The organism is Streptomyces sp. NPDC024698, assembly GCF_055559015.1.
The window spans coordinates 55,907-169,578 of sequence record NZ_JBVHLK010000010.1 but is presented as its reverse complement, the minus strand read 5'-3'; the positions used below and the strand labels follow the sequence as shown (position 1 = coordinate 169,578).

94 protein-coding genes, 1 pseudogene and 1 riboswitch (2 of these 96 running past the window's edge) are annotated in these 113,672 nt (G+C 72.3%); of the genes and pseudogenes, 44 read left to right on the top strand and 51 right to left on the bottom strand.

Annotated elements, in window-relative coordinates; all coding sequences use genetic code 11:
- The 5 genes from ACZ4AA_RS23365 to ACZ4AA_RS23345 all read right to left on the bottom strand — a co-directional run.
- Window positions 1–117 carry the start of a PP2C family protein-serine/threonine phosphatase gene (locus tag ACZ4AA_RS23365; RefSeq protein ID WP_467605756.1) on the bottom strand. It extends 1,005 nt beyond the left edge of the window, so only the first 117 of its 1,122 coding nucleotides appear in the window; it begins with the start codon at window positions 115–117; its stop codon lies off the left edge, out of view.
- Between the two features lie 175 nt (window positions 118–292).
- Entirely contained in the window at window positions 293–1,516 is a 1,224-nt protein-coding gene (locus ACZ4AA_RS23360; protein ID WP_467605753.1) for a cytochrome P450 family protein, read from the bottom strand.
- Window positions 1,517–1,588: 72 nt separating this feature from the next.
- Window positions 1,589–3,280, bottom strand: coding sequence for an LCP family protein (locus ACZ4AA_RS23355; protein ID WP_467605749.1), 1,692 nt, complete (start codon window positions 3,278–3,280; stop codon window positions 1,589–1,591).
- A gap of 318 nt (window positions 3,281–3,598) precedes the next feature.
- Window positions 3,599–6,223, bottom strand: a complete 2,625-nt coding sequence (gene mgtA / locus ACZ4AA_RS23350; protein ID WP_467605951.1) for a magnesium-translocating P-type ATPase — start codon at window positions 6,221–6,223, stop codon at window positions 3,599–3,601.
- Window positions 6,224–6,263: 40 nt separating this feature from the next.
- Window positions 6,264–6,626, bottom strand: coding sequence for an ArsR/SmtB family transcription factor (locus ACZ4AA_RS23345; RefSeq protein WP_467605746.1), 363 nt, complete (start codon window positions 6,624–6,626; stop codon window positions 6,264–6,266).
- Window positions 6,627–6,974: 348 nt separating this feature from the next.
- On the opposite strand from ACZ4AA_RS23345, the gene ACZ4AA_RS23340 reads away from it, so the two are divergent.
- Entirely contained in the window at window positions 6,975–8,246 is a 1,272-nt protein-coding gene (locus tag ACZ4AA_RS23340) for a serine hydrolase domain-containing protein (protein ID WP_467605744.1), read from the top strand.
- A 134-nt stretch (window positions 8,247–8,380) separates the two neighbouring features.
- Here the strand turns inward: ACZ4AA_RS23340 and ACZ4AA_RS23335 are convergent, their stop codons facing one another.
- Window positions 8,381–8,830: an NUDIX domain-containing protein gene (locus ACZ4AA_RS23335; RefSeq protein ID WP_467605740.1), complete on the bottom strand. Its 450-nt coding sequence runs from the start codon at window positions 8,828–8,830 to the stop codon at window positions 8,381–8,383.
- 130 nt (window positions 8,831–8,960) lie between these two features.
- Between ACZ4AA_RS23335 and ACZ4AA_RS23330 the strand changes: the two genes are divergently transcribed.
- The gene (locus tag ACZ4AA_RS23330) at window positions 8,961–9,116 is read left to right on the top strand and encodes a DUF6131 family protein (RefSeq protein WP_467605737.1); all 156 of its coding nucleotides are present in this window, start codon (window positions 8,961–8,963) and stop codon (window positions 9,114–9,116) included.
- Window positions 9,117–9,241: 125 nt separating this feature from the next.
- Here the strand turns inward: ACZ4AA_RS23330 and gcvH are convergent, their stop codons facing one another.
- Window positions 9,242–9,631, bottom strand: a complete 390-nt coding sequence (gene gcvH, locus ACZ4AA_RS23325; protein WP_467605735.1) for a glycine cleavage system protein GcvH — start codon at window positions 9,629–9,631, stop codon at window positions 9,242–9,244.
- A gap of 775 nt (window positions 9,632–10,406) precedes the next feature.
- On the opposite strand from gcvH, the gene lanKC reads away from it, so the two are divergent.
- The 4 genes from lanKC to ACZ4AA_RS23305 all read left to right on the top strand — a co-directional run bounded on the left by lanKC (window position 10,407) and on the right by ACZ4AA_RS23305 (window position 15,994).
- Window positions 10,407–13,112, top strand: coding sequence for a class III lanthionine synthetase LanKC (gene lanKC, locus ACZ4AA_RS23320; RefSeq protein ID WP_467605733.1), 2,706 nt, complete (start codon window positions 10,407–10,409; stop codon window positions 13,110–13,112).
- A 102-nt stretch (window positions 13,113–13,214) separates the two neighbouring features.
- Window positions 13,215–13,352, top strand: a complete 138-nt coding sequence (locus tag ACZ4AA_RS23315) for a SapB/AmfS family lanthipeptide (protein ID WP_107065889.1) — start codon at window positions 13,215–13,217, stop codon at window positions 13,350–13,352.
- Window positions 13,353–13,489: 137 nt separating this feature from the next.
- Window positions 13,490–15,250, top strand: coding sequence for an ABC transporter ATP-binding protein (locus ACZ4AA_RS23310; RefSeq protein WP_467605729.1), 1,761 nt, complete (start codon window positions 13,490–13,492; stop codon window positions 15,248–15,250).
- 96 nt (window positions 15,251–15,346) lie between these two features.
- Window positions 15,347–15,994: a glyoxalase gene (locus ACZ4AA_RS23305; RefSeq protein ID WP_467605726.1), complete on the top strand. Its 648-nt coding sequence runs from the start codon at window positions 15,347–15,349 to the stop codon at window positions 15,992–15,994.
- A 24-nt stretch (window positions 15,995–16,018) separates the two neighbouring features.
- Here the strand turns inward: ACZ4AA_RS23305 and ACZ4AA_RS23300 are convergent, their stop codons facing one another.
- Complete coding sequence (locus ACZ4AA_RS23300) at window positions 16,019–16,702, bottom strand: TetR/AcrR family transcriptional regulator (protein ID WP_467605722.1); 684 nt, start codon at window positions 16,700–16,702, stop codon at window positions 16,019–16,021.
- Between the two features lie 103 nt (window positions 16,703–16,805).
- On the opposite strand from ACZ4AA_RS23300, the gene ACZ4AA_RS23295 reads away from it, so the two are divergent.
- Window positions 16,806–18,182, top strand: coding sequence for a serine hydrolase domain-containing protein (locus tag ACZ4AA_RS23295; RefSeq protein WP_467605719.1), 1,377 nt, complete (start codon window positions 16,806–16,808; stop codon window positions 18,180–18,182).
- 236 nt (window positions 18,183–18,418) lie between these two features.
- Window positions 18,419–18,865, top strand: a complete 447-nt coding sequence (locus ACZ4AA_RS23290) for a hypothetical protein (RefSeq protein WP_467605716.1) — start codon at window positions 18,419–18,421, stop codon at window positions 18,863–18,865.
- A gap of 85 nt (window positions 18,866–18,950) precedes the next feature.
- Here ACZ4AA_RS23290 and ACZ4AA_RS23285 read toward each other — a convergent pair whose 3' ends face one another.
- The gene (locus ACZ4AA_RS23285; RefSeq protein WP_467605713.1) at window positions 18,951–20,663 is read right to left on the bottom strand and encodes a S41 family peptidase; all 1,713 of its coding nucleotides are present in this window, start codon (window positions 20,661–20,663) and stop codon (window positions 18,951–18,953) included.
- Window positions 20,664–21,005: 342 nt separating this feature from the next.
- On the opposite strand from ACZ4AA_RS23285, the gene ACZ4AA_RS23280 reads away from it, so the two are divergent.
- Together ACZ4AA_RS23280 and ACZ4AA_RS23275 are read left to right on the top strand one after the other, a co-directional pair.
- Entirely contained in the window at window positions 21,006–21,383 is a 378-nt protein-coding gene (locus tag ACZ4AA_RS23280) for a hypothetical protein (protein ID WP_467605711.1), read from the top strand.
- 105 nt (window positions 21,384–21,488) lie between these two features.
- On the top strand, window positions 21,489–21,995 hold the full coding sequence (locus ACZ4AA_RS23275) for a DUF6584 family protein (protein WP_467605709.1): 507 nt from the start codon (window positions 21,489–21,491) through the stop codon (window positions 21,993–21,995).
- A gap of 55 nt (window positions 21,996–22,050) precedes the next feature.
- Here the strand turns inward: ACZ4AA_RS23275 and ACZ4AA_RS23270 are convergent, their stop codons facing one another.
- From ACZ4AA_RS23270 to ACZ4AA_RS23260, 3 genes are all read right to left on the bottom strand, one after another.
- On the bottom strand, window positions 22,051–24,450 hold the full coding sequence (locus tag ACZ4AA_RS23270) for a beta-L-arabinofuranosidase domain-containing protein (protein WP_467605706.1): 2,400 nt from the start codon (window positions 24,448–24,450) through the stop codon (window positions 22,051–22,053).
- Between the two features lie 270 nt (window positions 24,451–24,720).
- A complete protein-coding gene (locus ACZ4AA_RS23265) occupies window positions 24,721–24,933 on the bottom strand; it encodes a hypothetical protein (RefSeq protein ID WP_467605703.1) in 213 nt (70 codons plus the stop codon).
- A gap of 84 nt (window positions 24,934–25,017) precedes the next feature.
- Entirely contained in the window at window positions 25,018–25,881 is an 864-nt protein-coding gene (locus ACZ4AA_RS23260; RefSeq protein WP_467605700.1) for an inositol monophosphatase family protein, read from the bottom strand.
- A gap of 273 nt (window positions 25,882–26,154) precedes the next feature.
- Between ACZ4AA_RS23260 and ACZ4AA_RS23255 the strand changes: the two genes are divergently transcribed.
- From ACZ4AA_RS23255 to ACZ4AA_RS23235, 5 genes are all read left to right on the top strand, one after another.
- Entirely contained in the window at window positions 26,155–27,021 is an 867-nt protein-coding gene (locus ACZ4AA_RS23255) for a DUF4132 domain-containing protein (RefSeq protein WP_467605697.1), read from the top strand.
- Complete coding sequence (locus ACZ4AA_RS23250; protein WP_467605693.1) at window positions 27,018–31,922, top strand: DNA-binding protein; 4,905 nt, start codon at window positions 27,018–27,020, stop codon at window positions 31,920–31,922. Before ACZ4AA_RS23255 ends, ACZ4AA_RS23250 begins: the two co-directional genes overlap by 4 nt.
- An 83-nt stretch (window positions 31,923–32,005) precedes the next feature.
- Window positions 32,006–33,166 (top strand): ATP-binding protein, encoded by a 1,161-nt coding sequence (locus ACZ4AA_RS23245; protein WP_467605689.1) that lies wholly within the window; start codon window positions 32,006–32,008, stop codon window positions 33,164–33,166.
- On the top strand, window positions 33,163–36,939 hold the full coding sequence (locus ACZ4AA_RS23240) for a DUF5682 family protein (RefSeq protein ID WP_467605685.1): 3,777 nt from the start codon (window positions 33,163–33,165) through the stop codon (window positions 36,937–36,939). The genes ACZ4AA_RS23245 and ACZ4AA_RS23240 overlap by 4 nt, the downstream gene beginning before the upstream one ends.
- The gene (locus ACZ4AA_RS23235; protein ID WP_467605681.1) at window positions 36,936–39,062 is read left to right on the top strand and encodes a hypothetical protein; all 2,127 of its coding nucleotides are present in this window, start codon (window positions 36,936–36,938) and stop codon (window positions 39,060–39,062) included. The genes ACZ4AA_RS23240 and ACZ4AA_RS23235 overlap by 4 nt, the downstream gene beginning before the upstream one ends.
- Here the strand turns inward: ACZ4AA_RS23235 and ACZ4AA_RS23230 are convergent, their stop codons facing one another.
- The 3 genes from ACZ4AA_RS23230 to ACZ4AA_RS23220 are packed head-to-tail and all read right to left on the bottom strand — an operon-like array spanning window position 39,063 to window position 42,393.
- Window positions 39,063–39,512, bottom strand: a complete 450-nt coding sequence (locus ACZ4AA_RS23230) for a response regulator (RefSeq protein ID WP_467605677.1) — start codon at window positions 39,510–39,512, stop codon at window positions 39,063–39,065. It lies immediately after the preceding gene.
- A complete protein-coding gene (locus ACZ4AA_RS23225; protein WP_467605948.1) occupies window positions 39,509–41,119 on the bottom strand; it encodes a sensor histidine kinase in 1,611 nt (536 codons plus the stop codon). The genes ACZ4AA_RS23230 and ACZ4AA_RS23225 overlap by 4 nt, the downstream gene beginning before the upstream one ends.
- A 53-nt stretch (window positions 41,120–41,172) precedes the next feature.
- Window positions 41,173–42,393 carry a PP2C family protein-serine/threonine phosphatase gene (locus ACZ4AA_RS23220; RefSeq protein WP_467605674.1) on the bottom strand — a complete coding sequence of 407 codons (1,221 nt, stop codon included), beginning with the start codon at window positions 42,391–42,393 and terminating at the stop codon, window positions 41,173–41,175.
- A gap of 159 nt (window positions 42,394–42,552) precedes the next feature.
- Here ACZ4AA_RS23220 and ACZ4AA_RS23215 point away from each other — a divergent pair, with 159 nt between their 5' ends.
- The 4 genes from ACZ4AA_RS23215 to ACZ4AA_RS23200 all read left to right on the top strand — a co-directional run bounded on the left by ACZ4AA_RS23215 (window position 42,553) and on the right by ACZ4AA_RS23200 (window position 46,429).
- Window positions 42,553–43,185 carry a TOPRIM nucleotidyl transferase/hydrolase domain-containing protein gene (locus tag ACZ4AA_RS23215; RefSeq protein ID WP_467605670.1) on the top strand — a complete coding sequence of 211 codons (633 nt, stop codon included), beginning with the start codon at window positions 42,553–42,555 and terminating at the stop codon, window positions 43,183–43,185.
- Window positions 43,186–43,578: 393 nt separating this feature from the next.
- Window positions 43,579–44,184 carry a hypothetical protein gene (locus tag ACZ4AA_RS23210; RefSeq protein ID WP_467605667.1) on the top strand — a complete coding sequence of 202 codons (606 nt, stop codon included), beginning with the start codon at window positions 43,579–43,581 and terminating at the stop codon, window positions 44,182–44,184.
- 107 nt (window positions 44,185–44,291) lie between these two features.
- Entirely contained in the window at window positions 44,292–44,828 is a 537-nt protein-coding gene (locus ACZ4AA_RS23205; RefSeq protein ID WP_467605664.1) for a 2'-5' RNA ligase family protein, read from the top strand.
- Between the two features lie 287 nt (window positions 44,829–45,115).
- Window positions 45,116–46,429, top strand: coding sequence for an MFS transporter (locus ACZ4AA_RS23200; protein WP_467605661.1), 1,314 nt, complete (start codon window positions 45,116–45,118; stop codon window positions 46,427–46,429).
- Window positions 46,430–46,696: 267 nt separating this feature from the next.
- On the opposite strand, the gene ACZ4AA_RS23195 is transcribed toward ACZ4AA_RS23200, so the two are convergent.
- On the bottom strand, window positions 46,697–47,635 hold the full coding sequence (locus ACZ4AA_RS23195; protein WP_467605657.1) for a virginiamycin B lyase family protein: 939 nt from the start codon (window positions 47,633–47,635) through the stop codon (window positions 46,697–46,699).
- A 294-nt stretch (window positions 47,636–47,929) separates the two neighbouring features.
- On the opposite strand from ACZ4AA_RS23195, the gene ACZ4AA_RS23190 reads away from it, so the two are divergent.
- Both ACZ4AA_RS23190 and ACZ4AA_RS23185 read left to right on the top strand, forming a co-directional pair.
- Entirely contained in the window at window positions 47,930–48,187 is a 258-nt protein-coding gene (locus ACZ4AA_RS23190) for a hypothetical protein (RefSeq protein ID WP_467605652.1), read from the top strand.
- A 164-nt stretch (window positions 48,188–48,351) separates the two neighbouring features.
- On the top strand, window positions 48,352–48,909 hold the full coding sequence (locus ACZ4AA_RS23185; protein WP_467605645.1) for a pyridoxamine 5'-phosphate oxidase family protein: 558 nt from the start codon (window positions 48,352–48,354) through the stop codon (window positions 48,907–48,909).
- Window positions 48,910–48,938: 29 nt separating this feature from the next.
- On the opposite strand, the gene ACZ4AA_RS23180 is transcribed toward ACZ4AA_RS23185, so the two are convergent.
- Complete coding sequence (locus tag ACZ4AA_RS23180) at window positions 48,939–49,853, bottom strand: helix-turn-helix domain-containing protein (RefSeq protein WP_467605638.1); 915 nt, start codon at window positions 49,851–49,853, stop codon at window positions 48,939–48,941.
- Between the two features lie 99 nt (window positions 49,854–49,952).
- Here ACZ4AA_RS23180 and ACZ4AA_RS23175 point away from each other — a divergent pair, with 99 nt between their 5' ends.
- Window positions 49,953–51,497 (top strand): alpha/beta fold hydrolase, encoded by a 1,545-nt coding sequence (locus tag ACZ4AA_RS23175; RefSeq protein WP_467605634.1) that lies wholly within the window; start codon window positions 49,953–49,955, stop codon window positions 51,495–51,497.
- A 20-nt stretch (window positions 51,498–51,517) separates the two neighbouring features.
- Here ACZ4AA_RS23175 and ACZ4AA_RS23170 read toward each other — a convergent pair whose 3' ends face one another.
- Complete coding sequence (locus tag ACZ4AA_RS23170; protein WP_467605629.1) at window positions 51,518–52,333, bottom strand: DUF427 domain-containing protein; 816 nt, start codon at window positions 52,331–52,333, stop codon at window positions 51,518–51,520.
- A 272-nt stretch (window positions 52,334–52,605) separates the two neighbouring features.
- Here ACZ4AA_RS23170 and ACZ4AA_RS23165 point away from each other — a divergent pair, with 272 nt between their 5' ends.
- From ACZ4AA_RS23165 to ACZ4AA_RS23130, 8 genes are all read left to right on the top strand, one after another.
- Window positions 52,606–53,145, top strand: coding sequence for a toxin-antitoxin system, toxin component (locus ACZ4AA_RS23165; RefSeq protein ID WP_467605623.1), 540 nt, complete (start codon window positions 52,606–52,608; stop codon window positions 53,143–53,145).
- A gap of 4 nt (window positions 53,146–53,149) precedes the next feature.
- Entirely contained in the window at window positions 53,150–54,361 is a 1,212-nt protein-coding gene (locus tag ACZ4AA_RS23160; protein WP_467605620.1) for an MAB_1171c family putative transporter, read from the top strand.
- A 70-nt stretch (window positions 54,362–54,431) separates the two neighbouring features.
- The gene (locus tag ACZ4AA_RS23155) at window positions 54,432–55,667 is read left to right on the top strand and encodes an MAB_1171c family putative transporter (RefSeq protein WP_467605617.1); all 1,236 of its coding nucleotides are present in this window, start codon (window positions 54,432–54,434) and stop codon (window positions 55,665–55,667) included.
- Between the two features lie 103 nt (window positions 55,668–55,770).
- A complete protein-coding gene (locus tag ACZ4AA_RS23150) occupies window positions 55,771–57,168 on the top strand; it encodes an FAD-dependent oxidoreductase (RefSeq protein WP_467605613.1) in 1,398 nt (465 codons plus the stop codon).
- 27 nt (window positions 57,169–57,195) lie between these two features.
- A complete protein-coding gene (locus ACZ4AA_RS23145; protein ID WP_467605609.1) occupies window positions 57,196–57,654 on the top strand; it encodes a GNAT family N-acetyltransferase in 459 nt (152 codons plus the stop codon).
- A gap of 183 nt (window positions 57,655–57,837) precedes the next feature.
- Window positions 57,838–58,233, top strand: a complete 396-nt coding sequence (locus ACZ4AA_RS23140; protein ID WP_467605605.1) for a pyridoxamine 5'-phosphate oxidase family protein — start codon at window positions 57,838–57,840, stop codon at window positions 58,231–58,233.
- Window positions 58,234–58,432: 199 nt separating this feature from the next.
- Complete coding sequence (locus ACZ4AA_RS23135; RefSeq protein ID WP_467605602.1) at window positions 58,433–58,789, top strand: PRC-barrel domain-containing protein; 357 nt, start codon at window positions 58,433–58,435, stop codon at window positions 58,787–58,789.
- A 103-nt stretch (window positions 58,790–58,892) separates the two neighbouring features.
- Window positions 58,893–59,066, top strand: coding sequence for a hypothetical protein (locus ACZ4AA_RS23130; protein ID WP_467605599.1), 174 nt, complete (start codon window positions 58,893–58,895; stop codon window positions 59,064–59,066).
- A gap of 52 nt (window positions 59,067–59,118) precedes the next feature.
- On the opposite strand, the gene ACZ4AA_RS23125 is transcribed toward ACZ4AA_RS23130, so the two are convergent.
- The 3 genes from ACZ4AA_RS23125 to ACZ4AA_RS23115 are packed head-to-tail and all read right to left on the bottom strand — an operon-like array spanning window position 59,119 to window position 62,638.
- Entirely contained in the window at window positions 59,119–60,615 is a 1,497-nt protein-coding gene (locus ACZ4AA_RS23125) for a pyridoxal phosphate-dependent decarboxylase family protein (RefSeq protein ID WP_467605597.1), read from the bottom strand.
- A complete protein-coding gene (locus tag ACZ4AA_RS23120; protein WP_467605594.1) occupies window positions 60,615–61,979 on the bottom strand; it encodes an MFS transporter in 1,365 nt (454 codons plus the stop codon). Before ACZ4AA_RS23120 ends, ACZ4AA_RS23125 begins: the two co-directional genes overlap by 1 nt.
- A complete protein-coding gene (locus ACZ4AA_RS23115; protein WP_467605591.1) occupies window positions 61,976–62,638 on the bottom strand; it encodes a TetR/AcrR family transcriptional regulator in 663 nt (220 codons plus the stop codon). The genes ACZ4AA_RS23120 and ACZ4AA_RS23115 overlap by 4 nt, the downstream gene beginning before the upstream one ends.
- Before the next feature lie 226 nt (window positions 62,639–62,864).
- Between ACZ4AA_RS23115 and ACZ4AA_RS23110 the strand changes: the two genes are divergently transcribed.
- A complete protein-coding gene (locus ACZ4AA_RS23110; protein ID WP_467605587.1) occupies window positions 62,865–63,605 on the top strand; it encodes a DUF4142 domain-containing protein in 741 nt (246 codons plus the stop codon).
- A 21-nt stretch (window positions 63,606–63,626) separates the two neighbouring features.
- On the opposite strand, the gene ACZ4AA_RS23105 is transcribed toward ACZ4AA_RS23110, so the two are convergent.
- The 7 genes from ACZ4AA_RS23105 to ACZ4AA_RS23075 form a co-directional block, all read right to left on the bottom strand.
- Complete coding sequence (locus ACZ4AA_RS23105) at window positions 63,627–64,280, bottom strand: nitroreductase family protein (RefSeq protein WP_467605585.1); 654 nt, start codon at window positions 64,278–64,280, stop codon at window positions 63,627–63,629.
- The gene (locus ACZ4AA_RS23100) at window positions 64,277–65,182 is read right to left on the bottom strand and encodes a UbiA prenyltransferase family protein (RefSeq protein ID WP_467605583.1); all 906 of its coding nucleotides are present in this window, start codon (window positions 65,180–65,182) and stop codon (window positions 64,277–64,279) included. Before ACZ4AA_RS23100 ends, ACZ4AA_RS23105 begins: the two co-directional genes overlap by 4 nt.
- Window positions 65,183–65,324: 142 nt before the next feature.
- The gene (locus ACZ4AA_RS23095) at window positions 65,325–66,311 is read right to left on the bottom strand and encodes a ScbA/BarX family gamma-butyrolactone biosynthesis protein (protein WP_467605580.1); all 987 of its coding nucleotides are present in this window, start codon (window positions 66,309–66,311) and stop codon (window positions 65,325–65,327) included.
- Window positions 66,312–66,322: 11 nt separating this feature from the next.
- Complete coding sequence (locus ACZ4AA_RS23090) at window positions 66,323–67,267, bottom strand: nucleoside-diphosphate kinase (RefSeq protein WP_467605578.1); 945 nt, start codon at window positions 67,265–67,267, stop codon at window positions 66,323–66,325.
- Complete coding sequence (locus tag ACZ4AA_RS23085) at window positions 67,264–68,490, bottom strand: SDR family oxidoreductase (protein WP_467605574.1); 1,227 nt, start codon at window positions 68,488–68,490, stop codon at window positions 67,264–67,266. Before ACZ4AA_RS23085 ends, ACZ4AA_RS23090 begins: the two co-directional genes overlap by 4 nt.
- A 53-nt stretch (window positions 68,491–68,543) precedes the next feature.
- Window positions 68,544–70,196: a nucleotidyltransferase domain-containing protein gene (locus tag ACZ4AA_RS23080; protein WP_467605571.1), complete on the bottom strand. Its 1,653-nt coding sequence runs from the start codon at window positions 70,194–70,196 to the stop codon at window positions 68,544–68,546.
- Complete coding sequence (locus ACZ4AA_RS23075; protein WP_467605568.1) at window positions 70,193–73,006, bottom strand: phosphoenolpyruvate synthase; 2,814 nt, start codon at window positions 73,004–73,006, stop codon at window positions 70,193–70,195. The genes ACZ4AA_RS23080 and ACZ4AA_RS23075 overlap by 4 nt, the downstream gene beginning before the upstream one ends.
- A 501-nt stretch (window positions 73,007–73,507) precedes the next feature.
- Between ACZ4AA_RS23075 and ACZ4AA_RS23070 the strand changes: the two genes are divergently transcribed.
- Window positions 73,508–75,400 (top strand): arabinofuranosidase catalytic domain-containing protein, encoded by a 1,893-nt coding sequence (locus tag ACZ4AA_RS23070; protein ID WP_467605564.1) that lies wholly within the window; start codon window positions 73,508–73,510, stop codon window positions 75,398–75,400.
- Window positions 75,401–75,527: 127 nt separating this feature from the next.
- Window positions 75,528–75,833: pseudogene (locus ACZ4AA_RS23065) on the top strand (ribonuclease BN); the annotation flags it as partial.
- Window positions 75,834–75,872: 39 nt separating this feature from the next.
- On the opposite strand, the gene ACZ4AA_RS23060 reads toward ACZ4AA_RS23065, so the two are convergent.
- From ACZ4AA_RS23060 to ACZ4AA_RS23045, 4 genes are all read right to left on the bottom strand, one after another.
- Entirely contained in the window at window positions 75,873–76,685 is an 813-nt protein-coding gene (locus tag ACZ4AA_RS23060) for a hypothetical protein (RefSeq protein WP_467605561.1), read from the bottom strand.
- A 148-nt stretch (window positions 76,686–76,833) separates the two neighbouring features.
- Complete coding sequence (locus tag ACZ4AA_RS23055) at window positions 76,834–77,571, bottom strand: YoaK family protein (protein WP_467605557.1); 738 nt, start codon at window positions 77,569–77,571, stop codon at window positions 76,834–76,836.
- A gap of 487 nt (window positions 77,572–78,058) precedes the next feature.
- Window positions 78,059–79,669 (bottom strand): glycerol-3-phosphate dehydrogenase/oxidase, encoded by a 1,611-nt coding sequence (locus ACZ4AA_RS23050; protein WP_467605555.1) that lies wholly within the window; start codon window positions 79,667–79,669, stop codon window positions 78,059–78,061.
- Entirely contained in the window at window positions 79,666–80,265 is a 600-nt protein-coding gene (locus tag ACZ4AA_RS23045) for a TetR/AcrR family transcriptional regulator (protein WP_467605551.1), read from the bottom strand. The genes ACZ4AA_RS23050 and ACZ4AA_RS23045 overlap by 4 nt, the downstream gene beginning before the upstream one ends.
- Before the next feature lie 74 nt (window positions 80,266–80,339).
- Between ACZ4AA_RS23045 and ACZ4AA_RS23040 the strand changes: the two genes are divergently transcribed.
- The gene (locus ACZ4AA_RS23040) at window positions 80,340–81,929 is read left to right on the top strand and encodes an FAD-binding oxidoreductase (protein ID WP_467605545.1); all 1,590 of its coding nucleotides are present in this window, start codon (window positions 80,340–80,342) and stop codon (window positions 81,927–81,929) included.
- Between the two features lie 121 nt (window positions 81,930–82,050).
- Entirely contained in the window at window positions 82,051–82,932 is an 882-nt protein-coding gene (locus tag ACZ4AA_RS23035; RefSeq protein ID WP_467605541.1) for a diacylglycerol kinase family protein, read from the top strand.
- Between the two features lie 42 nt (window positions 82,933–82,974).
- On the opposite strand, the gene ACZ4AA_RS23030 is transcribed toward ACZ4AA_RS23035, so the two are convergent.
- The 3 genes from ACZ4AA_RS23030 to ACZ4AA_RS23020 form a co-directional block, all read right to left on the bottom strand.
- Window positions 82,975–83,928, bottom strand: coding sequence for a L,D-transpeptidase (locus ACZ4AA_RS23030; protein ID WP_467605538.1), 954 nt, complete (start codon window positions 83,926–83,928; stop codon window positions 82,975–82,977).
- A 218-nt stretch (window positions 83,929–84,146) separates the two neighbouring features.
- Entirely contained in the window at window positions 84,147–84,908 is a 762-nt protein-coding gene (locus tag ACZ4AA_RS23025) for an alpha/beta hydrolase family protein (protein WP_467605535.1), read from the bottom strand.
- A 228-nt stretch (window positions 84,909–85,136) separates the two neighbouring features.
- On the bottom strand, window positions 85,137–86,594 hold the full coding sequence (locus ACZ4AA_RS23020) for an MFS transporter (protein ID WP_467605530.1): 1,458 nt from the start codon (window positions 86,592–86,594) through the stop codon (window positions 85,137–85,139).
- Between the two features lie 274 nt (window positions 86,595–86,868).
- Between ACZ4AA_RS23020 and ACZ4AA_RS23015 the strand changes: the two genes are divergently transcribed.
- Window positions 86,869–87,657, top strand: a complete 789-nt coding sequence (locus ACZ4AA_RS23015) for an SAM-dependent methyltransferase (RefSeq protein WP_467605526.1) — start codon at window positions 86,869–86,871, stop codon at window positions 87,655–87,657.
- 359 nt (window positions 87,658–88,016) lie between these two features.
- Here ACZ4AA_RS23015 and ACZ4AA_RS23010 read toward each other — a convergent pair whose 3' ends face one another.
- From ACZ4AA_RS23010 to ACZ4AA_RS22970, 9 genes are all read right to left on the bottom strand, one after another.
- On the bottom strand, window positions 88,017–88,541 hold the full coding sequence (locus ACZ4AA_RS23010; RefSeq protein WP_467605522.1) for a DUF6328 family protein: 525 nt from the start codon (window positions 88,539–88,541) through the stop codon (window positions 88,017–88,019).
- Window positions 88,542–88,570: 29 nt separating this feature from the next.
- Entirely contained in the window at window positions 88,571–88,897 is a 327-nt protein-coding gene (locus ACZ4AA_RS23005) for a plasmid stabilization protein (protein WP_467605517.1), read from the bottom strand.
- A gap of 350 nt (window positions 88,898–89,247) precedes the next feature.
- Window positions 89,248–89,751, bottom strand: coding sequence for a DUF3618 domain-containing protein (locus ACZ4AA_RS23000; RefSeq protein WP_467605512.1), 504 nt, complete (start codon window positions 89,749–89,751; stop codon window positions 89,248–89,250).
- Window positions 89,748–90,119: a phage holin family protein gene (locus ACZ4AA_RS22995; RefSeq protein WP_467605944.1), complete on the bottom strand. Its 372-nt coding sequence runs from the start codon at window positions 90,117–90,119 to the stop codon at window positions 89,748–89,750. Before ACZ4AA_RS22995 ends, ACZ4AA_RS23000 begins: the two co-directional genes overlap by 4 nt.
- Window positions 90,120–90,389: 270 nt before the next feature.
- On the bottom strand, window positions 90,390–90,734 hold the full coding sequence (locus ACZ4AA_RS22990; protein ID WP_467605509.1) for a hypothetical protein: 345 nt from the start codon (window positions 90,732–90,734) through the stop codon (window positions 90,390–90,392).
- A 268-nt stretch (window positions 90,735–91,002) separates the two neighbouring features.
- Window positions 91,003–91,236 (bottom strand): hypothetical protein, encoded by a 234-nt coding sequence (locus ACZ4AA_RS22985; RefSeq protein WP_467605505.1) that lies wholly within the window; start codon window positions 91,234–91,236, stop codon window positions 91,003–91,005.
- Window positions 91,237–91,418: 182 nt separating this feature from the next.
- Window positions 91,419–92,432 carry an NAD(P)/FAD-dependent oxidoreductase gene (locus ACZ4AA_RS22980; protein WP_467605500.1) on the bottom strand — a complete coding sequence of 338 codons (1,014 nt, stop codon included), beginning with the start codon at window positions 92,430–92,432 and terminating at the stop codon, window positions 91,419–91,421.
- Window positions 92,429–92,962, bottom strand: coding sequence for an isoprenylcysteine carboxyl methyltransferase family protein (locus tag ACZ4AA_RS22975; RefSeq protein WP_467605497.1), 534 nt, complete (start codon window positions 92,960–92,962; stop codon window positions 92,429–92,431). Before ACZ4AA_RS22975 ends, ACZ4AA_RS22980 begins: the two co-directional genes overlap by 4 nt.
- 40 nt (window positions 92,963–93,002) lie before the next feature.
- A complete protein-coding gene (locus ACZ4AA_RS22970; protein WP_467605493.1) occupies window positions 93,003–94,061 on the bottom strand; it encodes a type III polyketide synthase in 1,059 nt (352 codons plus the stop codon).
- Window positions 94,062–94,203: 142 nt separating this feature from the next.
- Between ACZ4AA_RS22970 and ACZ4AA_RS22965 the strand changes: the two genes are divergently transcribed.
- Complete coding sequence (locus tag ACZ4AA_RS22965) at window positions 94,204–95,076, top strand: UbiA family prenyltransferase (RefSeq protein WP_467605490.1); 873 nt, start codon at window positions 94,204–94,206, stop codon at window positions 95,074–95,076.
- A 260-nt stretch (window positions 95,077–95,336) separates the two neighbouring features.
- Here ACZ4AA_RS22965 and ACZ4AA_RS22960 read toward each other — a convergent pair whose 3' ends face one another.
- On the bottom strand, window positions 95,337–95,918 hold the full coding sequence (locus tag ACZ4AA_RS22960; protein WP_467605487.1) for a lamin tail domain-containing protein: 582 nt from the start codon (window positions 95,916–95,918) through the stop codon (window positions 95,337–95,339).
- A gap of 758 nt (window positions 95,919–96,676) precedes the next feature.
- Window positions 96,677–96,880, bottom strand: coding sequence for a cold-shock protein (locus ACZ4AA_RS22955; RefSeq protein WP_037622929.1), 204 nt, complete (start codon window positions 96,878–96,880; stop codon window positions 96,677–96,679).
- A 568-nt stretch (window positions 96,881–97,448) separates the two neighbouring features.
- Between ACZ4AA_RS22955 and ACZ4AA_RS22950 the strand changes: the two genes are divergently transcribed.
- Window positions 97,449–98,960 (top strand): hypothetical protein, encoded by a 1,512-nt coding sequence (locus tag ACZ4AA_RS22950; protein ID WP_467605482.1) that lies wholly within the window; start codon window positions 97,449–97,451, stop codon window positions 98,958–98,960.
- A 280-nt stretch (window positions 98,961–99,240) separates the two neighbouring features.
- On the top strand, window positions 99,241–103,308 hold the full coding sequence (locus tag ACZ4AA_RS22945; RefSeq protein ID WP_467605942.1) for a molybdopterin-dependent oxidoreductase: 4,068 nt from the start codon (window positions 99,241–99,243) through the stop codon (window positions 103,306–103,308).
- 11 nt (window positions 103,309–103,319) lie between these two features.
- Here ACZ4AA_RS22945 and ACZ4AA_RS22940 read toward each other — a convergent pair whose 3' ends face one another.
- Window positions 103,320–103,817 (bottom strand): NUDIX hydrolase, encoded by a 498-nt coding sequence (locus tag ACZ4AA_RS22940; RefSeq protein ID WP_467605477.1) that lies wholly within the window; start codon window positions 103,815–103,817, stop codon window positions 103,320–103,322.
- Between the two features lie 102 nt (window positions 103,818–103,919).
- Here ACZ4AA_RS22940 and ACZ4AA_RS22935 point away from each other — a divergent pair, with 102 nt between their 5' ends.
- From ACZ4AA_RS22935 to meaB, 3 genes are read left to right on the top strand one after another with little or no spacing between them, the layout of a single operon-like run.
- Window positions 103,920–105,728 (top strand): methylmalonyl-CoA mutase family protein, encoded by a 1,809-nt coding sequence (locus tag ACZ4AA_RS22935; RefSeq protein WP_467605473.1) that lies wholly within the window; start codon window positions 103,920–103,922, stop codon window positions 105,726–105,728.
- Entirely contained in the window at window positions 105,728–107,902 is a 2,175-nt protein-coding gene (scpA, locus tag ACZ4AA_RS22930; RefSeq protein ID WP_467605468.1) for a methylmalonyl-CoA mutase, read from the top strand. The genes ACZ4AA_RS22935 and scpA overlap by 1 nt, the downstream gene beginning before the upstream one ends.
- Window positions 107,899–108,882, top strand: coding sequence for a methylmalonyl Co-A mutase-associated GTPase MeaB (meaB, locus tag ACZ4AA_RS22925; RefSeq protein ID WP_467605463.1), 984 nt, complete (start codon window positions 107,899–107,901; stop codon window positions 108,880–108,882). Before scpA ends, meaB begins: the two co-directional genes overlap by 4 nt.
- A 661-nt stretch (window positions 108,883–109,543) precedes the next feature.
- Here the strand turns inward: meaB and ACZ4AA_RS22920 are convergent.
- The 4 genes from ACZ4AA_RS22920 to ACZ4AA_RS22905 all read right to left on the bottom strand — a co-directional run bounded on the left by ACZ4AA_RS22920 (window position 109,544) and on the right by ACZ4AA_RS22905 (window position 112,521).
- Window positions 109,544–110,302 (bottom strand): CbtA family protein, encoded by a 759-nt coding sequence (locus ACZ4AA_RS22920; RefSeq protein ID WP_467605461.1) that lies wholly within the window; start codon window positions 110,300–110,302, stop codon window positions 109,544–109,546.
- Between the two features lie 20 nt (window positions 110,303–110,322).
- Window positions 110,323–110,544 (bottom strand): CbtB domain-containing protein, encoded by a 222-nt coding sequence (locus tag ACZ4AA_RS22915; RefSeq protein ID WP_355979784.1) that lies wholly within the window; start codon window positions 110,542–110,544, stop codon window positions 110,323–110,325.
- Window positions 110,545–110,600: 56 nt separating this feature from the next.
- Window positions 110,601–110,735: riboswitch (cobalamin riboswitch) on the bottom strand.
- Window positions 110,736–110,796: 61 nt separating this feature from the next.
- Window positions 110,797–111,879 carry an enoyl-CoA hydratase/isomerase family protein gene (locus ACZ4AA_RS22910; RefSeq protein ID WP_467605456.1) on the bottom strand — a complete coding sequence of 361 codons (1,083 nt, stop codon included), beginning with the start codon at window positions 111,877–111,879 and terminating at the stop codon, window positions 110,797–110,799.
- A gap of 132 nt (window positions 111,880–112,011) precedes the next feature.
- Window positions 112,012–112,521, bottom strand: a complete 510-nt coding sequence (locus ACZ4AA_RS22905; protein ID WP_467605452.1) for a cupin domain-containing protein — start codon at window positions 112,519–112,521, stop codon at window positions 112,012–112,014.
- Window positions 112,522–112,660: 139 nt separating this feature from the next.
- Between ACZ4AA_RS22905 and ACZ4AA_RS22900 the strand changes: the two genes are divergently transcribed.
- Together ACZ4AA_RS22900 and ACZ4AA_RS22895 are read left to right on the top strand one after the other, a co-directional pair.
- Window positions 112,661–113,095 (top strand): RrF2 family transcriptional regulator, encoded by a 435-nt coding sequence (locus ACZ4AA_RS22900; protein WP_467605448.1) that lies wholly within the window; start codon window positions 112,661–112,663, stop codon window positions 113,093–113,095.
- Window positions 113,092–113,672, top strand: partial view of a DsbA family oxidoreductase gene (locus ACZ4AA_RS22895; RefSeq protein WP_467605445.1) — the 5' portion only. It continues 358 nt past the right edge of the window; only the first 581 of its 939 coding nucleotides appear in the window; the start codon lies at window positions 113,092–113,094; its stop codon lies beyond the right edge, outside the window. The genes ACZ4AA_RS22900 and ACZ4AA_RS22895 overlap by 4 nt, the downstream gene beginning before the upstream one ends.

Here is a 113,672-nt window from a genome sequence, read left to right as displayed (position 1 = left end):
GGCCAGCACATCCACGACACAGACCGTGACGATCAGCCCCAGGGGGATCAGGACCAGTGCGGGCGCGTGACCGGGCCGCCAGGAACGCCGCACGTCCAGCCGTCCTCGCAGGACCATGTCCCGAGCCCTCCGCTCAGTTCCGCACGCGGGGACGCGCGCCGCTCCGAGGGCCGAAGAGAGCGACCCGGCACTCCGGGAGACCCCGGCCGCCCGGACTCACCCGGGCGGCGTGGCTGCGGTGAAGGACAGGCATCTCCGACCTCCCGCGCGACAATTCCGGCATTCAGGAACTTTACTCGACCCCGGCGCAGGTGACGGTGCGGACCGGGAGGCCGAGGAGACCGCGGGATCGCAGCGAGGGCCTCCACCGCAGTCCGTCCGGTGCCACGTCGAGCGCCAGGTCGGGGAAGCGGGCGAAGAGGGCGGTCAGCGCGATCTCGGTTTCCATGCGGGCCAGCGGAGCCCCGAGGCAGTAGTGGATGCCGTGGCCCAGGGCGAGGTGGCCGGTCGCGTCGCGATCGATGTCGAAGCGGTCGGGGTCGGTGAAGCGGTCCGGGTCCCGGTGAGCGGCGGCGAGGGACAGCAGGACCGTCTCGCCCGCGGGGACGGTCACACCGCCGATGGTGACGTCCTCGGTCGGAAACCGGCGGATGGCCAGGGGTACCGGACCGTCGTAGCGGGCCAGCTCCGCCACCGCCGCGCTCATCCGCGCGGGATCGCCCCGCAGCTCGGCCAGCTGGTCCGGGTGGCGGAGCAGCGTCAGCACCGCGTTCCCGATGAGGTGGACCGTGTTCTCGTACCCGGCGAACAGGATGAGGAAGGCCAACGACGTCAACTCGTCCTCGGTCAGCCGGTCCCCCTCGTCCCGCACGGCGATCAGCGCGGAGAGCAGGTCGTCCGCCGGGGCGGTGCGCTTGGCGGCGATGAGCCGGGTGAAGAAGGACAGCAGGTCGCCGACCGCTTCCCTGGCGAGCGAGGGCCGCGCCGGATCGGGAGCGACGAGCGCGTCGGTCCATGAACGGAAGTCGAGCCGGTCACCCGGGGCCACGCCGAGCAGGTCGCAGATGACGGTGATCGGGAGCGGAGCGGCGTACGAGGCGATCAGGTCCGCGCGTTCCGTCGCGGCGACAGCGTCCAACAGCCGGTCGGCGGTGCGCTGGACCGGCTCGCGCAGCTGCTCGATCCGCCGCGGGGTGAAGGCCCGGGTCACCAGGAGCCGGATGCGGGTGTGGTCCGGTGGGTCCATGTTGAGCAGGTTCGCGTCCAGTGCCGGGGGTAAGGCCATGCCCCGGTAGCCGCCGGGCACCGCGTTGCGCTTGTCCAAGGACAGCCGCGGGTCGGTCAGTGCCTGGCGTACGTCGTCGTAGCGGGTCACCAGCCAGGCGGGCAGCCCGTCCGTCCCGGTGATCCGGTGAACGGGGCCGGCTCGGCGCAGCCGCGCGTAGACGGCGTACGGATCGCCGGCGAGGGCTACCGGGTCAAGTGCCGTCTGCTGTCCGGGAGTTGTTCGATCCATGCCCTGACCCTACTCAGGAACGATCGGCATCGAGCGGGGTCAGGGACGGGCCCGGCGTGTGGTCAGGGCACCTCACTCGTCCGAGTCCGGCTTGTCGCGCGCCGCCGCGTAGGCCTGTCCCGGGGTCATGGGGACTCCGTTGAGGCTGACCGTCCGGTACTGGCTGACCTGGGCGCAGCTCTTGCCCTCGGCGGTGGACGCGTGGGCGTCGACGACCGCGGCCTTGCTGTCGGCCGAGGCGGACGACGATCCGCCGGGGTAGGTGCTGCCGCTGGGCCAGTCGCTGCCGACCACCAGGACCAGACCCGCTCCTGTGCCCTGCTTCAGGTGCGAGGAGGGCAGCCCCAGGGCCTTGGCGGCCGTCTGGGCCGCGCCCTTCTGTCCGGTGCCGTAGCTGAGCGTCGTGGAGCCGGCCGAACTCGGGGCGTTGGCCGTGGTCGTGCTGGGGCTGAAGCCCTTGGCGGTGAGCGCGGTGGCGACGGCGGAGGCACGGCCGGTGATCCCGGTGCCGTTCTCCACCGTCACGGCGACCTCGGAGGCGGGTACGGCCGGGGCACCGGGCTTCCGGGTCGCGGAGGCGGCCCCGGACTTCTTGCCCGATCCGGTCGTCAGCGACTTGTCGTCGGCGATCGTCGCGAACAGGTTCTGCGCGCCGGGGCCGACCACCACACGGTCCTTGTCGGCCGGGTCGGGGACCGTCTGCATGGTCGCGAAGGTCATCCGCTTCGTCGGCACCTTGTCGAGGTCGGACGCGAGCCCGATCAGCTTCTTCACGGTGCCCAGGCCCTCGTCCACGGTCAGGGCCTTGGTGGCGGCGTCCGCGAGGTGGTAGACGGCGCCGGGGTCGGTGAGTGTGCCCGCGCTCTTGAAGTTGCGGATCATCGCACTGAGGAAGATGTGCTGGGAGACGGTGCGGCCCAGGTCACTGCCGTCACCGAAGCCGTGCCGGGAGCGGACGAACTGGAGTGCCGCGACGCCCTTGAGGTTGTGACTGCCCTTGGACAGCTTCAGGTGCGAGTAGGTGTCGTACACGTTGTTGTCGACGCACACGGAGACACCGCCGACCGCGTCGGACATCTTGACCACGCCGGAGAAGTCGAGTTTCACGAAGTGGCTGATCGGGATGCCGGTGAGCTGGTGGACCGTCGCGACCTGACAGGCCGGGCCGTACTGGAGCGCGCTGTTGATCTGACCGTAGTAGCCCGCCGTCGACTGTCCGGTCTCCTTGTCCTTGCAGGCCGGGACGTGGGTCATGGTGTCACGCGGGATGCTCATCACCGTGGCGTTCGAGCGGTCGGCGGACACGTGCACCACCATCTGCACATCGGCGTTGCTGCCGGTCTGCACACCGGTCCGGGAGCAGCCGCCGCCGAGCTTGCAGTCCGCCTTGCTCGTCCGGCCGTCCGAGCCCATCACCAGGATGTCGATCGGGGTGCGGCCGAAGGCGTCCGCCTTCTCCGTACCGCCCTTGCCGTCCAGCGGAAGGGTGTCGATGTTGCCGTTCAGATGCTCGTAGAACCAGTAGCCGACACCCGCGGTGCCGAGCACCCCGAGCGCCAGACATATACCGGCGATCCTCAGCACCCGCCTGCCGCGGCCCGCCCGGCGCGACCTTCGTCCGCCGTGCGAACGGGAGCCCGCTCTCGACGCGGACCGGCTGCCCGGCGGACGGGTTCCGTCGGCGTCCGAGGCACGCTGTCCGGGAACCTGGGACGTCCGGCTGCGTGTGGCCTGGCCACCCGAGCCGTCCCACGGGTCACTCATCTCCCACTCCCATGTGAACAGTCGGGCCCGTCAGCCCCGGTCCCCGAGAGGTGCGGCCGGGGAGGTGGTACGCGTACGGGCGAATGAAGCGGGCGTCTCATTGAGTTGCGTGATTGCGCAATCTAACAAATCGATGACTGGAGCAGCAGGGATCCCCCGTCGTTTCACAGGTGAGGGATCTCATGTCACCGGTGGGGCGTGTGGTGGAACCTTCTCCTGAAACGAGACGCCCGTTCGGGCCTTGAGGTTGCGCGGGTGCCCCGGACTTGGACGCGTGGGCCCGGCTCACACCGTTCTCGAACCCCGCTCACACCTCGCTCATCCCCGGCGCCGGCGGGCTGCCGGTGCCGGGTCGCCGTCGTGGCGCCGCCCGAAGCGTGCCCTCGCCCCGCGGAGCCCGGCGGCGTAGAGGAGGAGGACCGCGCCGAGCAGCGGGTAGGAGACGGCGGGCAGCGCGGTCAGCCCGAGCGGCGGTCCCAGCGGCGAGGCGGGGAGTACGAGGCCGGCGGCGCTCAGGGCGATCGCGGCCCAGGCCACCGGGCCCGGACGGCGGGACCCCCCGGCACGGCGGCCGACGCTCAGCATCACCATCACCGCGGCCTGGGTGAGCAGGTTCTCGGTGAACCAGCCGGAGTGGAAGACCGCCTCGTCGTCGCCGGTCCCGGGCCCGTGCAGGGCGAGCGCGAGGATGCCGAAGGTGGCCAGGTCGGCGACGGCGTTGAGGACGCCGAACCCGGTGATGAACCGCAGCAGCCTCCCCGGGTCGAGCACGGTGGGCCGATCCGGCACGCGGGTCCTGGGGCGGTCGTGGGCGAAGGCGAGCTGGGCCGCGTCGAAGCACAGGTTCTGGATGAGGACCTGTGCCGGGAGCATCGGCAGGAAGGGCAGGAGGAGGCCGGCGGACAGCATCGCGAGGACGTTGCCGAGATTGGACGAGAGGGTGATGCGCAGATACGTGGCGATGTTGCCGCCCGCGTGCCGGCCCGCGTCGACGGCGTGGGCGACGGCGGTGAGGTCCTTCTCGGCGAGCACGACGTCGGCGGCGTCACGGGCGACGTCGGCGGCATCGCGCGGTGCGATGCCGACATCGGCGGCGCGCAGGGCGGGCAGGTCGTTCACGCCGTCCCCGAGGAAGCCGACCGTGTGCCCGGCGCCCCGCAGGACCGCGGTGATCCGCGCCTTGTGTCCCGGGGTGCAGCGGGCGAAGACGGTCGTACGGCCCGCGGCTTCGGCGAGTTCGGTGTCGTTCAGCCGGTCGATGTCGTCGCCGGTGAGCACGGCGCCCTCGGCGACGGGGACGTCGAGGTCCAGGCACGCGCGGACCGCCGTGCCCGGATGGTCACCGGTGAGGATCCTGACGGCGACACCCCGGTCGATGAGGACCTTGAGGGCGTCGGCGGCGGTGGGGGCGAGCGCGTCCCGCAGGGTGACGACGCCCCGGAAGGCGAGGCCGCGCGCGTCGCCCGGTGTGTACGTGCGCCCTGCGGCGGAACGTTCCGCCGTGGCGACCGCGAGGACGCGCGCTCCGCTCTCGGCCTGCCCGGCGGCGAGGGCGAGCAGCCGTTCCCGCTCGTCGTCCGCGAGGGCGCAGCGTTCCAGGACCGCGGGGACGTCGCCTTTGACGACCAGGGTGTGGGTGCCGAGTCGGCCGGGGGTCCTGACCACCGCGACGGAGAGGCGCCGGTCCGGGGCGAAGGGGACGGCGGCGACACCGTCGTAGGCCGTGAGCTCGTCCTCGTCGGCCGCGTCGAGGATCGCCTCGTCGAGGGCGTCGGGCTGGGGCAGGTCGCCGAGCTGGAGGGTCCACCACGCGTTCACGGCGGCCCACCGCAGCACCTCGGGGTCGTCGCGGCCGTCGGGTCCGAGGGCGCGGTCGGCGACCGGCCGGTCCTGGGTGAGCGTGCCGGTCTTGTCCAGGCACAGGACGTCGACCGCGCCGATGTCGTGCAGCGCGGGCAGCCGCTTGACGATGACGCCGTGCGTACGGGCCAGCGCGGCGGCCCCGCGGGCCAGGCAGAGGGTGACGAGGACCGGCAGCATCTCCGGGGTCAGCCCGACCGCCACCGCCACGGCGAACGGCAGCGTCTCCAGACCACGCCCGCGCAGGGCCGCGTTCGCCATCAGGACCAGCGGCGGGGTCAGCAGCATGAACCGGATGAGGATCCAGGAGATGCCGTGGACGGAACGGTCGAAGGCGCTCTCCCTCGGCGGGAGCGCCGTGAGGTCGTGGGCCAGGGCGAACCGGGTGTGCGCGCCGGTCGCGGTGACGACCGCCGTGGCGCTGCCGGAGGCGACGCTGCTGCCCTGGAAGCACAGTTGCGGCTGTTCGAACACGCCGCCACGGTCCTGACGGGCGAGGTCGTCGGGCGTCTTGGCGACGGGTTCGGATTCTCCGGTCAGCGCGGCCTGATGCACGGTCAGGCCGACGGCGCGCAGCAGCCGGACGTCCGCGGGCACGAGGTCGCCTGGGCCCAGCCGGATCACGTCGCCGGGCACCAGGTCGGCCACGGGTATCTCGCGGGCCGACGGGGCGGCTTCCTCGTCCGCCCGCCGGACGACGGTGGCGGTGCCGGCGACGAGTTCCCGCAGCGCGGCCGTGGACCGGTCGGCGCGGTGCTCGCCCGAGGCGCGCAGCGCGCAGCTCACCAGGACGAGCAGGAGGATCACCGAGGCGGTGCCCCAGGCGAAGACGGCGGCCGAGACCAGGCCCAGGCATCCGAGGACCGCGGTGAAGGGATCCCGCAGTCCGCGGACGAAGCGCCGGGCCCAGGACGCTTCACGCTCGGCGGGGCCCTTGTTCTCGCCCAGCCGGGCCGTACGGTCCTCGGCCTGTGCCTCGGTCAGCCCGCGCGGGCCGCTGTCGAGTGCGCGCAACACCTCGAGCACGGTGGGCGCGGTGTGTTCCGGCAAGACCTCGTCGAGGTGCGCGCCGGCAACCGGCACCCCGGCCGTCTCCTCGCCCTGCCTCCAGGTCCCGGTGACCTCAGCCACCGGTCCCACGCAGCCCGCGCAGGGGTGCGAGGGCGGGCTGCGAGCGTGCGGTGAGCTGTCCGACCATGACGCGCACGACGGTGACGATGTCGGGGTCGTCGACGTAGTAGATCTGCCGTCGGCCCTCGCGGCGGGAGCGGACGAGTCCGGCGAGTTTCAGTTTGGCCAGATGCTGGCTGACCGCCGGGAGCGCTCCGCCGACGCGGTCGGCGAGATGGGTGACGTCACATTCGCCCTGCGAGAGCGCCCACATCAGGTGCAGCCGGGCCGAGGAGGCGAGCAGCCCGAACACGGCGGCCGCCTCGGCGAGGACCTCCGCGGACGGATCCTCGAAACCACCGGCGTTCCCGGTCACAGCCTTCTCCCGCCCACTTCACTGCCTCACTCATGCGCCGCCCAGTGTAGGGGGCCCACATACCTGGCCATCGGCCTGTCCAGGGCGGGGCCGGCAGTCGGCGCCGCGGGCCGCGTACCCCCGTCCGGGGCCGGAACGGCGACTGGACGGCGACTGGCCCCCGGCCGGACGGCGGCTGGGCGGCGATCGGACGGCGGCCGGGGCCGCGGCTGGGCGGCTGGGCGGCTGGGCGGCTGGGCGGCTGGGCGGCTGGGCAAAAACGCCCACCGGTGGCGCAACAGCGCGTCGCCGCCCGAGGTGGACGGTATCCCTGGGGACCTCGATCCACTGGACGAAACGGACTCACCGATGCCGATCCGGCTCCCCCACCCCCTCGTACGCCACCGGCGCGCCTCCGCATCCGGCCGGCGGCGTTCCCGGCTCACCGTCCTGCTCTCGGCCGCCGTGCTGACCGTGACCCCGGTCGCGCCGGCCCTGGCCACACCGACCGCCGTCGGCGACGTCCACCACCCGAAGGACAGCGCTCCGCCGTTCGCCAGGACCCTGACGCCGGATCTGATCGCCCTGATGCAGCGGCTGCGCATCCCCGGTGCGGTCGTGTCGATCCGGACCCCGCAGTGGGGCACCTGGACCAAGGCGCTCGGCACGGAGTCGCTCAGGACGGGCAGGCAGATCTCCGCCGACGAGCACTTCCGGGTCGGCAGCATCACCAAGACCTTCACCGCCACGGTGATCCTGGAACTCGTCGACGAGGGCCGGATCAAACTGGACGACCCGGTCTCGCGCTACCGGCCCGGGGTACCGAACGGGCGCCACATCACCATCCGCCAGCTGCTCCAGATGACCAGCGGCCTCTACAACTACAGCGAGGACCTGCACTTCAACCAGGTCCTCGACGACCGCCCCGAGACGCAGTGGACGCCCGAGGAACTGCTCGCGATCGCCTTCCGCCACCAGCCGTACTTCCCGCCGGGCCAGGGCTGGCACTACTCCAACACCAACTACGTGCTGCTCGGGCTGATCGCCGAGCAGATCACGCGTCAGCCGCTCCAGAAGCTGCTGCGCGACCGCGTCTTCCGGCCGGTCGGCATGCGCGAGACCAATCTCGCCACCGACACGGCGTTCCCCTCACCCCATCCGCGCGGCTACCAGTTCATCAGCAACGTGGACAGCCTCACGGCGCCGGTGCTCACCGGAAAGGACGCCGCGTGGGCGGACTGGTCGGCGGGCAACCCGATGGACGTCACCGACGTGAACCCGTCGTGGGCCTGGGCGGCCGGCGCCGGCATCTCCACGCTGGACGACCTGCACCGCTGGGCTCCCGCGCTCGCCGACGGCAAGCTGCTCAGCCGGCGGACCCAGCGTGAGCGGCTGAACTTCATCCCCACCTCGGACCAGCCGGGCCTGCCCACGTACGGGCTGGGGATCGCCGACTTCTACGGCTTCCTCGGGCACGACGGCCAGATCCCCGGCTACAACAGCTTCATGGGATACGACCCGAAGCTGAAGGCGACCGTCGTCGTCCTGGTCAACCTCAACCAGTCGCCCGACGGCGCCGCTCCCTCGGACCAGTTGTCGAAGCTGATCCTCTCGGAGGTGTTCCACCTCCCGAAGGCCTGAGGGCCGCAGTGTGACGGCGAGGGGCCGGACCGTGGGTACGGTCCGGCCCCTCGCCGTGCGTTCGTGCTTCCGTGCCTCCCGGTCTCCGTGCTTCCGCCTTCTCCTAAGGGCTGTGCCCGAGCGGGAGGGAGTGGTCAGAGGCCGTCCAGGCCGGCCAGCAACCGCGGCCAGGCGGCCGCGAATCCGGGGTGCAGTCGCAAGGAGTCGACCTCGGCCGGGGTGCACCACCGGGAGGCGGAGCCTTCGCCGTCGCCGCGACCGGGGGAGAACGGCTCGGTGATCTCCGCGACGACGGTGTGGTAGGCCCATCCGCCATGATCGTCCACGTACGTGTGGATCCGCCGGAGTGCCGGAACGCCGCCCAGTTCCTCCGCGAACTCCCGGCGGGCCCCGTCCCACGGGCTCTCACCGGGGTGGAGCGCGCCCCCGGGAACGCTCCACGTGCGGCCGTGATGGACCCGGCAGGAGCGCCGTTGGAGCAGGAACCTGCCGTCCAGGCGCAGGAGCAGTCCCGCCGCGCCGTGGGGTCCCCAATGACGGCACCCCCGCCGGTCCCTGACATATCCGCGGCCGCTGTCGGCCATCGCCGCCTCCCTCGTGTCGTGTGTCGGGCTCCCTCCGCGGGACGCGCACCCGTGTTTAGCTCGTACGACACGGGAAACGCGGCAGGTGACGGGGACGCCCGCGGACGACGTCCCGCCACCGGAGGACGCAATGATCATCCTCGGAGTCATCCTGCTTGTCGTCGGCCTCGTCGCCGGGATCGGAATTCTCTGGACCATCGGGATCATTCTGGTCGCGATCGGCGTCGTGCTGTGGATTCTCGGAGCGGTGGGCCGTGAGGTCGGCGGACGACGGCACTACTACTAGGCCACGACCGGATTCCAGGTCACGACCGCGGAGACACCATGGGCCCGGCGATGCCGGGCCACGGCGTGAGCCCCGGTCCGTTCTCCCGAGGTGAAGGCGCGTCGGGAGGACCGTCCCACCGACCGTCAGTCGCCGATGCGCTGCGCGTACTGGGCGGCGGAGAGCAGGTCGTCGGTGTCGTCGCCCGCCGTCGGCTTGATCTTGAACAGCCAGGTCTCGTAGGGCCGGCTGTTCACCTCCTCGGGTTCTTCGGTGACGACCTCGTTCACCGCGGTCAACTCGCCGCTGACCGGAGCGAAGACCTCGGTGGCGGCCTTGACGGACTCGATGGTGCCGACGGCGTCGCCGGCCCCGATCTTCTTGCCCTTCATGGGCAGATCCACGAACACGACGTCCCCGAGCTGCTTCTGCGCGTGGTCGGTGATGCCGACCGTCACCGTCCCGTCGGCCTCGAAGCGCACCCATTCGTGTTCGTCCGTGTACTCGAGGTCCTTCGGAATGGTCGATGGCGGCACAGCCCTTCGTGACTCGGCGTGATCGATCGACGGCAGATTGCCATGTCACGACGCGGGGCGAGGGCTTCCACACGCGTCGGCCACCGAAGGATCGATTCGCCGCCACCCGGCGGCCCGTCGCACGATGGCATCCGCGAATTCCGCAACCCGTTCCGCCGGCCCGTTCCCGGATTCCGGGCGGACGGACATCGTCCGGCGACCCCTTCCACGGTGTGACGGAGCGGTTCCGGGTGACCCGAGGCGGCGATCACCCGACTGTCGCACCAGTACGACAAATCCACCGGTCCGGTAAAGCGGGCGCGCCCCGGTCATACTCCGCTTCGCGCCTCACTCGGCATATGCGTTTTTAACCATGCCCACAGGGCCCAAATGGCCCGTACCGCCGACGTGACCCACCCCCGTGAAACGCCCTGTTCACGAGCCTGAAGCGACAGCGCGGGCCTCGACCGCGCCGACGCGGGCGCGGCGCGCCGGGCCGGTCCGATGATCCGGTGTGCGCCTCGGCGCTGTCGCCGATACACCACCCCGCCGTCGCGCCGGGGGCGAATATCTTCGGAAAAGACTTCTTTCGCGCCGTTGTGGATGAAGCGGAGCATTCCCAATACTTCGAGGTGTCGCCGCCCCGCCAGGGACGCCGGCCACCGACCGAAAGCGCGCAACCCGCTCCCGCTCCCCGGGTCGGCGCACCTCCCCGCTCCCCGCTCTCCAGGCCGGTCAGATCCCGCTCCCCTTTGCTGTCCCGCCTGCACACGTCCCTGCCCTGAGGAGAAGTCCGATGGACAACCGGTACGAGGCCTACGCCTACGCAGACCCGATCTTCTACGACTCGCCTCGCCGCTGGGGCGCACAGGAGGAGTTCGACGCCGTCAGCCGGCCGCTGCCCGCCGGATGGGAGCGCGGCGACCTGGAGATCTGGGCGGTCGTACGCCCCCAGGACGTACAACTGCCCACGCAGGGCTGGAAGATCCACGTGTCCTCGTGCGCCGAGGACGCCGAGGCGGTACTGGAGCAGGTCTACGACTACTGTCTGCGCGAGCACATCACGTTCAAGTTCCTGCGCGGCCTGCCCATCCTCCAGATGCAGAACTCCAAGTACTCGCCGCGTGGTTCGAGCGGAAAGTTCTGCACGCTCTATCCGGTGGACGACGCCGAGCTGCGGCGATGTCTGGAGGGCCTCGGCCCCCTGCTGGCCGGCCGCCGGGGCCCCTACATCCTCAGCGATCTGCGCTGGGGCGAGGGCCCGCTGTATCTGCGCTACGGGGGCTTCGCCGAACGTCACTGTCACAACGACGCCGGCCAGCGCGTGCTGGCTCTCGAGAACCCGGAGGGCCGGCTCGTCCCCGATGTCCGCGGCGCCGGCTTCTCGGTCCCCGACTGGGCGCCCGTGCCCGGCTTCGTCCAGGGGGCGATCGCCGAGCGCAACGCCCCCCGGGCACCCGAACTCCCCTACACCGTCGAGCGGGTGCTGCACTTCTCCAACGCCGGCGGCGTCTACCTGGGCCGCAAGGACGCGGACAGCCCCCAGGTGGTACTGAAGGAAGCCCGCCCTCACGCCGGGCTCGACCAGCGCGGAGTCGACGCCGTCACCCGGCTCCAGCAGGAACACGACATGATGGCCCGCCTGGCCGGGTTACCCGGAGTCCCCGCCGTGCACGAGCTGCTGACCGTCTGGGAACACCGCTTCCTGGTCCAGGAGTTCGTCGAGGGCCAGTCGCTGAGCGAGTGGCTGACCGCGAGGTATCCACTCATCCATCCGGACGCCGACGACGCCACGGTCGCCGAGTACACCCGCGAGGCGATCGCGCTCGTGGACCGGATCGGGCACATCCTGGCGGGCATGCACGAGCGCGGGGTCGTCTTCGGAGACCTCCACCCCCGCAACGTCATCATCCGGCCGGACGGCGACATCTGCTTCATCGACTTCGAACTCGCCTCACCCGTCGACGCGTTCGTACGGCCGGCCCTGGGAGCCGCGGGATTCACCGCCCCGACGGGATACACCGGGCCGGAGATCGACCTGTACGGACTGGCCGCGATCCGGCTGTGGTTGTTCCTCCCCCTGGCCCAACTGCCCACGCTGGACGCGGGCAAGAGCACCGAGCTCGCCGACGTCATCGAGCGCCGGTTCCCCGTGCCCTCCGGATACACCGCCGAGATCCGCCGCATGCTGGCCCCCTCCCCCTCGGACGGCCGCACACCAAGGCCCGAACTGGGCCTGCGCCGGGCCCAGACGCAGGCCCTGCTGAGCGGGCCACGAGCCGACTGGCCGGCCATCCGCGACTCGCTCGCGGCCGGGATCCGGGCCATGGCCACCCCGCACCGGGACGACCGGCTCTTCCCGGGCGACATCGCCCAGTTCACCCAGGGCAGTCTGGGCCTGTCCCACGGAGCGGCCGGCGTCCTGTACGCCCTGCACGCGACGGGCGCCGGCACGGAAGCCGAACACGTCCGGTGGCTCATCGACGCCGCCCGCGGCCGACCGCCCCAGCCAGGTCTCTACACCGGCGGACACGGAGTGGCCTACGTCCTCGATCTCCTCGGGGAACGGGAGCACGCACTCGACCTGCTGAGCCGTCTCACCCGCACTCCCCCGGACACCCCCCTGGGACCGGACCTCTCCTCGGGCCGCGCCGGCATCGCCCTGACCCTGTCGCACTTCGCCACGGCCACCGGTGACCCCGCACTGCTGGACTCCGCCCTCAGCCACGCGCAGGCCGCTGCCGACGAGCTGGAGAAGGAGGGTCCGTCGAGCGTGCGCCGCAAGGCCGGCCTGATGGGCGGAGCGTCCGGCGCGGCGCTGGCCCTGGTCCGCCTCTACGAACGCACCGGCGATCACGCGCTCCTCGAACGGGCCCAGACCCTCCTCGAACTCGACCTGGAGCGGTGCGTGACCGCCGCGGACGGGACCGTCCAAGTCCTCGACGAATACCGGGTACTCCCCTACATCGAGACCGGCAGCACCGGCATCGGACTGGCGCTGGACGCCCTGCTCGGCCATCACCCCGACAGCCCGACGGCCCGCTTCCGGACGCCGATCAGCCGCGCGGCCGAACCCGAGTTCATCATCCAGCCCGGCCTGTTCAACGGCCGCGCGGGGCTCCTCGGCTATCTCGCCCTCACCCGGCCGTACCCGAGCCCTCCCGGCAGCGCGCACTCCCCACACCCTCGTACGCCGGACGACGCGGAGGCCGCCGCCCACCGCCAGACCGCGCTCGACCGCCACCGCCGGCTCCTGGCCCTCCACCAGATCTCCTACCAGGGCCACCTCGCCTTCCCCGGCGATCAGCTCCTGCGGCTCTCCGCGGACCTGGCGACCGGCTCCGCCGGAGTGCTCCTGGCCCTGGGCACCGCTCTGGCCGGCACCTCCTTCCTCCCCTGGACCGGCGGAAGCGGACCTGTTCGTACGAGCCCCGCCGGACCGGCTCCGGCCGCCGCCGGCCACCACGCGGCCTCCGCGGGGCACCCGGTCGGGCACACCTGACCGGAGCACCACAACGCGCACCGGCTCAAGCCGAGTCGCGCACCCCAGACTCCCGGCCGCCCGGCCGGGTGATCCACCCGTCAGTGACAAAGGAGAACAGACATGATGATCCTCGACCTCCAGACGATGGACCTGCCCGAGACCGAGGCCACCCCGATCGACGACACCCTGGCGAGCACCAGCTCCCTGAGCGTCCTCAACTGCGGCACCAGCACCGTGAGCACGATCCTCTGCGTCTAGCGGACACCGCTCCCTAGGGGCGGACAGAGCACAGCCGGCCGGGCCACCACCAGGGGCCCGGCCGGTCGCGCACCGCCCCCGCCCTCCCCCGTGCGCGCCCCCATGCGACGCCCCCTCGCCCACCAGAGAGGTTCCCCGTGGCCGACGAGCCCGCCCCCCGCGCCGCCCGCACACCGGGCCCCCTGCGGCTGCGCCGTGAACTGACCGCCGAACCCGGCCCGTTGACCGCCGCACTGCTCCTCGCGCTCGCCGCCACCGCCGCCACACTCGCCCTCCCCCTCTTCCTCCAGGACGTCATCACCGACTTCTCCCGGCACCGCCCGCTCGGCGAGCACATCGCCCTGATGTGCGGGGCCGCCGCGGCCGGCGCACTCACCCAGGCCTGTTCCGGGTTCCTGCTGGCCCGCATCGGCGAACGCATGGCGTACCGGCTGCGCATCACCTTGATGGAACACGCGCTGCGGCTGCCGCTGCCCGTCGTACGGACCCAGGGCACCGGTGAACTCGCCGCGCGGATCACCTCCGACGCCCTGCTGCTGCGTCAGATCGTGGACGTGGCGAGCCAGTTGCCGCTCGCCACGGTGACCATCGCGGCGACCCTGGGCGTGATGCTGTGGATCGACTGGGTCCTGACCGTGGTCACCCTCGTCTCCCTGACCGCCCTGACGCTCATGGTGATGCTGGTCCTGCGCCGGATGCGGGCCAACGTGACCGGCCAGCAGGACGCCGTCGGACACATCGCCCAGCGCTTCACCGCGAACCTGGAGGCCCTCACCACGATCAAGGCCAACCGGGCCGAACCGCTGGCCACCCGTGCTCTCGCCGAGGACGCCGAACGGCTGCGCTCCGTATCCCTGGAAGGCGCCCGGCTCGGCACGCTGATCCCCGCCGTCCTCACGCTCGGCAACCAGCTCGCCATGATCGCCGTGATCCTCACCGGAGGCGCCCGCCTCGCCGCGGGTGACATCACGGCGGCCGCCTTCGCCGCGTTCCTCCTCTACCTGCTCCAGGCCATCCCCTCCGTCAACACCCTGGCCACCGGCCTCGGCCGGCTCCAGTCCGGCCTCGCCGCCCGCGACCGGTGCAACGACCTGCTGCTCCTGCCGCCGGAGCACGACCCGGCCGACGACGGCCAGGCCGCCCCCACCCCGCTGCCCGACGCGCCCGCCGTCACCTTCGACTCCGTCTCCTACACCCACTCCGGAGCCGGCCGGCCCACCTTGCACGGCATCTCCTTCACCACCGCCCGTACCGGACTCACCGCCGTGGTGGGCGCCTCGGGGGCCGGCAAGACCACCACCCTCTCGCTCATCGACCGGTTCATCCGGCCCTCCTCGGGCACCATCACGGTCCTGGGGCACGACATGCGGACCTGGCCCCTGGACGCGCTGCGCGCCCGGATCACGTACGTCGACCAGGCCTTCACCCTCCTGGAGGCCACCGCCCGCGAGAACCTCCAGCTCGGCCGCACCACCCCGGCCACCGACGCCGAGCTGACCACCGCCCTGGACGCCGTCGGCCTCACCGAGGACATCACCCGCCTCCCCCAGGGGCTCGACACCCACCTCGGCCGCGAGACCGACCTGTCCGGCGGCCAGAGGCAGCGCATGGCGCTCGCCCGCGCCCTGCTCTCCGACGCCGACATCGTGCTGCTCGACGAACCCACCAGCCAGCTCGACGGCCTCAACGAACAACGCTTCCGGACCATCATCGAAGAGCTGGCCACGACCCGCGCGGTGATCGTCGTCGCCCACCGGCTCACCACCGTGCAGCACGCCGAGCACGTGATCATGCTCGACCAGGGCACCGTCACCGACACCGGTGACCACCCCGCGCTCCTGGAGCGCTGCACCCCCTACCAGCAGCTCATCGCCAGCCAGGCGATCACGGGGGCCTGAGGCGGCACGACCCCTTCACACACGGCTCATGGAGCGGGACCCATCGAGCAGGATCGAAGAAGCCACCGCCGCCGCGCCGCGACTAGCGTGAAGGACATGACTTCCATCGCAGCCATCACCCTCGAAGTGGACGACCCGGCCTCCGCCGAGAAGTTCTACGCCACCGCCTTCGACCTCGGCTCCCAGCTGCGCCTGCGCGCCTCCGAAGCTCCCACGGCCGGCTTCCGCGGATTCTCCCTCGCGCTCACCGTCTCCCAGCCGGCCGACGTGGTGAGCATCATCGAGGGGGCGCTCGCGGCCGGCGCCACCTCGCTGAAGCCCGTGTCGAAGTCCTTCTGGGGCTACGGCGGCGTCGTCCAGGCCCCCGACGGCGCGATCTGGAAGGTCGCGACCTCGGCGAAGAAGGACACAGGGCCGGCCACCGGCGCCGTGGACGAGAAGGTGCTCCTGCTGGGCGTCGAGGACGTGAAGGCGAGCAAGCGGTTCTACGCCGAGCAGGGGCTGACCGTCGCGAAGAGCTTCGGCGGCAAGTACGCGGAGTTCACGGCGGACGCGCCGGAGCAGTTCAAGCTCGCGCTGTACAAGCGTGCCGGTCTGGCCAAGGAGGTCGGCGTCGCCGACGACGGCAGCGGCTCGCACAGGCTCGCCCTCACCAGCACCACCACGGCGTTCACCGACCTCGACGGCTACATCTGGGAAGCCTCCTCGCCGGCCTCGACGCACCCTGCCGCGGACCGGGGCTGAGCTCGGGGGCCGTGAGGCCGTCCGTCACGTCGCGTCCGCCGCCAGGCGGGCCTCGAAGCCGTCGAGGAGGGACCGCAGGCCGAACTCGAAGGAGTGGTCGGGGGCTCCGGCGTACTCCGTGGCGGCCGACGTGTCGAGTCTCTTCCGCAGGTACGGGAACTGCCTGGCGGTCTCCGTGGCGGATGCCATGGCGTCCGCCATCAACTGCCCCGCGTCTTCACCGTTCTTGCTCAGCCTGCGGTTCAACGACACCTGCGCGGCGGGTCCGAGGGTGCTGCCGAGGACGAACGCGAGCACGGCCGCGGCCGCCCGGTCCGCGTCGGCGGCGGGGAAGCCGGCCTTCTCGTAGACGGCGAGGCTGAAGTCGGTGTGCCGGGCCTGGGCGGGTCCGTACAGCAGATGACTGCCGAACGCCTGGACGAGCCAGGGGTGGCGGGTGAGCATCGCGTACACGCCGGTGGCGTGGGCGGCGGCCGCCGTACGCCAGTCGCCGGTGTCGAGACCGGGCAGCTCGACCTCGCCCCAGACCGCCTCGCCGGCGAGCCGGACCAGGTCGTCCTTGTTCTTGATGTGCCAGTACACGGCGGTGGCGGCCGAGCCGAGCCGTTGCGCGAGGCTGCGCATGTTCAGGCCGTCGAGCCCCTCGTCGTCGAGCAGTTCGATGGCGGCACGGACGATCCGGTCTGCGGTCAGCGTGTCTCGCGGCATGACCACCACCCTACTTGAACTTAGTTCATGACGTGTCTTGCACTTTGTTCAAGCGACTCCTACGCTCCTTCTTGTACTTAGTTCAGGAATCCGAGGGGGAGCCATGACGCAGGACAAGCTGTCGGAGTTCGTCTCGTCGCGGGCCGGGGAGCTCGGCATTCCCGGTGCCGCCGTCGGCGTGCTGCTGAACGGCGAGCAGATGTACGCCTCACACGGTGTGACCAGCCTCGCCAACCCGCTGCCGGTGGACCGGAACACCCTCTTCCCGGTGGCCTCGGTCTCCAAGACCTTCACCGCCACCGCGCTGATGCGCCTGGTCGCCCAGGGACGGGTGGAACTGGACGCGCCCGTACGGCGGTACGTCCCCGAACTGCGGCTCGCCGACGAACAGGCCGCGGAACGGGTCACCGTCCTGAACCTGCTGAACCACACCGCGGGCCTGGAGTGGAACCTGATCGACGACGGCAAGGGCGACCGCTCGCTGGCCGGTCTGGTGGCCAGGCTTCCCGGACTCCCGCTGATCGCACAGCCCGGAACCCGCCCCTCGTACAGCCAGGCCGGCTACAACCTGGCGGGCCGGATCGTCGAGAAGGTCACGGACCTGCCGTTCGAGCAGGCCGTGCACGCGCTCGTGCTGGAGCCGCTGGGACTGACGGACACCGTGTACGGGCTGGCCGAGGCGATGGTCCGCAAGTTCGCCGTGGGCTACAACCGCGCCGATGACGGCGACCTGCGCGTCGCCCGGCCCTGGAACGCCTTCAAGGAGGGGGCCCGCGCCGACAACCCCGGCGGCGGCCTCGCCTCCTCGGTGAACGACCTGCTGCGCTGGGCCCGTTTCCAGCTGGGTGACGGCGACGGTCTGCTCCCCTCCGCCCAACTGCACCGGATGCGCGAGCGGACCGTCGCCCTCCGCGGCAGCACCCTCGGCGACGGCTTCGGGATCTGCTGGTTCCTCCACGACCTCGGCGGCCTCCGCGGCATCGGTCACGGCGGCTCCGGCAACGGCCAGTTCGCCGAACTGCTCATCGTGCCCGAGCGCGATTTCGCGGTGGTCTCCCTGGCGAACCTCGGACCGGAGGGCCACCCCTTCAACCAGTCCGTCGTGCGGTGGGCGCTGGAGCACTACCTCGACGTCACCGAGAAGCCCGCGCAGCCGCTGCCGTACGACGAGGCGAAGGCCCGTCAGGTCGTCGGCCGCTACGAGATCGACGCCATGAACCTCGACATCGCCACCGACGGGACCCAGCTCACCCTGGGGGTCGGGATCAAGCCGGAGATCCGCGCGGCGTCCGACGAGGAGATGCCGCCCGACCACCCGGCGGCGGCCATCGGCTTCCTTCCCGGCGACGGCGACGAGTACGTCGTCACCGAAGGCGGCCTCGACGGTCAGCGCGGCTACTTCTCCCGCGCCGCCGACGGAACGGTCACGGGCGTCGACATCGCGGGCCGGCTCTTCAACCGGACCGGGCAGGCGCCCTGATCCACGGCCTGAAGGAGCCGTGCGAACGGCGGCCCCTCGGCGGCGTACTCGGTGTCGGCACCGGTGGCGCCCCGCCTGGGGCATCGCCCGACTGGGCGCGTCCTTCTCGCGACGGGAAACGGCTCGTGGTCGTCTGGTGGGGCAGCCCGCGAAGGTGGGTCCCCCACGTCCGGGCCGGCACGGCAGGCCGATCCGGCTGCCGTTGCCCGACGTCGTCCGAGGTGCAGGAGGTACCCATGTCGACCGAGGAAATAGCGCCGCCCGAGATCAACATTCTCAACCTGAACGTCGTCTCGCTGAAGAGATTCGTCTTCGCGGTCCGCACCATCTCGCAGAACGACCTGTGGGACGAGGTGCTGGAGGAACTCGATGCCCGCGGATGCCACTCGATCGCCCTGAGCGTGGAACCCATCGAGGCCATGAAGGACGCTCTGCGGCAACGGCTGCCCGACAGGCCGAAGAAGGCGAAGGGCGGCCGCCGCGACCAGCGGGACGACCCGCGTCGCGCCGCCCCGCAGCGCAAGGAGCGAGGTGACGACCCGCTCTCGGACCTTCCCGACATGAACCGCCCTCAGCGTCACCTCGAACGGTTCATGGCATCCGCCTGCGGTACCCCGCCCGTTCACTACCCGCCGCGCCCGCCGGACGACTGGCCGGAAGGCCCGTGGGACCCGCAGCAGTAGACGGCGACGGACATCGGCGGGCCGTCCGCGTGCGGCTCCCGGTGCCGGCACCGCCCCTGACGGACGGCGGCCGATCCGCCGTCCGTCAGGGGCGGTGCGCGGCCGCCAGCATGCGGCCGGCCCTGTTGAGGAGATCCGTGTTGCCCTCCAGGAGGTCGCGCCGGGTCATTCGATGGATCTTGTCCGGGACGACCCCGAGATCCTCCACCGGGGTGCCGGAGCGGGCACCGACCCTGAGCGTGCGACGGACGGCGACGCGCATGCCCGTCCCCTTCGGCAGGGGTACGTACGGGGACTCCGGTTCCTTGGCCATCAGTTCGCGCAGCACCTCGTGCGTCCACACGTTGGCGCCGCCCGCGCCGGTGTTCTGGTCGACCCCGAGCACGGGACCGATCTCGTGATCCTGGAAACCGGCCGCGAAGATGTCCGTGGCCGAGAAGCATCGGGCGTTCGTGACGAGGACCACGGGCCCGGCGTACCTGCGGCCGATGGTGTTGGCGGCCGCGGGTGACGTCGCGGGAAAGGCGCCCGAGAAGGTGGCTCCCAGTTCCAGTGCCTGGTCCATGGACGGGATCCAGGCACTGAGGTCGATGTCCAGATCGGCCTGAGCCGCCCGGCAGATCCGCAGATTGAGCGGGGAGCTGAGGAACTGGACGGGCTCGGGAGACACCCTGCGCGAGGTGAACACCTGAAGCAGGCACTCGGCCACCCTCATGTCACCTCCGCCGTTGTCCCGTACGTCCAGGATCAGCCCCTCGTCGGGGAGAAGACCCACGAGACGGAGGAACTCCTCCGCGAAGGCCCTCGGGCTCTCCGCCTCGAAGGTGAAGACGCGGAGATGGCCGAAATCCCCTGACGAGGTCCGTACCCGCTGGGCGCGGAACGCCGTGGGAAGGCCGGTCGCGATCTCACCGGGGCGCAGTCCCGGGACAGGCCGCCCGGCGGCGGCCGCGCTCTCCTGGGCGTACACCCGCGGCGCGAACAGCATCACCTTCGCCCGGTTCGTCTCCTGCGTGTCGAGGTCGACGGCCTGGGACAGGGCGGCGGAGCTCGCGGTGTCCGCGTCGACCGGTGCCGGCGGGCTGTCGAAGAGCCGCCAGCTCTCGCGCAGTTCGTGATGCCTTCCGTCCGTTCCAATGTAACTGACCGTCACCCACTGCTCGAACGGCGGCAGATGCACCATCAGCGGCCGTACGGTCATCGACTGCACGCCACGACTGCGCTGAGCGGAGGGATTGTTGCCGGCGAAGCGCAGCGCGTTGAGTTCGACCGCCTCCGAGATCGGGATGCCGCTCCAGTGCGTGACCCGTGCCCCGGGGACGAACCCCGGCGCCTCGAAGCCCTGCGCGACAAAGGTGACCAGGAACTTCGGTCCTTCCTGGTCCACGTACTCCTCGATGAGGAACGGCAGGCACGCGACCTTGCCGGTGAACGGCTCCGGCAGCAGGTAGTTCGTGTGGAGGTCCTTCACGGAGAAGAAGATCTCCGACATCTCGGCGTGGAACTTCCACTCGGGAGGCATCGTCCGGTCCGTCTGGCGCTCCAGCCGCCGCTGGAGAACACGCAGCCGCTGAACCGGGTTCACGCCGTACATGGCGGCCTTCAACGGCAGATGCACATAGTTCTGTTCCAGCAGGATCAGGGCCTGCCCGACGATCAGGCGCCGCTCCTCCAGTGTCAGCGAGCCGGCGCTCTGGACGAAGTCCGCCAGTTCTCGTGAGGCGCTCAGCCGGTCGCGCACCGGCTGAGCGGCGTGCGCGACCGGGCCGGACGCAGTTCGGTCGGACAGGGTGCTCATCGTTTCTCCGCGGGAAGTGGATCGGTCGGCGAGTCCGCGCCCCGGGCATCGCACACGAACCGTTCCGCCGAGGGCTCCGCCTGCTCATTACCGCGCCACCCTCCCGGCTACACGGCACCGCGCGCCGCCCATCCGAATGGCGCAGAGGGCCGGAGACGGACCGCGACCGTGGTGCTCCCGGGCCGCTCCACCGTTTGCACGTAGGTCCCGTCGGCGTTTCCATGGAAGTACAGGAGTATTTGCTCCCAGCACTCGGCCAAGTTCATTGAAAACCTGCCAAGTTGACGCATCAAAATTCACGGCGCGAAATCAAAGCTTCAAGAGAACCGAGCCGAAATCAAGGTGGCGATCACCGTGACCGTACGCGATGTCCACGGAACCTGGAGCTTTCAGCAGGACAACGGGTTCATAGTGGAAATGACGAACATCCGACAGGACCCGGCTTCACCGCAAGGTGTCGCCACACTCGCGGGGGACGCAACCACCACGGGCCTGGACGGTGCCGTGACCGGCTTCGTCGACGACCAGAGCATCACCTTCACCATCGACTGGGACCGCCACGGCCCGGGAAAGGGCGGCCGGTACCGCGGAAACTTCTCGGTGGCCGCCTCGGACGGATCCTCCGTGCTGTCGGGTTCGACATTCGACCTCGACCACGGTGGCCCGGAAAGCACCGCCAAATGGCAGAGCTTCAATCACTTGTTCGGGACGCGTCCCTGACGGTCCCGCAGCTCAGCCCGAAATGGGGCCAGGGGCCACGGGCGCCGGGGTCCTGAGCGCAAAAAGCAGTCGACGGCGGCCGCACCGGCAGTCGATCATGGGCCCATGCCACTGAGAGACACCCTCGCCCGCGTCGACGGGGACCTGGCCGCGGGCCGGGTCCCCGTCGCACGCCAGCGCCTGCGCGGGCTCGTGTCGTCCTTCCCTGACGACCTGACACTCAGGCGCCGCCTCGCCGAGATCTACCGGCTGTTCGAGGAGCCGGCGGAGGCGGGCCGCTGGATGTATCTCGAACCGGACCGGGACGCGGCCGAGACCGTGGCCTTCGAGGCCAGATACGCCACCCCCGCCCAGCGCATGCGCGCACTCGCCTGGCAGGGCTCCGAGTCGCTCGCCCGGACGGAGTTCGCCAAGGAGCAGTTGGCCGCGGTGCGAACGGCGTGCTCCGAGGACATGGGGCATCCCGTCGAGTGGGGCACCGTGCGGTCCGAGCCGGAGGTGACCGCCGAGAACAGCCCTGTCGTGGGCTTCCTGACCGGTGCCGGATGCCTGCTGGCGGTCGTCGCCTTCCTCGCGATCTGGGTGAACGGTCTCGTGGCCCTCTTCGACTGACCGGGCCGCCGGAAGCAGATGGGCCCGCCCGTCTGCTTCCCCCGGCTCAGGGCGTTCAGAGGAAACGCCACAAGTGGTCGGCCGTGCCGTTGTCGTCGTACTGGACCACCTGCGCGCTGTTGCCGGTCGACATCCCGTCCACGCCGAGGACCTTGCCGCTGTTCTTGTTGCGGACGCGGTACCAGCCGTCGCCGTTGTCGACCAGCGTCCACAGGTGATCGTCGGTGCCGTTGTCCTCGAACTGCACGACGATCGCGCTGTTGTCCATCGACATGCGGTCGACGCCGAGCACCTTGCCGCTGTTCCCGTTGCGGATCAGATGCCAGCCGTCACCCCGGTCGACGAGCTGCCAGGCGTGATCGCCGGTTCCCGTGTTGTCGAACTGCACCACCCGCGCGCTGTTCTCGGTCGACATCCCGTCGACGGCCAGGACCTTGCCGCTGTTCTTGTTGGCGAGTCTGCGGAACGGTGGTTCCGGCGTCCACGGCCGGCCGTCGGGAGAGGCCGTGGGGAAGGCGGTGACGCGAAGCCGGGCCGCTCCCATGGGGACGAGGGTGACCGTCTCGACCGGCGCGTCGCTGCGGGCGGGAGAGTCCTGCAAGGGTGCGACGACATGTTCGTCGTCCGCGACCCACTCCTGGATCCTCCGGGCCTGCGCCGTGATGGACACCGGCGTGGTGGCGAGGGTGAAGGGCTGGTCCGGGACGACGGAGCCCGTCCGCGCCGGGGTCAGTGAGGTCTCCGGCAGGAGGCCGTAGTTCCATCCCGTGGTCGCGTGCACCTCGTACGCGGGGAAACGGTCGTCTCCGGCGTAGCGGTCGTAGCGTTCGCCGATCCTCAACGCGTAGGTGAGCGGACCCTGTTCGACGCTGACCGCCCCGTGCTGACCGGACCACGAGCGCAGCCTCGCGGTCTGGGGCAGCCGCAGCCGGACCACGTCGCCGTCGCGCCACGTGCGGTCGATGCGCGCCCAGGACGGACCGTCCGAGGCAGCGACGGCCGTCGCGTTGACGAGCAGTTGGGGGCCCGAGCACCAGCCGGGCACACGCAGCCGCAGCGGGAAGCGTACGGGCCGGGGCGTGGAGACGGTGAGGGTGATCGTGTCCTGGAAGGGGTATCCGGTCTCCTCGGTGATGGTGACCGTCGTGCCCCCGGCGACGGTGGCCCGGACCTGACTCGGCGCGTAGAGGGCGGCGGCCAGGCCTCCGTCGGCACCCGCGAGCCAGAGTTCCTCGGTGAAGTAGGGCCATCCCATGCCGTAGTTGTGGGGGCAGCAGCGGTACTGGTCGACGCCCGCCTCGAAGGCCTGCATCGCGAAGCCGTTCTGGAACTGGCCCTGGGTCTTGGGGTGGTTGTCGAGGTCGACGCTGTTGGCGCTGGTGATGTAGTGGACGGACTTGCCGTCGGGATCGAGGGAGGCCGGAAGCAGGTTGAAGGCCAGGTCCTCGCAGCGGTCGGCCCACACCGGATCCCCGGTGATGCGGGTCAACAGCTCGTGGCTGGCCATGAATTCGACGATGCCGCAGGTCTCGAAGCCCTGCCGGGGGTCCGCGAACCCGGGACGGTAGTTCTCGTCGCCGGCCAGCCCGCCGCCGGGGAAGCGCCCGTAGGCGCCCATCACCGTGTCGTACGCGCGGTACGTGGCCCGGGTGAGGTCGGCGGATCCGGTCAACCGCCCGTACTGGGCGGGCTCGCGGAAGCCCTGGGCGATGTTCACGTTGTGGCGGCTCGGGGTGGCCCCGGTCCAGTCGGCGCCGTAGCCGTGCATCTTGGCGGCGAGGTCCAGCAGGAACGCCTCGCCGGTGCGGCGGTACAGCCATACGGCGACGTCGAGGCCGTCGCCCCAACGGTAGGACACCCAGCTGCTGTTGAACGCTCCGGGCCCCTGGGCGTTCATGTACCGCAGGAAGCGGACGAGGAACGGCACGATCCGCTGGTCGTGGGTGTACTCCTCGTGTGTCCGCAGCGCTTGCAGGAGCGGCAGGAAGGGCCAGAAGTCGGGGCCGCCGTTGAGCGCGGTGCGTAACCCGCGCGGCCCGAAGAAGCCGTCGCCCTGCTGGGTCGCGAGGATCCAGTCCACCCACTCGCGCGACCGGGTCAGCGCGTGCGCGTCGCCCGTGGCGATCGCCAGCGGGATGTAGCCGCGCAGCCAGTAGGGCACTTCCTCCCAGGCGTCGCGCTCGGGATGGACCCAGCCGGTCGCGGAGAAGTCGAGGAAGTGCGAGAGGTTCTCGTAGGTGCCGCACAGACCGGCGAGCTGGAGCCGGAGCTGCCCGGCGAGCCAGCCTCGCGCGGTCACGCTTCCGGGCGGCAGCTTCTGGAATGAGTCGGCCGGCACCGCCTCGGCTCTCGGCAGGGCCTGCGCGGCCGCGGTTCCCGTGAACGTACCCCCGAGTGCCGCGGCGCCCAGCGCGCCGGAGCCCATGGCGAGGATGCTCCGTCTGCTCACTGACATACAGGTGACCTGCCTTCCGAAAAGGTCCGCTCGGCGTGCGACAACGTTGTCCGCCACGGTCGGGCACCCCTGGGTCAGCAGTGCCGGACCGGCTTGTACAACGTTGGAAATAGTGCCGCGGACATGACAGCACGACGGGGTGCGCCTGTCCATAAGCCGTACCGAACCGCCCGGGCGCGCGACCGAACCTTCCGGGCGCGGACCCGAGGCCGACCCGGCTGATCCCGTTCGATCCCGGCGGATGCCCGGCGTATCGCCAGGGGGCGGCGGTCAGGTTCGGTCGACTGACCCCCGGGCGTTCGCGCTCATGGCCCGGTAGTGGTCGGCGAGACGGGACGCGGGCGCCTCGGCGCCGTACACGGCCACCTTGCCGATCGCGCCCTTGAAGAACGACTTGGTGTCGGCGGTCCCGATGTAGAGCATGTCCGAGCCGACCTTGATGACACCGGCCTGCTTCACCGACTCGGGGAGATCGTCGTGCAACGGCGGTTTGTCCGTGCCGGACGCGGACGGCGGCGCGTCCTTGGGAGTCTGACCGCCGCAAGCGGTCAGGGCCAGGTGCTTCTCTCACGGTGTCAACGCGCCGGGCGCCGCCGGCGGGCCGTCCCCCGCGTGCGGGGCTGCCGCCCCGAGGTCAGCCGCGCCTCCGATCATCGACATCAGCAGGCGATGGGTGTCGCCGTCGGCGGCCGCCACGAGTCCGCGACCGGACCGTCCGATCGGGGCGCCGTCGATCCCGGTGACGACGCAGCCCGCCGCTTCGCAGAGTGCGATGCCCGCGGCGAAGTGCACGCTGCCCGACAGATCGCCGCCGTCCGTGACGTACGCGGCGCGCTTGCCGGCGGCGACCCAGGCCAGGGCCAGCGTGCTCGACACGACCCGGGGCCGGAAGTGTTCCGCGAAGTCGGGCCTGGCCAGCAGGTCCACGGCCCGGAAGGCGGGCGCGCCGGGGAACGGCGGGTCCAGATTGACGTCCACGAGCCGGGTGGCGGACGTGGGTGCCAGCCGTGCGTCGGCGCCGTCGTGCCGCACCCAGGCGTTCTCGCCGTCGGTGAGGAAGACCTCGCCGCTGAACGGGTCGGCCACCGCCGCGGCGCCGTCGCGCAGTGCCACGTTGACGGCGACCACCCTGGTGCCGGCGGCGTAGTTCAGCGTGCCGCACAGGGGATCCACCAGCCACTGGCGCACGGCCCCCGCCGCGCCCTGGCGCCCGCTCTCCTCGCCGACCACGGCGTCGTCGGGCCGGGCGTCGTGAAGGAGCGCGAGGATCGTCCTCTCGGCCTCGATGTCGGCGGCGGTGGCGAAGTCGCCGCCGCCCTTGTCGACACGAGACAGGCGCCTGCCGTACATGGCCCGCACCACGTCCGCGCCGGCCCGTGCGGCGGCCGCCGCGACCTCCGCGTCGTCGAGTCCCGCAGCTGAGTCGATCACGCCTCGCACGATAGGCGCGGTCCCGGACGGACCGCCCGGGGCTTTCGAAAAGCCGGAGTGTGCGCCGCGCCCGCACTCCGGCTCGTCGGACACCGCCCGCTCCCCCGCCACGAGCCCCGACTCCGGTGCGTCGGCCGGGATCTGTGGGGGCCGGGGGCCGATTGTCAGTGGCCGCCGCTAGCGTTCGCTGCATGGTCGCACTCGGCCCGGGACGGACTGACCTGGGTGAACTGTGCTCTCATCATGTGTTCTTGACGCGAAAGGCTGTGGCTCGTGGGGTGGCTGTCAGCGGGTGACGGGTATGAAGTCGCCCTTGTGGAAGGGCGGGTGGCCGTGCGCGCCACCACGGGCCGGGCGGCGGGACGGCAGCTGAAATCGCTTCCGCGCGCGCTCAAGGACCACCCCGAGGTGGACCGGCTGCGACGGTTCGCCGAGTGGCTCGAACGGCACGCCACGGCGTGTGTGGCACAGACCGACGCGTGGATGGTGTCCTCGCTGCCCGTGCCGACCGGTCTCCTGGCCCGGGTGTGGCCCGACGAGGCCTGGCAGTCCGCGCTGCGCGATCTGGTCGTGGTCGGCGACGACCCGGACGACGTGGGCTTCCTGCGCGGTGCCACCGACGCGGGCGAACTGCGGCTGGTGAACCTGGACGGCGAGACCGTCCGGATCGCCCCGCGCACCGTCACCCTGCCGCATCCGGTGCTGCTCCCGGACCTGGACGATCTGCGCGACTTCGCGGCCGAACTGGGCATGGAACAGCGCGTCGAGCAGATCCACCGGGCGATATGGCGACGGCCCGAGGACCTGCGCGCCAGGTCCACCGAGGTGAGGGAGTTCGCCGGGGGCTCGTTCCGTTCCCGCTTCGCGCTGGCCGCACGCGCCAGCTCGCTGGGCTACGGGGTGTCCGGCGGTTACGCCACCGCCCGGGTGCGCGACGGCGTTCGCACCGTCGAGGCCTCGGTGTGGATCGGGGAGCCGTACTGGGACGGCCAGGTCGAGACCGGGGCACTGACCTGGCAGGACCAGGACGGCCGCGCGCTGCCGCTGGGCGAGGTGGGGCCGGTGGCCTGGTCGGAGGGGATGCGGATGGCCGCGGCGCTGTACGCGGGCCGCGACATCGAGGAGGGCAAGAACGCATGAGCGGGGGGACACAGGTGTCGTACGAGGAACTGCTGGCGGCGGGAGCGGTGCTGCCGCCCGGCACCGAGGGGACCGGCGAGCTGGGGGTGCCGCTGACGACACGGACGTACCGTCACCCGGGCCTGGACGACCGGGTGGTGGTGCGCCTCGTCGCGGGCGAGCTGGGGGCCGCGGAGGACCTGGCCGCCGGATTCCTCGGCCTGGAGCCGGACACCGAGCCCGTCGTCGTCGGGATCGGGACCCGCCAGTCGCTGGGCTTTCCCGAATGGGTTCTGGTGCACCACCCGGAGGACGGCCACCACGCCCTGCGGGTCGTGCCGGACCTGGAGCGGGCCGCACGGCAGGTCAAGTCCCGCCCGAAGGCCGCTCTCGACGCCTTCGTGGAACTCGGGGACCGGCTCGCGGCCTCGGTGCCGCACTTCCTGCCGACGTTCTACGAGCAGGCCGGGCGCGTGTTCCTGGCCGAGGAGAACGCCACCTACGCGGCCCAGTTGTTCACCCGTGCCCGCAAGGCCGAGGCCGAGCACGGCCTGACGGTGCAGGAGGAGCGGCTGGACGCCGTGTTCCTGGAGTTCGCCCTGGCCGGGGCGCTGCCCGTCAAGGTGCTGTCCTCCTACGCCCGGGAGCTGGGCGCGCGGGTGCCGGCCGAGGACGCGCTGCGGCGCTTCACCCGGCTGTGCCTGCGCCGCACGGCGGGCGGGCTGCCGCCGTCGGTACAGATGGCGAACGACCTCCGCAGGCTGGCCCGGGCGGCCGGCCGCGACGCCGCCCTCACCGAGCAGGAGTACGTCCGCGAGCTCCTCGTCCTGCCGGCGACGCTGCGAGCGGCGGCCGGCTGGTGGAAGGGACACCGCACGGCCCTGGTCGCGCTCGCCACGCGCGAGCCCCGTGTGCGGGGCATGCTGCTCGACCTCATGCCCTCCGGTGGCGACAGCGACCTGCCGGCGATGTGGCTGGACCTGTTGGAGACCTCCGGTGCCGTCGCGGGTCTGTGGGACGGCTCCCTGCCGGAGGAACAGCGGCCGCAGGACGGCGCCGCCGGCTGGCTGGAGCGGTTCCTGGCCTTCTGGCTGCGGGCCCGGTCGTGGCGTGATCCCAGTCGCCTGGCCGAGCTGTATCCGCTGGTCGAGCGGGCCGCGGACCGGTTGCGGGCCGAACTCGCCGCTTCCGGTGGCACGTTGAGGGTCGTCCATGACCTCGACCTGATCGACCTGCTGCTGTCCCTCGACGTACCGGTGGCCGCTCCGCGGCAGGGCGACGCCCTGCTCCTGTCGCAGTGGGCCCTCGGCGAGGAGGGGCGCCGCGACCTGGTGTCGCTGGCCGCGGACAGCCGCTTTCACGCCGCCTTCCGGCGCGGTGCGGACCGCTTCGGCGACGACAGCCAGTCGCTGCGGGCGATCTCGCTGCTGGCGGCGTCGCCCGGCGGCCGTCCGCTGCTCGCGGACTGGGTGCTCGGTGTCGTACGGCGGTTCACGGCCGTGGGCCTGCCCCAGCTGCCCGAGGCGCTGGCCCGGCTCAAGTGGCTGCCCGCCGAGGCGCTGGCGCTCGCCGAGGAGGAGGTGCGGAAGGCTGCGGGCACCGACCTCGCACCGGTGCTGGCACGCACCCTGCGGGCCGGGCTCTTCGACGAACTCGGCTGGCCCGCCTGGGAGGACGCGATCGCCTCGCTGGTCCCCGAGGCGGACATCGAGGACGTGGTCGTCGCCGACGCCTGGCCCCGTCTCATCGTGGCCGGGGCCGCTCAGGCGCGGGTGATCGGTGCCGAGGGCACGCTCCTCACCCACGACCTGCGGATCCCGTCGAACAGCCACTGGGGCGATCCCGGCTTCCATCATGTGGACGGAGAGCTCCTCGTCTACTGGAACGACCGCGCCGATGGTCTGCGCGGCTACTGGCACACCCGTCCCGACCGCCCGCAGTCCCTGGAGGGCGCCAGGAACACCCGCGGCACCCGGATGGACTGGTATCAGGGGAACGGTCCGATCACCCTGCCCCTGGCCGGCGGCGGCCGCACGACCGGTGGCGGCGTCCTGCACGCCGGGGACACCACCCTGCCCGAAGAGCGTCAACTGCTCAGCGACGGTGTCTCGTACTGGGTGTGGAGCGCGGACGGCGGTGCGCACGACTGGTACGAGTACGACCCGGCGACGGGTGAGCGCGGCCGGGTGAGCAGGCCCGCCTTCCTCGCCGACGCGCTGCGGGACGCCCCCGAGGGCAGCACGTCCGCCGGTGGCCGGCTGTACCCGGCGCCGACCACCGCCGAGGGGCCCGCCTCCGCGCCCGTGGACGGTCTGGTCGGGCTGCGCCTGGTGAAGCTGCCCGACGGCTCGGTGCGCGCCCAGGACCTGGCCGGACACACCGTCACCCTGCCCGCCGACGTGGGCCGGCCCTCGACGCTCGTGGTCTTCCCCGGCGCGGAGGAGGCCGCGGCCGTCGTCCGCGACAGCTGGCGCCTCGCCGTCGTGGACGCGGACGGTGTCACCACCTCGGTGGCCAAGACCGACCGTGCGCCCGGGGCGTTCGGCGAGGGCTCCTTGCTGCTGCCTCCCGTCCAGTACTGGGAATTCCTGACGGCCCGCGACCCCGAGGGCTCCGCGTCACTGCGGCGCGCCGGCCGTGACACGGCGGCCGCTCTGCTGGCCGCCGCGGGTCACGAGGACAAGGACGCGTTGCCGGAGGCGATCCGTACCCTTCTCCCGGTCACCCACGCCGCGCTGGTCGCGGGCATCGCCGGTGTCGTACGGCACGCCGCGGGCCAGCAGGCCGTCCTGGACGGGGTGGCCGCCCGGCTCACCCGTGCCCTCGACGGCGGCCCGCAGGAGGAAGGGCCTGCGGGACCGCCGGACGACGTGCTCATCGACGCGACGAACGGCATCAGCGCGGCCTCCCGCTCGCGGTGGAACCGTGACAAGGAGGCCGACACCGTCTTCCGTGCGCTGCGTGAGTTGAAGCGGGCGTCCCTGCTCCCCGACCCCGCCGTGGCGCAGGGCCCGGCGTCGCCCCTGCACTTCGACGGACGACGTTTGCCCGTCGGTCAGTTGGGGCTGGAGACACTGCTCGCCGGCGTGTCGGCCGTCGCCTTCCGGGCAGCGGCCGGCACCACCTCCGACGAGCACCGAAGTGCCCTGCGGGCGCTGCTCGCCGAGTTCGACGCCCTGCGTCTGGCGTCGACGGCCGGTTACTCGTCCTGGCGCAAGGTCGAACTGCACCTGCGAGCGGACGTGGTCCGCACCCCGTCGGACGAATGGCGTGAGGGCGCGTGGAACGGGCTGCTTCCCCTGGGTTCCGGTGCCTTCCTCGCCGTGGTGGAACTCGTCTCGCGGGGTGACGACGGCTGTGTCTTCACCGCCTTCTTCCACGATCCGGCCCGACGCTTCGAGACCCCTGAGCCCTACACGCTCCGGGCGTCCGCCCCGCTCGGCGAGGACGCTCACGCGGGCCGGCTCGGCGCGTTCCTCGCGGAACTGTCCGCACGCGGTCCGGCGCCCTGGTTCCCGCAGGCCGCCGAGGAGTTCGCCCGTCTGACGGGCGTCACCGACACGATGGCCCGGCTGATCACGGCCGGTCTGCCCCAGATCGATGTCTACGAACGGTCGTTCCTGACCGCGCAGGCCTGCGCGGCCATCGGCGTCAAGGCCGCTCCCGCGGCCGTCGCCAAGGAGGAACTGCGCCAGGTGGATCCGGCGATCCGCGCCGAGGTCGTGGCCGCCCTGCTGCCCGCCGACCCCGCCCGCCTGTGGACCGAGGGACCGGACTGGGCCGCCGCGGCCGAGGTCTGGAACAGCAGGCTGGGCCGACGGGCCCCCGTGCCGGAGGAACTGCTCAGCGACGCGGTGCGCGCCTTCAAACACGGACAGTGGAACGCCCGCCAGGCCCTGCCCGCACTCCTCGACCCGGCCCAGGAGCCCCGGCTCAGCCGTGACCACGAATGGGCGGTCGAGGGCGACCGGGTCACGTGCGTCGACAAGAACGCGCCCGGATTCGCCGGACCGGTCCTGATCGGCTTCGTCGGACTCGCCGCCTGGCTCGCCCACCGGCTGCCCGCCGGTGACCCGATCCGCGCGGCGCTGCCCGCCGCACTCGCCGCCGTACACGACCGGCTGTCCCATTCCGGGCTGATGCTCGACCTCAACCAGTACATCAGCCTCAGCGGGTTCCGGAAGACGGCGGGCGCACCGACCGAGGTCGGCAAGGGGTTCGAGCGGTACGGTGCCGTCGTCCTCGCCACGCACGACGACCAGCCGTCGCCCGCCCTGCGGGTGTCCCTGCTCGACGAGACGGGCCAGGACCCGTACCTGCCCGCGCTGCGGGTCGACGGCCAGCGCCCCTACCAGGTGGAGGTGGCGCTGCGTCTGGCCCGATCCGCCCGCTTCGAGGCCCTGCTCGCCGATCCGGGCGACCCGCTGGCCGGAGAGCGGGGCAAGGACGGCACCTGGTGGCCGCAGGACCCGACCCGCTCCGTGCCGGAGCTCGTCACGGACGTCGCCAAGGAGTACGGCCTCGGGGAGGACGCGGCGGCGCTCTATCTGATGCTGCTCGCCATGCCCGACCCCACGGACCGGATGACGGCCCGCTGGACCGGCTGGAAGCCGGCTCGTCTCAAGGCGGCCCGTGCCGAACTGGCGGCCACCGACCTGGTCGTGGAGGCCAGCCGCACCCGGGCCGGGCGCTCGCTGTTCCTTCCCGGCGGCTGGGTGGTGCCCAAGGCCCCGCGCGTTCCGCTGGAGCAGTGGAAGCGGCCGCTGTACGACGACCTGCTGTGGCACGAGGAGGCTCTGCTCGCCGTGATCGTGCCCACCGAACCGGTCGCGGATCTGTACCGAAGAGCCTGGCAGCTGGTCCAGGAGGGCGGCGGTCCCCGCTTCGAGAAGTTCGAGGTGCGGCCCGGCCGCCGACGCTGACGCACCGCCGGGGCCCCGGCGATCCCCGCCGAGGGGCCCGGCACCCCCTGACGACACACGCACCGACCGAACAAGGAACACGCATGCCTGCGACCGACACGGCGACGGCCCTTCCGGCACGGCAGACCCTGCCCGCCGAGGAGCGTCACGTCACCGAACTCGCCTTCCTCGCCGCCCACGACACGGGCCCCCGCCCGCCCGGCTGGCGACTGACACCCCGCGCCGTCATCACCTTCGTCTGCGGCAGCGCCGGCGAGCCGCTCACGCTCGCCGAGCACCACGACACGCTGCCGGGCCGACTGGTGATCACACCCAAGTTCGTCGGCGAACGCGCCCTGGTGGAACGGTGTGTCGTCACCCTCGCCGGAGAGCGCGGTCTCCTGCTGGTCGGTGAGCCGGGCACGGCCAAGTCGATGCTCTCCGAGCTGTTGTCCGCCGCCGTGTCCGGCACCAGCGCGCTCACCGTCCAGGGCACCGCGGGCACCACCGAGGACGCCCTGCGCTACGGCTGGAACTACGCCCTGCTGCTCGCCCAGGGTCCGACACCGACGGCGCTGGTCGACTCGCCCGTGCTGGCCGCGATGCGCGCCGGCCGCGTGGCCCGCGTCGAGGAGATCACCCGCTGTCTGCCCGAGGTGCAGGACGCGTTGGTGTCGATCCTGTCCGACCGGCGGATGAGCGTGCCCGAACTGGCCGGCACGGACGATGCCCAGGTCGCGGCCGCTCCCGGGTTCACCGTCATCGCGACCGCCAACCTGCGCGACCGCGGTGTCTCGGAGATGTCCGCCGCGCTCAAGCGCCGTTTCAACTTCGAGACGGTCCACCCGATCGCCGACGTCGAGGCCGAGACCGCTCTCGTACGGCGGCAGGCCGTCGCGGCCGTCGAGCGGGCGGGGGCCGGCTTCGGCGTCGACGACGCGGTCCTGGACGTGCTGGTCACCGTCTTCCGTGACCTCAGGGCCGGGCGATCGGCGGAGGGCTGGGACGTGGAGCGGCCCGGCACGGTCATGTCGACCGCCGAGGCGGTGCAGGTCGCCGTCTCGCTCGGGGTGGCCGCCGCCTATCTGCCCGGGGCCGACTCCCTCGACCTGGTCCCCGGGCATCTGCTGGGTGTCGTCCGCAAGGACGACCCGGCCGACCACGCACGTCTGCTCGGCTACTGGGACGGCCCGGTGCGCCGCCGCGCCGAGGACGGTTCCGCGGTGTGGCGCCGGCTCTGGGACCTGCGGGAGAACCTCCGGTGACGTACACCCAGGATCCGCGGGCGGCCGTCACCGCCCTCGCCGGTTCCGTGGCGCCGTACCTGCTGGGTGTACGGCATCACAGCCCGGCGCTCGCGGCGGCGGTGCCCGCCCTGCTCGACGCCTGTGCGGCGCAGGTCGTGTGCGTGGAGCTGCCCGCCGACTTCCAGGCGTGGCTGCCCCATCTGGCCGCTCCGGGCACCCTCGCGCCGGTGGCGCTCGCCGGTGCGGGTGACAACGGCCGGCTCGGCTTCTACCCGTTCGCGGACTTCTCCCCCGAACTGGCCGCCGTGCGCTGGGCGCGGGACCGCGGGGCGGACGTGGTGTGCTGCGATCTGCCGATGTCCGATCCCCGGTGGGCCGCGGTCGGGCCCGTCCCGTCCGGTGACACGCGGACCGCGGTGGCCGAGGAGAGGTCCGTCGCCGCGACGGTCTCCTTCGGGAGCGCGCTGGCCGCGTCGGGGACCGGACGTGACGGTGACGATCTGTGGGACCGGTGTGTGGAGGTCCTGGCCCCCGGTTCCTCTCCCGAGGCGGTCCGCCGGGCCGCGCTCGGGGTCGGCTGGGCGCTGCGCAGCGACGCCGAGGCCTCGGGCGGCGTTCCCGCTCTGGACCTGGACCGCGAGGCCCATATGCGCGAGACGATCGCGCGCGCCGCGGTCGGCGGGCGCCGGGTCGCGGCGGTCGTCGGCGCGTTCCACGCCCCGGCGCTGACAGCCCCGGCGCCCGGCACGGGTACGGCTCCGGGCGCCACCGTCGAGGGCTCGACGGCGATCCCGAACGGCCTCGGCAGCGGAAACCCGGAGGTCATCACCTCCCTCGTCCCCTATGCCTTCGATCTGCTGGACTCCCGTTCCGGCTACCCGGCCGGCATCCGGGACCCGCGCTGGCAGCAGGCGGTGTTCCGGGCCGGAGGCGACCCCGAGCGGGTACGGGACGCGGCCGCGCGGGCGGTCACCGACGTGTGCCGGGAACTGCGTGCGGCCGGGCATCCGGCCGGAACGGGCGAGGCCGCCGAGACCCTGCGGATGGCGGGCGACCTCGCACGGGTACGGGGACTCGCCGCACCGGGGCGGGGCGAGGTCGTCGAGGCGCTCACGAGCGTGATGGGCCAGGGTGAGCCGCTGGGGCGCGGCCGGGCCCTCGCGCGGGCGCTCGACGTGGTCATGGTCGGCACCGACCGGGGCCGGATCGCGCCCGGCACACCGCGTTCCGGGCTCGGCCCGTGCGTGGAGGAGGAGGTCGCCGCGCTGCGCCTCCCGGGCCCCGAGGACCCGGCGGGGCGCGAGGTGCGCCTCGACCCGCTCCGCTCCGCTCTCGACGGCCGCCGCGAGGTGCTGCTCCAGCGTCTCGCCGTCTGCGGCGTCGGCTACGGAGAAACCGTGGCCGTAGCCGGCACGGGCGACGGAGCCGCCCTGACCACCCGGTGGCGGGTCGCGTGGGCACCGGCCGTCCCCGTACGGCTGGACCTGGCCGGGATACGGGGTGTGACCGCGGCCCTCGCCGCCGAGGGCACGCTGCGGGAGACCTTCCGCGGGCAGTCCGCCGACGGCGGGCCCACCTGCGCCCAGGTCCTCACGGCCCTGGGCGCCGCCGCCCGCTGCGATCTGCCGGCCCTGGTGTCGGAGCGGCTGGCCGATGCCGCCGAGCTCCTTCCCACCGCGGCCACGCTGCCCGAACTCCTCGCCGCGCTGGACCTGTTGGAGGCTCTGTGCCGCAGCCATCTGCCCGGCACCGGCCCCGGCACCCGACAGGCGGCGGCCGAACTGGCCACCGATCTGCTGGAGTCGGCGGTCCGCACCCTGCCGGGACTGGCGGGCAGCGACAGGTCCGAGGACGCGACGGCACTCGTCGAACTGGCCTCGCGGGCCGGTGACCACCGCCTCGGGCTGCGGATGGACGACGCGCTCGCCGCACTCGCCCGCACGGGCTCCCCCCTCGTCCAGGGCGCCGCGCTGGCCGCCCGGGTGCTGCTCGACCTCGACGACGCCGCGAGCCTCGGCGCGCGTGCGGCGGGCTGGATCGACGCGGCGACCGGACCGGAGGCCCGCCATGCGCTGAGCCGTCGGCTCGGCGGGCTGCTCGGTGGCGCGGCCGCGCTGCTCCAGTCGGCGCCGGCGGCGCTCGACCCGCTGCTCGACCGCGTCGACACGCTCACCGACCAGGGCTTCCTCGACCGGCTGCCCGCCCTGCGCGGCGGCTTCGACACGCTCGCTCCCGCGGGCCGAGACCGGCTCCTGCACACCGTGACCGAACGGCTCGGTGACCGTCTCGACCTGTCGCTCACGGCCTCCCCGCGGCTTCTCGCCCTGTGGACGGCCGCGGACGCGGCGGGACGCGCGGCCGTCCAGGCCCTGAACCTCCCCACAGGCACGAACACGGGAACGGGAACGGGAACGGACTCTGGCACGGACACGGACACGGACACGGGCATAGGCACAGGCACGGACACCGCACCAGCCGCGGACCCCGCACTCCACGCGGGCCCCGTACCCGGACCCACGGACCGCGGACGCACGGACCCGCGACCCGCCGACCCCTGTCGGTCGGACCCCGGCCGGTCGGGGCAGCCCGCGTCCGCGCTCCCCGCCCCGCGGCGCTCCTCGACGACAGCGGTCACCGAGGCGTCGCCTCCCGCCGCTCCCCACGTCACACCCGCCGACCGCTGGCGGCTGCTCCTCGGCCGAGAGAGCGACAAGCTCCGGCCGAGCACCCGCCGGTACGCGCACGCGCTCGACGAGCTGTACGGCCATGGCCTCGGTGAGGGCTCCGCCGACCTCGGCCGGGAGGGCGCGCCCCCGGGCGGGGGCGGTGGCCGCGAGGCGTCGTTCCCGACCGCCCGGGACTGGGCCGAGGAGCTCCGGGCGCTGTTCGGGGAACAGGTCCGGGAGGAGGTGCTGGCCCGTGCCGCCGACCAGGGCCGCGCTGACGTACTGGCGGAGCTCGATCCCGCCTCGGTCCGCCCGTCGGTCGATCTGCTGACCTCGGTGCTGTCTCTCGCGGGCGGGATGCCGGAGAAGCAACTGGCAGGTCTGCGCCCCCTCGTACGCCGTCTGGTCGACGAGCTGGCCAAGGAGCTCGCGACCCGGATGCGGCCGGCGCTCACCGGGCTCGCGAGTCCCCGGCCCACCAGGCGGCGCGGCGGCCGGATCGATCTGCCGCGCACGCTTCGGGCCAACCTCGCCCACACCCGCCGGAACGCCGACGGGCACACCGTCGTGGTGCCGGAGCGGCCGGTGTTCAGCACCCGTTCGCGCAAGGAGGAGGCGGACTGGCGTCTGATCCTCGTGGTCGACGTGTCCGGGTCGATGGAGGCCTCGGTCATCTGGTCGGCCCTGACGGCGGCCGTCCTGGGCGGTGTGCCGACCCTGTCCACGCACTTCCTCGCGTTCTCGACGAACGTGATCGACCTGACGGACCGGGTCGACGACCCCTTGTCGCTGCTCCTGGAGGTACGGGTCGGCGGCGGCACCCACATCGCGGCCGGACTCAGCCACGCCCGCTCCCTGGTCACCGTGCCGAGCCGGACCCTCGTGGTCGTGGTCAGCGACTTCGAGGAGGGCTACCCCCTGGGCGGACTCCTCGGTGAGGTCCGGGCCCTGGCCGGCTCCGGGGTGCATCTGATGGGATGCGCCGCCCTGGACGACTCCGGCAACCCTCGCTACTCGGTGCCCGTCGCGCAGCAGCTCGTCGCGGCCGGCATGCCCGTCGCCGCGCTCAGTCCCCTCGCCCTCGCCCGCTGGGTGGGCGACCGTCTCCGCGGAGAGACCCGTTGAACACCGAACTTCCCCCGGTGGCCCCCGATGTGGCCGCCTCCGCCGTCGAGGGCCTGACCACCAGGCTCCGCAAGAAGCTGGACGCCACGATCGAGTCGTACGCGGCCCTGCCGGTCGTCGCCGACGGCACGGTCCGGCGCGTGCGGTGCGGTGAGGACGCGGAGGTGGTTCTCACCCCCGGGGCCTCCGGTTCCGTGACGGACGCGGGTCAGGTGGTGTGCAGTTGTCTGCTCGCTCCCCGGTGTCTGCACCGGGCCGCCGTCCTCGGCGCCTGTCCCCTGGCCGACGCGGAGGCCGAAGGGGAGGGTGAGAGCGTCGGCGCTCCTCCCCCGGGTTCCGCCACGGCCCACGGCTGCGCGACCGTCGGCGTTGTCGCCACGGCTCTCGGCTCCGCGACCGCCGCCGTCACCGACCCCGCCCTCGGCTCCTCCACGACCGCCACCGCTGCCGACACCGCCCTCGGCTCCACCGCGACCAGCGCGGTCGCGGCACCGCTGTCCACGATCGCGCCCGCCGGTTCGGCCACCGAGTCGCCCCTCGCTTCGGCCACCACGTCGCCCCTCGTCCTGGCCGCCTCGCCGTCCGTCGCGTCGCCCGCCGTCGAAGCGGTCGCGGAGCCCGAGGAGGCCGTCCCCCTCACCGCTGCCCAGCTGGCGGCCGCGTCCCAACTGTGGTCCGCGGCGGCGGCGTTGCTGGCCGCGGGGGTGCCCGCCGCGGGCGCGGTCCCCCAGGCCGAGCTGCTGCGGGCCGCGCACACCGCCCGGCTCGCCGGCCTGCACCGCGCCGAGGCGGCCGCGCTGAGGGTCGTACGTGGACTGCGGGGCGCGCGTGCCCGCCAGGACGGTCACCGGCTGGCCGACCTCGTCGCTCAGGTACGGGAACTGCTGCTCACCACGGCCCTGTTGAGCGCGGCGGTGCCGGAGCCCGCGCTGATCGGCACCGCCCGCCGCGCCTACCGGCCGGGCGGCAGCCTGCGGGTCCACGGGGTGTGCAGTGAGCCGGTGATCACGGCCACCGGCTACGGCGGCGTCGTCACCCATGTCGTCTCGGAGGACGGCCGCTGGTTCTCGGTCGCCGACGTGAAGCCCGGCGGACCGGCTCGGGCGCAGGGGGCGGCCACCGCCACCGTGGCACTCGGCTCCGGAAACCTCGATCACGCCCAGCTGTCCCGGGGCGGACTACTGATCTCGGGCGCGACGGTGTCCTCCGACGACCGCCTCGGCGCCGGCAAGGGGGTGCGGGCGACGCCGCTGACCGGTGTGCCGTGGACCGCGGGTCCTCTTGCCGCGCTGTTCGCCCGTCCGCTCACCGACGTGGTGGCCGAACGGCTCGCCATGGCGCCGGACGCCGATCCGGAGCGCGCCGAGCATGCGGTGCGCGAGCCGGTCGGCTGCGACCTGGTCCTGGTCGGAGCGGCAGGGGACCACCTGATCGCACGGGAGCTGCCCTCCGGGCGGCCGGACACGGAAGGCGTCCTGCTCCGGCTGGCCCCGGCCGGCGAGCATCCCGGCCTCGCCCACACGGCCAACTTCCGCCGGCTCGCCTCCCGGCCGGGACTGCGGCTGCGCGTCATCGGGCGCCTTGACCCGGACCGTGCCGCCACGCTCCGCCCGCTCGCGGTCGCCCCGCTGCCGGGAACCGAGGCGACGCTGCGGCTGCCCGCGGAGTGGCGGGGTCACGCCGATCTGGGCTACGACCGCCTGGAGGGCGCGCACTTCCCGCCGGCGGAGGCCTTGTCCGGCTCCGCCTCCGCCCTGCCGCCGGTGGACGGTGGGAGCGGCGAAGCGACGGACCCGCTGGCGCAGGCCCCACTGTGGCGGCTTCGGCGGCTGGTCGAGGTCGCCGTGTCGGGTGGCCGAAGAGCCGTCGCGGAGCCCGCGCGCGACGGTGATCTGCGCGGGGACCGGGCGGCCCTGCGACGCGGTGGCTTCCGGACGGCGGCCGACCTGGCTGCCGGTCTGAGCGCGGAGGCCGACCGTCGCACCCGTGACGTGTTCGGCCGCACCGGGGAAGCCGACCCGGACCGCTACGCAGGGGCCTGGCTCGCCGCGGCCGTCTATCTGGCGGGCGTCGAACGAGCTCTGGTGCGGGCCACCTGGCAGCCGGCGGCCGCCGGTTCCTGATCAGCCGTTCTGCCGTGGCAGGCGCACCACCTGGACGAAGAAGTCGTCGATCTGGCGGACGGCCGCGATGAACTGGTCCAGGTCGACCGGCTTGGTGACATACGCGTTGGCGTGCAGTTTGTAGCTGCGCAGGATGTCCTCCTCCGCCGCCGAGGTGGTGAGGACCACGACAGGGATGTGGGACAGGGCCGGGTCCGACTTGATCTTCTCCAGGACCTGGCGGCCGTCGTACTTGGGCAGGTTGAGGTCGAGGAGGATCAGATCGGGCTGGGGCGCGTCGGTGTGGGCGCCTCGCCGGTAGAGGAAGTCGAGCGCCTCCTCGCCGTCCCGCACGACGTGCAGGGTGTTGCCGATCTTGTTGTCCTCGAACGCCTCCCGGGTCATCAGCTCGTCGCCCGGGTCGTCCTCGACAAGGAGGACGTTGATGGGGGTGCCGGCGGGAGTGGTCATATCAGGGCCTTGTCCTCGGTGCTGTCGTGAAGGGGGTCCGTCGCCTCGGCGGACGGGAGGGTGAAGCAGAAGCGCGTGCCGTCCGTGTAGGCCGTGTCGATCCAGATGCGGCCGCCGTGGTACTCGACGATCTTCTTGCACAGGGCGAGGCCGATCCCGGTTCCACCGTAGGCATCGCGGCTGTGCAGCCGCTGGAAGATGACGAAGACCTTCTCCTCGAACTCGGCGGAGATGCCGATGCCGTTGTCGGTGACGGCGAAACGCCAGGAGCCGGAGTCCTCCGGGTCGCGCTCGCAGGTGACGCGGATGTGGGGCGGTCGGTCGGGGTGACGGAACTTGACGGCGTTGCCGAGCAGGTTCTGCCAGAGCATGGTGACCAGGGTCGGGTCCCCCACGAACTGGGGCAGTTCCGCCGGCCGGTCGATGCGAGCACCGCTGTCGGTGACCGAAGTGTCCAGATTGGCGAGCGCCTTGGTGAGCGTCTGGTCCAGGTCGACCGGCAGGCGAGCATCGTTGACGCGGCCCACCCGGGAGAAGGTGAGCAGGTCGTTGATGAGGATCTGCATGCGCTTGGCGCCGTCGACGGCGAAGTCGATGTACTGCCGTGCGCGGTCGTCCAGTTGGTCGCCGTAGCGCTTCTCCAGCAGCTGGCAGAACGAGGCCACCTTGCGCAGTGGCTCCTGGAGATCGTGGGAGGCCACATAGGCGAACTGTTCGAGTTCGGCGTTGGAGCGGCGCAGCTCGACGGCTTGCGCGTCCAGGTCGGCGGTCTGGCGGGCCAGGGTCACCCGTTGCTCGCGGGAGGCCTCCAGCTCGGCGACGATCCGCTGCCTCATGTTCTCGACGTCGCGTGCCACGGCGGTGACGTCGACGGGTCCGCCACCGGTGATGGCGTGTTCGAAATCGCCTCCCGCCACCCGGCGGGTGGCGACCCGCAGCTCGTCCAGTGGACGTGTCACCAGCAGGCGGACGAGGACCGTCATCACCACACCGGTCAGCAGGAACACCACGACCATGGCGCTGAGCACCAGGTCCCGGAACTTCCGCGAGGACGCCAGTTGGTCACGGCCGTGGTCGACCGCCGCCGCCAGTCCGGCGATCTGCTCGGCCGAGGCGCCACGGATGCGGTCGAAGGACTCCTTGCCGCGTTCGGTGGTCGCCGAGTCGATCGTGCGCGGCTTGCCCGGGGTGATGCGGTCCACGAGGGGTTCGGCGTAGGTGCGCCGCCAGTCGGCCGCCCGCTTCTCGACCCTCGTCAGGTCCGCGAGGAGTTCGGGCCGGTCGCCGATGAGGGCGCGCATTCGGGCGACGGCATGGGCCTCGTCGTCGCGGCCCTGCGCGTACGGGGCGAGGAACTGCCGGTCGGCCGCGATGGCGTAGCCGCGGATGCCCGTCTCCTGGTTCACCAGGGCCGCCTGGAGCCGGTACGCCTCGGTCTGCGCCGGCTCGACGTCCAGGAGCAGATGGTCGGTGACCGAGGCCGTCCGCTGGAGCAGCGCGGCGCCGACCCCGGCGCCGACGAGCACCACAAGCGCCATGAGCGCCAGCACCAGCCTGATCCAGCCCTGCACCGTCAGCCGGCGTCCGGCCCACCGCTCGCCGGTCATGTTCCGTGTCCCGTCCTCGAAGTCATCGCTGTCACGTATGTCTGTCACGCCCGTCAGCTCCAGCGCAGATGGAGCACGGCGACGTCGTCGGCCAGGCCGCCCTGCGTCTCGGCCAGCGCCTCGGCCCCGCCGATCAGTCCGTCGACGAACTCGGCCGGTGCCAGATCCGACAGTTCCCGGGCCATCGCCAGCAGCCCTTCCTCGCCCAGCCGCTCGGTGCCGCGGCCGACGCGCCCCTCGAAGAGCCCGTCGGTGAACAGCACCAGGGCCGCGCCCTCCGGGAGCGCCAGTTCCTCCACGGGCCAGCGCGCCCCGCCGGGAAGGATCCCGAGGGCGGGACCGCCCTCGACCTCCACCCACTCGACGCCGCCCGTTCCGCACAGCAGGACGCCGTGATGGCCTGCCCGCACCATGCGGACGTGTCGCCGGCCGGGACCGACGCTGAGGATGACCAGGGTGGCGAAGACTCCCACCTTTGCCCGCTCGGCCATGAGGATCTCCTCTAGCCGGCCCACCTGGTCGGCATCGGTGACACCGCTGAGGACCAGGGTGCGCCAGGCTATGCGCAGCGCCACCCCGAGAGCGGCCTCGTCCGGTCCGTGGCCGGAGACGTCTCCGATGAGGGCGTGCACGGTGCCGTCCGCGCTCTGCACGATGTCGTAGAAGTCACCGCCCAGCAGCGCGTGCGCGCGACCGGGGCGGTAGCGGGTCACGACCTCCACACCGTCCCCGCGCAGCAGGGGCCGCGGAAGCAGTCCCCGCTCCAGCCGGGCGTTCTCCTGAGCCTGCATCTGGCTCGCCTGCAAGGCCGCCGCGTCGCGTTCGGCCTGCTTGCGCTGGATCGCGTAGCGGACCGCCCGTCCGAACAGTTCCGGCTCGACCCGGCCCTTGACCAGGTAGTCCTGCGCGCCGGCCGCCACGGCCGCCAGACCGGTGCCCTCCTCCGCGAGTCCCGTGAGCACCACCACGGCGACGTGTTCGGCGCGCTCGCGCACCCTCGACACCGCCTCCAGGCCCTGCGCGTCCGGAAGGTGCAGGTCGAGGAGCACACAGTCCGGTACCTCGGCCGCGAGCACGTCGCAGGCCTCGGCCATCGAGCGTACCCAGCGCAGACGCATGCCGAGCGCGCTGTCGGCGACCATCTCCTCCACGAGCAACGCGTCGCCCGGGTCGTCCTCCACCAGCAGCACCGACGGCTCGTCCGTCCCCCAGGCCGCGGAGCGGTCCAGTTCGGGCGAAGCCACGTCGGTAGCCACGGGCTGCGACGTCATCATCGAATGAACCCCCACACCCGCCACCATTCCGCCGCTTCATGACGGACAACCCCGCGAGCATACTCACGCTCGCCGCGACGGATGCGAGGAGGACTTCCTGGTCGGCACACCGACGGAGATTCGTTACCGTGCGGAGCGGGGAGGGCTCAGACTCGGCGCATGACCGACATGGGGGCGTTCCGGGAGGCGGTGAGCGCCTGGGCGGCCGGAGGCTCGGGGGAGCTCGCGCGGGAGGCCGCCGCGGGGGTGTCCGTGAGGACGGTCGTCCTGGTCGAGGGGCCGAGCGATCTCGCGGCGGTCGAGGCGCTCGCCGAGAGCCGTGGCCGGGCCCTGGGGGCCGAGGGAGTCTGCGTCCTGGCGATGAACGGTGCGATGAGCGTCGGGCGCTACGCCCGCCTCCTCGGGCCGCGGGGCCTGGGCCTGCGGCTCACGGGACTGTGCGACGAGGCGGAGCGGGGCTACTACGCCCGGGCCTTGGAGCAGGACGGCCCGGCCGGGAACGTGGCGCGTCCGCCGAGGTTCTTCGTCTGCGCGGCCGATCTGGAGGACGAGCTCATCCGCGCGCTGGGCACGTCCCGGGTGGAGGAACTCGTCCAGGCCGAGGGTGACCTGCGCGCTCTGCGGACCTTCCTCCATCAGCCCGCACAGCGCGGCCGCTCCGCGCACCAGCAGTTGAGGCGTTTCCTCGGCACGAAGAAGGGCCGCAAGATCCGCTACGGCCGCGTTCTGGTCGAGGCTCTCGCACCCGACCGCGTACCCGCCCCGCTCGACGGTCTGCTCGCCGGGCTGTGACCGCCCCCTTCCCCCGTCCCCGAGCGGGGACGTGACCGCGCTGCCGGTCTTGGCGGGCGAGGGCGTCGCCCACGCTTCACGCACCACGCCATGCACGACTTCGCGAAAGGCGGGAAGTCGTACTGACGGAATGTCACCATTACCGAGAAGCCGTTCGCGCCCCCGCTCCGACCCTCGTCGACCTCTGCCCCGTCGGCCTCCGGCACAGCGCCACCGCTCGCTCGCGTCCCTTCTTCTTCGATTCAACTCACCGGCAGCGGTAATCCGTTACCCGCGACCCACCTCCACTCCCCCGTTCGCACACGACCGCCCGAGCCTCGGCGGCACGAGCCGCCGCACCTGCCGCGGCCGGCCCGCCCCGGTCCACGGCATCGCCGGAACAGGAGCACTCCCATGCGTCTTTACGCCCAGACTCCAGCGCGTCGGAGCCGTCAGGTGATCGCCGACCTGATCGGCGTGGTGCTGATCGCGGCCGCGGTGAAGTTCGCCCTGGTGGTCCACCACGCGATCATGCTGCTGGCCGGGCCGGGGCGCGAGGCCCGGAGCGCGGGCGACAGCCTCGCCGGCGGGCTCGACGACGCCGGGGACGCCGCTTCGAGGGTGCCGCTCGTCGGGAGCTCCCTGAAGAAGCCGCTGCGCTCCGCCGCCGACGCCGCCAACGGTCTCTCCGACGCGGGGCAGTCGCTGGAGAACCTGGTGGGCCGTGTGGCCCTGCTGGCCACGATCGCTCTGATCATCCTCTCCGTGGCGTTCGTCCTGCTGCTGTGGCTTCCGCCGCGTGTGCGCTGGATCCGGCGCAGCGCCACGACGCGCCACCTCCTGGACGCTCCCGGCGGCGCCGATCTGCTCGCCCTGCGCGCCCTGACCGGACCGCAGCGCGATCTCGCCGAGATCCCCACCCCGCCGGGCGGCCTTGCCGACGCCTGGCGGCGAGGAGATGAGCAGGTCATCGCGGACCTGTCCAGGCTGACCCTCAGGCAGGCAGGCCTGCGACCGTAGCGGGGACGGGGACGATGAACGCGGGCGAAGCGGGTGAAGCGGGTGAAGCCGAACGCCAGCCTTGAAAATCGGTCGCGGACCGCCTCCTCCGCGGATAGACAAGGGCGATGACAGGCAACGACTCCAGCACCGATCACGTAGCGCGTTCCGGACTGGTGGTGCGGGTTCCCGAGGCGCAGCCCGCTGTTCGCGCATGGCGGGACCGGCTGGACCCGTCCGTCCGGTCGGGCATGCCGGCGCATGTCACCGTGCTCTTCCCTTTCCTCCCCGAGAGCCGGCTCGACGGCGACACCTTGGCGGCCGTCGCCGAAGTGATCGGGCGTCACAAGCCGTTCGAAGCCCGGTTCGAGCGGTGCGGGCGGTTCCCGGGGATTCTGTATCTCGCCCCGGAGCCGGCCCCCTCGTTCCGCGCGCTCACCGAGTCCGTCGTGGACCGGTGGCCCGAAACCCCGCCGTTCGGCGGCGAGTTCGCCGAGATCGTGCCGCATCTGACCATCGCCCAAGGGCAGGACGACACCATGCTGGACGAGGCCGAGGCCGGCCTCCGGGACCGGCTCCCCGTCGTCTCCCGCGTGGCCTCGGTGGATCTCATGGTCCACGACGGAGCACGGTGGCGGCAGCGAGCGTCGTTCGCGCTCGGGTGATCCGGAAGAACCGACGGGCGGCAGGCGCGTCTCCTGAGAGCCGCCGCACGCAAACGGCCCTACGGCGGTGCGGGTCGGGTCGGGTCGGGTCGATGTGACGCGGGTCGCATGCCTTCGTGTCACAGCTCGGCAGGCTGCCTCGTCGCTGGGGTGTCCGTGGCGCGGGTGGTGTTCGCCTTCGGGTTCGACGAGATCGCCCCGGCGGTGCGACAAACGATTCGTGCGGGCCGGACCGTGCCGGATAGCCTGCGCGTCGTGAACCACCCCTGCGCGTCTTTCCGCCCCTCATGAGCCTGGCCCGAACGCTGATCGACGTCCGGCCGCTGCGTACGTCCCCTGTCTTCAGGCGTCTGCTGATCGGCCGGACACTGTCCGTGCTCGGCAGCTTCATGACCATGGTGACCGTCATGTACCAGGTCTGGGACATGACCCACAGCACGGTCTGGACCGGCGCGGTGGGGCTGGCGCAGGCCCTGCCGATGACGGTGTTCGGGCTGTTCGCCGGTTCCTGGGCGGACCGTGGCGACCGCCGGCGGATCTATCTGTCGGCCCAGGTCGGCCAGGCCGCCGTATCGTTGCTGCTCGCGGTGCAGGGTTTCACCGGGCATGTTCCGGTGGTGGGCGTGCTCGGCCTGGTCGCGATGCAGTCCTGTTGCGCGGCGGTCAGCGGACCGGCGGCCGGCGTGTTCGTTCCGCGGCTCCTGCCCACGGACCAGGTGGCGGCGGGGCTCGCGCTCCAGCAGGTCTTCTTCCAGGCCATGATGCTCACCGGTCCTGCGCTCGGCGGGATCCTGCTCGGCTGGGCCGGCACCGGCCCCTGCTACCTCGTCGACGCGCTGTCCTTCGGGCTCGCCTTCTACGGCGCCGTCGGGCTGCCCGCCCTGCCGCCCGCGGGTGAACCGTCCCGGGCCGGGGTGCACGGGGTGCTCGACGGCCTCCGTTTCCTGGCCGGGCACCGGGCGGTCCGCGGGGCCCTGATCACCGACCTGGCCGCCACCGTGCTCTCGATGCCGGTGAGCCTGTTCCCGCTGGTCAACGCCGAACGATTCGGCGACAGTCCGCGCACGCTCGGACTGTTCCTGTCCGTGCTCGCCGTCGGCGGCATCTCCGCTTCGGCGCTGTCCGGGGCGATCACGCGGCTCGGGCGACCCGGGCCGGTGATGCTGTGCGGGGCCGGATTGTGGGGCCTGGCTCTCGCCGCCTTCGGGATGGTGCGCGATCCATGGGTGGCGCTCGGGTTCCTGGTCGTCGCCGGGGCCGGTGACACGATCGCGGTGATCTCCCGCAGCACGATCGTCCAGACCCACACGCCGGACGCCCTGCTGGGCCGGGTCACGGCGGCCGAGCAGATCGTCGGCCAGGCCGGACCCAACCTCGGCAACCTGCGCGGTGGTCTCGTGGCCGGGTGGACCTCGGGGGCGATCGCCCTGGTCAGCGGCGGGCTCGCCTGCCTGCTCGCGGTCCTCTGGGTCGGCGCGAAGACCCCGGAACTGCGCGGAGCGACCATCCCCGGGCCCGGTACCGACGCACCGCCGCTCAAGCCCGGCACGGGCATCCCGTCGCCCGGCCCCGTGGAAGTCCCCGTACCGGACGGATCCTGAGGGCTCCGTACTGGTGCGCCGGCTACTGCCCGAACATCCCCGTCGTCATCGCCCGCGCCGTCAGCATCCTGCATGGACGAGGCGGGGAAAGGCCGCCTCGGCGGCGGGGCCGCTGTGGTGCCCTGCGCCCGGAGGTCCGAGGCGGCCGGGCCGAGCCGACGGTCACCGCCGGCCCTGCCCCGCGCCGCGGTCCTCCGCGTCACCCGTGCTTCGTCGTCACCTGTGCCGCGTCGTCACCCGTGCTGCCTCGTCATCTGTGCCGCCCTGTCACCCATGCTTCTTCTCGGCCGGCGGGAACGCGAGACCGGTCGGGGTGTTCAGGCCCGAAGCCGGAAGCGTGACCTGGCCACCGCCGGTCTCCGCGACCCGCACCACCCGGTTGTTGAAGCCGTCGGCCACGTAGAGGCCGCCGCGGCCGTCCAGGGCGAGGCCCAGCGGATCGCTCAGACCGGTGGTGGGCACCGTGCTCTGCCCGCCGCCCCGCGCGGACACCTTCACGACGCGGTTGTTGCCGCTGTCCGCGATGTACAGGTCCCCGCGGGCATTCAGGGCGATCCCGGTCGGCTGGGACAGGCCGACCGTGGGAACCGTGGTCTGACGTCCGCCGTTCGCGGCGATCTTGACCACGCGGTCGTTGACGAAGTCCGAGATGTACAGGTCCCCGTGGGCGCCCAGGGCCAGCCCCCACGGATGGAGCAGGCCGGTGGTGGGGACGGTCGTCTGGCCGCTGCCGTTGGAAGGGACCTTCACGACACGGTCGTTGAAGCTGTCCGCGATGAACAGGCCGCCGCGGGGGTCGACGGCGAGGCCCAGCGGGCGCGACAGGCCGACGGTGGGAACGGTGGTCTGCGCCCCTCCCCTCGCCTCCAGCTTCACGACCCTGTTGTTGCCGGTGTCGGAGACGAAGAGGTCACGGGCCGCGTCCCAGGCCAGGCCCGTCGGGCGGACCACACCGTCGAGGGGGACCGTCGTCTGGCCGTCACCGGCCCCCGGCAGCCTCACCACACGGTTGTTGCCGTAGTCCGACACGAACAGCGGGGGTCTGGCCGGTGCGGGACCGCTCTCCTGTGCCGCGCCCGCGGGCGCGGTGGGCAGCGCCCAGAGCACGATGACCCCCGTGACGGCCGCCAGCCGCCTGCCCCACCCCGCGCGGCCGTCGGCCGGTGCGGACCTGCGCGTTCGTGCTTCCGTCGTCCTGTGCTTCACGATCGGCCCATCTGTTCTCGACGGTCGGCGTGCGGCCGGACCGTCCGCGGAATCGACTGCCGCCGCCCGGGCGCGAAGCCTCTCCGGCAGCCGCGCCGCCGGTACGCCGGACGGCCGCCGTGAGGCGGGACGCCGTCGTGGTTCGGGCGGCCACCAGGTCGGCGGCATGATCGATGCCTTCCCCCATCGGACCGGGCGTCCCACCGCCGTCGCCCGCTCGGCCGACCCCCGGGGGCGGGGACGCGCCGTGCGCCTGCGGGACGGGCGTCGGGAGAGGCGCTTGAATACCGGAACGTGACTACCGAATCTGAGCGTTTCACCGTCCTGCTGGTCCCCGAGTTCGTCGAGAACAAGGACACCGTCTCCGCGCGGGAAGCGGCTGTGCGAACGGCCGTCGTCGAGGCGACCGGCGAGACCGGCGAAACGGGATACCCGCGCTACGCGGGCGACGGGATCGTGGCCGACATCGACCCGCGTACGCGCACCGTCGAAGCGCTCCTCGTCGACGGCGAGGAGCTGGACTACGGGCTCAGCGCCCTGGTCGCCGGCTGATGTGTCGGCGCGGGTCGAGCCGCGTCGGGACACGGGGGTGACCGGCCGGCACCGAGGTGGTGTCGGCGGCATGCACGAACCCGCCGCGGCGATGATTCCGGCGCCGACGGCCGGTCTCCATCAAGGACAGAGGTCGTTGTCACCAAGAGCGAGGGAGATCCGCCATGCCGACGCAGGAACCCGGGAAGGAACCCACGGCCGAGCTCGATGCCCGGTACAGCTCCGCACTCCGTCCGCGCCCGGGCGCCGCGGACGTCACCGCCACCGACTGGGCCGAGGCCCGGCGGCGGCTGGAGGCCGCCGAGATCTTCTGGCTGTCCACGGTGCGGCCCGACGGCCGGCTCCATGTCACTCCCCTGATCGCCGCCTGGCACGACGGGGTACTGTACTTCTCCACCGGTCCCGGCGAGCAGAAGGCGAGGAACCTCGCCCACGACGGCCACTGCGCGCTGACCACGGGCGGGAACTCGCTCACCGAGGGGCTCGACCTGGTGATCGAGGGCAGGGCGGAGCCGGTTTCCGACCCGGAGCGGGTGGAGGCGGTGATCGCGGCGTTCGAGGCGAAGTACGGAGCGCACATCACCTCGCCGGAGGGCACCTTCCACGGGATCGGGGACGCGTTCCGCACGGGGCGGGCGACGGTGTACGCGGTGTCCCCCGCCACGGCGTACGGATTCGGTCGTGACGACGGGGTCTACACCCACACGCGGTGGTCGTTCTGAGCGGCGAGGCTCGCGGGGCCCGCCCGGGGTCAGCCGGCCGTGCCCGTGAGCTGATCGTCCAGTGCGGAGCGCAGCCAGTCGTGGGTGACGCCCGGGGTGGGGTCCGGGGACGACGTGATCTCCGCGGTGAGATCCCAGTAGTGGTCGATACGGGGATCCGCGGCCAGTTGCCCGCTGAGCCCGCGCCGGAAGGCGGGAGTGTCCCGGGTGCCGCGTGAGCGGGCGTAGGCGGACACGAAGCAGTCGAGCGCCTCGCCCGCTCGCGGGGACCGGCCCGCGCGCAGGTGCGGTGACGCCAGCGCGTACGCCTCGACGAGACCGGCGTAGAGCAGGGCCGGGCTGCCCTCGCCGGGCCGGTGTGCCAGGGGTTGGCCGTTGCCCGTGCCGGGGCAGGGCGCGGTCACGAAGGCGTGCAGCCGGGTGAAGGCCAGCACCTGCGCCGGAGTCGGGTCGTCGGGAAGCTGCGGGACGGAGTGGTCGACGATCGCGGAGACGAGCCTGGCCGGGAGCCGCGGCGGCAGCCAGCGTCGCCAGAAGCGCGCCAGCGGCGCGGTGCTCGGCGGGACGGACACGGCGCCGATCAGCCGCAGCCGGGCGGCGCGTTCCTCGGGGGCGCAGTCCTGGAGCAGGCGCAGGGCCGCCTCCTGCCAGCGCAGGGCGGTGAGCCGCGAGCCGATCTCCCGGAGCCGGCCCGCGACGACGTCCTCCAGGGTGTCGTCCCGGTCGAGGACCCGTTCCACGTCGGGAACCGGTAGGTCGAGGGTGCGCAGCGAGCGGATCGTGTGCAGCCGGTCGAGGGCGTCGGGACCGTAGCGGCGATGGCCGCCGGTGCTGCGGGCCGCTTCGGGCAGCAGGCCCCGGTCCGAGTAGAAGCGGACGGTCTTGACGGTGACGCCGGCGCGCTCGGCGAGCTCTCCGATGCTCCAAAGGCTGTCGGGGGACACGGACTTGAACCTCCCTCAGGGGGAGTTCCTACCGTACCGGCGAGCGCGGGGCGCCGGTACGGCCGGGCCCCGTGGACAACGGCGTACGAGGAGACTGTGATGACGGCGTTCATCCTGGTGGCGGGTGCTCACACCGGAGGCTGGATCTGGGAGGAAGTGGCCACCCGACTGCGGGAGTCGGGGGCGCTGGTGTTTCCGGTGACGCTCACCGGCATGGGCGAGCACGGCGGTCCGGCCGGCCCCGGCACGGACCTGGAGACGCACATCAACGACGTGCTGCGGTTGATCGACGGCACGGACGCGGCGGAGGTGGTCCTGGTGGGGCACTGCTACGGCATCCATCCGGTGCTCGGCGCGGCCGACCGGCGTCCCGAACGGATCGCGCGGATCGTGCACCTGGACGCGGGCATGCCCCGACACGGCGACCGGGCACTGACGTTGGTGCCGGACGAGGCGGTACGCGAGCGGCTGTCGGAGCGGTTCGACGCGGACGAGGACGACTGGCTGGTCCCTCCGCCCGCGGTCGAGGACTGGGAGTGCTGGGGCAGCGTCGCCGGTTTGGACCCGTCGGCGCTGACGCGGCTGGCGGAGAACGCCGTCCCCCAGCCCGTGGGCACGCTCACGCAGCCGCTGCGTCTGACGGGAGCGGTCTCCGCGCTGCCGTCGACCGGTGTGCTGTGCACCGGCAACGGCTCCAGCATCGCGATGGTCGAGGGCCTGGTGGGGTTGGGGGATCCCCGGTTCCAAGCGCTCACCGAGCCCGGGGTGACGTTCTTCGAACTCGACACCGGACACTGGCCGATGCTCTCCCGCGCGGACGAGGTGGCCGCGACGCTGCTCCGGGCCGCCGCCGGGGAGGGCCACCGGGTGACCGGTCAGGGGAGCCGGCTTCCCGGTCATCTGGGCCCGTTCCTGCTGGACGTGCCGCGGCGGCGCCGCGAGCGGACCGGACGGATCGATCTCCACTTCCCCGGCGACCTCTCCGGTGACCTCGGTGCCGGGCTCCCGGCGGGTGAAGACCCGTGGCCTGCCGTGGTGTTCGTCCACGGTGGTCCCGTGCACCCCGAGGTGCGGCCGACTCCACGGGACTGGCCGGGGTTCGTCGGCTACGCACGTGCCGTTGCGGACATGGGGGCGGTCGGTGTCACGCTGGACCACCGCCTGCACGATCTCGCCGACTACGGACGAGCCGCCGAGGACATCGCCGAGGCGGTCGGCCTGGTACGGGCCGACCCTCGTGTGGACGCCGGCCGCGTGGCGCTGTGGTTCTTCTCCGCCGGCGGACTGCTGTCGGCGGACTGGCTCGCGGCACCGCCGCCGTGGCTGCGCTGTGTGGCGGCGACCTATCCGGTCCTCGCGCCGATGCCGAACTGGGGCCTTGTCGATTCCCGCTTCCGTCCGGCGGCCGCGGTACGGGGCGCGCGGGGCCTGCCGGTCGTGCTGACCCGGGTGGAGCGGGAGCGCGCCGAGATCGCGGCGACGGTCGAGGAGTTCCTGGCCGCCGCGAAGGAGTGCGCCGCCGAGGTCGAGGTGATCGACGTACCGGGCGGCCGCCACGGTTTCGAGACGACCGACCGTTCCGAGCCGGCGCGCCGTGCCGTGGAACACGCGCTGCGGTCCGTGCTCGGGCACCTGCGGGCCTGATCACGGCCGCCGTGGCTCCGTCACCTCGGCGCGTGTCGCCCGAGTGCCCGGGTGAACGGGGTGACGGGGCGCTCCTGGGCCTCGCCGTCCACGGTGATGTCCACGGCCTCGTTGTAGAAGGCCAGGAGGTCCTTGATCGGGCCCACCGCGGGCAGGGGGTCCGGGTAGCTCCAGAGGATGTTCGGCGGGACGGGGGCCCCGCCCCGCCACGACCAGTAGGCGGCCGTGCCTTTGTAGGGGCAGCCGGTGTGGTTGGTGGTGGGGACGAACAGGTCCAGGCGGACGTCCTCGCGCGGGATGTAGAACCGCGTCGGCAGGGACGTCTCGAAGAGGAGGACCGGGCGGACGGTGTCGGCGACGAGCGAGCCGTCGATCTCGACCCTGACATGGCGGCTGCTCGCGATGGCGTCCACCCGTTTGTGCGGGTCGCGGGGGTGGATGAAGATCTCTTCCTCCTCCTCGAACCAGTGGTCGAGACCTCGGCGGACGCGTCCGAACCACTCGAAGGCGATGTGTCCGGCCAGGTCGGGGGCGGGGAACGTCCAGGCCGCGTTCTCCAGGAGCTCGCCGCCCAGCTGGAGGTCGTAGAAGATCCGCGATCCGGTGTGCGTGCCCGTCGCGGGGTTCTTCGCGGGGCGGAGCAGGTCCTCGCGGACGTCCTCGCGCGGGAAGGCGTACAGCGGCACCGGTACGTCCGGCTCCCACACGAGCACGGGGTGCCTGCTGTCCACGACGGTCACCTCGCCGCGGCGGCCGCGCACCCAGCGTGCACCGGGTTCCCACAGGAGACCCTCCGGGGTGGTCCGGACGGCTCCGGCGGTGGGGAAGGTGGTCATGACCGGTTCTCCTTCGACGGCTGTATCCAGTCATCCGGCCCGGCGTTCACGGGTCTGCTTTTATCAGCCTAGTTCAGCATGATGTGCCCCATCCCGATATGACCCCCGGATGGTTGACCGTGCACAGCAAGCGCGGGTTTGGCATATTTGCGTACGGGGCTGACCATGTCGCCGTCCCGGAGCGGTGCCGACCCGCGCAGAGCGAAGAACGCCGACACGAAGCCGCAGGCTTCTCGCACTTCTTGGGGAGAACAGTGCGCAAGGTAAGGGTCATGCGTCGTCTCGTCGACGAGCTGGTCGCCGGTGTCGAACTGCCGGTCCCCTCGGAGCCCGAAGCCCTGTTCGACGCCCTGATCCGCCTGGTCGGCGCGAGGACGGGACGTGAACTCATCGTCCTGCGCAAGGAGTTCCCGCACCGGACGGCCAGTGGTCTCTGGCTCGATCTGCCCGACCGCGACATCATCGTGATCGACGAGCGGGCGACCCCGCTCCATCAGCTGGCGATCTTCTTCCACGAGGTCTGGCATCTGCTCGACGGCGCCTGCGGCCACCACGCCCTCGGCGAGTCCGTGGCGAACCGCGTGCTGGCCACCCGTCCGGATCTGCCCGCGCTGGACGAGACCGTGCGCCGGGTGGCCGCGCGCACCGAGTTCAAGCACAACGAGGAGAAGGCCGCCGAGATGTTCGGGCTGCTGGCGGCCACGCGGTTCCGCGTCTGGCTGGAGAGCGAGCCCGGCAGCGTCCCGACGGGGCGTGGCGACATCGCCGGACGCATCAACGCGTCACTGGGAAACCGTCGCCGGCAGGTCTGAAGCCGTGAACTCCTTCGACTACTACATACCCGCCGCCGCTCTGTGGATCTGCTTCGCCGTGAAGGTTCCTGATCTGCGCAGGGCGTGGCGTGACCCGCTCGTCCGGTCGGTCTGCGTCGTCATCGCGGTGGGAGGCGCGGGATTCTTCTTCGCGGCTCCCCCGACGATCGCCGCCGTGAACAGGGTCAGCGGGGTCCCGAACGCCTCCAGTCTGCTCGTGTACATCATCATCAGTGGCTTCAGCGCCTCCTGCCTGCTGCTGATCGTGCACTGGCGCGGCGGCTCAACCGAGCACGTACGGCGGGTCTCGCGGTACTGGCTCCTCGGATACACGCTGATCATCGCCGTGCTGGTCGCCCTGTTCGGCCTGGGTGACGCTCCGGTGGAACGCCGTACCGACTTCGACACCTACTACGCGTCGGTGCCGTACATCGGCGAGATGATCATGTTGTATCTGCTGGCGCACATGACCGCCGCTCTCGTCACGACCATGATGTGCTGGCGCTGGGCGCTCCAGGTCCGCGGCTGGCTGCGCGCCGGCCTGTGGATCCTGTGTGTGGGCTGGCTGCTTAACCTCTCCTTCAGCAGCCTCAAACTGGCCGCGGTGGCCGCGCACAGGACCGGCCGGGACTGGGACGTGCTGAGCACCACCTTCTCTCCCCTGTTCTCGGCCGTGGCCGCCCCCTTCGCCATCGTCGGATTCCTGCTGCCCCTGGTGGGGCCCTGGGCGGTCACCACCGTGCGGACCCTCGCCGCCTACGTACGGCTCGGTCCGCTGTGGGACGAACTCAGTGGCGCCAGCCCCGGCACCGCGCTGGCCACGCCCATCCGCTGGCACGCCTCGCCCCAGGTCCATCTGACCCGACGCGAGGCGGGCATCCAGGACGGGCTGAGTCTCGTGCGTCCGCAGCTCGACGACGATGTCCGCGCACGTGCGCAGTCGGCCGCCGAAGCCGCCGGCAGCTCCCGCAGGGAAGCCGTTCTCATCGGTCAGGCGGCGATGATCCGCGCGGCCTCGCAGGCCACGCTCCAGGGCCTCGCCCCGGCACCGCGCGTTCCCGGGGACTCCGCCGTCCCGACCGCGCGTGCCGCTCTCGTGGGGGTCTCTCGTGCTCTGCGCGGCTCGCCGGTCGTGGCCGCGGTCCGCACGGATTCGGCGGTGTCGTCCCGTCCGACCGTCCACCACGTCGAGGATGGCGAGAAATCATCCACATGAGTTCATCCGCCGACTCAGCCCCGGGGGTCACCCGGACCCCCGTGGACTCCACCCGGAAGGGCCGTGGGCGATGACCGGCAGCGGTTTGGTGTTCTACGTCCCCGGCGCGGTCCTGCTGATCGCCGTCGCGGTCAAAGTCCCCTCGCTGAAGGCGACATGGCGCGACCCCGTGATCATGCCCAGCAGTGCGATCCTGCTGATCGGCTCCGTCGTCTGCGTGCTCTCGGCACCCCCGACGATCGCCGCGGTCAACGCGTACACCGGGGTCTCCAACTTCTCCGGGCCGCTGGTGTACTGCGGGATGTCCGCCCTCAGTGCCGCGTACCTCGTCCTGATGATCGCATGGCGGGGCGGGCCCCTGCCCGGAGTCAAGCGGCGGATGCTCCTCGTCGTGGCCCTCTACACGCTGGTGATCATCGGGATCGTCGTGCTCTTCGGGCTGGCCGACGCGCCCGTCGAACGGACCCGGGACCTGGACACGTACTACGCCAACACGCCGTACATGCGCGAAATGATCCTGCTGTACCTGGCGTTCCACACCCTCGCCACCGTCATCCTGACCGGCATGTGCCTGGGCTGGCTCCGGATGGTCACCGGAATCACCCGCACCGGTCTGGCCCTGATCGTCGTCGGCAGTTGCTTCGACCTGTCCTACCAAGCGGTGAAGTACACCTCCATCGGGGCCCGTTGGACCGGCCGCGACTGGGACTACCTCAGCACCGACGTGTCGCCGCCCCTGGTCGCGCTCGCCGGTGTCCTGGTCGCCACCGGCTTCGCGCTGCCGCGCCTCGGACCGCCTCTGGCGGACAACGCGCGCGCCTGGAACCGCTACCGGCTCCAGAAGCCGCTCTGGGCGGAACTGCGCGAGCTGCGCGGTTCCGTGACGGCGGAGTTCCGCTGGTGGACCTCGCCCGTGGTCCGGCTGACGCAGCAGGAGATCACGATCCTGGACGGCGTCCTGGCGTGCGGCCCCTACCTGGACAGGGAGATCCGTGACGCGGCCTACGCCGAGGCGCTTCGCCAGTCGGCCGCACCCCCGAAGTCCGGCCCCGGGCGGCTGACCGTACTGGAGGACGCGAGGGTCGTGGCGGACGCCGCCATGCTGGCCGCCGCCCGCGTCCATGTGATGGATCGTCATATCGCTTACAGCACAGCCGAGGTGAGCCTGCTCGAAACCGTGGAGAGACCCCACACGAGGGTCATGCTGGCCCGGGCCATCGAGACCTCGCCCATCGTCGCGGCAGCCCGAAGGCGAGCGGCCCTTCAAGGCGTGGACCGAGAGCGATCCCAACCGCCCTGGTCGTAAAGGTACGTTGTCCCCCCGCAGTTCCAACTCCGGTGCTACTGACAGCGACTGCCTGTCAGGAGCCTTCATCGCCGGACGGCCGCAAGAGAGGGTGCTTCCGCCCATGCCCGAGAGAACGTCCGGTCCTCGGCCTGCCGCTCTCGTGATCGGAGGAGGTATGACCGGCATGCTCGCGGCGGCCGTACTCTCCGACCACGCGGACGTCACGGTCATCGAGTCCGACGTCCTGCCCCGACTGCCCGGCCCCCGCAAGGGACTTCCTCAGGCCCGCCACGCCCATCTGCTGTGGTCGGGCGGGGTGCGGGCGCTGGAGGACCTGCTGCCCGGCATCACGGAGCAGCTGGTCGCGCGCGGTGCCCGTCGCGTGCCGATCATGTCGGGCATGGTCAGCAAGGCACCCTCGGGGCAGTGGTTCAGACGGTTCGAGAACGCCCACCACGTCAACCTCGTGTGCAGCCGCGACCTGCTCGACGCGACGATCCGCGCCGAAGTCCTGCGGCGGCCCCGCGTGGGCGTGCGCGAGCGGACCGAACTCCTCGCCCTCGAAGGCGACGCCGGCCGCGTGACCGGAGTTCGCGTACGCGGGGCCGAGGGAGCGGGGACCCTCTCGGCCGACCTCGTCATCGACGCCACCGGACGCGCGAGCCGGACACCGGTCTGGCTGACCGGTCTCGGCCTGCCGCCGGTGCCGGAGAAGGTCGTCGACGCCGGTGTCGGCTACGCGAGCCGGATCTACCGAGCCCCCGCCGCCGCGGGCGAGGACTTCCCCATCGTCAACGTGCAGGCGGACCCCACGCGGCCGCCGGGCAGGGGCGGCATCATCCTCCCCATCGAGGAGGGCCGGTGGCTCGTCACCCTCTCCGGCACCAGGGGAGGCCGACCCGGCCGCGACGAAACCGAGTTCGTGGCCTTCGCCCGCTCGCTCCCCCATCCCGTCATCGGGGACCTCCTCGCCAGGGCGGAGCCGCTCACCGACGTCGTCACCACCCGCAGCACGGCCAACAAGCGGCGCTACTACGAGAAGGCGCCCCGTTGGCCGGCCGGCTTCGCCGTTCTGGGGGACGCCGTCGCCGGATACAACCCGGTGTACGGACACGGTCTGACGGCCGCCGCGCAGAGCGTCCTGGAACTCAGGAAGGTGCTCGCGAGGCACGACATCGGCTCCCCGGAGACGGCCGGGCTCGTCCAGCGCCGCGCGGCACGCCCCGTGGGGCAGGCCTGGGATCTCGCCGTGGGCCAGGACGCCCTCTACCCGGGCGCCACGGACGAGGCGCCGAGCAGACTGGAACGGGCCGCCGCCCGGTACATCGACCGCGCCGTCGACGCCGGAGCGCGCAACCCCCACGCCCTGCGAGTCCTCCTGGACGTCATGAGCATGCAGCGGCCGCCGGCCCGGCTCCTCGCGCCCGACATGCTCTTCCGTGTCTTCCTCGGCCGGAAGGAGCCCCTTCTGGACGGCCCCCCGCTGACGGAGGACGAACGGAAGGCCGCGGGCCTCTGAGCCGACGCGCGCGATAGCGTGATCGTCATGGCTGACTGGGAACTTCGTCCGGCTGCGCTTCGCGACCTCGATGCGGTCGTCGAGCTGCGTGCCGTGGTGATGCGGCCGGATCTGGAGCGGCTCGGCCGCTATGACCCGCACCGCGTGCGGCAGCGACTGCGGGACGCTTTCGACCCGGCACACACCTGGGTGATCGAGGTCGGCGGCGCGTTCGCCGGGTCCGTGGCCCTGCGGCCGGCGGAGGACGCCCGGTGGCTCGAGCACTTCTACCTGGCGCCCGGTCTTCAGGGACGCGGTATCGGCTCGGACGTGCTGAGCGAGCTGCTGGAGCGGTGTGATCGCGCCGGTGCCCGCGTCCGGCTGAACGTGCTCCGGGGCAGTCCGGCCCGGCGGCTGTACGAGCGGCACGGGTTCACCGCGCGGGCGGAGGACCCGGTGGACGTGTTCATGGCGCGCGAGCCGCTTCCGGGGCGCCGAACCGGCTGACGGAGGCCGACCCGGCCGACGGACGCGGACACGGGATCGGGGTGCCTGACGGCCGTCGGGCACGAGGGCGGCCTGCCGTCCGGCACGAGGCGGGCCTTTCGGCTCCCCCGCAGTAGGGCCGACCGGCCCTGTTCGTTCCCGGCGGGGCGGAGGGACCATGGCGGGATGTCCCAGGAAGACCCAATGCACCGACTCGACCGGCAGGAGTGCCTCCGCCTCCTGGCGAAGGTCCCGGTCGGCCGCGTGGTGTACACCCGGCAGGCGCTGCCCGCGGTCCTGCCGGTCAACTTCTGTCTGGACACGGACGACTCCGTCCTGCTGCGCACCTCGTCGGACTCCGAGCTCGTCCGCGCGATCGACGGCGTCGTGGTCGCCTTCGAGGCGGACGAGTTCGACGCGCGGAGCCGGTCCGGCTGGAGCGTGGTCGTCACCGGCCGGGCCGCCCTCGTGACCGACCCGGCCGAGCACGAACGGCTGGCGCAGGTCGGCCCGACGTCCTGGACGCCGTTGCGCAGGGCGGTGTTCCTGCGGATCGAATCGGAGATGGTCACCGGACGCGACCTCCGGAGCCACGCCTGACGCCCGACCTGACGTCTGACCTGACGTCCGGCACCTGATGCCTGACACCTGCCCGCGTCACCTTGATCAGGTCCCGCCCGCCCGGTCGGATCCCGCGGACGGGTCCGCCGGTTCCGGCCGTGCCGGAGCGGCCCGGTGTGCGCCATGACAGGGGCATCAGACCCGCGATCGGGGGTACCCCGCTCTGTGGAGGTGCAAGATGTTCGAGGCAGGTGACATCCGCGAATGGCGTGGGCACGACGTGGTGGACCCCGACGGTCACAAGATCGGCACCCTGGAGTCCGTCTACGTCGACACGGCCACCGACGATCCGTCCTTCGCGACCGTGACCGTGGGCCTGCCCACGCGCCGTCGCCTGGTGTTCGTGCCCCTGCACCGCGCGACCGTCGGGCCGGGCTATCTGAAGGTCGCCCACGACAGGAGCCTGGTGCGCAACGCCCCCTCCATCGACACGGACGGCGTGCTGCCCGCCACCGACGAACCGGAGGTCTTCGCGCACTACGACCTCAAGTACACCCCCGGCCTCCAGGGCGAGCGCCGGCTCGCGCGTCGCTGACCCGCGCCGAGAGCCCGTCCGACGGACCAGTCCGGGAGCCACCCCATGGACTTGTCCGGGAGAGCCGTCCCCTGGACCGTTCCGAGAGCCGCCGGGAGAGCTGATGAGCCTGTTCCTGTTCCTGATCCTCGTCGCCCTCGTCCTGGGCATCATCGGATTCGCCGTCCACGGACTGTTCTACCTGCTGATCATCGGCTGTCTCGTCCTTCTCGCCGCTCTCGTCCACGCGGGCCTGCGGCTGCGGCGGGGCGGCCGCAAGCATCGCGTGGCGAGGTGAGGCGCGGTGAGGTCCATCGGCCGAAACCGCCGCCGCACCCGGGGAGTTGCTCTCAGCCGCCCAGGTACGGGCTGTAGAGCGCGGACAGGAAACGGGTCACGATGACCTCGCGGGTCGCCGCAGGAAGGGCGTCGAGGAGCCGGTTCACCGGGGCCATCCGGGCCGCGTTCTCGCCGCTGAGGTCGACGCCCGCGGCCGGGAGCAGCGCCGCGAAGGACGCGTTGTCCAACTCGGTCAGGTCCACCTGGGTCAGCAGGTCGACGATGTCCGCGGGCGGTGTCGCGGGCCCCAGCGGACGGACGACGTCGACGCAGGCGCGCAGCACGGCGAGGAGTTCGTCGACGCCCCGCTCGCTGACCCCGGTGAGGGTCAGGTGCAGGTTGGCCGGGAGACCGTCGAGGCTGAGCTGCGGCTGGAGGAAGAAGCCACGGGCGCGGCTCTCGTCGGCGAGGGCGAAGAGGTCGAGCGGGGTCCCGGCGGCCGGATCGGTGCCGATGGCGACGAGGGTGGCCTCGGGGGTGCCGAGCACGGTGAGGCCGTCGATCTCCTCGACGCCGCTGATCAGTCTGCGGGTCGCGGACAGGGCGGCACGGCCCAGTTCGCGGTAGCCGTCGGCGCCGAGGGCCTGGAGCGTGGCCCACGCCCCGGCGAGCGGTCCGGCTCCCTTGCTGCTCTGGATCGTGGAGTTGACGACGCTGTAGCCGGGCCAGGTGGCGCAGGCGTAGTAGGCGTCGAGGCGCAGGGCCTCGTCACGGAACAGCAGGACGGAGGCGCCCTTGGGAGCGTAGCCGAACTTGTGGAGGTCGCAGGAGAGGGAGGTGACGCCGGGGACGGAGAGGTCGAAGGCCGGGACGGGTGCTCCGGCCTCGGCGAGCCAGGGCAGCAGCCAGCCTCCGACGCAGGCGTCCACGTGGCAGGGGATGCCCCGGGCGGCGGCGTCGGCGGCTATCTCCGCGACGGGGTCGATGACGCCGTGGGCGTAGGACGGGGCGGAGGCGACGACGAGGACCGTGTTCTCGTTGCAGAGGTCGGCCATCGCGGCCGGGTCGGCCCGGTAGGTCACGGGGTCGACGGGCGCGGTGCGCACGGTGACCCGGAGGTAGCTGCCGGCCTTGTGGAAGGCGGCGTGGGCGGTGACGGGGACGACGATCTCGGGCGCGAGGACGTCCGGGCGGGCGTCCCGGGCGGCCTTCACCGCGAGGATGATCGACTCGGTTCCGCCGCTGGTGAAGATACCCGGCGTGGTGTCGTCGCCGCCGAGGCGGGCGGCGGTCGCGCCGACGACCTGGCGTTCGAGGGTGACGATGCTGGGGAACGCGGTCGGGTCGAGACCGTTGACCTCCATCATCGCCAGGTAGGCGCGTTCGGCGGCCTCGCGTACTTCGGGACGGCCGCTGTCGTAGACGTAGGCGGTGGTGTTCCCGCCCCGGGTGGGCAGGTCCGCGGCGGTGAGGACGGCGAGTTCGGCGAGGAGGTCGGCGCCGGAGCGGCCGGTCTCGGGCAGGCCCGGGTGAGCGGCCGGGGCGGTGGTCTGCCAGGGAGTGGTCATCAGGTGGTTTCCGTTTCTCGCACGGCGCGGCGGCGGCCGTAGGCGCGCAGCGCGGGCAGGGAGAGCAGCATGAGCAGGGCGGGTACGAGGCTGAAGCCGAGGAGGATGCCGGTGCGCGCGGTGGCGGTCTGGGCGACGGGGTGGTCCAGGGTCGAGGAGACGAAGCCGGTGGCGGCGAGCGCGATCGAGTACGCGCCGGGTCCGGCCGCTAGGCCGACCGTCTCGCCCGCCGTCCACAGTCCGGTGAACGCGCCGGACTGGACCTGGCCGGTCCGCTCCGCGTCGGCGTGCACGGTGTCGGGCAGCAGGGCGAGCGGCAGCACCTGGAGGGCGGCGTAGCAGACGCCGAGCAGTCCGCAGAGTACGAGCGTCAGGGCGACCGCGGTGGTGCCGCCGGCCGCGCCGACGGCCGGGAACAGGGCGACCGCGCCGAGTGCGTAGCCCGAGGTCGCGACCGTGAGGCAGCGCAGCCGTCCCCAGCGTCCGGCGGCCTTGGCCCAGAGGGGGACGGCGACGGCGCTGGGGGCGACCAGGCAGACGAAGAGGATCGAGGTCAGGCCGTAGCCGCCGAGGCGGTAGGTGGCCACGTACGGTGCGGCGGCGAGCATGATCGCGACGGCGGCGGCCTGGAGCACGAAGGAGAGCAGCAGCGCGAAGAAGGCGCGGTTGCCGCGTGCGGTGCGGAAGGCCGCGACGAGTCCGAGGGGTTCGGGTCCGGGGTGTGAGCGGACCCAGCGGGTGCCGAAGGCGGGGATCAGCAGGACCGCCGCGACGACGAGGCCCACGGTCAGCCCCATGGTTCCGTATCCCTGGCGACCTCCGCCCGCGAGGTCGACGACGAGGGGGGCCGCGCCGCCCGCGACGAGGATGCCCACGGTCAGGAAGACGATCCGCCAGACCATGATCCGGGTGCGGACCGACGGCACCGGTGACATCTCGGCGGGCAGGGCGACGTAGGGCACCTGGAACAGGGAGAAGGCGCTCGCGGCCAGGACGAAGGTGACCGTCACCCACACCGCGGCGCCCGTGCCGGTCATCGGGGACAGGAACATGGCCGCGAACGCGGCGGGCAGGGCGAGCCCGCCGGCGACGAGCAGCCGGGTGCGGTGGCCGGTGCGCACGGCCTCACGGTCGCTGGCGGCTCCGACCAGCGGATTGAACACGGCGTCCCACGCCTTGGGCAGGGCGACCACGAGTCCGGCGATGCCGGCGGGGACGCCGAGGGCGTCGGTCATGAAGTAGAGGAGCAGCAGGCCGGGGACGGTGGAGAAGATTCCGGTGCCCACGGAGCCGAGCCCGTAGACGAACAGGCGGCGCCGGGTGAGTTCGCCGACGGCGGCCGGGGGGACGAGGGCGGTCGTCATCCGCGCTCCCGCTCACGCGGTTCCGGGGCGCCGAGCCCCAGGTCACGCAGGACGAGGGCGCGCAGATGGGCGCGGAAGCGCGGCACCTCGGCGCGGATGCCCGAACGGCAGAAGCCGTGGGTGCTCCACAGCACCGTCCAGACGGTCATCTCGACGTCGGCGGGCGCGGTGGAGTCCGCCCGCGGCGCGGCCGGGACGGCCCCGCGCACGGTGTCGCGGACCGCTTCGACGAGCGGTCGCGCGTAGGCGGCCTCCAGGTCGGCGAACTCGGCGGCGTCCGAGAGCCAGCGGCGCATCCACAGGGCCGGGATGTGCGGCTGGTCGAGACAGAAGTCGAGGTAGCGGTCGACCAGGCCGGTGACGGCCGCGACCGGATCGGTGGGCGCGAGTTCCCGGAACGCGGCGAGCGCGTCGGTCAGCACCCGCTGTTCGGCGAGGTGGGCGCGGAGCATGACCTCGCGGTAGAGGTCGGGCTTCCCGCCGACGTGGTAGGCGACGGTGGCCATGTTCAGCCCTGCCTCGGCGGCGATCCGGCGGGTGCTCGTGCCGTCGTAGCCGTGGTCGGCGAACAGGGAGGTGGCGGCCGCGATGATGCGTTCGCGGCTGGCGTCGGCCGGCGGTGGGGCGGGCGCCGGCGGGACGGGTGGCGAGTCGGACATGGCGAGGAGGCTATGCGGCCGAGAGCCCTCGATCAATCGATTGATGGAGAGAATTTCGCGAACCGCGCCGGATGCCTCGCCACCCTGCCGTACGCTCCTGCCGGACCTGTGTGTCGACTGTGACGCACGACACAGCAGGGAAGCCAGATTTTACCCAGCAAAATGATCAATGGCGTCGTGACATCCGTACCCCCTGTGAAATCTGATCAATATGTCGGGAGGCATCATGCCCATCTCACGCAACTTGGCAGGAACGGTCTTCGTGGGCGGCGCGGTGACCCTGACTCTCGCCGCACTCGTGTACCCGACCATGCTGGGCTACCAGACCACGGCCAGCGCCCAGACCCGGGTCATCTCCGAGACCCAGTGGGGTCCGCTCACCGAGGGCGACCGCGACTTCGTCGTCAAGGTCCGCGCGGCCGGGCTGTGGGAGTACCCGCTCGGCGAGATCGCGCTGAAGAAGGGCTCGACACCGGCGATGCGGGAGGCCGGCAAGCACCTGATCGTGGGTCACGCCCGTCTGGACGAACTGGACCGCAAGGTCGCCGCCCAGCTGAACATCACGCTGCCCAACCAGGCGTCCCCGCAGCAGCAGCAGTTCATCGCCACCTCCGTGGCCCAGAACGGCAAGGCGTTCGACACGACCGCCGCCAACATCCTGCGCATCACGCACGGTTCCATCTTCTCCGTGATCGCCAAGGTGCGTGCCACGACGAACAACTCGCTCGTACGGGAGCTCGCGGACCTCGCCAACGACACGGTCCTCGACCACATCACCATGATGGAGAAGACAGGCACCATCGACTTCAACCAGGTCAACGCCGCGCAGAGCGCCCCGCCCACGCTCCCCAAGGACCAGCTCACGCCGCCGGCTCCGGCGCCGGGCGCCCCGACCGTGGTCCTCACCCCGCGCCCCGACCTGAACGTGCACACCGACACCCCGACGCCCAGCCCGACGGTCGGCTGAGCGGGCGGGCCGTCGGCGTCCTCAGACCGGGCGGGTGCCCTGCCAGGTGTTGTGGTGCAGGACCTGGTCCAGGGGCAGGCGCGGCCCCGGCCGGAACGTGGTGCGCAGCGGGTGGGCCGTCGGCAGCAGGGCGCCCTGGCGGACCGTCGGCGGCAGCCCCAGGAGATCGGCCACCTCCCGCTCGCGGTCCAGGTGGACGGCGGTCCAGGCGGTGACGAGACCTCGGCTGCGGGCGGCCAGCGCATAGCTCCAGGCGGCCGGCAGCAACGACCCCCACAGACCGGCCTGGTTGCCCGGGGGCAGCCGTCCGCCCGGCACTTCGAGGCAGGGGATGACGAGAACGGGGACCCGGTGCATCCGGTCGGCCAGGGCACGGGCGGCCGTGAGGACCGAGCGTGCGGCGCCCCGTTGATCCGCCGGCCGTTCGCGGGCGGCGGCGTTGCGCTCGTAGAACGCGGCGCGGTACACCTCGGCGACGTCCGCGCGCACCTGCCGGTCGGTGAGCACGAGCCAGCGCCAGTTCTGCCGGTTGTTGCCGTTCGGTGCCTGAAGGGCGATGCGCAGACAGGTCTCGACGACGGCCGGGTCCACGGGCCTCTCCAGGTCGAGCCCATGCCGCACCGATCGGGTGCTGGTCAGCAACTCCTCACAGGAGAGGCCGAGTTCCTCGCTCACGGCAGCAGCACCGAGCGGACGGTCAGCGCGAGGTGGGTGACGGCGACGAAGGCGATCGCCGTGGACATCGGCCATCCGCCGCGTCCCGCGGCCAGGAACCGGCGCGTGCCGTGGACGGGAAGCAGGACCGCCAGGCAGGGCAGAAGTGCGAGCGGGCCCCGGGACGCGAACAGCAGGACCTCGCAGACGACCGCTCCGGCCGCGAAGCCCGCGCTCACCCCGGCCGCGCGACGCGGACCGAGTGCGGACGAGTACAGCCCGGCGCCCGGCCGTGCCTCCCAGGCCGTCTTGCGGGCGAACTCGAAGTGCAGGAAGACGCAGGCGCACAGGGCGAGCAGCAGGGTACCCCGCCGGTCGGCGGTGACGGTCCCCGCGGCGACGAGCGACCCGTAGACATAGCCGCCGAGGAGCAGTTGGACGGGGAAGGTGACGGCCAGGCCGAGCAGGGCCCGGTCCCGTACCGCGGGAACCGTCCGTTCCAGCAGGGCGGGGAACAGCCCGTACCCGAGAGCCGCGAGGATCAGCAGGGCGTCGGTCACCGAGAGGGCCAGGTTCAGTCCGGCCACCACGGCGGCGATCGCCGCCATCGCGAAGCGCAGCTCGGGCCCGGTGATCGCGCCGGTGACGAGCGGTCGGTCCGGGTGGTGGACACGGTCGTGGGCGAGATCCTTCTGCTCGTCCAGCATCCGCAGGAACAGCAGCGCCAGTACGACGCTCACGACCCGGATGCCGGTGGCGCCGGAGGGACGCCAGGGCGTACCCGCCAGGGTCACCGCCGAGCCCTCCAGCGCGAGAACCCACAGCAGTCCGTAGGAGGCGTAGAGGTGCGGCGGGCACCTGCGCAGCACGAAGCGGCCCAGTCTGGCGGGTACGCGCGGGGTGGCGACGGCGGTGATGGTCATGGCGTCCCTCCGGTCATGGCGTCGTTCCCCGTCGTGGCGGCTCTGCCGGTCGTGGCGGCCGGGCGCTCGGTGCGGCCCGGCCGGTCGGTGCGGCGCGGGTCGTGTGCACGGGGGCGTGGGAAGCGCTCGAAGTCCGTCGAACTCATGCGGCCCTGCGGGCAGTCGGCGCCACGAGCGATCGCGCGGGACCGGACTCGCCGTCCGCGTCGGCGAGTCTGATCCGGGCCTCGGCGGTCAGGGAGCCGGGATGACGCAGGGTGCATTCGATGTCGGCGCCCGCCACGGCCGGAGCGGTACGGCACTCCAGCGGCAGATCCATCTCGGCGAAACGGCGGAACCGCGCGGCAAGGGCGACCGGCAGCGGGCTGGAGGTGCGGACCGTTCCGGCGGACACCGAGGCACGCAGGGCGAGTTGGCGGAAGGCCTCCAGCTCCAGCATGCCGGGCACATGGTCCACCCAGTGGTCGTAGAGGGTGGGATGCGTGGTCTCGGCGAACAGGTGCGCTGTGTGGGCGCCGTCGTCCGCCGTGCGCGGTGGGGAGATGACCGTGTTGGCCGGGGTGCGCCTGCCGACGAGCGCGGGTTCGACGTGTGTTCCGCGCAGGGGGACGGGCACGGCGGGCAGTCCGAGCGCTCCGCGCTGCCGGGCCCGCAGACGCGTCCAGTCCTCGGGCGGCATCCAGGAGTAGTCGATGCGGGCCAGCAGTGCCTCGCGGGCGCCGATGGAGAGGGCGAAGCGGAGCCTGAGGCCGCGTACTTCGGCCCGGGTGCGGAACCGCCGCTCGATGCGGGTGGTGATGACCGCCTCGGTGGGCCGGTCACCGCGGGTGAGGGCCGCCGGGTCAGGCACCTCGAACTCGACGGCCCGGAGCAGGAACTTGTGCCCGAGCCGCACGCCGAGGTGGCGGTGGGCGACCACGAAGATGCCCTGCCGGCACGCTTCGAGGAGCAGGAAGGGGTCGTGGTGGGTCCGGGGGCCCAGCGTGTCGTCGTAGAAGGCGTGCCGGCGCGGGAAGCGCGCGGCCAGCAGGATCTCGTCCTCGCACCGGCGCTCGGCGTCGGTGAGGAAGACCTCCGCGACCGCGGAGCGGTGTACCAGTTCCTTGGGGAGTGTCCGGGTGAACTGCATGGCGCGCTCCCTCAGTTCGCGGTGGCGCGGACGGTGTCCAGGTGGCGGCGCCAGGTGTCGGAGTCGGCCCCGTCCAGCACGGGGGTCCGGCCCGGCTGCCGCATGGGCAGCACCTTCGAGCCGACGATGACCGCGTCCCACGGGTCCAGGACGATCCCCCGCCGCCAGGCGGTCTCCAGCAGCGTGCGCGGTGCGGCCGAGGGGTCGGCGCCCGGGTGCCGGGACACGGTGTCGCGCAGGCGCGCGACGGCGGGGGCGAAGTCGAGGTCCCGGGGTGCGGTGGCCGCGTACAGACGGCCGGTCAGTTCACGGGCGTGCGCACGGCCGTCCTCGTCGGCGAGGGCGGAGCGGAAGAGCCGGTCGCGCTCCCCTGCGTCGAAGTGGACGGCCAACTCGCGCAGGACGTCGGCGGGTTCGTCGGGAGTGTGCACCAGATTCAGCAAGTAGCTGTAGCGGCCCAGGAGATGGCGCAGTTGGCCGGGCCGACGGGCGTCGGGGTCGGTGGGTCCCTTCAGCCGGGTCAGCTCGACGGAGGCGGGCACGTCCAGGTCGTGGACGGGGCGGACGAGCAGGACCAGGGCGTCGGCGTCCTCCAGGAAGAGGGCGGCCAGTCGCCTGCGGTAGGGAGTGGCGAGGTTCCACTGGAAGTACCACAGGGAGCGGATCATGGTGCGGGTCAGCCGGGTGACGGCCGCGCCGACGATCCGGAAGCCCTGCCCGGCCAGCCAGTCCGCGGCCGTCTCCAGCCTGCGGGCCACGACGGCGTCGGGCTTGAGCAGCAGCAGCGCGTGCCGGTGGGCGAAGCCGGTGATGTCCCCGGTGAGGTCGGCGAGTTGGTCGTGGCTCTCCTGGTAGTAGGTGTCGGCGCCGTAGAGGCGTTGCTTGTCGGGGTGGCAGGTGAGCAGCGGGGAGACGGGTATGCCGTAGGAGGGTTCGGCACAGGGGGCGGGGGTCATCGTCGGGTGCTCCCGTCGGGTCGGGCGGCGGAGGGCTCCTTGCGCGGGGGCGGGCCCAGGTAGCCGGTCGCGAGGCAGTGGTCGAGGAGGCGGCGCAGATAGGAACGGGCGCCCGTCGTGGGCGGGCGGTGGCCGAAGGCCTCGGCATGGGTGGCGTCGAAGCGGACGCGGCACCGGAAGTAGGGGGCGTACAGGGACACGACCCGCTCGTAGTAGGGGCGTTCCGGGCCGGGCAGGGCCTGGGCGGAGAACGCGGACGGCGGGACGAACCGCGGCACGTGCAGGGACGGGTACTCGGCGAGGACCTCGGACATGTCCCGCAGGGTCAGTTCGTGGCCGACGGCGTGCAGGGTGCGGCCCTCGGCGTCCCGGAAGCGGGTGGTGGCCGCGGTCACCAGGTCGGCGACCCGGTCGACCGGCACCAGGTCGAGGACGGCGTCCTGACGGCCGGGCACCGTGCGCACCAGGCCTCTGGTCAGGACCCGGAGCACGGGGTAGATGGTCTTGAGGTCACGGACCCGCCCGGTGCGGGTGGCTCCGGTGACGATGCTCGGACGGACCACGGTCACGGGCAGACCGTCCGCCGCCGCCTTGCGGACCAAGGTCTCGGCGGCCAGCTTGCTCTTCTCGTAGTCGTTGGCGGGGCGTTGGCCGAGGTCGAGTTCGTCCTCGTACGCGATGCCGTCCCGTTCTCCGCACACATAGGCGGTGCTGACGTGCACCAGGGGCGTGCGGGCCGCCAGGGCGACGCCCAGGACGTTCCGGGTGCCCTCGACGTTGACGCGCTCGTACCGGCCGGGCCGCAGTCCGAAGTCGGTGACGGCGGCGCAGTGCACGATCCGGTCGGCGGTGGCGGCGAGGCGCCGGTCGTCCTCGCTCAGGCCGAGGCCGGGGCGGGTGATGTCGCCGGCGATCCGGGTGAGGGCGCCGGGAGCGGCGGTGAGCTCTCTGCCGTTGTTGCGGACCAGATCGCCGTTGTGGTGCAGCACGGCCAGCACGCGATGTCCGGCGGCGGTGAGCCGGGCGGTCACCTCGGCGCCGACGAAGCCGCTGGCTCCGGTCACCAGCACGGTCATCGGTCCGGAGGCCCCCGATTCGGGAGTCGTCGGGGCGCAGGCCGCTGGTCCTGAAGCGGTCGGGTCGAGAGCCGTCGGACCGGAGGCCATCGAGTCGGAAGCCATCGGGTCGGAGGCCCTCGGGTCGGGTTTCGGCTGATCGGACATCGGTGAATCCTCCGCGTGGAACGTCGGACGGGATGCTCGCGAGACAGGCGCCGTCACCAGGCCTGATGGGGCTGGGCCCCGTTGCCGGCCAGCAGATCGCGGGCCTCCTCGATGGGCAGCTCCGCGCCGAGGTGGGCGCCCAGGCGCAGCCAGTCGTGGCCGAGTTGCAGCGTCGCCCGCCAGGTGGCCGCGGAGTCGAAGGACAGCGGGAAGGAGTCGGCGCCGACGGCCGCGCGCACCAGGGCGATGAACCGGCGCAGCTCCGCGCGCAGTGCGTCACCGTCCTCCGCCGACTCCACGCCCCGCGCCAGCAGTTCACCGGCGCGCACGCCGATCGGGGCGGTGGCGGCGGGCAGCAGGTGCATCCGGCGTACGAGGTCGGCGTCCGCGGGCAGCGGGTTGACGCCGTGGGCGCTGAACAGTCCGCGCAGCGCCGCGTGCACGGCGCGGCGCCCGGTGAGTTCGGCCACGCGCCGCTGACCCCGTTGCAGGGCTCCGGTCAGGTCCTCGACGGCGTTCTCGACGACCACGTTGGACCACACCAGGGCCATGGCGGCCGCGGCGAACCGGTCGGCGGGCAGGGGTATCAGATCGACGGCGCGGGACCCGGTGACGGCCGCGCCGCGCACCGACAGCAGGGGCTGCTCGGTGGAGGGCGGCGGGGTCAGGGGGCCGGACGGGGCGGCGAGGGGAAGTGCGGGGGTGACGGTACCGCCGCCCTTCCAGGAGAGGCGGACCAGCCCGTAGCGAAGGAAGGCGGCGAGCAGCGGACCGGGGTCGGTGACGCCGGTGGCGGCGCTGTCGGCCAGGACGCGGGGCAGGGACCGGCCCAGGACGAGGGAGCGCCACACGGTCGCGGCGTCGGCGCCGAGGGCGAACACATCGCGCCGGCCGCGGACCACGTGGACGCGTTCGCCGGTCTGCCAGGTGGTCACCCGGGCCACGCGTGCGACGGTGAGCCGGTCGGGCCGGCGGGGGACGTCGGTCAGGCCGAGGTGCTCGGCGAAGTCGAGGCAGGCGGTCAGACGGGCGTGGGCGGCTGCCGTGTCGCCCCGGGGAACGGCGGCCGACTCCAGTTCCCAGTAGCGGTCGCGTATGTCCGTCCGGCCCGCCCGGTCGAGCTGCATCGACAGCCACTTGGGTTCGAGGTAGGTCTCGCCGAGGCCCGCCGCCCAGGACTTGACGCTCTGGACGAGCGCGGCGCGGGTCCAGTCGACCGCCTCGTCGCTCTCGCCGAGGCACTGGAGTGCCATCGCGTGGCGCAGGGACTGCCGGGCCCGGTGCGCCCACCAGTCGGCGGTGATCCGGCGGAACCGCTCGACGGGCAGGAGCGCCTTCACCTCCTCGACAAGGACGTGGCCGCGCAGCGGGTGGCTGTGCAGCACGCGCTGGCAGCGGTTGAGGAGATCCTCGGAGAGCCGGGCCGGCCGTCCGGCCCCCTGCTCCACCGCCCTTAACTGTTGCGCGAGTTGGCGCACCGACCTGGTGCGGATCTCGACGCGTCTGCCGTCCACGAACAGCAGCGACGGCATGGTCGGCAGGTCCTCGTCGTGGCGGCTCACGAGGAGGAAGTCGATGTCGGAGGAGGGGTTGCCGAACCCTTCCGCGATGGAGCCCTCCAGGGTCACGGCCCACTCGGTGCCGAGCGCGAGTTCGGCGAGGGATTTGTCGAGCAGGTCCTGGAGCCGTTCCTCGGTGAGTATCACTGGGGTGTCTCCGTTCGGGGGCTGGGCGAAGGCGCGGCCGTGGCGTCGTCCGGCGCGTGCGCGAGTACGGTGACCGTTCCGGCCGCGCCGTCGACCCGGAGCCTGGCGCCGGTGCGGATCTCGGTGGTGGCGCCCTTCACCTGGACCACCGTCGGAATGCCCAACTCCCTTGCCACGACGGCCACATGAGTCAGCGGGCTGCCGCGTTCGATGACCAGGGCGGTGGCCGAGGACAGGGCGGTGACCCATCCCGGGTCGGTGCGGTAGGTGAGCAGGACGCCGCCGCCGATGTCGCGGGGGGTGTCCGTGACGACGGCCGGTCCTTCGGCGATCCCGGGACAGCAGGGGACGCCGGTGAGTTCACGGACACCGCTGGGGGCCGCCGGGCCGTCGCTCCAGCCGGCCCGTTCGAGATTGCCCGACCAGTACGGTGCGCCGCGGGTGGTGAAGCGGGACGGGGCGTGCAGCGCGATGTCGGCGGCCTGCCGGCCGCGCCGCAGTGCGACCAGGTCCCGCAGTTCGCTGTGGCCGATCATGCCCTCGTAGGCGCCCCGGACCTCCTCCAGGCGCAGGAAGAAGACGTCGTCCCAGGCGTCGATGGCACCGGCGCGCGCCAGATCGCGGCCGAGGGCGCGCAGCATGCGTTTGGCCGCTCCGAAGGCGCGGGTGCGGCAGAACCTGAGCCGTTCCCGGTCGGCGAGCGCGGCGCGGGCCTTGCCGCGCACCCGTTCGTACACGAGGCGGCGCGGCCAGGTCAGATGCTCGTCGAGATAGGCGTCGGCCTCGCCGCCGCGGTCCGGAGTACCACCACCGTCACCACTGCCCTTGCCCTTGCCGACACCTTCGCCGTCACCGTCGTCACCGGTGTCCGGCAGCGCTTCGCGCAGCAGCGTGAAGACTCCCTCCGGACTCTCGTGCAGGTCGGGGACCTCCAGCTTGAGTTCGTCGGGGCTGCGGTAGCCGTAGTCGGCGATGTACGCGTCGACGGCGCGCAGGAACCGGGTGTGGCCCGCGTCGCGCAGCGCCTGGTGGGCCTCGGAGTCGGGGGTGCGGTCCAGCAGCGCCGCCACCTCGGTGTCGGAGCGTGCCAGGGCGGCCAGCTCACGCAGTGCCCAGACAGGTTCCACGGACTCGACGGCGCCCCCTGGGGCCGCGGCGGCCCAGGTGAACCACTCGGGTGCCCCGGGCAGCCATCTGCGGGTCAGCAGGGCCAGAAGTCCCACGGAGAGCAGGATCGTCGCGTCGAGGGTCTGCATCGGGCCCCATTTTTCGATGAGTTCCCGTTGCAGCCGCCGGAATCGACGGTAGGTCTCGTCGCCCGGCAGCGCGTCGTAGTCGACATTGTTGAAAACCGCGTACGCACGATAGAAATCTCGATGAAACGTGTTCACCGATTTTCGGATGGTGAGGAATCTCGTAGCGAAGACGACCGTACGTGCCAGGCGGGACACCTGGCCGCGCAGTCCGGTCCGGGGAGTGAACGGGTGGAGCGCGTCGGCGAGTTCATCGGAAATACCTTCGGCGACACCCAGGGATTTCTCCAGAACGCGCCGGTTGAGCGGGTACAACGGGGCGAGTCGCACCATGCGGTACCAGTGGAGCAGGTTGTAGTAGACCCGCCCGTGGACGTAGCCGAGCAGGTGCGGAGTCCACTCCTGCACCTCGCGCAGCGCCTTGCCGCGGACCCCGAGGGCGCGGGCATAGCTGTCGTACACCTTGGCGTACGTGTCGGCGGCGAAGCTGTAGGTGAGCGGGGACACGACACCGCTGAAGCTCTCGATGATGTTGGAGTTGTCCCAGATCCGCAGGTCGAGGCCCGGCTCCGGCGCGGCGCCCGCGCTCTGGGCCAGGGCGGTGACCGGGCGGCTCTGGAGGATCCACAGACCGTCCTCGGCGATCGCCCATTCGATGTCCTGGGCAGTGCCGTAACAGGCGGTGATCCGGGCTCCCGCCGCGTGCAGCCGGGCCAGCCGGTCGGCGGTCAGGGACAGTTCGGCGCGGTCCCCCTCGGCGACGGGGGACACCTGGCAGCCGGGCCCCGCTCCGGCGTCGTAGCGCTCCCGTTTCTCACCGATCACCGTGGTCAGCGGCTCGCCGGTGACGGCGTCCAGGACGACGGTGTCGGCGTCGACGGCGCCCGAGACCAGCCCCTCCCCCAGCCCGTGGACGGCGCTGACGACATGCCGGTCGACGCGTCCGCTCGCCGGGTCGGCGGTGAACAGCACCCCGCTCAGCTCGGCGGCCACCATGCGCTGCACGATGACGGCGACCCCACCGGTGTCGATCGCGAGCCGGTGCCGCGCGCGGTAGCGCAGGGAGCGTTCGCAGAAGGCGGAGGCCCAGCAGCGGCGGACGTGGGCCACGACCTCGTCGAGGCCGCGGACGTTGAGGAAGCTGTCGAACTGGCCGGCGAACGAGTACTGCGCCCCGTCCTCCTGCGCGCCGGACGACCGGACGGCGACGGCTCCCCCGCCCGCCAGTCCGTAGGCCAGTCCGATGGCGTCGGTGAGCCGGTCGTCGAGCGGCGCGGCCTCGATCAGGCCGGCGATCTCGGCCGCGATCCGGCCCGCTTTCGGCTCCCAGTCGTCGGCGAACAGCCGCTTCAGGTGCCGGTCGAGTCCGGCACCGCGGCTGAATTCGGCGAATACGTCCAGTCCGATGACCGACCAGCGCGGTACTTGAAATCCGGACGCGGTCAGCGTGTGCAGGTTCTTCCCTTTTCCACCGGCCCATTCGGTGACAAGGGATTCGTCGCTCGACGGTGTGAGGACGTGCAGGGACCGGTGTTCGGGTCCCGTGGTGGGCGACAATGCGTTTCCCCTCCGAGGCTGTTGCTCGACCTCGCTCGAATGTTGCACAACAGAGCCGCTCGAAAAAACTTCGGGGGGTTGTCGTAGGCGCTTTTCGGTCGTCGTCGGCTTTTCAAATTCCGGGCCCGCGCCGCTGTGCAGGACAAACGCCCGGAGCGCGGCGGGGAACGGGACGATCCGGCCGAAGTGGGTCGACCCGGCTCCGGGGGCGGACCGGGCGCGGTGGCGGTTTCGGTGACACCGCGCCATACGTCCCCGTCGGCACCCGATCACGACAGCGCGCGGCGGACGCGACGGTCGGAGCCTGAGAGATATCGGCGTGGCCCAACAGCCGCCGCAAAGCCACACGTTCGGACATCCCGAAGGCTGGAGCAGAAAGGAAAGCAACAAATATTGACGCAATCGACCAGCGCTTGTAACTTCCGACTCAGTCGCCAGGAAGCCTGAACTCGGCTGATCCGAGGGCGAGTTGTAGCTCCACCCTCCACCTTGGGAGCACACGTGCGCAGAAGAAGATCCGCCCCTTCATGTCTCGTCTCCCCCTCCGCGGCCGGACCCGCGGCCCGGCTCCGCCGCGCCCTGCTGTCCGTCGCCGCGGCCCTCGGCCTCCTGGTGACGATCCTGGTCGGCATGCCCGGCGTCGCGCAGGCCGCGGCGTCCCAGCCCTGCGACATCTACGCCGGCGCGGGCACCCCGTGCGTCGCCGCCCACAGCACGACACGCGCGCTGTTCTCGGCGTACGACGGCCCGCTCTACCAGGTCACCCGCGTCTCCGACGGAGCGAGCGCCGACATCGGACTGCTGGCCGCCGGCGGGTACGCGAACGCCGCGCAGCAGGACGCCTTCTGCGCGAACACCACGTGCAGCATCTCGAAGGTGTACGACCAGACGTCCCGCCACAACGACCTGTTCCCCGGTCCCGCGGGCACGGCCGGAATGGGTGCCGACCGGGGCGCGGACGCGAGTGAACTGTCCGTCACCGCGGGCGGCCACAAGGTGTACGGCATCTGGATCTCCCCCGGCGTCGGCTACCGCTCGCACGGCGCCGCGTCGGGCGTCGCGGTCAACGGCCGGTCGGAGGGCGCCTACATGGTCGCCAGCGGCACCCACGTCGGCTCGGCCTGCTGCTTCGACTACGGCAACGCCGAGTCCACTCCCGCCGACACCGGCAACGGTCACATGGACGCGGTGTCCATCGCCACCACCTGCTACTTCGCCCCGTGCAGCGGCTCGGGCCCCTGGATCGAGGCCGACCTGGAGAACGGCATGTTCCAGGGCGACAACGGGTCCAACACCGCGAACAAGGGCAACAGCAGCCCGTACGTGACGGCCGTCCTCAAGAACAACGGACAGACCACGTACGCGCTGAAGGGCGGCAACGCGCAGTCGGGAGGCCTGACGACCTGGTGGGACGGGGGGCTGCCGACACGCGGCGGCTACCGGCCGATGCAGCAGGAGGGCGGCATCATCCTGGGCACGGGCGGCGACAACAGCAACTGGAACATGGGGACGTTCTTCGAGGGCGTCATGGTCGCGGGCTATCCGACCGACGCGGCCGAGAACGCCGTCCAGGCGAACATCGTCTCCGTGGGCTACTCGGGCCAGACCAACGTCCCCAACGGTCCGCAGGCGACCATCGGCGGCCCCGGCGGCCAGTGCGTCGACGTCGCCGCGGACGACACCGGGGTCAACGGCACGGCCGTACAGCTGTGGAACTGCCAGTCCTACGCCGAGGACCAGTACTGGACGCACAACGGCAACGGTTCGCTCGGCACCATCGGCCGCTGCCTGGACATCATCGGCAACGGCACCGCCAACGGCACCCAGGTCGAACTGTGGGACTGCAACGGGGTCGGCGGCCAGAAGTGGGTGCAGCGCGCCGACGGCTCGCTGTTCAACCCGCAGTCGGGCCGCTGCCTGGACTCCCCCAACGGCGCCACGGCCAACGGCACGCGCCTGCGGATCTGGGACTGCAACGGGTCCGCCGCCCAGCGGTTCTCGGTCAACGCGGGCGCACCGGTCGTCGGCCCCGGCGGGACCTGCGCGGATGTGGCCGGTGACGACAACGGCTCCAACGCGACCGCCGTCCAGCTCTGGGGCTGCCAGTCGTACGCGGTCGACCAGCACTGGTTCCACAGCTCGGACGGCCGGCTGCACACGCTGGGCCGCTGCCTCGACATCAACGGCAACGGCACCGCCAACGGCACGCAGGTCGAACTGTGGGACTGCACCACGGCCGGCGGCCAGATCTGGCAGCAACAGGCCGACGGCTCCCTGATCAACCCGCAGTCGGGCCGCTGCCTCGACTCCCCCAACGGCGCCACGGCCAACGGCACCCGGCTCCAGATCTGGGACTGCAACGGAGCAGCCGCCCAGAAGTTCGCCCTGGGCTGACCCCGCGTCAACCCCCTTGAGCCCGGCCGGACTCGACATCCGGCCGGGCCCGCGCGTCGCGGGGCTGTCCCGATGCTTTCGGCGGGGACGCCGGCCGTGGTCATCGATCCGCATGCCGAAGAGCTTGTTCTGGTGGTCGCAGTGGATGATGCTGCTGGGCGGACGGATCGCCGGAAAGGCCCTCCTGCCCGGCGCGGTGATGACGGCTGTCGGACTGCTCGGTCCGCGGTTCTTCTCGCGTCGGGTCTTCTCGCCCCTGATCGCCTCCAGCACCGTTTCCTACGGTCCTTTCGGCACCGTCCTCGTCGTCCAGTCCTGGCTGGTCGGTGTCGGCGTCGTCGTCTTCGGAACCGCGCTGCGGGGGCGGCTGACGTACGAGGAGGTATCCACCAGGGCGCGGGGCCGCCGGCGGACCTGGCGACGCGAGCGGTGAGTCAGGTCCGTGGCGACCTGAACTCCTGCGCTCACCGGGTCAGTTGAGAGCAGTGAGCGGAGGTTCCAGCTGCGTGTCCGTCGGGGATGCCGAGGTCGGCTCCCGGTCCCAGCGCAGGACGAGGATCGTGGCCGGTACCGCTACCAGGGCGCAGAGGACCACGCCCATGATCACGGCCGTCCAGGTGTCCCAGAAATGACCGGCGCAGAAGGCCGCGGCGAAGGGCACGACCACTACGCCCAGGGCCGTCGCCCTGCCGAACGGGACCCGGGGAACGACGGAGCGCCCGGTGGCCAGGCGGCGGGCCCGCCGGGCGCTGCCGAAAGCGGCGACGAAGGCCAGGACCGCCGACCAGCAGAGGACCAGGGCGGCTGCGGTGAAGGCGGCGGGGTCGTCGTCCGGCAGTCCCGAAAGCCGCTCGCCGACCTCGCCCTGGCCCACGGCGACCACGCCGTTCCGCCAGGTCGTGACGTTCACCCGCTCCCCTGTCTGGATGAGTTCGGACAGATCGCCGTGCGAGTCGAGGTCGATCGACCGGTCGGCCGGTGCCGGAACCGGAGGCCGCAGCCGTACGCGGAAGACCGTCGCCTTGCCGCTCTTGGCGTTCCCGGCGGAGAGCACCGTTCCCGGGATCGTGCGCAGGCAGCTCGCACCGTCCTCGCCCACCGCGCTGTGCCCCACGCAGGGCCGGGCGTCGCGGAAGGCCGCCTCGGTGGCGACCTTTCCGGGAACGAACGCGCTCGGCACCACCGCGACCGCCGCCAGGGCCAGTCCGAGCAGCGCCCACGCCACCGCGTGCCACCCTTCCCGCCGCATCCGCTCGGGCACCCGCCCGTCCACCGTCCGCACCATCGCTCCCAGGTCTCTTGTTCCCGGAGCATTAGGTCACACACGACGGACCGGACGGCAGGGCGGGTCCTGGAAGCGTCCTCCCCCCGCCGGGCTGCCGGTTTCCGGCAACGGACGAGCGACTGCCCTCCATGCTCGCCACACCGTGGGTTCAGCCGATGAGTTCCGGTGCGAGCAGGCGGTACCGCGCCAGGAGCACGTTCAGCGCCGCGACGATCAGGACCGCGGCGGCGATGGCGAGCAGGGCCCGGCCCGTTCCCCACGGTGTGATGAGGGTGCCGAGGGCACCGCCCGCGAAGATGCCGAGGACGGTCGCGACGAGTCTGCCCCGGGCCGCGCCCTGCTGCCCGCTCATCGCGACGGCTCCGGTGAGGCCGTGGATGAGACGGACCAGGGACACCTGGACCAGCAGGGTCGGCATGCCCGGGACGGCCGCGCGCAGAGCGGTGTCCGCGCGCAGGCCCATGGCGAAGCCGACCAGCGCGATGACCAGATTGTCCGGGTGATCGGTGAGCGAGCCGGAGCCGTGCCGCCACAGCGCCGTGGCACCCGCGAGGGCCAGAAGGGCCCCTTCCACGGTCAGGGCGGCGGCGAACCAGTGCCGGTGCCGGGCGACGAGACCGCTGGTGGTGAGGGCTCCGACGGCGGCCCCCAGGACGAAGGCGAGCAGGGCGATGGCGGGACGGGCCACGGGCAGGTCTCCCTCACCGGCGACGGCGAAGGAGAGGAAGAGCAGGTTGCCCGTGGCCAGGGCGGTGAAGACGTGGCCCATGGTCAGGAAGCTGACCGCGTCGACCGCGCCGGCCAGGACGGTGAGGGTCGCCATGACGACGGTCTGCTGGAGTTCGCGTCGCCCGGCCGACACCGGCGATCCGGCTTCTTCGCTCATGCGGTCAGTCTCGGGAACGGGGGCCGGGCGACGGCGCTGTCCGGCCCGACACGCGACGGGCGTGCCGCCAAATGGCCGGTGCGGTGCGCTCCGCGCCGGTCCGCGGGGTTTCCCCCGCCCGGGGTCGTCACGCGTACGCCCCGACACGGACCGCGCCCCCGGGCTCGCCCGCACGTGTACGCCTCCGGCACGGATCACCGCCCGGGCTCGGCCACGCGTGTGCGACCTCGACACGGAACACCACACGGGCTCGGCCACACATGTGCGCACCTGGCACGGATCACCGCCCGGGGCCAGCCACACGTGTGCAACCCCGGCACAGATCACCGCCCTGGCTCGGCCACGCGTACACACACCCGGCATGGAACACCGCCCGAGGCCAGCCACACGTGTGCGCCTCTCACATCGGTCCGCACCGCTCGGGCCCATCCTCCGGAGGCCGGGCGGGCCGTGGCCCTCGCGGGGCATCTACCCCGCGGCGGGTGTGTCAGGTCGAGCGGGACTCTGCCGTGTCGAGGGCTTCCCTGGCGGCGGGAATCGCCGCGGAACGGTCCTCCGGGATCAGGCCTATGCGGGTGCGGCGGTCCAGGAGGTCGGACTCGTCGAGGGCACCCTCGTGCAGCACGGCCCACAGCAGCGCGGCCCGCGTGACGGGGTGTCCCGGCACGACGGGCTCGCCGAGCCGGGGATCCCGGGCGGCCAGGGCGTGGACCGCGGGGGCCTCGGCGCCGTAGCGGCGGATCAGATGGCCGGGGGCGGCCAGCGCCCCGAGCCGGTGCGGGGCGGCCGCGCCGACCAGCGGCAGGGAGGCGGTCGTCGAGGGACCGGCCCGCAGGCTCCGGGCCTCGACCGCCGCGTCGACGGCGTCCTGGGCCATCCGCCGGTAGGTGGTGAGCTTGCCGCCGACCACGGTGGTCACCCCGTCCTCGGAGGTGAGGACGGCGTGCCGGCGCGAGATGTCGGAGGTACGGGCGGCCTCTCCCGAGCGGGCGGGCACGGTGTCGAGCAGGGGCCGCAACCCCGCGAAGGCGCCGACGACGTCCTGGCGCCGGACCGGGGTGTCCAGGGCGGAGCCGACCACGTCGAGCAGGAAGCCGACGTCCGACTCCGGCACCTGGGGCACGTCCGGCACGTCACCGTCGACGGGCTCGTCGGTCAGACCCACGTACACACGGCCGTCGTCCTGCGGCAGGACGAGCACGAACCTGTTGCTCTCCCCCGGGATCGGGATGTGCAGCCCGGCGGGAATCGGCCCGAACAGGTCGGCGCGCAGCACCAGATGGGTCCCCCGCGAGGGGCGGATCCGGATGCCCTCGACCAGCTCGCCCGCCCACACACCGGACGCGTTGACGACCGCGCGGGCCCTGATCTCGCCCTCCTCCCCGGTCAGTTCGTCCCGGACGCGGACCACGGTCCCCCCGAGCTCCAGCGCCCTGACCCGAGTGAGGATCTTCGCGCCGTGGAGGGCGGCGGTACGGGCGAGCGCCGTCACGAGCCGGGCGTCGTCGGTCACCTTGCCGTCCCAGGACAGCAGACCGCCGCGCAGCCCCGCGGGCCGCACCGACGGTGCCAGGTGACGGGCCTCGACCGCGGAGAGGCGGCGCGGCGCGGGCAGGGTGGCACGTGAGGTGCGGGCCGCGAGGCGCAGGGTGTCCCCGGCCCGGAACCCGGCCCAGGCCAGGGAGGCCTGGCCGCGTGACACGAGCGGGGTCAGCGGCAGCACGAAGGGCTGGGCGCGGACGAGGTGGGGGGCGGTGCGTTCCATGAGGACACCGCGTTCGACCGCGCTCTCGTGGGCCACGTCGAGCTGTCCCGAGGCCAGATAGCGCAGTCCTCCGTGGATGAGCTTGGAGCTCCAGCGCGAGGTGCCGAAGGCGAGGTCGTGGGCGTCGACGGCGACGACGCTCAGGCCGCGCGCGGCCGCGTCAAGGGCGACTCCGGCGCCGGTGGCGCCGAGTCCGACGACCAGGACGTCCACGGTGTCGCCGCCCACCGCTTCGGCCAGTTCACGGCGGCGGCGGGCGGCGGACAGCGACGACCCGGGCGCCGGGGAGACCGGGCCGGACGGACCGCCGGACGGACTGCTGGTGCGACTCATGGCGTGAGGGTCCTCTCCAGAAGAATGCGCAGCTCGTCGAGGAAGGCGGTGCTCGTGAGCTCGGGGTCGTCCTCGTCGGTCATCGTCCGCAGCGACAGGGTGAAGGACTGCACCACGAGCAGCACGGCACGGGCCTGGCGTCGCGTGGGGGCGAGCCGCACGGACCCGTCGGCGTGCCCCTGCTCCAGGGCGTCGGCGAGGAGTTCGAGGAGCGCTTCCTGACTGGCGCCGCGGCGGTCCAGTACGTACGGAAGCAGGAGTTCGGGATCGACGTCGATGATCTTGCGGAAGAGCGGGTGGGCCCGGAAGCCCTCCACGCCGGCGACGAGGCCGTCCACGATCAGGGTCCGCGTCCGCCCGTCCGGCTGCGGCTCCGGCAGGGCACGGGTCGCCACGTCGACCCACTCACGGGTCATCAGGTCACCGACGAGCGAGCGCACGTCGGGCCAGCGCCGGTAGAGCGTCATGCGCGAGACACCGGCGCGGCGGGCCACGTCGGTCAGGGTGGTACGCCGGACTCCGACCGCCAGGACGCAGTCGCGTACGGCGTCGAGGACGGGGTCACCGTCCGAGTGGTTGTGACGAATGGGCGCCATGTGTCACAGTGTAACGCCCTGAGCGGCCGTGCGGGAGCCGGCGCGTCGCGAACCGACCGATGAGGACTACGTTCATGGACATGCTGTGGAGTGGCTGGGGCGACCCGGCGAAGGCGGCACCGCTGCCCGACTCGGTGACCGGCCTGCTGCGGGATCTGCTCGGTGTGAAGCCGCGGGACACCGCCCCGCACACACTCGACGAGATCTCCCTCGCCGAGCCCCCGCCGGCCCCGGTCCTGCGCGCCCTCGCGGACGCCGTCGGCGGCGCCGAGCACGTGCGCACCGACGCGGAGACCCGGATCAGGCACACCCGGGGGAAGTCCACGCCCGATCTGCTGAGGATCCGGGCGGGCGACGCCGGGGACGCCCCTGCGGCGGTGGTCCTGCCCTCCACCCACGACGAGGTGCTCGCCGTCCTGCGTGTGTGCGCCGAACACGGCCTCGCCGTCGTCCCGTTCGGCGGCGGCACCTCCGTCGTCGGCGGCCTCGCTCCCCAGGGCGGCGCCTTCGTCGCGCTCGACCTGCGCCGTATGAACGCCCTGCTCGGCATCGACCCCGTCTCCCGGACCGCGACGCTCCAGCCGGGCCTGCGCGCTCCCGACGCGGAGGCCCTCCTCGCCGAGTACGGCTTCACGCTCGGGCACTTCCCGCAGTCCTACGAGTGGGCCACCATCGGCGGGTTCGCCGCGGCACGCTCCAGCGGCCAGGCCTCCGCCGGATACGGCCGCTTCGACGAGATGGTCCTCGGCCTCACCCTCGCGACCCCGCAGGGGACCCTCGACACGGGCCGCGCCCCCCGCTCGGCGGCCGGTCCCGACCTGCGGCAGCTGATCCTCGGCTCCGAGGGCGCCTTCGGGGTCATCACCTCCGTCACCGTGCGGATCAGGCCGCTGCCGCGCATGCGCGTCTACGAGGGCTGGCGGTTCGCCTCGTTCGAGGAGGGCGCCACCGCTCTGCGCCGGCTCGCCCAGGACGGACCGCGCCCCACCGTGCTGCGGCTGTCCGACGAGACCGAGACCTTCGTCGGCCTGGCCCAGCCCGACGCCATCGGTTCGGCCGAGGCCACGGCGAGCGCCGGGTGCACGGCGATCGCCGGGTACGAGGGAACCGAGGAGGACACCGCGCGCCGCCGCGAGGAGGCCGCCGCCGTCCTGCGCGCCGCCGGAGGCACCTACCTGGGCGCCGAGCCCGGTGAACGCTGGGCGCACGGCCGCTACTCGGCGCCGTATCTGCGCGACGCGCTGCTCGACGCCGGGGCGTTCGCCGAGACCCTGGAGACGGCGACCTTCTGGTCACGCGTTCCCGAGCTCTACGCCGCCGTGCGCACCGCCCTGACCGAGACGCTCACCGCCGCGGGAACCCCGCCCCTGGTCATGTGCCACATCTCGCACGTCTACGAGAACGGCGCCTCGCTCTACTTCACGGTGGTCTCGGCGCAGGGCGAGGACCCCGTGGCCCACTGGGCACCGGCGAAGGAAGCCGCCAACCAGGCCGTGCTGAACGCGGGCGGAACCATCAGCCACCACCACGGAGTGGGCACCGACCACCGCGCCGGGTACCTCCGCGAGGTCGGCCCCCTGGGCATCGAGGCCCTGCGGGCCGTCAAGCGGCGGCTTGACCCCGACGGCGTGCTGAACCCGGGGATCCTGCTGCCCCTCGACTGACCCGGCCGCGCCCGTCCCGCGGAAGCCGCGGCCCCGGCACCGCCGCCGCCCCGGCTTCCGCCCCGCTCAGCCCCGTCCGGCTCCGTTCCGCTCCCCGACTTCACTGCCCGGAGGCACACCGATGCGACAGTTCACGGCCGTCGTCAATCCCACCGCGGGCGGCTCCACCGGGGCGGCCGCGCTGCTCCCGGTCGCCCGCCTGCTGCGGGAGGCCGGAGCCGGACTGGAGACCGAGTACAGCCGCAGCCTGGCCCACGCGCAGGAACTCGCGCTGCGCGCCGGGGAACGGGGCAGGGTCGTCCTGGCCGTGGGCGGCGACGGGATCGCGGGCGGGATCGGCGGCGCCCTCAGCGGGACGGACACCGTCCTCGGCCTGATCCCCGCGGGCCGCGGCAACGACTTCGCCCGCGCGCTGCGGCTGCCCACCGCCGCCGCGGACCTGACCCGCGTGCTGCTGCGCCACGAGCCCCGCCGCGTCGACACGATCGAGGTGGAATCGGCGGTGCACGCGCGCACCGTCGTGCTCGGCAGCGTGTACGCCGGAGTCGACGCGCTCGCCAACCAGCACGCCAACCAGGCCCGCGTGCTGCGCGGGGCCGCTTCGTACTACGCCGGAGGTCTGCGCGCGGTCACCGGCTGGCGTCCGGTGTCGTACCGCGTCACCGTCGACGGGGAGGAGCACTTCCACCGGGGCTACACGGTCGTGGCCGCGAACTCCGCCTACTACGGCTCGGGGCGCATCATCGCCCCGCTGGCCCTGACGGACGACGGACTGCTGGACATCGTCATGATCCGCCAGGCGCCGCGCCGGCTGTTCTTCACGCTCATGAACGAGCTGAAGACCGGTGCGCACGTGGCCCGGCCCGAAGTGGTGATCCTGCGGGGCCGGGAGATCCACATCGAGGCCGACCGGCCCGTGCCCTACGGCGCGGACGGGGAGGTCGAGGCCACCCTCCCCCTCACGGCCCGGGTGCGGCCGGGTGATCTGGCCATGCTCTTCTGATCACCCGGCCCGGCCGCGCCCCGGGGCGCGGCCCGCGGTGCGTCAGCCCGCGGTGCTCTCGCCGGCGGCGCTGCCGGCCAGCCACTGGTCCCAGCTCAGGTTGAAGGAGGCGAAGCCGTTGTCCGCCGAGGCCTTCGCGCGCGGGGAGCCGGTGACGGACACCGGGTCGCCCTGCTTGACCTGGTTGTAGAACCACTCGGCGTCGGACATCGACAGGTGGACGCAGCCGTGCGAGCCGCGGGCGCTGCCGCTGCCCGGGTTCGGGTCACCGGTCGAGTAGTGGACGTACGTCCCGGACTGGGTCAGGTGGACGTCCCAGGGAAGCGTCAGGTCGTAGTAGTTGGGGGCGCCCTTGGTGCAGCTGATGCCGACGCTGCACGAGGTCATGTGGACCGTCTTCGCCTTGTCGATCACCGCCATCACACCGTTCCACGTGGGGTATTCGGCGCTTCCCGCGTTGATCGACAGCGTCCGTACGGGCGCGCCGTTCTTCGTGACCTTCATCGTGTGACCCGTGACGGAGACATCCGCGCGGACGTCGTCGCCGACGGTGAAGTCGTGCACGTAGGAACGCGTGCCGTAGCGGCCGTTGCCGTTGGTGACGCCCTTCAGGTCGGCGGTCACCTTCACCTTGGTGCCGGTCGCCCAGTACGACTTGGGCCGCCAGTCGGCGCGGCGGTCGCCGAACCAGTGCCACGCGCCGGTCATCGGCTGGGAGCTGGTGACCTTCATGTGCTTCTCGATGTCGGCGCGGGCCTTCTGGCCCACCGGATTGGTGAAGATCACCGAGATCGGCATCGCGACGCCGACCGTGGCGCCGGTCTGCGGCGTGATGGTCTCCAGCAGCATCGGCGGCCCGGCGGGCTTCGATGGTGACGGCTTCACGCTGGCCGTGGGCTTGCCCGACCCGGCCTTTCCGTCGTCTGAACTCGCCTTCGGTGTACCCCCGCCACAGGCGCTGGCCCCCGCCAGCACCCCCACCATGACGAGTGCCATCGATATCCCGCTACGTCGCTTCACTTTTACCCCGGCTCACAATCGTGCCTGCCTCACTGCTCTTTTGGACTGCGGACGCCGGTCCGCGGTTGCACTTCATGTGTAAAGCGCAGTTCAAAACACGACTCGGGAGGCCCTAACCTGCCCTTCCGCGGCGGAAAACCGGCCGGTGCCGGCGCCCGATCGTCGGGTCGGGCGCCGAGAACCGTCGCTTCAGGCTAGCGCTGGGAGCCGGCGCGGCTCAGATGGCGGGCGAGGAAGCGGACCGCGCTGTCGGCTTCGAACCGGGGCAGTTCCTTGTGCCTGCCCGAGTTGGCGTGCAGCGTCTTCTCCTTCGAGGCGAAGGCGTCGAACAGGGCGAGCGCGGCCGCGCGGGGGATGTGCTCGTCGTCCCACTGCACGGCGAACTCGACCGGGACGGTGATCTCCTTCGCCTTCTCGGCCAGGACGTCGGGCCAGTGCTGGCCGAAGACCGCGGCCGTGATCCGGGGTTCGGCCGCCACGAGCGGCACTCCGATCGCGGTTCCCATGTTGATGCCGAAGTAGCCGACCGGCCCGTCCGCGCCGATCTCGGGGAGTTCCTGGAGGGCGTCCAGGGTCGCCCGCCACTCGGGCACGGCGAGCCGCGCAAGATGGTCGTTGTAGCGGACGACGATCGGCCCTTCGGGCTCGCCCTGCGCCCTCGCCCGGTACAGCGCGGCGATCTCCCGCTCGTCGTGCTCCGTGCGGGGCCGGTCCCCGTGACCGGGGGCGTCGATGACGGCGACGTGGAAACCGGGGCCCGTCACCAGGAGACGTGCGCGGCCCGCCATGGCCGGCGCCTTTTTGTGCGTACCGCCGCCGTGCCCCATGAGCACCAGGGGTGCGCGATCGGCGGCGGAGGGCGGCGACCAGAGGACGCCGGGGACCCCGTCCACGACGAAGTCGCGCTCGATCATGCCGTCCGACGACGACCGACCGGTGAACTGAAAAGAATGCATGAGGTGTTGCCTTTCGGGAGTGCCTGGTGGTCGAGGCGCTCCCGGCGACACCTATGTCGGTCGGCCGGCCGTGATGGAGAGGGGGAGCACCCACTTCGGTACAGCGTTCATGGGTCTCACCTCCTCGGGCGGTGTCACGGTCGCGTGAAAGCTAGCAGCGCGTGCGCCGTCGTGTCGCCCCCATTTCACGGGCCCGCCCCGAGGTTCCGCGGCCTCGCGACCGAGGTGCTACGAGCGGGTGCGCGGAGCCGCGTCGACCTCCTTGGGCGTCGCCGCGGCCTCTCCCCCGGGCGTTCCCGCACCGGAGCGGACGAGCGGAACCAGCACCGCGGCACCGGCCACGGCGAGCAGGGCCACCACCCGCAGCACGAGGTCGATCGCCGAGCCGTCGGACGCCGCGACACCGGCGGATCCGCTGATCTCCTCCAGGACGGTCGCGGCCACCGTCACGGCCACCGCGCCCCACAGCACCAGGGAGGTGAGCACCAGCCCCGAGGCCGCCGCCAGCCGCCCGGCGGGCACGTACGACTGGGTCGCCGCGTTGGTCAGCGCCCAGCCGAGGCCGACACCCGCTCCCACCACCGCGAACACGGCGGCGTACAGGGGCAGCGGACGCGCCCAGGTCAGCGCCGCGAGCGCCACCCCGCTCAGCAGCAGCCCCACGGCCATCAGGACCTCCGCGCGCCACCGGCGCGCCAGATGACCCGACCAGTAGCTCGCCGCGCCGACGCCCGCCGACAGCGCGAGGAAGACCACGCCCGAGTCCAGCGGCGACAGCCCGCGTGCCTGTTGCAGATACAGGGCCGCCAGCACCGCGACGAGGCAGTACACGATGTTCGACACCGTTCCGGCGACCGTCACGGTCACGAACGGCCGGTTGCGCAGCAGCGACAGGTCGATCAGCGGTTCCCGGGCCCGCCGCTCGATCACCACGAACAGGCCCAGCAGGAGCGCGCCCAGGGCGAAGCACAGCACGGTGGCCGCGGAGTCCCAGCCCCAGCTCGATCCCTGGTCGACGGCGAGCATCCCGGCGGTCAGACCTCCGGCCAGCGCGACCGCGCCCGGCAGATCCATCCCCCGCGCGGCCCCCTCGTCCCGCGACTCCGTCACGTACCGCAGCATCAGCAGTACGGCCAGCAAGCAGAACGGCACGTTCAGCAGGAAGACCGCGCGCCAGCTGACGAGCTCGGCGAAGGTCCCGCCGACGAAGGGCCCCAGCGCGGTACCGATGGCGCTGAACGCGAGAACCGTGCCGACCGCCCGGCCCTGGCGGCCGTCACGGAAGTGCGCGGTCACCACCGCCACCGCGATCGGCAGGACGAGGGCCGCCGTCATCCCCTGGACCACGCGTCCCACGGTCAGCCAGGTCGCGTTCTGGGCGGCGCTGCACACCACCGACATCCCGGCGAAGCCCGTCAGGCCGATGACGACGACTCGTCTTCGGCCGTAGAGGTCGGCGGCCCGCCCGCCGACGATCATCAGGGCGCCGAGGGTCAGCATGTAGCCGCTCACCAGCCACTGGAGGTTCGTGGAGGGCGTCCCGAAGTCGCGGGCGATCACCGGCAGCATGAGGTTGAGCGCGAACCAGTCCAGCTCCACCAGCAGCATCGCGATGGAGGCGGCGGCGATGACCGCGCGGTCCCGGCGGGAGAACAGTCTCGTCGTCCGGCGTGCGGATCCGCTCACGACGACCATCCCCTGTCACGGGTCACTCCTCCCAGCCAGCGTGCGGGCGCGCGCGGGGCCCCGCAACCGGAACCGGCCCGCGCCGGCCACGCGGCCCGTGGGCCGGAGCCCGCCCCGGGTCGGCACGCGGTCCGGTGTCCGGGGAGTCGTCTCGTCCTCGGTGTCGGGATCGGCGCCCGCTCAACTCCCGTATCGCGCCGTCCACATGGCCGATCCGAGTAGGATGATCGAACATTTGGCCTGCCGCGTTTCCGTGGTGCGATGGGAGCTAGCCATGACGATCGACCGACAGTCGTTTCCGCCGCTCGACACCAGCAAGGCGCATCCCGCGCGGGTCTACGACTGGTTGTTGGGCGGCAAGGACAACTACCCGGTCGACGAGGCCGTGGCGGAGAAGCTGCCGCCCGAGGCGAGGGACGCGGCCCGGCAGAACCGGGAGTTCATGCACCGGGCGTCCGCGTGGCTGGCCCAGCAGGGCATCGACCAGTTCCTGGACATCGGCACCGGGATTCCCACCCAGCCGAACCTGCACCAGATCGTCCAGGCGATCGCGCCGGCGGCGAAGGTCGTCTACACCGACAACGACCCGATCGTGCTGCGTCACGCCGAGGCGCTCCTGGTCAGCCGGCCCGAGGGGGTCACGGACTACATCCAGGCCGATGTGCGGCAGGCGCAGGAGATCGTCGAACACGCCCGGCACGTCCTGGACTTCAGCCGTCCGATCGCGCTGTCGCTGATCGCGCTGATGCACTTCATCCCGGACGAGCAGGACGCGCACTCCATCGTCCGCAATCTGGTCGCCACGCTGCCCTCGGGCAGTTACCTGGTGTTGTCGCACGCCTCCTCCGACGTGTACCCGGAGCTGTCCGCGCAGGTCACCGCCGAGTACGCGAAGGGCGGCATCCAGCTCGGCTTCCGTACCCGGGCGGAGGTGGAGCGCTTCTTCGAGGGCCTCGACCTGGTCGACCCCGGTCTGGTGACGGCGACGGACTGGTTCAAGTCGGACGAGGCGCCGGCGTCGGAGAACAGCGGGATCTACACGGCGGTGGCACGCGTCCGCTGACGCGGGCGGGCGCCGGCGCACGGGTCGTGCCCCCGGCGATCCACGCCGGGCGGCCCGCCATCGCGTCCATGCGGGTGGCGTATGGGGCGGCGGCGAGCCCCCGACGGCATGACCGGCGTTGTGCAGGGTGCCAACTCACGATCAGTCAGAGAGGACGTCCCGTGCGTCGAACCATGCTGTTTTCCGTCTGTGCTCTCGTCGCCGCCGCCGCCACCGGGTTCTTCACCACCAGCGCCATCCGCAACCGCTGACGACACAGCGCCCCACGCGGTCGCGGACGCCACGCGACCGGGCTGCCACCGGGGCGGGACGGCCGGGCAGGCCGTCCCGCCCCGGGCGCGTACGGAGACACCCCAGGGTCAGTCCGCCTCGCCGTCGTCCACGTCGGAGGCAGGGGTGGTACGGCCCGCACGCATCCGGAGGGCAATGGGGATGACGAACCACCACAGGACGTACAGCCCGGCCACGCCCGCGACGATCCAGGGCACATACGCGTCGTCGTCCGTGGCCGTGCGCAGCACCAGCAGGAGGGAGGAGGTCATGGTGAGCAGCAGGAGCGTCAGGCCCAGCAGGGTCAGCCTGGACGCCCACACGACGGCCTCCGGCTTGATGAAGCGGCCCGTCACGATGCGATGGAAGGCCACGGGGGCGACCAGCGCGCCGATGGCCGTGGCCCCGAGGACGATCGTGACCATGTACAGCGTCCGGTCCGCGTCCGACAGCCGCCGGTAGCCCGGCTGGAACACCACGGTCAGCAGGAAGCCGAACAGGATCTGCACGCCCGTCTGCGCCACGCGGATCTCCTGGAGCAGGTCACCCCATTTCCGGTCGGCCCGTTCCTCGGGTGATTCGTCGCGTCCGTCGTCCCGGCCTTCGCCCCGCATCGGCAGTCCCTGTCCTGACGGCCCGGCGCTCAGCGGCCCAGCGCGTTCTTCAGCTGCTGCTTGCTCATGGACGAGCGTCCATGGACATCGCGTTTCCTGGCCTCTTGGTACAACTGGTCCTTGGTGGGGCCCTGGGCGCCGGAGTGCGAACGCTCACCACCCCGCTGCGAGGCCGACTTGGGGTCGCGCAGCGACGCCTTGCCCGCCGTCTCGGACTCGCCCGCCCTGGCCCGCTCCTTGTTCACCGTGCGCGCCGCGATCTCCTCGGCGCGGCTCTCCGGCTCCCCGCGGTCCTGTGCGCTCTCCTTGATGTGTTCGTACTGCCGCTCACGCTTCTTGCTCGATCCCGCGGGCATGGCGCTCCCCTTCCTGGACGTGGCCTGTGCGTGGACACGGGTACCCCCGATGGTCCGCGGGTTCACGGTTCACAGGGAATTGAGTCCCTACGGCCCCTGGTCCGGTCCGTGAACCACACCAGGCCGTGTTTCAGGGGCAGTTCCCCGTGGGCCTCCGGCTCGCCCTGCGCGTCCTCGCGGAACGGAGGAAGTCCCCGTGCCGTGACGGCCGGGGACTTCCCTCGGACGCCGGCCGGCGGCGTGGGCCGGACCGGGCGGCGGTGTTCCGCGAGCGCGCCCGGTCTCACCACGTCACGGCATCGCGCGGACGCGCCCTCTCACCGTCCGACGGCACTCCGCGCCGCGCTCGTTCATCCCTTGCGGTGGCGGACCGTCAGCCAGACGATCACCGCGGTGCCCGCTGCGGCCAGGACCAGCGTGCGGTTCTCACGTACCAGGCGAATGCCCTGGGCCGTCTGCCGGCGCAGCGGTTCCGGTGCCTTCTCCTGCCACACACCACCGGCCTGCGCGGCCCTGCTCCGCAGTTGGCCCGCGGCCTGGGCCGCCCTGTCCTTGACGGGGTCGGGGACCTTGTCCTGGACCGCGTGAGCGGCCTTGGCCGCCGCGGTCCTCAGCTCCTCCGCCCTGGCCAGGGCCTGCTCCGCCACGACGGCGGTCTTCTCCCTGGCCTGCTCGGTGACCTCCACGGTCTTCTCCTTGACCTCGGCGCCCTTCTCCTTGGCGCGGGCTTTCACATCGGTCTTGTCGGCGAGCGCCTGGACGGTCGCTCCCAGCTCGGCGCGGGTCCGCTCGACCTCTTCACGCAACTCTGCCGGGGTCGTGGCCGTGTGCCGGCCGTCGGACGGTTCGCTCATCGGTGGGCACTCCTCTTGATCTCGGCGACATCGGCCTTCACGTTCTCGATCGTCTGCTCCGGCCTGGGCGGTGCCGCGCGGCCTGCCTGCCGCTTGCCCGTGAGCGCCATGAGCGCGGCGACGACTCCCAGTGCCACGGTGACGATCAGGGCCGCGGCCCACACCGGAAGCGGAACCGCCAGCGCGGCGATCGCGGTGGCCACGAGTGCCTGTAGCATCAGGAACCCGACCACTCCCGCGCCGCCGAACAGGCCTCCGCTCTTCCCGTAGCGCCTGCCCTTCTCCTTCATCTCCGCCTGCGCCAGCCGGAGTTCGCCTCGCACCAGTTCGGTGAGCTGCTGCGAGGCGCGCTGGACCAGCTCACCCACCTGATCCGGCCCGGTCTCCCGGCTCGGCTCGGCCGATGCGTCGGACCGTGTCCGTACGTCCGGCACGGTCATCACCTCCTGCCCGTGTTCCTGCTCGGGCCGGGGCACATCGGTGTGCTCCGGCCATCGCTCGGCGACCGGGTACCCCGAACCCGGCGGTTCAGGGCGGTTCATGCCGTTCCGGATCGGCGAAGACGCTGGTGTCGAGGTGTTCGAGCAGGTCGGCCGTGTCCCGGTGGACTGCGGTGGCGCCCGGTGTCCTCCGCCCGACTACCGCCTGGCCCCTAGTCGTAAGTCGACCTCCCTCTCCCGGCCTCCCGGCCCGGTGCCCCGCTCCAGCACGGCGAACGCGCCGCTCAGCGCCTCGCGAAGGCGCGCCACGGCAAGACGGCCGCCCTGGATCCTCGCGCCGACCGGGCCTTCCAGCGGGGCCGGGCCGGTCGGTATGCGCTCGTCGGTCGGCGCGAACTCCGCGGTCCATACGGAGGGAGAGGCGCCCGGCGGCTCGTCGGGGACGTCGTCGTGGGGCGGGTCGGTGGGGAACGCCGTGCGCAGGACGCCGAAGACGGTGGCGGCGTCCTCCCTGGACGCGCAGGTGAGGGACACGGTGGCCATGGGTCACGCTCCGTTCCGCTGGGCTTCGACGGTGTGTTCCGGATCCTGTGCGGAGGCGATTCCCGCCGCGAACATCCAGAGGCGGGTACGGACCGGTCCCCCGAGCGGGGCGAATCCACCGGGCACGGCGGCGCGGCCTCGCCCCAGCGGGTCGGGGCCGGTCGGCCGGCGGTGAACGGGCCACTCGCCGATCCCGGTTCGTCCACCCCTCGTGTCTCCCTTCCGGGCGGTGCGGTGGGCTCCGGGGCGCGCCCGGCGGGTGCGGGCCTCAGCCGGAGGGCTCGTCCGGCACCGGGTGCTCCGGACGGGAGCTGCCGGAGTGCGGGGCGCCCCTGCGGCCGGTACCCGCCTCGTCCGTGTCGGGGGTCTCCGCGTCGGGGATGCCGACGACGTCCAGCGGGTCCTCGCCCGGTGCGGCCTGCTGATCGGGAAGATCTCTCGGCAGGGGCTTCACCACCGGCTTTCCCCTGTAGCCGGGGCCTTCCGGGCTGCGTTCGCTCACGGCGTCCTCGTTTCCTCGCTCGGGAGTGGTGTGACGCGCAAGTACCCCTCTCGTTCGTGATGATGCGGGTGACCACCGGACCGTCACGGGCTCCGGCGGCGGTGCACGAAGGACACCACGGACCGCCGCTCCCGCGCCGCGCGTGTCCGCGCCCCCGCCGGGCCCCGGAGGAGTTCCTGTCCCTACTGCAACGCGCGGACCGCCGCCGTGAACACCGGGGGCAGCCGGGACGCGGCGGGGACGACCAGGCGGGCGGTGCCGGGGCGGCGGCTCGCGGCCAGCAGCGCTCCGGTCAGCAGCCGGTGGCGCCTGGTCAGCAGGGCCCACGCCCGCTCGTACTCCCGCGCCCTCCCCGCCGCGACACAGCGGACGGCGGCACGGGCCGTCGCGAGGCCGAGCGCGATCCCCTCCCCGGTGAGCGCGTCGATGTAGCCGGCCGCGTCTCCGACGAGCAGGACACGCCCGGCGACCCTGCGCCGTACCCGCTGGAGCAGCGGCCCCGCGCCCCGCACCTCCGTGGCCGCGCAGCCGCGCAAGGACGCCATGAGGTCCGGGAAGTCGGCCAGGTGGTCGTCGTATCCGCGGCGCACGCGGCTGAGGACCGCGACACCGACCAGGTCGTCGGCGACCGGTGTCACATAGGCCTCGCCCGGGCCTGACCAGTGGACCTCGACGAAGTCGGTCCAGGGCTCGACACGGTAGTGGCGGCGCAGTCCGTAGCGCCGGTGTGCCCCGGCGGGCAGTTCGAGCCCCAGGCCGCGGCGGACGGAGGAGTGCAGTCCGTCGGCGGCGATCAGCCAGCGCGCCGTGAGCCCCGCGGCACAGACGGTGTCCGCGGTCTGACGGACCTCCCCCACCCGGCCCGGCACGATCCGCACACCGAGCCCGAGCGCGCGCTCGTGCAGCGCTCGGTGCAGCTCGGTACGGCGGATGCCGAGGCCGCTCGGACCACGGAAGAGAGCCTCGGCGCGGGTGGTTCCGGCCACGTACCGGATGCCGCGCAGTTCCTTGCCCCCGGCCTCGGCGCCCAGTGCCCGCAGGGCGGCGACGCCGCTGGGCATGACACCTTCTCCGCAGGCCTTGTCCACCGGCGCGGTCCGCGGTTCGACGACCACCGCCTCCAGACCGGCCAGCGCGCCGTGGATCGCGGCGGCCAGGCCGGCCGGGCCGCCGCCGGCCACCAGGACGTCGATCACGCCGGAGCGGACCCGAAGGCGGGCGCCACACCTGCCAGCGCCCGGTTCTCGCACCGGATGCGCACGGTGAGCAGGGCCGCGTCGGCCAGGGTGAAGAGGACCGCCGTGACCCAGGCGGTGTGCACCAGCGGGAGGGCCACTCCCTCCGCGACGACGGCCACGTAGTTCGGATGCCGCAGCAGGCGGTAGGGGCCCCGGGCCACCAGCGGCAGACCGGGTACGACGATCACGCGGGTGTTCCAGCGGAAACCGAGCGTGGCGATGCACCACCAGCGCAGCGCCTGAGCGCCGAGCAGCACGGCCAGCATGGTCCAGCCCAGGGCCGGCAGGAAGGGCCGGCCCGTCAGCCACACCTCGGCCAGGCAGCCGAGCAGCAGGGCGGTGTGCAGGGCGACCATCGTCGGGTAGTGGCCCCGGCCGGCCTCGATCGCGCCGCGTGCACGGCTCCAGCGCTCGTTGCGGCGGGCGACGAGGAGTTCGCCCACGCGCTCGGCCGCGACGGCGGCCACCAGCAGTCCGTACCAGTCCATGTGTCCCTGTCCTGCCCTTCCATGTCGTGCGCCGGGCGGCCTACCAGCGCAGCAGCACCAGTTCACAGGCGAAGCCCGGCCCCATCGCCAGGAGCAGGCCGGGCGTACCGGTGGGCGGGCGACGGGTGGCCAGGGTGTCGCGCAGAACGTGCAGCACGGACGACGAGGAGAGGTTGCCCACGTCGGCGAGATGACGCCTGCTCAGGTCCAGTGCTCCGTCGGGCAGTTCGAGGGCCTCGCCCACGGCATCGAGGATCTGGGGACCGCCGGGGTGGCAGACCCAGGCGCTCACGTCCTTGGGCTTCAGCCCGTGGACAGCCAGGAAGTCCCCCACGTCGTCGGCGAGGTGACGGCGCACCACGTCGGGGATCTCCGGGTCCAGGACGACCCGGAACCCCGAGTCCTTGATCTCCCAGCCCAGGATGCGGCCGGTGTCGGGGTAGAGCCGGCTGCGCGTGTCCACGATCGTGGGACCTGCGGCTTCGCCCGGACGACGGGATCCGCGGGCCACCACCGCGGCGGCGCCGTCGCCGAACAGGCCGGTGGCGACGAGGTTGGCCGGGGAGGGGTCGTCGCGCTGGAAGGTGAGCGAGCACAGCTCGACGGACAGCAGCACCGCCACCTCGTCGGGCCTGCCCAGCAAGTAGTCGTGCATACGGGACAGGCCCGCGGCGCCCCCGGCACAGCCGAGGCCGAACATCGGTACGCGTCTCACGTCGGGCCGCAGTCCGAGACGGCCCGCCAGCCGGGCGTCGACGGAGGGGGCCGCGATGCCGGTGACGGAGGTGAAGACGAGCAGGTCCACGTCGGCCGCGGCCAGACCGGCCAGACGCAGTGCTTCCCGTACGGCCCTGGCGCCCATGTCGGTGGCGGTGTGGATGAAGACGTCGTTCGCGGCGCCGAATCCGTCGAGTGTCTCGTACTGGTCGAGCGGCAGCGTCATGTGGCGGGCGCCGACCTTCGCGGCGCGGTGCAGCCGGTCGAGCGTGCGGCGGTCGGCGCCGTCCGGCAGGCATCTGCGGGCCACCATGTCCGTGATCTCGGACTGGTCGTAGCGGTGCGGCGCGAGGGTTCCGTGAACGGCGGCGATCCGCGTCATAGGGCTCCCGTCCGAACCGACTGGGGTGGGCTGCTGAACAGGCCTTCCCCGGAGCGGCGCCGCGCCACCAGGGTTCCCCCGTCCGGCCCTTCGTCCCGTGGCGTGCTCGGACCGCGTGGGCGAACACTCCTACCATCGCCGGGTGGGTACTCCCGAGCACACGACGGCCGGTGGCACCGCGGGACGCGGGAACGGGCTGGTGGTCGGTCTGGGCCGGGCGTGCCATCCCGGGCCGGTGGTGGCCGTCACCTCGCTGACGGCGGCGCTGGCCGTCATCGGCGGCCGGGGGCCCGAGGGCTGCTTCCTGGCCTGGGCTGCCGTGCTGACGGGGCAGTTGTCCGTCGGCTGGTGCAACGACGCGTTCGACGCGCGGCGGGACGTCGCGGCCGGTCGCCGCGGCAAGCCCGTCGCGGACGGCGCGGTCACGGCCGGCCAGGTGTGGACCGCCGCGTACGCGGCGCTGGTCCTGTGCGTACCCCTGTCGCTGTTCAGCGGCCTGTGGGCCGGTGCCGTCCACCTGGTCGCGGTCGCGGCGGGATGGGCGTACAACCTGCGACTGAAGGCCACCCGTTGGTCCTGGGCGCCGTACGCGCTGGGGTTCGGGGCACTCCCCGCCTTCGTGACGCTCGGGCTGCCCGGCCGTCCGTGGCCGGCCTGGTGGGTGCTCGGGGCCGGGGCGCTCCTGGGCGTCGGAGCCCATCTCGGCGATGTCCTCCCGGACATCCGCGACGATCTGGCGAACGGTGTACGCGGGTGGCCCCAGCGGCTGGGGCCCGACCGTGCGCGGCTCCTGCTTCCGGTACCGCTGGTGATCGCGTCCGCGCTGCTGGCGCTGGGCCCCGCGGGACCGCCCGGCCGGCGCGCGGTGGTGGCGCTGGCCCTGGTCCTGCTGGTCGCGGTCACGGGGACGGTGCTCGGACGCCGCCGGGAGCGGCTGGCGTTCGCGACGGCGGTCGTCGTGGCCGCCGTGGATGTGATCCTGCTGCTCGGCGGCTCGGGGACGGGGGCCGCCTGAGTCCGTGAACCCACCGTACGGGGAGACGGGCCGGGGTCCGCGTGACCTTCGCCCTGGGCGGCGAACGTGCCGCCGTTGTAAGGCAGTTCGGGGGAAGGGCCGTGTGGGCGCGGAACGCGGAGGACCCGCACCGTGCGGTGCGGGTCCTCCTCGGCGAGGCCGTCCGGCGAGCCGAGTGATCACGGGGTCTGGCGGTGCCCGGCCGACGGCCGGCCTTGTACCATCACCCGGCTCTGAACGGGCGTGCCGTCAGGGGCGGTTCAGTGACCGGGGTGGCCGTGGTTGTCGCCGTGACCGCGGTTGTCGCCGTGGCCGCGGTTGTCGCCGTGACCCCGGTTGTCGCCGTGACCCCGGTTGTCGTCGCGGCCGTGGCCACGGTCGTGACGGCTGCCCCAGGAGACGCTGTCCACGAAGCGGCCGCGCTCGGTGCGCAGCGTCGCCACGTCGGAGTGGTTGTCCCACACCTCGTTGCGGCGGTCCTGGTAGAGGTCACGGCTGGTGTCACGGCCCAGTCCGGTGTGGATACGGACGGTGGAACGGCCCGCCAGACGGTAGTGGTTGAAGGTGTAGCGGTTGCCCTCCCGGTCGGACAGCGTCCAGCCGTCCAGGTTCACTCCACGGCGGCCCGAGTTGGTGAGTTCCACCCACTCCGCGTTCAGCGAACGAGCGGAGCGGTCGTCAAAGCCCGGAGCGTCGGCCTGAACCCGGCTGATCTCGACGTGGCTGCGCTCGAAGCGCGGCTCCGCGGCCGAGGCCGAGACGGAGGCCGAACCGACCAGAGCGCCGGCCGCCATGGCGGCGGCCACCAGACGGCGGGCAGTGACAGACGTGGAAACGGACATGAAAGCTCCTCAAGGTTCGAGAGCCGGCACACCCCTTGCGGGTACCCCTCGCGGGGAACCCGCACGGTGCGACCCTGTGCGAGTCCCGGCCCGGTGGCCGAGGACTCATAACTTGCTGCACATCCCCGCCCAGGACGGGCGACACCAGACCCCTGTTACGAATTACGGACATGTCGGTTACAGATGCTTGTATCCGCCCTTTAACCGGTGAAAGCCGATGAGTGATGCCTCGTCATCCTCAACTCCCTTACTCCCGTGGCTTCCAGGAGATAAAGGGGCATCTCTCGCATCACCGCTCCGCGCCGAGCGGTCACCCGAAAGTGGGTAACACCGTTCCGGTCCGCCGCGGCGCCTGACGGGCTCGCTCCGCGCGCCGCGATCGCGGACACATCGTCAAAGCGGCCGCGGGCCACGGAAGGGACGAGGAGATCGGCACCGCCGCCGGCGGCACCGGCCGGACGCCGGGGACATACGCGGGCCGGGAATCCCGTGCGCCTCGACACGACCCCGTACAGGGGGCCGGACACGGGCGGGACGGGAAGGAGGAGAGGACGGCGATCGGGCCGTCACAGCATCGGCGCCCGGGGCGCCGGAAGGGCGGTACGGGCCGCCCGTGGGCGTGTCGCACGCCACCGGTGTGTCAGTACGCGGCCCGGCGGCCCCTCTTGGGGAGATCCGCGGGCAGGCGTCGTACGCGGCCCCGCACGGCGCCTCGGTCCTGGATGTCCGGCGAGGCGCCGTGCGGTGTGACGCGAAGGTCAGGCGGGGGTGATGTTCTCCGCCTGCGGGCCCTTCTGGCCCTGGGTGATGTCGAACGTCACGGCCTGGCCCTCCTGGAGCTCACGGAAGCCAGTGGCGTTGATGTTGGAGTAGTGCGCGAAGACGTCGGGGCCGCCGCCGTCCTGCGCGATGAAACCGAAACCCTTTTCGGCGTTGAACCACTTGACAGTTCCGCTGGCCATGCCAGTGCCTCTCATTCGTTGACGGGTCCGCACCGCGCGAACCCGGAGGTAGTCGTCCTGGTCCTCGGGCACTGCACAGCAAAACGCCCGCACCACGGCGCGGGCAGGTACTGCGAACCACGACATCTGCCAGCGACGTTACACGGCGAGAGCGCCTCTCACCAGAGAGCGAGGGCCGTCAGGTGGAGCGGCACTGGAGGCACATACACCCCACAGGGCCCGGTATCCACCGAGCACGCCCGTATCCGAGCGGGTTCGGGGCACGGCCCGCACATGGCTCGCCCTCACGAACCACCCATCAGGGCGGCACCGGAAGGGACTACCGGGCCGCGCTCGCGTGGCGCACCGACGCGCGCCGCGGTGATCGGGCCCGATCGCCGCACATGGTGCGCGCGGGACGTACGTCGTCCGGTGCGGCACGCGGGTCGCAGACAGTCGACGTCCGCTCTGTCGCACGTCCCTGACTGTCCGTACGCTGTCAACTCAGGTAACTTCAGGCGTGATCGACGGGGGGACCGTCATGTCCTGGGATCATCAAGGTGCTCGTGACGGCTTCGTCGTTCCGCCGATGCCGACCGCACCGCCACCCGGTCCGGCCAGCCCCTGGCGGGCCCTGGCGGTGGCGCTGCTGAACCTCAGCGGGCTCGGGCTCGGTTACGCCGTGGTGCGCCGCTGGTGGGCGGCGGCCGTGTGCTGGGCCGCGACCGCGCTCCTGCTTCTGGTGGCGCTGCCCGCGGACCCCGACGGAGTGCCCGGCACCGCGCTCGTGCTCTATCTGGTCTTCCTGGCGCTGGCCGCCGCGCACGGCGCGTCCGTGGGACTGCGGACCCGCCTCGCGCTGCTGCCCAGCGCCGTGATCGCGGCGGTGCTCGGCGTGGTCCTGCTGGCCGTGCCGGCCACGGGAGTCGTCCTGTACGACGGAGCGCGCGACGAGGCCACGGAGCGGATGCTCCTCGACCGGCTGGACCGGGCCGACGACCTCGTCGCGCAGTCCGGGAAGCGGGACTTCTCGACGGCCGAGGCGGGCTATCGCCGTGCCCTGTCCGCCTACGGCGCGCTCAGCGAGGACCATCCCGGCTCCCGCGCGGCCCGACGTGTCCCCGACCGGCTCAAGACTTTCTACGAGACCGTCGCCGCCCCGTACGCGCGAAAGGACTACTGCGCCGCCGTGGCGCCGTTGAAGTACCTGCGCACGGTGCCGCGCACGACGTCGAGGAAGGATCTGGGGGACCTCACCGGCTGGCCCGACGACCGGCTGGCCACGTCGCTCTACACCTGCGCCGCGGCCTCCCTGAGCGGCGGAAGCGAGGGCTGGACCACGCAGTTCGGCGAACTCCTGTCGACCTTCCCCCGGTCCACGCAGGCCGGAAAGGTCGAACCGGCCGTGAAGAGCGCGGTCGACAAGGCGGTGAAGTCGGTGGGCGGCGACGACCCCTGTGCCGCCGTGCAGCGGCTCGACGGCCTCGACACCCAGATCCGGGGACTGCGGGGAGAGCAGGCCGGAGTGGCCGACGCCCTGGGCAAGGACGCCGACCGGGCCTCCGGCAGCGCGCGTTCGGGCGCGTACGCCTGCGGTGTGGACCAGTACAACGACGGGAGCTTCTCCGACGCCGTCACCACCATGAACGACTTCGCCAGGAACAACCCGCACCACAAGAACCGGGCACGTGCCCAGAAGATAGCCATCGCCGCCGAGGTCGCCCAGACGGTGCCCGCGGCCGGCAAGCATCTGCCGAGCACGGCGTCGGGCGGCAGCATCGCCGTCACGGTGAAGAACGACAGCCCCGACGACATCACGGTCCTGTACACGGGTCCGGTGACCGGGAGCTTCACGCTCGGGCGCTGCGGGAAGTGCACCTCGTACTCGCTCGGCAGCACCCTGGGAATCGGCTTCAAGCCGTGCAACGACAGCGGCAAGCACTACCCGCAGCGGACCATCCACCTGCCGGTCGGCACCACCTACTTCGTGCACAAGTCCCGCAGCGGCACCGGCAAGTCCCCCGCCTCGGACACCGCCAAACTGTCGCCGGGCTATGTCTACACGGAGTGCGCGTACACGACGTCGGGCCTCGGGTACTGAGGGCGACGGCGGGTGTCGGGGCGCGGAACCGGGCGTCCCGGCACAGAGGACCGGGCGCCCGCCGTCGTCGCGGGGCACCTCGCGCGGACCACATCTCACAGAGCTCCGGGCGACGGTGTGTGGAGCGCGTAACCCCTGGTGATCGAGCCGCGTGACAACGGCGTAATGGGGCCTTCGTAGCGTCGGTGGGGAAAGGTGCCGATCACACGGAGGACCGCTCGTGACCACGACCACCCAGCAGGTGCGGACGGTCTGCTCGTACTGCGGTGTCGGCTGCGGGATGGTCCTCGACATCGGCATGGGGCCCGACGGACGGCGGACGGTCCTGAAGGCGTCGGGCGACAAGGCGCACCCCGCCAACTTCGGGCGTCTGTGCACCAAGGGCGCGACCACGGCCGACATGCTCGCCGCGCCAGGACGGCTGTCCTCGGCCCTCGTGCGGGGCGAACGGGGGGCGGAGGCCGTACCGGCCCCGGTGGACACCGCGATCGCGGAGACGGCCCGGCGGCTGCGGGCGGTGATCGACGAGCACGGCCCGGACGCCTTCGCCCTGTACGTGTCCGGGCAGATGAGCCTGGAGGCCCAGTATCTGGCGAACAAGCTGGCCAAGGGCTTCGTCGGGACCAACCAGATCGAGTCGAACTCCCGGCTGTGCATGGCCAGCGCGGGGACCGGATACAAGCTGTCGCTCGGCGCGGACGGCCCGCCCGGCTCGTACCAGGACTTCGAGCGCGCCGACGTCTTCGTCGTGATCGGCTCCAACATGGCCGACTGCCATCCGATCCTGTTCCTGCGGATGATGGACCGGATCAAGTCGGGCGGAGCCAAGCTGATCGTGGTCGATCCGCGGCGCACCGCGACCGCCGACAAGGCGGACCTGTTCCTGCCGGTCCGGCCCGGTACGGACCTGGCGCTGCTCAACGGTCTGCTGCACCTGCTGCACGAGAACGGGCACACCGACCCCGCCTTCATCGCCGCGCACACCGAGGGCTGGGGGGCGATGCCGGAGTTCCTGGCCGACTACCCGCCTGCCACGGTCGCGGACATCACGGGCGTCCCGGAGGAGGACCTGCGCGAGGCGGCCCGGCTCATCGGCGAGGCCGGGGAGTGGACGAGCTGCTGGACCATGGGCCTCAACCAGTCCACGCACGGCACCTGGAACACGAACGCGCTGGTCAATCTGCATCTGGCGACGGGCGCGGTCTGCCGGCCCGGCAGCGGTCCCTTCTCGCTGACCGGCCAGCCCAACGCCATGGGCGGCCGGGAGATGGGCTACATGGGTCCGGGACTGCCCGGCCAGCGGTCGGTCCTCGTCGCCGAGGACCGCGCCTTCGTCGAGGACCTGTGGGACCTGGCCCCCGGCACCCTGCGCGAGGACGGGGTCGGCCAGGGCACCGTGGAGATGTTCCGGCGGATGGCCGACGGGGACATCAAGGCCTGCTGGATCATCTGCACCAACCCGGTCGCCTCCGTGGCCAACCGCAGGACCGTGATCGAGGGCCTGGAGCGGGCCGAGTTCGTCGTCGCCCAGGACGTGTTCGCCGAGACGGAGACCAACGCGTACGCGGACGTCGTCCTCCCGGGAGCGCTGTGGACCGAGACGGAGGGCGTCCTCGTCAACAGCGAACGCAATGTGACGCTCGCCCGGCCCGCGGTCGAGCCGCCCGGGGAGGCGATGGCGGACTGGCGGATCATCGCCGCCGTCGCCCGCGCGATGGGCTACGAGCGGGGTTTCTCCTACGACAGCGCGGAAGAGGTCTTCGCGGAGATCAAGCGCGCCCACAACCCGAAGACCGGCTACGACCTGCGGGGGGTCAGTTACGAGCGGCTGCGGTCCACCCCGGTGCAGTGGCCGTCGGCGCGCGAGGACGGACCCGACCGCAACCCGATCCGCTATGTGGACGAAGGCGGCGGGGGTCCCGTGTTCCCCACGGCGAGCGGGCGGGCGAGGTTCTTCGCCCGCCCGCACCTGGATCCCGCCGAGATGCCGGACGACGACTACCCGTACGTCCTGAACACCGGCCGCTTGCAGCACCAGTGGCACACGCTCACCAAGACGGGCCGGGTCGCCAAGCTCAACAAGCTCGACCCGGGGCCGTTCGTGGAACTGCACCCGGACGACGCCGCCGCGCTCGGGATCGCCGACGGCGACTCGGTGGAGGTCGCCTCGCGTCGCGGCCGCGCGGTGCTGCCGGCGGTGGTGACCGACCGGGTGCGACCGGGCAGCTGTTTCGCGCCCTTCCACTGGAACGACCTGTTCGGTGAGTACCTGAGTGTCAACGCGGTCACCAGCGACGCCGTCGACCCGCTGTCCTTCCAGCCCGAGTTCAAGGTCTGCGCGGTGTCCCTGACGAAGGTGGCGGCTCGGGTGACCGTGACGGCGCCGCTCACGGCCACGGTCGCGGCCGGCGCCACGGCGGGGACCGGGACCGACGCGCGTCCGGCCGTCGCGCTGGCGGCCCTGCCCACGGGTCCCGCGAGCGCCTTCGGACTCGAACCCGCCCCGCCACCGGTCCTCGCCGAGCACGAGCGCCGGTATCTGATCGGCTTCCTCTCCGGCATCGAACCGGGCGCTTCCGGTGTACCGGTGCTGCCGCCCGGCGCGCCCTTCAGTCCCGAGCACGCCCTGTGGGTGAACGGTGTGCTCGCCGGCCTGTACTCCCGGGCCGCTCCGGGAACCCCGCCCCAGGCCCCGGCACCCGCCGTCCCCGTCCGGGAGGTCGTCGTCCTGTGGGCCTCGCAGACCGGCAACGCCGAGGAGTTCGCGACGGCCGCCGCCGACCGGCTCACCACCACGGGACACAAGGCCACGCTGGTCGGCATGGACGACGCCCGCCCGGGGGAACTGCCCGCGGGCGCCGACGTCCTGCTGATCACCAGCACCTTCGGCGACGGTGACGCCCCCGACAACGGCTCCGGGTTCTGGGACGCCCTGGCCGCACCCGACACACCTCGCCTGGACGGCCTGCGCTACGCGGTCCTCGCCTTCGGCGACTCCTCGTACGACGACTTCTGCGGGCACGGCCGCCGCCTCGACCACCGGCTCGGTGAACTGGGCGCCGTACGGCTCGCGCCCCGCACCGACTGCGAGCCCGACTACGGACCCTCGGCGACGGCCTGGCTCGACCAGGTCCTGGCCTCGCTGACCGAGGCCACGCAGGCGGCGGCGCCGGCCACCCCGGGACCACCGTCCGCGGCGCCGGTGACGCCGTCCGCCGCCCCGCCGAAGAGGCCGGCGCCCGTCACCGCCCGTCTGAGCGGAAACGACCTGCTCAGTCTGCCCGGGGCCGGCAAGGAGGTACGGCGGTTCACCTTCGACACCCGGGACAGTGAGACACCGCTCGTCTATCAGGCCGGCGACGCGCTCGGCGTACGCCCCGTGAACTCCCCCGGACTCGTGACGGAATGGCTCGCCACCACCGGACTCGCCCCGGACGGCGCCGTACGTCTGGAAGGCGGCGGGGAGATCGCGTTCCACGACGCCCTGCACCGGCGGCTGGACATCACCCGGATCACTCCGGGGCTGCTGCGCTTCGTGGCCGAACGCACCCACGACCGGGCGCTCAAGAAGCTGCTGCGGCCCGACAACAAGGACGAACTGGCCCGGTGGGCCTGGGGACGGCAGGCGGTCGACCTCATCGCCGAACACCCGGTCCGGGCCGACGCCCAGGAGTGGGCCGAGGTGCTCAAGCCGCTCCAGCCCCGGCTGTACTCCATATCCTCCAGCCCCCTGACCGACCCCGGCCTCGTCTCGCTGACCGTCTCCGTCGTGCGCTACGAGAGCCCCGGCGGACGCCCGCGCCAGGGAGTCTGCTCACCCTTCCTCGCCGACGCGGCCCCCGGCACACCGGTCCCGGTCTTCGTCCAGCCCTCCCCCCGGTTCCGGCTGCCCGGCGACCCGGCCACCCCCATGGTGATGGTGGGCCCCGGCACCGGGGTCGCGCCCTTCATCGGCTTCCTGCACGAGCGACGCGCCCTCGGCCACGGCGGACCCAACTGGCTGTTCTTCGGCGAACAGCACCGGGCGACCGACTTCTACTACGAGGACGAGCTGACCTCCCTCCTCGCGGACGGCACCCTCAGCCGCCTGGACACCGCCTTCTCCCGTGACCAGCGGGCCAAGGTCTACGTCCAGGACCGGATGCGCGAACACGGCCCCCAGCTGTGGTCCTGGCTCCGGGACGGGGCGCACTTCTATGTGTGCGGCGACGCGTCCCGCATGGCCAAGGACGTCGACCGGGCCCTGCGGGACATCGCCGTCACCCACGGCGGGCACAGCGCGGAAGGGGCGGCCGCGTACGTCAAGCAGCTCACGGCCGAGAAACGGTACGTCCGTGACGTGTACTGAGCGCTCCCGGCTCAGCGCGCGAGCCCTCCGCCGGGGGTGAATCCGAGGTCGACGGGCGTCGTGGGCGGACCGTCCCGCCGTGCGGACTCCAGCAGTTCCGGAAGCCGGGGCGGCCACAGCGCCTCCGCCGGAGCGGACAGCTCGCGCGGCGACCACCACCGGCCCGCGAGGATGCCTTCCGCCGCCTGGAACGCGCCCAGTTCGCCTCCCGGCACCCTGTGCGGCCCGTGCGCGAGGAAGATGTGCTCGTACTGCCGCACCGGAACGCCGATGCGGGTGAAATCGTGTTCCCAGAAGCACAGCGGCGTGCCGCCGGGTTCGATGTCCGTCCAGCCGGTCTCCTCCCGCACCTCGCGCAGCGCGGCCTGATACGGGGTCTCCCCCGGGTCGAGACCGCCGCCGGGCAACGCCCAGTGAACGCCGACCTCCTCGTTGTCGTACCGGAACATGAAGACGGCGCCGTCCGGGTCCAGCACCGCGACTCTGGCTGCCTGCCTGGGTATCCGCATCGGCTCACCCTGACAGAGAGATCTGGATCACCGCTACCGAGAGGTCAAGGTCACAGGCGTCGCCTCTGCTGTCGCGCTAGTGCTCTGACCTAGCATCCGAGCATGACAGTCCTGCCCAACGACGGGCTCGCGCTGGCCGCCGAGTTCCCTTCCGCGACCCATGACCAGTGGCAGCTCCTGGTAGAAGGCGTGCTGCGCAAATCGGGCAAGGAGGCCTCGGGCCCGGCAGCCGAAGACGCGCTGTCCACACGGCTCGAGGACGGGCTCGCCACCAGGCCCCTCTACACCGCGCGCGACGCGGCCGCCGACGCCGGTTTCCCCGGCTTCGCCCCCTTCGTCCGGGGCAGCAGGCCCGAGGGCAACACCGCGGGCGGCTGGGACGTACGGCAGCGGCACACGGCGGCGGACAACGCCCTGGTCCTCGGCGACCTGGAGAACGGCGTCACCTCGCTGTGGCTCACGGTCGGCGCGGGCGGCATCCCGGTCACCTCGCTCGAAGCGGTCCTGGACGGGGTGTATCTCGATCTGGCGCCCGTCGTCCTCGACGCGGGAGCCGACGTCGAGGCGGCGGCCGGGGAGTTGCTGCGGCTGTACGCGGCACGGGGCGTCGCGGCGGGTGCCGCGCGCGGCAACCTCGGCGCGGACCCGCTCGGCCACGAGGCCCGCACCGGGACGGCGATGGACTTCGCGACCGTCGTCCCGCTCGCGCTGCGGTGCGCCGCCGAGTACCCGGGACTGCGGGCACTGACCGTGGACGCGCTGCCGTACCACGAGGCCGGCGGCTCGGCCGCGCAGGAGCTGGGCGCCTCGCTGGCGACCGGTGTCGCCTATCTGCGCGAGCTGACCGAAGCCGGACTCTCCGTCGAACAGGCCTGCGCCCAGCTGGAGTTCAGGTACGCGGCGAGCGCCGACCAGTTCCTGTCGATCGCCAAGCTGCGCGCGGCGCGCCGGCTGTGGGCGCGGGTCGCCGAGGTGTGCGGGGCGCCCGCCGCCGGTGCGCAGACACAGCACGCCGTGACCTCGCCGGTGATGATGTCGCGCCGCGACCCGTGGGTGAACATGCTGCGCGCGACCATCGCGACGCTCGCGGCCGGTGTGGGCGGCGCCGACTCCGTCACCGTCCTGCCCTTCGACCACGCTCTCGGTCTGCCGGACGCCTTCGCCCGGCGCATCTCCCGCAACACCTCGACGATCCTCATCGAGGAGTCGCATCTGTCCCGGGTGATCGACCCGGCGGGCGGCTCCTGGTACGTGGAGAAGCTGACCGACGAACTCGCCCACGCCGGCTGGGAGTTCTTCCAGGGGATCGAGCGGGACGGCGGACAGGCCGCCGCCCTGCGCTCCGGCCGCCTCGGCCAGGACCTGGCGAACACCTGGGAGGCGCGCTCCTCGAAGATCGCCAAGCGGCGCGAACCGATCACCGGCGTCAGCGAGTTCCCGTATCTGGCGGAGCGCCCGGTGGAGCGTGAGCCCGCTCCCGAGGCGCCGTCCGGCGGTCTGCCGCGGGTGCGCCGCGACGAGGCGTACGAGGCGCTGCGGGCCCGCTCCGACGCGCATCTCGCGGCCACCGGGGCCCGTCCCCGGATCTACCTGGCCACGATCGGCCCCGCCGCCGCGCACACAGCGCGGAGCACCTTCGTCGCCAACCTGTTCCAGGCCGGCGGCATCGAGCCGGTCACGGAGGGCTCGTTCGAGGACAGCGGCGCCACCGAGGCCGTCCTGTGCTCCAGCGACGCGCTGTACGAGGAGCAGGCCGTGAGCACCGCCGGGACACTGGCGGCCGCCGGTGCCCGGCATGTGTTCCTGGCCGGCCGGCCCGCGCAGTACACCGGTGTCGACTCCTACGTCTTCGCGGGCTGCGACGCCGTCGCCGTCCTCTCCGCCACCCTCGACCGCATGGGAGTGTCCTGATGGGAATCCCCGACTTCTCCGGAATCGACCTGGGGACGCCCACCGCCGAAGGCGGCGCCGACGCGTGGAAGGCCGCCGCGGCCGAGGCCACGGGCGCCGGTGACGCGTTCTGGGAGACCCCGGAGGGCATCGCGGTCAAGCCGCTGTACACCGGCCGTGACGTGGAGGGCCTGGACTTCCTGGAGACGTACCCGGGCGTGGCCCCGTATCTGCGCGGCCCGTACCCGACGATGTACGTCAACCAGCCCTGGACGATCCGCCAGTACGCGGGTTTCTCCACGGCCGAGGAGTCCAACGCCTTCTACCGCCGCAACCTCGCCGCGGGCCAGAAGGGCCTGTCGATCGCCTTCGACCTGCCCACGCACCGCGGTTACGACAGCGACCACCCCCGGGTGACGGGCGACGTCGGCATGGCGGGCGTGGCCATCGACTCCATCTACGACATGCGCCAGCTCTTCGACGGCATCCCGCTGGACAAGATGACCGTGTCGATGACGATGAACGGCGCCGTGCTTCCCGTGCTGGCGCTGTACATCGTGGCGGCGGAGGAGCAGGGCGTACCGCCCGAGAAGCTGGCCGGAACGATTCAGAACGACATCCTGAAGGAGTTCATGGTCCGCAACACCTACATCTATCCGCCGAAGCCGTCGATGCGGATCATCTCCGACATCTTCGCGTACACCTCGCAGCGGATGCCCCGCTACAACTCCATCTCCATCTCCGGGTACCACATCCAGGAGGCGGGCGCGACGGCCGACCTGGAGCTGGCGTACACCCTCGCGGACGGCGTGGAGTACATCCGGGCGGGCCGCGAGGCGGGCCTGGACGTGGACGCGTTCGCGCCGCGGCTCTCGTTCTTCTGGGCGATCGGCATGAACTTCTTCATGGAGATCGCCAAGATGCGGGCGGCGCGCCTGCTGTGGGCGAAGATGGTCCGGCAGTTCGACCCGAAGAACTCCAAGTCCCTTTCCCTGCGCACCCATTCGCAGACGTCGGGCTGGTCGCTGACCGCGCAGGACGTGTTCAACAACGTGACGCGTACGTGTGTGGAGGCCATGGCCGCCACCCAGGGCCACACCCAGTCGCTGCACACCAACGCGCTGGACGAGGCGCTCGCCCTGCCCACCGACTTCTCCGCGCGGATCGCCCGCAACACCCAGCTCCTGATCCAGCAGGAGTCCGGCACGACCCGGGTCATCGACCCGTGGGGCGGCAGCGCGTACATCGAGAAGCTGACGTACGACCTCGCGCGCCGGGCCTGGCAGCACATCGAGGAGGTCGAGGCGGCGGGCGGCATGGCGCAGGCCATCGACGCGGGCATCCCCAAGCTCCGGATCGAGGAGGCGGCGGCCCGCACCCAGGCCCGCATCGACTCCGGCCGCCAGCCGGTCATCGGCGTCAACAAGTACCGCGTGGAGACCGACGAGCAGATCGACGTCCTCAAGGTCGACAACTCCTCCGTGCGCGCGCAGCAGATCGAGAAGCTGCGCCGGCTGCGGGCCGAGCGCGACGACCGGACGGTCCAGGACGCGCTGGAGGATCTGACGCGGGCGGCGGCCGGCGAGGGCAATCTGCTGGAGCTCGCGGTGCGCGCGGCCCGCGCGATGGCCACCGTCGGTGAGATCTCCGACGCCCTGGAGAAGGTGTACGGGCGGCACGCGGGCCAGATCCGTACGATCTCCGGGGTGTACCGCAACGAGGCAGGGGAGTCCCCGTCGGTGGACCGTACGCGCACGCTGGTGGACGCGTTCGAGGAGGCCGAGGGCCGGCGCCCGCGCATCCTGGTCGCCAAGATGGGTCAGGACGGTCACGACCGCGGCCAGAAGGTGATCGCGACCGCCTTCGCCGACCTCGGATTCGACGTCGACGTCGGCCCGCTGTTCCAGACGCCGGGCGAGGTGGCCCGGCAGGCGGTCGAGGCGGACGTGCACATCGTGGGCGTCTCGTCGCTGGCCGCCGGACACCTCACCCTCGTACCGGCGCTGCGCGAGGAGCTGGCGGCGGAGGGGCGTGAGGACATCATGATCGTGGTCGGCGGGGTGATCCCGCCGCAGGACGTGCCGACGCTACTGGAGATGGGCGCGGCGGCGGTCTTCCCGCCCGGGACGGTGATCCCGGACGCGGCGTACGACCTCGTCCAGCGGCTCTCTGCCGACCTCGGGCACGCCCTGTGATCGAACTCGACACCTATGTCAAGGGTGTGCTCGACGGGAAGCGGGCTCTGATCGCCCGTGCCATCACCCTCGTCGAGTCCACCCGGCCCCAGCACCGGGCGCTGGCGCAGGAGTTGCTGACCGAGCTGCTCCCGTACAGCGGGAAGGCCCGGCGGATCGGTGTCAGCGGGGTGCCCGGCGTCGGCAAGTCGACCTTCATCGACGCGTTCGGCACGATGCTGACCTCGCTCGGGTTCCGGGTCGCGGTGCTGGCGGTCGACCCGTCCTCCAGCCGTACGGGCGGCTCGATCCTCGGTGACAAGACGCGGATGGAGCGCCTGGCCGTGGACCCGGCCGCGTTCATCCGGCCCTCCCCCACCGCCGGGACGCTCGGCGGGGTGGCGAAGGCGACCCGCGAGTCGATCGTGGTGATGGAGGCGGCGGGCTACGACGTGGTGCTGGTGGAGACGGTCGGCGTCGGTCAGTCCGAGACCGCGGTCGCGAACATGGTCGACTCCTTCCTGCTGCTGACGCTGGCGCGTACCGGGGACCAGTTGCAGGGCATCAAGAAGGGCGTCCTGGAGCTGGCGGACGTGATCGCCGTCAACAAGGCGGACGGCCCGCACGAGCGCGACGCGCAGTCCGCCGCGCGTGAACTGGCGGGCGCGCTGCGGCTGATGCACGGCAAGGACGCCGTCTGGACGCCGCCGGTGCTCAGTTGCAGCGCCCGTGAGGCGGCGGGTCTCGACACGGTGTGGGACCGCCTGGAACAGCACCGGACGCTGCTCGACTCGACCGGCGCTCTCGCCGGGAAGCGGCGTGAGCAGCAGGTGGACTGGACCTGGACCATGGTCCGGGACGAGCTGCTCGGCCGTCTGCACGCCGATCAGGCCGTACGAGCCGTCGCTCCCGACCTCGAACGGCAGGTCCGCGAGGGCGGGTTGACGGCGACGCTCGCGGCGGAGCGGATTCTGAAGGTCTTCGGCGGCGAGAGCCGCTGACCCGAACGGCGGTGGCGGGGCAGGTCGGAGCCCGGCCACCGCTCGGACCTTCATGGGCGGACAGGTCACCGCACCAGCGTTCAGGCTCCGGCCGCCGCGGTGCCGCGTGATCGCGCCTGAGGTCCACAAGCGGCGCTGCAAACGGCGCCAAGAACCAGAGCGGGGGCAGCGCGGGCGCGGTACGTCAATACGCGTGCCGCGCACGTTCAGGACGGCGTTCAGGTTGATCTTGTCAAGCTCGGCTACTTCGTGACCACGATCATCCTGTTCCTGCTCTTCGTCGTGACGCTGGCCGTCCAGCTCAGGTCCCGCCGGTACAACCCGTTCTTCTACTGGACCGTGATCCTGTCGACCAGCATGGCCGGCACCACCATGTCCGACTTCATGAACCGCGACGCCAGTGCCACGTACCTGCCGGGCGGCGCCACATCACTCGGCTGGGGCCCACAGGGCCTGGGACCGTGCTGCTCGTTGTCCTGTTCGGCCTCATGGCCTACGCGCACATCCGGGAACGCCGCGACATCGAGCCCGGCCCGGAGGCGGAGGCGGTCCGACAGGAAGCCGGCCGTCGGTGAGTCCGGCCTCGGGCAGGTCCCCGCGGCCCTGACGCGAGGAGAGCCCCTCGGATGGTTCCGAGGGGCTCTCCTGCGTTCCGGGCGGCTCAGCTCGCGCTCGGAACCGTTCGCCCGGAGGCGACGGTCGCGGGCTTGGGGTTGAGCATGCGTTCGGCCAACTCGCCGAAGACCAGGCCGAATCCGGTCCACAGGACGGTCTGGATGGCGAGGGCGGAGAGTCTGAACCGCCAGAGCAGGGTGGCCGGGAAGTCCTTGGGCACCTCGTTGATGACGGGCAGGAACCCGTAGGCCAAGGCGATGACGACGGCAAAGGCGGCGATCGCGATGACGGTGGCGTACCAGGTGCCGAGGCTCGGCGCGAGGCGCTTGCCGAGCAGGGTGGCACTCACCGCGAGGAGCACGCTGAGGACCATCATCAGGAAGTACAGGGCGGTCCGCTTGCCGATGGTGTCGGGGTCGCCGACCGACGGCGGGTTGGCCGGGTACTTCAGGAACGGCACGACGTACACGGCCAGGAGCGCGGTCCCGGACAGCAGGAGCGCGGTCGCGCGCGGGCCGAAGCGGCCCACGCGGCCGAGGGCGAAGCAGTAGGCGAGCGCTGCGATGCCGCCGAAGGAGACGCCGTAGACGAGGACGCCGGTGGCGAGGCCCGCGGTGGACTGGAGGCTGCGGGAGACGAGTTCGACCTCGTGCCCGTGTGCGTGGGAGTGGGCCTCCTCGAAGCCGATGGCGCTGTCGACGGTCGGTTCACCGAGCAAGTAGGCGACGACCAGGGCCAGTACACCGGCGACGAGGCCGGCGAGCATGCCGCGTACGAGGAGGTTTCTTACGGTTGCGGAGTTCATGATCGGTGCTCTCCCTCGCGTCAGTGGCAGGGGAAGCCGAGGAGGTGGCGGGCGTCGTGCACCCACTCGTGGACGTCCTCGCCCGAGACGACGGAGGTGGCGCCCTGTTCGGCGCCGACGAAGTAGAGCAGGACCAGCATCAGGATGCCGAAGAAGACCGCCCAGGGGACGATCGCACCGATCGGCAGCTTGGCGGGGAGAGCGGGGGTGGTGGCTGTCGGCGGAGCGACGGTCTGCGCCATGGCAGGACCTCCTCGGGAGTTCGCGTCCCATCTCGGTGGTGCACAGGATGTCGTCTACGGGTCTGACTCACGCGACACCCGCCGTGGCTGGGCGTCTCGCTCACAGTGGCGCGACCGTGCCGGATTTCCACCGGCTTCCGTCTTGACGTCATCGATATCGGACCGACCGTACCGCGTGCCGCGTGGCTGGCCAAGACCGCGCCTACCGGGGTGATCTTCCTCTCGTCCCAGGTGGCAGGTCCCCGCCGACCGTCAGAAGCCGCCGTCGGACAGCCCGAGTTCACGCTCGCCGAGCGGGGCGAAGAAGCGCTCGACGTCGGCATCGGTGACCTCGTCGAGCGTGGCCGGGGACCAGCGCGGCCGGCGGTCCTTGTCGATGATCTGGGCGCGGACGCCCTCCACCAGGTCGGGGGCGGACAGGGCCGCGCAGGACACCCGGTACTCCTGGTCGAGAACAGCCTCCAGGGATCGGAGCTCCCGGGCCCGGCGCAGCGCGGCCAAGGTGACCTTCAGGGCGGTGGGCGACTTGCCGAGCAGGATCTCCGCCGTCTCCTTGGCGTCCGGGTCTCCGGCCGCGAACAGTCGCCCGATGATCTCCTCGACCGTGTCGGCGCCGTAGCAGGCGTCGATCCACTCGCGCCGCGGCGCGAGGTCCGCCGAGGGCGCGGGCCGTGTGTGGGCCGCCAGTACCTCCGCCACGGGCCGGTCCGCGAGGTCGGACACCAGCCGTGGGAGCGAGGCGGACGGCACGTAGTGGTCGGCGAGTCCGCACAGGAGCGCGTCCCCGGCGCCGATCGAGGAGCCGGTCAGGGCGAGGTGGGTGCCGAGTTCGCCCGGGGCGAGGCCGAGCAGACGCGTGCCGCCGACGTCGGGGACGAATCCGATGCCGGTCTCGGGCATGGCGACGCGCGAGCGTTCGGTGACGATGCGGACGCTGCCGTGGGCGGAGATCCCGACGCCGCCGCCCATGACGATGCCGTCCATGACCGCCACGTACGGCTTGGGGTAGCGGGCGATCCGGGCGTTGAGGTGGTACTCGTCCCGCCAGAACGCGGCGGAGGCGGTGCCGTCACCGTAGCGCGCGTCGTCGTGGACGACGCGGATGTCGCCGCCCGCGCACAGTCCGCGTTCTCCGGCTCCGGTGATGACGACGGTGTCGACGGTGTCGACGGCGGGGTCGTGCTCCCAGGCGGTCAGGGCCCGGTCGATCCGGCGCACCATTGCGTGGTTCAGGGCGTTCAGCGCTCCGGGCCGGTTGAGGGTGATGCGGGCCGCCCGTCCCTCGGTGCGGAGCAGGACGGATTCCCCGGCGCCTGGCGCCTCGGTGCCGTTCACTCGGACGCCTCCGCCGGGCGGCCGGCCACGATGACGCTCATGATCTCGGTGGTTCCTTCCACGGTCCGTTCGATCCGCCGGTCACGGCGGTCTTCCCGCTACCGTACCCACCGGGTGACCGGGCCCGTCCCGTCAGGCGTCCTCGCCCGACCCCAGCGCGTACAGCCGCGGCAGGTTGACCACGATCGCCTCCTGGGTGCTGCGGGCGATGACGACGACGGCCTCCTCCTCGGGATCGGGATTCTCCTCGCGGTGCGGAACGAACGGCGGCACGAAGATGTAGTCACCGGGCGAGGTGCGCAGGCGCACTTCCTCGGGCCGGTCCCCCGAGTCGTCGACGAACACGAACTCGGGGTGTCCGCTCACGACATGGATGGCCGTCTCGGACTCCCCGTGGTGGTGGTCCGAGGACGCGGTGGAGGGGGCGACGTGGGTCTGGCCCATCCACAGCTTCTCGGAGCCGACGGTGGTGCCGCTGATGGCGGCGAATCGGCGCATGCCCCCCGTCTGTGCCGTGTCGCCGTCGAGGGCGTCGGCGCGGATGTGGTGCAGACGGCTGCGCAGCGGGCGTCCGGGCTGCGCCGGCGCGTCCGGGAGATGGGGGTGGAATCCTTCGCCGGGGGTCGTCAACGGCTCGCTCATGGAGGGGGACGCTAGAGCGGTCCGGAAAAGGATGTCAAGAGGTGTCCATTGCCGTTCAGCTGCGGCAATGTTCCCGCAATGCAGGGAGGGAAGGAGGAGAAACCCGTTCGGCGGACACCGCGTCGGGCATCATGTGCGCATGCATATCTCCGCGAAGGCGGACTACGCCACGCGGGCCCTGCTGGAGCTCGCCCGCGAACCGGCCCGCCCGCTCACCTGCGAGGCCATGGCCTCCTCACAGCACGTTCCGTTCCGGTTCCTCAAGTCCGTGGTGGGCGAGTTGCGCCGGGCCGGACTGGTCCGCAGCCAGCGAGGCTGCGAGGGCGGGTACTGGCTCGGACGGCCCGCCGACGAGATCACCCTGCTGGAGGTCGTACGGGCCGTGGACGGTGAGCTGATCACCTTGCGGGGCGAGCCGCTGGCCGGCCTCGACTACCCGGGGCCCGCCTCCGGGCTCCCCGGGATATGGCGCCGAATCGAGGCGGACGCCGCGGCGGTCCTCGGCGGGACGACCCTGGCCGCGCTGCTGCCCGCCGGGGCGGCCGGGCGCCTGGACCGCGAGGGAGCCGCGTGAACCGCGCCGCGGACCGGACGGCGCCGGAGGCGGACTCCGTGGACGTGGTGGAGGTCGTGGAGTACACCGACCCGCTGTGTCCCTGGGCCTGGGGATCGGAGCCGGTGTTCCGCCGGCTGCGGGCCGCGCTGGCCGGCCGGGTCCGCTGGCGTCGCGTCTACTGCGTCCTGTTCGACCACGACGACGACCCGGTGCCCGACGCGGAGGCAGAGACCGCCTGGTACACGCGCTACGTCGAGGACATCAGCGCCCACACGGGGGCCCCGCGGGCGCGGCGGCTGAGCCGGGTCGCGGCGAGTTCCTGGCCCTCCTCGCTGGCCGCCAAGGCCGCGGAGCGGCAGGGCGAGGAGGTGACCGAGCGGGTGCTGCGGCGGCTGCGGGAGAGCGTGTTCGTGCTGGGTGAACCGGCGGACACGCCCGCGCTGGCGCTCCGCGCTGTCCACGGTGTGCCCGGCCTCGACCTCGCGCGACTGGCCGCCGACGCGGCCTCGGCGGTGGTGTCGGAAGCCGTGCGCGCCGACCGTGCCGAGGCCCGCCGGCCGGTCGGCGAGGTGCTGTCGGCGGTGGGGGATTCACC

What these genes read in the sequence shown, in the direction of transcription:
- ACZ4AA_RS23360 (WP_467605753.1), bottom strand. Translation starts at nt 1,516, where the DNA reads ATGGATCGAACAACTCCCGGACAGCAGACGGCACTTGACCCGGTAGCC.
- ACZ4AA_RS23355 (WP_467605749.1), bottom strand. Translation starts at nt 3,280, where the DNA reads ATGAGTGACCCGTGGGACGGCTCGGGTGGCCAGGCCACACGCAGCCGG.
- ACZ4AA_RS23340 (WP_467605744.1), top strand. Translation starts at nt 6,975, where the DNA reads ATGCCGATCCGGCTCCCCCACCCCCTCGTACGCCACCGGCGCGCCTCC.
- ACZ4AA_RS23335 (WP_467605740.1), bottom strand. Translation starts at nt 8,830, where the DNA reads ATGGCCGACAGCGGCCGCGGATATGTCAGGGACCGGCGGGGGTGCCGT.
- ACZ4AA_RS23330 (WP_467605737.1), top strand. Translation starts at nt 8,961, where the DNA reads ATGATCATCCTCGGAGTCATCCTGCTTGTCGTCGGCCTCGTCGCCGGG.
- lanKC (WP_467605733.1), top strand. Translation starts at nt 10,407, where the DNA reads ATGGACAACCGGTACGAGGCCTACGCCTACGCAGACCCGATCTTCTAC.
- ACZ4AA_RS23315 (WP_107065889.1), top strand. Translation starts at nt 13,215, where the DNA reads ATGATGATCCTCGACCTCCAGACGATGGACCTGCCCGAGACCGAGGCC.
- ACZ4AA_RS23305 (WP_467605726.1), top strand. Translation starts at nt 15,347, where the DNA reads ATGACTTCCATCGCAGCCATCACCCTCGAAGTGGACGACCCGGCCTCC.
- ACZ4AA_RS23300 (WP_467605722.1), bottom strand. Translation starts at nt 16,702, where the DNA reads ATGCCGCGAGACACGCTGACCGCAGACCGGATCGTCCGTGCCGCCATC.
- ACZ4AA_RS23295 (WP_467605719.1), top strand. Translation starts at nt 16,806, where the DNA reads ATGACGCAGGACAAGCTGTCGGAGTTCGTCTCGTCGCGGGCCGGGGAG.
- ACZ4AA_RS23290 (WP_467605716.1), top strand. Translation starts at nt 18,419, where the DNA reads ATGTCGACCGAGGAAATAGCGCCGCCCGAGATCAACATTCTCAACCTG.
- ACZ4AA_RS23285 (WP_467605713.1), bottom strand. Translation starts at nt 20,663, where the DNA reads ATGAGCACCCTGTCCGACCGAACTGCGTCCGGCCCGGTCGCGCACGCC.
- ACZ4AA_RS23275 (WP_467605709.1), top strand. Translation starts at nt 21,489, where the DNA reads ATGCCACTGAGAGACACCCTCGCCCGCGTCGACGGGGACCTGGCCGCG.
- ACZ4AA_RS23270 (WP_467605706.1), bottom strand. Translation starts at nt 24,450, where the DNA reads ATGTCAGTGAGCAGACGGAGCATCCTCGCCATGGGCTCCGGCGCGCTG.
- ACZ4AA_RS23250 (WP_467605693.1), top strand. Translation starts at nt 27,018, where the DNA reads ATGAGCGGGGGGACACAGGTGTCGTACGAGGAACTGCTGGCGGCGGGA.
- ACZ4AA_RS23245 (WP_467605689.1), top strand. Translation starts at nt 32,006, where the DNA reads ATGCCTGCGACCGACACGGCGACGGCCCTTCCGGCACGGCAGACCCTG.
- ACZ4AA_RS23230 (WP_467605677.1), bottom strand. Translation starts at nt 39,512, where the DNA reads ATGACCACTCCCGCCGGCACCCCCATCAACGTCCTCCTTGTCGAGGAC.
- ACZ4AA_RS23225 (WP_467605948.1), bottom strand. Translation starts at nt 41,119, where the DNA reads ATGACCGGCGAGCGGTGGGCCGGACGCCGGCTGACGGTGCAGGGCTGG.
- ACZ4AA_RS23220 (WP_467605674.1), bottom strand. Translation starts at nt 42,393, where the DNA reads ATGATGACGTCGCAGCCCGTGGCTACCGACGTGGCTTCGCCCGAACTG.
- ACZ4AA_RS23215 (WP_467605670.1), top strand. Translation starts at nt 42,553, where the DNA reads ATGACCGACATGGGGGCGTTCCGGGAGGCGGTGAGCGCCTGGGCGGCC.
- ACZ4AA_RS23210 (WP_467605667.1), top strand. Translation starts at nt 43,579, where the DNA reads ATGCGTCTTTACGCCCAGACTCCAGCGCGTCGGAGCCGTCAGGTGATC.
- ACZ4AA_RS23205 (WP_467605664.1), top strand. Translation starts at nt 44,292, where the DNA reads ATGACAGGCAACGACTCCAGCACCGATCACGTAGCGCGTTCCGGACTG.
- ACZ4AA_RS23200 (WP_467605661.1), top strand. Translation starts at nt 45,116, where the DNA reads ATGAGCCTGGCCCGAACGCTGATCGACGTCCGGCCGCTGCGTACGTCC.
- ACZ4AA_RS23185 (WP_467605645.1), top strand. Translation starts at nt 48,352, where the DNA reads ATGCCGACGCAGGAACCCGGGAAGGAACCCACGGCCGAGCTCGATGCC.
- ACZ4AA_RS23175 (WP_467605634.1), top strand. Translation starts at nt 49,953, where the DNA reads ATGACGGCGTTCATCCTGGTGGCGGGTGCTCACACCGGAGGCTGGATC.
- ACZ4AA_RS23170 (WP_467605629.1), bottom strand. Translation starts at nt 52,333, where the DNA reads ATGACCACCTTCCCCACCGCCGGAGCCGTCCGGACCACCCCGGAGGGT.
- ACZ4AA_RS23165 (WP_467605623.1), top strand. Translation starts at nt 52,606, where the DNA reads ATGCGTCGTCTCGTCGACGAGCTGGTCGCCGGTGTCGAACTGCCGGTC.
- ACZ4AA_RS23155 (WP_467605617.1), top strand. Translation starts at nt 54,432, where the DNA reads ATGACCGGCAGCGGTTTGGTGTTCTACGTCCCCGGCGCGGTCCTGCTG.
- ACZ4AA_RS23150 (WP_467605613.1), top strand. Translation starts at nt 55,771, where the DNA reads ATGCCCGAGAGAACGTCCGGTCCTCGGCCTGCCGCTCTCGTGATCGGA.
- ACZ4AA_RS23145 (WP_467605609.1), top strand. Translation starts at nt 57,196, where the DNA reads ATGGCTGACTGGGAACTTCGTCCGGCTGCGCTTCGCGACCTCGATGCG.
- ACZ4AA_RS23140 (WP_467605605.1), top strand. Translation starts at nt 57,838, where the DNA reads ATGCACCGACTCGACCGGCAGGAGTGCCTCCGCCTCCTGGCGAAGGTC.
- ACZ4AA_RS23135 (WP_467605602.1), top strand. Translation starts at nt 58,433, where the DNA reads ATGTTCGAGGCAGGTGACATCCGCGAATGGCGTGGGCACGACGTGGTG.
- ACZ4AA_RS23130 (WP_467605599.1), top strand. Translation starts at nt 58,893, where the DNA reads ATGAGCCTGTTCCTGTTCCTGATCCTCGTCGCCCTCGTCCTGGGCATC.
- ACZ4AA_RS23125 (WP_467605597.1), bottom strand. Translation starts at nt 60,615, where the DNA reads ATGACCACTCCCTGGCAGACCACCGCCCCGGCCGCTCACCCGGGCCTG.
- ACZ4AA_RS23120 (WP_467605594.1), bottom strand. Translation starts at nt 61,979, where the DNA reads ATGACGACCGCCCTCGTCCCCCCGGCCGCCGTCGGCGAACTCACCCGG.
- ACZ4AA_RS23115 (WP_467605591.1), bottom strand. Translation starts at nt 62,638, where the DNA reads ATGTCCGACTCGCCACCCGTCCCGCCGGCGCCCGCCCCACCGCCGGCC.
- ACZ4AA_RS23110 (WP_467605587.1), top strand. Translation starts at nt 62,865, where the DNA reads ATGCCCATCTCACGCAACTTGGCAGGAACGGTCTTCGTGGGCGGCGCG.
- ACZ4AA_RS23100 (WP_467605583.1), bottom strand. Translation starts at nt 65,182, where the DNA reads ATGACCATCACCGCCGTCGCCACCCCGCGCGTACCCGCCAGACTGGGC.
- ACZ4AA_RS23095 (WP_467605580.1), bottom strand. Translation starts at nt 66,311, where the DNA reads ATGCAGTTCACCCGGACACTCCCCAAGGAACTGGTACACCGCTCCGCG.
- ACZ4AA_RS23090 (WP_467605578.1), bottom strand. Translation starts at nt 67,267, where the DNA reads ATGACCCCCGCCCCCTGTGCCGAACCCTCCTACGGCATACCCGTCTCC.
- ACZ4AA_RS23085 (WP_467605574.1), bottom strand. Translation starts at nt 68,490, where the DNA reads ATGTCCGATCAGCCGAAACCCGACCCGAGGGCCTCCGACCCGATGGCT.
- ACZ4AA_RS23060 (WP_467605561.1), bottom strand. Translation starts at nt 76,685, where the DNA reads ATGGTGCGGACGGTGGACGGGCGGGTGCCCGAGCGGATGCGGCGGGAA.
- ACZ4AA_RS23055 (WP_467605557.1), bottom strand. Translation starts at nt 77,571, where the DNA reads ATGAGCGAAGAAGCCGGATCGCCGGTGTCGGCCGGGCGACGCGAACTC.
- ACZ4AA_RS23050 (WP_467605555.1), bottom strand. Translation starts at nt 79,669, where the DNA reads ATGAGTCGCACCAGCAGTCCGTCCGGCGGTCCGTCCGGCCCGGTCTCC.
- ACZ4AA_RS23045 (WP_467605551.1), bottom strand. Translation starts at nt 80,265, where the DNA reads ATGGCGCCCATTCGTCACAACCACTCGGACGGTGACCCCGTCCTCGAC.
- ACZ4AA_RS23040 (WP_467605545.1), top strand. Translation starts at nt 80,340, where the DNA reads ATGGACATGCTGTGGAGTGGCTGGGGCGACCCGGCGAAGGCGGCACCG.
- ACZ4AA_RS23035 (WP_467605541.1), top strand. Translation starts at nt 82,051, where the DNA reads ATGCGACAGTTCACGGCCGTCGTCAATCCCACCGCGGGCGGCTCCACC.
- ACZ4AA_RS23030 (WP_467605538.1), bottom strand. Translation starts at nt 83,928, where the DNA reads ATGGCACTCGTCATGGTGGGGGTGCTGGCGGGGGCCAGCGCCTGTGGC.
- ACZ4AA_RS23025 (WP_467605535.1), bottom strand. Translation starts at nt 84,908, where the DNA reads ATGCATTCTTTTCAGTTCACCGGTCGGTCGTCGTCGGACGGCATGATC.
- ACZ4AA_RS23015 (WP_467605526.1), top strand. Translation starts at nt 86,869, where the DNA reads ATGACGATCGACCGACAGTCGTTTCCGCCGCTCGACACCAGCAAGGCG.
- ACZ4AA_RS23010 (WP_467605522.1), bottom strand. Translation starts at nt 88,541, where the DNA reads ATGCGGGGCGAAGGCCGGGACGACGGACGCGACGAATCACCCGAGGAA.
- ACZ4AA_RS23005 (WP_467605517.1), bottom strand. Translation starts at nt 88,897, where the DNA reads ATGCCCGCGGGATCGAGCAAGAAGCGTGAGCGGCAGTACGAACACATC.
- ACZ4AA_RS23000 (WP_467605512.1), bottom strand. Translation starts at nt 89,751, where the DNA reads ATGAGCGAACCGTCCGACGGCCGGCACACGGCCACGACCCCGGCAGAG.
- ACZ4AA_RS22990 (WP_467605509.1), bottom strand. Translation starts at nt 90,734, where the DNA reads ATGGCCACCGTGTCCCTCACCTGCGCGTCCAGGGAGGACGCCGCCACC.
- ACZ4AA_RS22975 (WP_467605497.1), bottom strand. Translation starts at nt 92,962, where the DNA reads ATGGACTGGTACGGACTGCTGGTGGCCGCCGTCGCGGCCGAGCGCGTG.
- ACZ4AA_RS22970 (WP_467605493.1), bottom strand. Translation starts at nt 94,061, where the DNA reads ATGACGCGGATCGCCGCCGTTCACGGAACCCTCGCGCCGCACCGCTAC.
- ACZ4AA_RS22960 (WP_467605487.1), bottom strand. Translation starts at nt 95,918, where the DNA reads ATGTCCGTTTCCACGTCTGTCACTGCCCGCCGTCTGGTGGCCGCCGCC.
- ACZ4AA_RS22955 (WP_037622929.1), bottom strand. Translation starts at nt 96,880, where the DNA reads ATGGCCAGCGGAACTGTCAAGTGGTTCAACGCCGAAAAGGGTTTCGGT.
- ACZ4AA_RS22950 (WP_467605482.1), top strand. Translation starts at nt 97,449, where the DNA reads ATGCCGACCGCACCGCCACCCGGTCCGGCCAGCCCCTGGCGGGCCCTG.
- ACZ4AA_RS22945 (WP_467605942.1), top strand. Translation starts at nt 99,241, where the DNA reads ATGGTCCTCGACATCGGCATGGGGCCCGACGGACGGCGGACGGTCCTG.
- ACZ4AA_RS22940 (WP_467605477.1), bottom strand. Translation starts at nt 103,817, where the DNA reads ATGCGGATACCCAGGCAGGCAGCCAGAGTCGCGGTGCTGGACCCGGAC.
- ACZ4AA_RS22935 (WP_467605473.1), top strand. Translation starts at nt 103,920, where the DNA reads ATGACAGTCCTGCCCAACGACGGGCTCGCGCTGGCCGCCGAGTTCCCT.
- scpA (WP_467605468.1), top strand. Translation starts at nt 105,728, where the DNA reads ATGGGAATCCCCGACTTCTCCGGAATCGACCTGGGGACGCCCACCGCC.
- ACZ4AA_RS22920 (WP_467605461.1), bottom strand. Translation starts at nt 110,302, where the DNA reads ATGAACTCCGCAACCGTAAGAAACCTCCTCGTACGCGGCATGCTCGCC.
- ACZ4AA_RS22915 (WP_355979784.1), bottom strand. Translation starts at nt 110,544, where the DNA reads ATGGCGCAGACCGTCGCTCCGCCGACAGCCACCACCCCCGCTCTCCCC.
- ACZ4AA_RS22905 (WP_467605452.1), bottom strand. Translation starts at nt 112,521, where the DNA reads ATGAGCGAGCCGTTGACGACCCCCGGCGAAGGATTCCACCCCCATCTC.
- ACZ4AA_RS22900 (WP_467605448.1), top strand. Translation starts at nt 112,661, where the DNA reads ATGCATATCTCCGCGAAGGCGGACTACGCCACGCGGGCCCTGCTGGAG.